The following is a 112,775-nucleotide window of genomic DNA, read 5'->3' on the forward strand; positions in this document are numbered from 1 at the left end:
TCGCAATGCCCCGTAACGACACCGGAAGGAGGGAACCCGAAGCGCAGCGTAGGGCCCCTGGTGGGGCGAGACCTTTGTGTTACTTTGGGGCGTTTGCCAAAGTAACCCGCCGTAAGGGCGGAAAGGTGATTCAGCGCCACCATCGCCAATGGATATGCCCACAAACCGAGGGGCCTCATCGTGGGGCAAGCCCACTCCCACCGGGCAAATCAGATTCCACTGACTAGCCAGCACCTGATCCTAGGACCTATCCTACGCAATCTGTCGGCCTCAGTAGCTTGCCCGGGGAAGGTCTTCACACTAGGCTCGCTCGGTCACTGAATGTTCAGTGATCGGGTTTGGCGACCCGGACAAGCACTCGTGTAGTTCCCAGTAAGTCGTCATGTGTCATGGCGGCTGTGCGCGGGAGGGTTTCGGCCCTGCCGGGTTTCCGAGTGTTCCGGTTCGCCAACCCGCGTACAGCTGCCACCCATTAGTTTGGCGACGAAAGCGTGGCAGCTCCTTTTACACTCGGAGTTGACCATGAAAAAGCCCGTCCCCGATCCCCCCAGCCTGCACCTCATTGAAACGCTCGAGACCGACGTCCCCTCTTGCCCGGAACATCCGCCCTTGTTCAGCGTACGCGCCGGCGTCAGTGCTGAAGATGCGCTGGTGCATGCTTCGTTTTACCTCAAGTGCGCCCGCACCACCGTTATCGAAGCCGTCCGCCATACCAACAAGGAAGGACGAGGCCTGGCCTGGTCCACCCAGCATTCGGTGGAGATGGCCATGGCGCTGCTTGATGCGTTGCTTGATGGGCTGGAAGAGCGACAGATGCCAGGTTGATCAGGCTGCTGTAGGGCGCAAAGGTGACTAAGCGCCACCACCGCCAATGGATATGCCCTCAAACCCGAGGGCATATCCCCAAAATCCCTACAGTCCCCAGTGCATCAACGCCAACACCAACAGCACCAGAAACACCGTCTCCCCCACCATCAACGCAATGGGCTTGAACCCAACCTTGGCCAGTTCCTTGAGCTGCGTCTTCATCCCCAGGGCACTGATAGCCACCACCAGACACCAGCGCGACAGATCATTGACCCCGCCCTGGACCACAGTGGGCACCCACCCCGTACTATTCAGACAGGCCAGCAGCACAAACCCCACCGCAAACCACGGCAACAGCGGCGGCCGCTGCCCGGAGGCATCATCCCCTGCCCGCCGGGTAATCATCGCCGCACAGACAATCACCGGCAGCAACATCGCCACCCGCATCAGCTTGACCACCGTGGCAATGTCCCCGGTCTCGGTGGACATGCTGTACCCCGCCCCCACCACCTGCGCCACATCATGAATAGTGGCACCAAGAAACACCCCGGCCTGCGGCGGTGACAGCTGCAACCAATCAGCAATCATCGGATAAAGAATCATCGCCAGGGTCGACAGCGCCGACACCCCGATCACCGTGAACAGCGTCGCATGCTCCTTCTGCCGGTGCGCAGGCAACGCCGCAGCCAGCGCCAACGCCGCCGACGCGCCACAGATTGCCGTCGCACCGCCCGTGAGCATACCGAACAGCCGATTGAAGCCCATGGCCTTGGCAACCACCATCGACACACCAATGGTCACCACCACAATAATGACCACCAACGCCACCGGCTTCCAGCCAAGGCTGGCAATCTGCTCCAGAGTAATACGCATGCCCAGCAGCGCCACACCGATGCGCAGCACCGTGCGCGCGGTAAATTCAATCCCGGCCTTGCAGCTGCCGTCAGCAGAGAGAAAGTTCAACGCCATGCCCAGCAACAGGGCAAACAACATCACCGGCGCATCGTAATGCTCGCTGAGAAAACTCGCCGCACCCGCCGCGATCAGGCTCACGACAAAACCTGGCGCAAGTGCTCGCACCCGGTTGTTAACGGCGGCAATTGCCATGCTGCTCATTGGCCAGACTCCTCGGACTCGATCACGATAAACAGCTGCTCGCCCTGCCACTCGACCGGGTAACTGGCGACCTTGAGCTGGGTGGAATTGAGCAGATAACCACTGGCCAGGTCGAAGCGCAGGCCATGCGCGCAACACTGGATCACCCGCCCATCCAGGCGCCCGCCACACAAAGACGCGCCCTGATGCGGGCAGCTGTCATCGATGGCATAAAACACATCGGCGACGTTGAACAGCGCCAGGCTCTTGTTATCAAAATTCAGCAGCACACGGCTGCCGCGCGCCGGCACCTTGGCCAGCGGCACGGGGTATCGGTAACTCATGCCAATGCCGCCTGGCCCAGCGCTTCACGCATGCAGCCGAGCAGCACTTCGGCCGGTTGGGCACCGCTCACCACCTGCTGCCGGTTGAAGCGAAAACACGGCACACCCTCGCCTGCGTAGTCGTCTGCGCCGATAAACGGGCTGGCGTCACCGCGCAGGCAATCGGCGACCTGCGCCGGACTCAAACCACAGGCCTGGGCGATCTGCAGCAAGGTGACCGGATCGCCCAGGTCCTTGCCCTGCTGGAAGTAAGCCGCAAACAGTTCTGCCAACAACGCCTCGACACGCTCAGGTTCGCCCAGGGCCACCGCGCGCTGCAGTAGGCGGTGGGCATCGGCGGTATTGGGCATGCGGCTGATACGGGAAAAATCGATGTTTACGCCCGCAGCCTCAGCCGCCGCACGTACCTGAGCCTGACGCTGACGCACCGCCTCTTCGCTGCCCAGACGCTTGCGGTAGAAGGCTTCGAACGGCTGGCCAGTCCTGGCCATATCCGGCAGCAGTTGCACACCCCGCCAACGCAGGTCTACCTCAACTTCAGGCTGCTCAAGGCGCAACAGCTCAAGCGCACGTTGCAAATGACGCTGGCCAATCAGGCACCAGGGGCAGATGAAGTCGAAGAACACATCGATGGATAACGTTTGTTTCACGGTTTTACCTCTTGAATCTGCCCCGCGTCAGGTGCTGGTTGCACCTTCCCCTCCAAGCGAGCCATGTCGCTGTGGTAGTGGCGCTTGGCAATAAAAAACACCGCAGCGGCGCCGATGCTGATCAGCGGCACCAACTGGAACGCGGCATGCAGGCCGATGATGTCGGAAACCCGGCCGGTAATCAGCGGCCCGGTGGCCAGGCCCAACAGGTTGTTGGACAGGGTCAGGGTGGCAAAAGCGGTGCCATGCACCGAATAGTGGGTCAGGTTGGCGACCATGGCGCTGGACGGCCCGTTGGTGCCGACGGCAATCATCATACCCAGGCAGATCAACACCAATTGCCCAGTGCCCGAGGGCAGCGCAAAGGCCACCGACAACAACAGGCAGCTGCCCAGGCAGTAGGCGATGGCCAGGCTGATCTTGCGGTCCGGACGCTGGCGGCCCAGGCGGTCGCAGAGCATCGCGCAGAGAATCGTGCCGATACCGCTGCACAGCACGATAATCGCGGCGACTACCCCGGCCTTGTCGGTGCCCATGGCGTAGTAGCGGTTCAGGTAGCTGGGCATCCACACGATTACTGTGCCGCCTACGAACAATTGCAGGCCACTGGCAACATAAGCGGCGATCACCGAGCGGCTGCTATACAAGGTGCGCAACGGCCGGCTTACCTTGCACGGTACCGTCGAGCGTGGCGGCGAGATCTTCGCCTCCTTGACCAGCAGTGGGTACAACAACGCCAGCATCAGGCCGAAAAACGCCATGCCGGCAAATGCCCAGCGCCAGCCCAGATGCTGGGCCATGACCCCGCCCAGGGCCATGCCCAGCACCGAGCCGAACATGCCACCGGCCATGAAGGCACCGGCCAGGGTTGCGCGCATGTCGCGGGGGAACACCGCGACCACCACGGCGATGCCGACGCTGCCATAGGCCGCCTCGCCAACGCCCACCAGAAAGCGGGCAATAAACATCTGCTGGTAGTTTTCCGCCAGGGCGCACCCCAGGGTGGCCAGGCTCCAGAGCACGGCCATCAGCACCAGGCTTTTGACCCGGCCAAAACGGTCGGCCAGCAGAGACAGGGGAAAAGTCAGCAGCCCGACCATCAGCGCAACGATACCGCTGAGCAGGCCGAGCTGGCTGTCACTCAGAGCCCATTCGCTCTTGAGCAGGGGGAATACCGCGTTGAGCACCTGGCGCGACATGTAGTCGGAAATCAGCAGGCCAAAGGTCAAGGCGAAGACAATCCAGGCATAACGCCGTGGAATGCCACGTGAAGTGTCGGCACCGTCATCTGCGGCGCTGGCGATATAGGCGGCCATGCTGCCTCCTCTGTTGTCTGGCGTAAGTCTTGTTGTTATCAGAAGCCTGACTAACAGCGCTTTGGGCTGGAATGGGTCGACCCGCCGTCACAGGCCGACCCTGTCCGGTCAGCCGCGCTGCGGTACACCCTTTTGGCCCGGCAGGCGGTTAGGCGCCATGCCGTTGGCTTTGAGGGTTTCTTCGATGCTGCTGTACTGCTGACCGATGCGGTAAATGGCACGGGCTTCTTTACCGTTGGCGATTTCACGACCCAGTTCATGGGCAACGCGCACGGTCTGCTTGATCTGCTCGACCGAGCCGAAGCGCTTGCCGCTGTGGTCGATGATGGTGTCTTCGTTGCCGCAGCGTGGGTGCAGGCCCATGGCCAGGGCCATGGTGTTGAACGGCAGCACGTTCTTGAGCAGCGATTCTGCGGTCAAGGTGCAGCCATCCGGCGCGCGGTGAATGAAGTTGAAGAAGTTGAACGGATTAGGGCCGTCGAAGCCGCCACCGATGCCGATCCAGGTCAGGTTCAGCGGGCCCATGTAATCGCCGCGGCGCACGATGCGCTCGAGGGTTTCCAGGGCATGCATGCCGGTCAGCTGGAAGTGCGGCTGGATGTTGCTCGCCTGCAGGCGGCGCAGGTGTTCGCAGACCCAGGCCGGGCCGGCCGGTACGGTCATTTCGCTGTAGGCGGCCTGAATCGCCGGGTTGGCCAGGGAGGTGCCTTCCAGGTACTCCGGATACAGCAGCTCCATGATGTTCATTTGCGTGGTGTTGATCGCCACGGTGACCTGGTCAGGCTTTGGCGTGAGCTCAGCGAGCATGTGGCGGGTGTCATCAGACAGCCATTTGGCCGCTTCGCCGTCGCTTTCAGGGGCGAAGGAAATCGAGCCGCCCACCTGGATGATCATTTCCGGTACCGCTTCGCGCACACCGGCAATCAGTTCATTGAACTTGGACAGGCGCTTGGAGCCTTTGCCATCGAGTTCGCGTACATGCAAGTGGAGCACAGTGGCGCCCGCTTCATAGCAGTCAACGGCCTTCTGGACCTGTTCGTCCATGGTCAGCGGAATGTCTTCTGGAAAGTCCTCTGGCATCCATTCCGGGCCGTAAGGGGCGACGGTGATTACCACCTTTTCCATGTTTTCCGGGTGCAACGAATCATCGAAGAATTGCATTCTATGGTCCTCGGTCTTGTTATTGTCTTGCTCCGCCAGATAGCGGATGGCTAATGCTTAGTAGGTCCGGTCGCCCTTGATCCCGGCGCGCTCCATCTTGCGATGGCAGGCCGGGTAGTCCATGACCGCGTAGTGTTGGGTGCTGCGGTTATCCCAGATCGCGATGCTGTTGGGCTTCCAGCGCCAGCGCACCTGGTACTCGGGCAGGTACGCCTGGCTGATCAGGTAGCGCAGCAGATCGCCGGCACCGGGGTTGGCGTCCTGGCCAAAACGTACCCGCTGCGGCGTGTGGTAGTTGGTGAAATGGGTGGTGAAGGCGTTGACGAACAGCACCTGTTCCCCGGTTTCCGGGTGGGTGCGCACCACCGGGTGTTCGGCGTCGGGGAACTGGGCTTTGAGCGCCAGGCGTTTTTCCATCGGCATCGCCGCACCAAAGCTGGCTTCGATGCTGTGCCGGGCGCGCAGGCCTTCGATCTTCTGCTTCACCTCATCCGGCAGGTTCTGGTAGGCCAGCACCATGTTTGCCCACATGGTGTCGCCACCTACCGGCGGGCACTCCACGCAGCGCAGCACACAGCCCATCGGCGGTGCTTCGCGCCAGGTGGCATCGGTGTGCCAGGCGTTCTCGTAGCGGTCGGCGGGCTGGTCCGGGCGCTTGTAGATCTGCACCAGGCCCGGGTGTTCCGGGTCGCTGCCGGCTACCGGGTGGTCTTCCAGCTCGCCGAAACGCCGGGCAAAGGCCACATGCTCGGCGCGGCTGATGTTCTGGTCGCGCAAAAACAGCACCCGGTGCTTGAGCAATTGCGCCCGGAGCTGGTCGAACAGGTCGTCATCGTGAACCGCATCCGCCAGGTTAACCCCGGACACCTCAGCGCCGATGGCGCAGGTCAATTGTTCGATGTGCATGCTACAGCCCTCTTCAGATGACGAAGATCGAAGAACCGGTGGTTTTGCGTGCTTCCAGGTCTCGGTGCGCCTGGACTGCATCCTGCAGGGCGTAGTGCTGGTTGATTTCAATCTTGATGCGGCCGCTGCTGACGTGATCGAACAGCTCACCGGCAAGGTCGGCCTTCTCCGCCGGGTCGGCGATATAGTCAGCCAGTGCCGGGCGGGTCAGGTGCAGCGAGCCTTTCATCGCCAGAATCTGCGGATCGAACGGCGGGATGGTGCCGGACGCAGTACCGACGCAAACCATCAGGCCACGGCGCTTGAGCGAGTCGAGCGAGGCCATGAAGGTGCTTTTGCCAACGCTGTCGAACACCACGTTGACGCCGACACCGTCGGTCAGCTCGCGTACGCGCTTGGCCACATCTTCATGGCTGTAGTTGATGGTGTGGGTGCAGCCATGGGCCTTGGCCACTTCGGCTTTGGCTTCGGTGGACACGGTGCCGATCACGTTGACGCCGAGCAAGCGCGCCCACTGCGAAACGATCAGGCCAACACCACCGGCAGCGGCGTGCAGCAAAATCGTGTCGCCGGCTTTGAAGTCATACAGGCGGCGCATCAGGTAGGCCGAGGTCAGGCCGCGCATGGTCATTGCCGCTGCGGTTTCAAAGGCGATGGTTTCCGGCAGCTTGATCAGCGCCGCGGCACCGATCAGACGGTCGGTGCAATAAGCGCCGAGTGTGTTGAGAAAACCGGTGTAGGTCACGCGGTCGCCGACCGCCACGTTGGTCACCCCCTCACCTACCGCAGCGACCACACCGGCCGCTTCCACGCCCATGCCGTTGGGCATCGGAATCGGGTAGGTACCGTTACGGAAATAGGTGTCGGCGTAGTTCAGGCCAACGGCAACCTGGCGCAGGCGGACTTGCCCCGGACCAGGCTCGCCGACTTCAGCGTCTTCATAGCGCAATACTTCGGGACCACCGGTTTCATAGAAGCGTACGACTTTGGCCATGCTTGTCACTCCAATCATCCATTCGGACGCGTTGCGTCTGTTTTTGTTGATTGGACTCTATGCGCAACGCCTGCGGGGTGCTTCGCATCCAGCGACAAGGTGTTTTCATTTGATGACACAGTGTGCGCCGCTGGCTGCCAGCAAGGGTTTCTCGTACGATTACCAGGCCTTTTTCACCTGCCAACGAGCACCCAATGAAGTCCCCCTCCGGTTTGCTGCTATCGGGTATTGAGCTGGATCGCGACAGTGCCACCCCGCTTTACCGCCAGCTCTACCTGCAGATTCGCAAACAGATCCTCACCGGGCGCCTGCAAGGCGGCATCCGCCTGCCGTCGACGCGCACCTTGAGCCAGGAGCTGAACCTCTCGCGCATCACCCTGCTCAATGCCTTCGATCAACTGATCGCCGAAGGCTTTCTGGTGTCGCGCACCGGTGCCGGTACCTATGTCGGTGACGAGTGGGAGCGCTCAGGCCAGGGCAGCACGCCGCCAACAGCTGCAGCGCCGCGACTGTCCGACCTCAGCCAGTCGATGCTGTCGTTGCGCAGTCATCATTTTCGCGGTGTGTCCTACTCGCACTACAGCCCCGATACGCCAACCTCCTTTCTGCCCAGCCACGGCGCATTCGAAGCCTTTCCCCAGCTTGTCTGGAAGCGTCTGATCAGCCGTCATGTGCAAAAACCGAGCAAGGCGATGCTCGGCTATGGCGAGTTGCAGGGCCTGGAGGATCTGCGTCGGGCCATCGCCGACTATGTGTTCGATGCCCGCGGCATCGACTGCAGTGCCGACCAGGTGGTGATCGTTTCCGGCGCCCAGCAAGCCTTCAACCTGCTGGCCATGCTGCTGCTCAACCCCGACGACCCGGTATGGATGGAAGATCCCGGCCATATCGCCGCACGCATCGCCTTCCAGGCCCACGGCTGCCAGGTCGTACCGGTGCGTATCGACGACCAGGGCATCGATGTCCAGCAAGGCATCGCCGACAGCCCCGACGCCCGCCTGGTGTTCACCACCCCCTCGCGTCAGCACCCGCTGGGCGTCACCCTGAGCCACGGCCGACGCCTGGAGCTGATCGAATGGGCCGCGGCCAACCAGCGCTGGGTCATTGAAGACGATTGCGACAGCGAACTGCGCTACAGCGGGCGGCAATTGCCGGCGCTGTATGCCATGGACCAGAGCGATCGGGTGATCTACGTCGGCACCTTCAGCAAAGTGCTGTTCCCGTCGCTGCGCCTGGGCTATGTGATTCTGCCGCAGGCCTTGGTCGAGCCGTTCTGCACTATTCGTGCGGTGATGGACCGCAGTCCGCCCACCCTGTTGCAGGCAGTCACCGCTGACTTCATGGCGGAAGGTCATTTCATCGGGCATATCCGGCGCATGCGTGCGCTTTACCAGGCCCGTCAGCTGTGCCTGCTGGAAGTACTTGAACGCCGGCTCGGGCACTTCTTCACCATCGCACCGGTTGAAGCCGGCATGCACCTGATTGCCTGGCTGCCGCAGCACCTGGACGACCAGGAAATCGCCCGCCAACTGGCCCAGCACGGCGTCCACACCTATGCCTTGAGTGACTACTGCCTGCAGCGCTACCTGCCCCCTGCCCTGTTGATCGGCTTTGCCGGCACCGCGCAGGAGCTGGCCGAAGCCAAGGTCGAGGCCCTGGTGCAGGCGCTCAAGGCCATGAGGCAGCCGGTATAGCCGTCGGCCAGTGGTCTTATCATTTGCTTCGTAATGGATCTATCGAGCGTTCCCCAGCGGCGCGATAAAGAACGCGCCGGTAGAACCGGTGCCCGCACCAGGAACGACTCGAATGAATGCTATCCAAGAACGCTTCACCCGGTTGCTCGATAACAAGACTAAAGGCGCTGCAGCGCCGGTGCTGTTGACCCGCGAACTGGCCACCCGCCTGATCGAACGCATTGATCAGGTGCGTTTGTTTGCCCATGCCTATCCGTTACTGACCAACCTCACCCACGGGCGCCTGACGCCCTTCGACCTGCTCGACTTTGCCTATCGCCATGAGCTCAAGGGTTTGAGCCTGCACATGCTCGACGGCGAGCACAACAGCCTCTCGCAGATGAATGCCGGGCAATTGCGCGCCTTCGCCGACAAGGCCCGCCAGCTCGAACTTGAAGTACACCTTGAAATCAGCAGCACACTAAAGCCGGACGTTGATGCGGTGATCGCCGTGGCCAATGCCATCGGCACCCGCAATATCCGTGTGTACTCGCGCTACGAAGGCACGCTGTCGCAGGTCATGGACACCATCGCCGGCGACCTGCACTACCTCGGCCAGCAAGCTGACCTGCACAACCTGAACTTCGACTTCGAGCAGCATGAAGAGCTCAAGAGCGACGAAATCGCCCGGTTGCTCAAGCAGGCCAATCATCCGCGTCTGCATGCGCTGTTCGACTTCGGCAACATGATCAACGCTTGCGAGCAACCGCTGGAGGCCTTGGCAAACCTGGCCCCGCACATTCGCCAGGTACACCTCAAAGGCGTGCGGGTCGTCCCGGAGGCACAGGGCTTCGGCCATTACGGAGTACTCCAGGGCAGCGCCGAAGACGACCTGCCCAGCCCGCGCATGGTGTACGAGCTGTTGATGCTCGGCGAACAGCGTCCGCAGGTGATCGCCTTCATCCTTGAACAGGAAAACCACTACATCGCCCCGGCGTTCCGGCAATCCAACGAGCCTGCCGACCCCTTTATCGCCTACCGCGAAATGAGCGACACACCGCTGCCCGCAGGCTTCACCCTTGAACAGATGCTGGCCGGCGAACAGCGCTGGGCGAACAACCAGGTCAGCTACATCAAAGGCCTGCTCGCCGAGCTGCGCACCCTGGCCGAACTGAGCCTGGCCACCAGCGCCTGACACCGCGACCCCACTACGCCTGGAGAATAACAATGACTGCGCAAGACAAGGCCAAATGGTTCAAATTCCTGATCCTGATCCTCGGTGGCGGCACCATCTACAAGCTGGCCAACCTCAAGGACGCGTTCTACGTACCGATGCAGACGTTCATGGGCCTGTCCCATACCGAGATCGGTTTGCTGCTCAGTGCCAACGCCATCATCGCTACCGGCCTGTTCGTGGTCGGCGGCCTGCTTGCCGACCGTTTCGACACCCGTAAACTGATTCCTGTCGGCCTGCTTGGCACGGGCGCGCTGGGCCTGTATCTGGCGACTTTCCCGCCGTTCAGCAGCCTGATGATCGTCTTTTGCCTGCTGGCGGTGTGTGCCGACTGCATCTACTGGCCGGCGCTGCTCAAGGCCATTCGCGGGCTGGGCAATGACAAGGAACAGGGGCGCCTGTTCGGCCTGCTCGAAGGCGGTCGCGGGGTGGTCGACACCCTGGTGGCGTTCTCGGCGCTCGGCGTATTCATTGTCATGGGCGCTGCTGAAGCGGGCCTGAAAGCCGCCATCGTGTTCTATTCGCTCATCGACATCGCCGCAGGCGTGCTGACCTGGTTCCTGCTCAAGGGCAACCACAGCGCACCGATCATTGGCCCGAAGAAAAACCCGCTGTCCAACCTGATGGAAGCGATCAAAGTCCCGGCGATCTGGGTGGTCAGCTGCAACGTGTTCATGGTCTACATCGTTTACTGCGGCCTGACCTACTTCATTCCCTACCTCAAGGAAGTCTATGGCTTGCCGGTCGCGCTGGTCGGTGCCTACGGCATCATCAACCAGTACATGCTGAAGATCCTTGGCGGTCCGGCCGGTGGCTTCATTGCCGACAAACAGTTCAAGAGCCCCAGCCGTTACCTGAAATGGGCATTCCTGGCACTGCTGCCGTTGATGGTGATCATCCTCATGGTGCCCAAGAGCCCGGGTTACATCTATGCAGGCATGGCCGCGACGTTGTCCTTCGCCTTTATCGTGTTCTCGATGCGCGGGGTGTTCTGGGCGCCTATGGGTGAAGTGGGGATTGCTCCGCACATTACGGGCTCAGCCTTCGGTATTGGCTGCCTGATCGGCTATGCACCGGGCATGTTTGCCTATGTGGGCTACGGCGCCATTCTTGACCACTTCCCAGGGCAGCAGGGTTACAACTATGTGTTCATGGCGATGATGGGGCTGGCGGTGATTGGCTTTGTGGTGGCCAGCCTGATGCACCGGTTGGTGCGCAGTAATGCTCAGGTTGCCGGGGTGCAAGCGCAAACAGCGACATAAACAATCGCACTGTGGGAGCTGGCATTGCCAGCGATGCAGACGGCGCGAATTAGCTGACACCGCGTCGATACCATCGCCGGCAAGGCCGGCTCCCACATCATCAAGTGATCCCCATCACATCTCCACCTGCGTCCCCAGCTCGATCACCCGGTTGAGCGGCAGATTGAAGTACTTCAGGTTACTGTTTGCGTTCTTCAGCAAGAACGCAAACAGTCCCTCACGCCAACGCGCCATGCCAATGCGTTTGGTCGGGATCACCGTCTCGCGGCTGAGGAAATAGGTCGTGCCCATCGGGCTGAAGTCCAGCGCCGGTACATGGCACAGCTGCAATGCAGCCGGCACATCGGGCTCTTCGATAAAGCCGAAGTTGAGATTCACCCGATAAAAACCATCACCAAAGTCCTGCACTTCAAAGCGCTCAGCCACCGGCACCCGCGGACGATCCTGGGACACCACAGTCAATAACACCACCCGTTCATGCAGCACCTGGTTATGCAGCAGGTTGTGCAGCAACGCATGCGGCACGGCGTCGGCACGGGCAGTGAGGAACACCGCTGTGCCCTGCACCCGATGCGGCGGCTGCGAGCGGATGCTGCTGATGAACAACGGCAGCGGCAAGGCCGATTCATCCAGGCGCTCGACAATGATCTTGCGTCCGCGCTTCCAGGTGGTCATGAGGATGAACAGCGCAATACCGGCGATCACCGGGAACGCCCCGCCCTGGAAGATTTTCGGCGCGTTGGCGGCAAAGTACAGGCTGTCGACCAGCAGGAAACCCAGCAACAGCGGCACTGCCAGCCAGCGCGGGGTCTTCCACAACAGCAGCACCACTGCCGCCGAGAGCAATGTCGTGATCAGCATGGTGCCCGTCACCGCCACCCCGTAAGCCGCCGCCAGGGCACCGGAGGATTCGAAGCCGATCACCAGCAGCACCACACCGACCATCAACGCCCAATTCACCGTGCCGATGTAGACCTGCCCTTGTTCCTGGCTAGAGGTGTGCTGGATGAACATGCGCGGCACATAGCCGAGCTGGATGGCCTGGCGGGTCAGCGAGAAGGCGCCGGAAATCACGGCCTGGGAGGCAATGATGGTCGCCAGCGTGGCCAGCCCGACCATCGGCAGCAACGCCCAGTTCGGCGCCAGCAGATAAAACGGGTTACGTACCGCCTCGGGGTTGCCGAGGATCAGTGCGCCCTGGCCGAAGTAGTTCAGCACCAGGCCTGGCAGCACCAGCAGAATCCAGGCGCGGGCAATCGGTTTGCGGCCAAAGTGGCCCATGTCGGCATACAGCGCTTCGGCACCGGTCAGGGCCAGCACCACGGCGCCCAGAATCGCCACCCCGATACCCGGGTGCACCACGAAGAACTGCACCGCCCAGGCTGGATTCATAGCCAGCAGCACTTCCGGGCGCTGGACGATGCCGTACACACCCAGTGCGCCCAGCACGCTGAACCACAGGACCATGACCGGCCCGAACAGGATGCCGATGCGTGCGGTCCCGTGTTTCTGGATCAGGAACAGGGCCACCAGCACCACCACGGCGATCGGCACCACCCAATGCCCGATGCCATCAAACGCCAGTTGCAGGCCCTCCACTGCCGACAGCACCGATATTGCCGGGGTGATCATGCTGTCGCCGTAGAACAGCGCCGCGCCAAACAAGCCGAGCAACACCAGCACCCGGCTCAAACGCGGATAGGGTGCCGCCGCGCGCCGCGCCAAAGCGGTCAACGCCATGATGCCGCCCTCGCCCTGGTTGTCGGCACGCAGCACGAACAGTACGTATTTGATCGTCACCACCCAGATCAGCGACCAGAACACCAGCGACAGAATGCCCAGCACGCCGTCATGGTTGGCCTGCACGCCGTAATGACCGGCGAAGACTTCTTTGAGGGTGTACAGCGGGCTGGTGCCGATGTCGCCATAAACCACGCCGACGGCAGCGATGAGCAGGCTGATTGATGAGTTTTTTACGGGGGAATGGACGGTTGCGGAGGATGCGGCTTGGCTCACGGTAGGACGTCTCGGAACGTAGGGTCTGGAAACGCTGCCAGTATCCCTTTATGCGTAACGAGCCTTCGTAAAGAGTCCGTAATTTTTTTAACAATTAACTTTGTATCGCGGGGCAAGTCGAGTCGTCGCACCGCCGCTCCCACAGTGGTTGTCTGTGGGAGCGGGCTTGCCCCGCGCTTGAATTAGCCCAGCAACGCGCTCAAATCAAGCCCTTGGGCGCTGAGCGGTGGGCACCAGTAGTAACCACCGGTAAGCGGCCGGCTGAACCGGTACAAAGCGTCTACCACACCGTCTTCCAGGCCGCTCATGCGCCGCAGTTGCACTTCAAAGGCATCGAACGAGTGACCGAAGGCCAGAAACGCCAGGCCCGCACCGCGCTCATCGGCCCACGGCATCGAACGACGCACGATAAACGCCTCGGGCTCGAAGCTCTCCTGGGCCGTGCGTTTGACGTGAGCCGACTCCGGCGCGTCATCCAGTTCTTCGTTGTCAGCCTTGCGCCGGCCAATGATGTCGTCCTGCTCTTCCTGAGGCAGCGCCTTGAAGCAGTCCAGGTCGTGGCGCCACAGCTGGAAGGCGGCAAAGCTCGAACCGCTCAGGCCAGGGACGTCAGTGGCCAGGATAGCAGCGTCGACTGCGGCGTCTTCCACCGGGTTTTCCGTGCCGTCTTCATAACCGGTCAGGTCGAAGCCGGTTTTGTGGCGGAAGGCATCGGTGGCTTCAACCAGGGTAAAGGCCGGTGCCAGCAGTTTTTCCAGGGCCTGGCTGAGCAACCACAGGTCGCCGCGGTCGTCGCCGCGCAACCACAGCCACAAGTCGTGCTGGGTGCACGGGTTGTCCACCGCAGCCGTCAGCTGCGGAAACGCACGCAAACCCTCGATGCTACGACCCAGCGCTTGCACCAGCGGCGCACCGAACCCGGCCACCACGCGGCTGCCATCGACCTGCTGTTGCAATACGTCAAGCACACCAGGCAGCGCGGCCGGCGTGTGCAAGGTGAAGAACAGGTGACGGGCTTGTGCTGGAATCGGGGCGGCGAGAACGCCTGGCTGGAATTGCATTGGTGATCGGATCCTTAAGTAAAGCGTGAATGCTACTGCCTGGCGCCTGGGTCCACAAGGATCAGCGGGGAGCGGACTACACGGCTCAGAATCCTCGCCTACACTGCCGTTCATCCCTTTTTTGTGAGCCTCCGACATGACTGCATCGCCACTGCTCAGTGCTTTTCTGCCGATTGCCTTGGGCTTCATCATGCTGGGACTGGGCCTGACCCTGACCCTGGCCGATTTCGCCCGCGTGGTGAAATTCCCCAAACCGGTACTGATCGGCCTGGCCTGCCAGATTCTGCTCCTGCCTTTCATCTGCTTTCTGATCGCCAAAGGTTTCGGCCTGGCTCCCGCGTTGGCAGTAGGCCTGATGCTGCTGGCGGCCTCCCCTGGCGGCACCACGGCCAACCTGTTCAGTCACCTGGCCCATGGTGATGTGGCCTTGAACGTGACCCTGACTGCGGTCAACTCGCTGATTGCGATCCTGACCATGCCGCTGCTGGTAAACCTGTCGCTGGCCTACTTCATGACCGCCGACCAGGCCATTCCCCTGCAATTTGCCAAGGTGCTGCAGGTGTTCGCCATTGTCCTGGTGCCGGTGGCCATCGGCATGCTGATCCGCCGCCTGGCACCGGGGTTTGCCGCGCGCATGGAGCGGCCGATGAAGATCATTGCCGCGCTGTTTCTGGTGTTCACCATCGTCCTGGCGATGGTCAAGGACTGGCAGACGGTCGTTGACTACGCCCCGGTGGTGGGTGGTGCGGCACTGTTGTTCAACCTGCTGAGCCTGGGCATCGGCTACTGGCTACCGCGCTTGCTGCAGATCCCCAAACGCCAGGCGATTGCCATCGGCATGGAGATCGGCATCCACAACGGCACCCTGGCCATTGCCCTGGCACTTGCGCCGAGCTTGCTGAACAACTCGACCATGGCGATTCCGGCGGCTATTTACAGTTTGATCATGTTCTTCACGGCAGCGGGGTTTGGCTGGTGGGTGAGTCGCGGGCATGACACCGTCCCGGTAGGAGCGGGCTTACCCCGCGAGCACCTGTAGGATCAACCATCGTGCAATGCATCAAGTAGCGCCACAACCTGCCCCAAACGAGTGTCCGCCATGAGCGAATTCATCTACTGCCATCCCAGCCACAACCGCGCAACCGACTACCGCCACATTCGCGTCACCCCCAGCACCGGGGCCCTCGGCGCCGACGTCGAGGACCTCGACCTGAACCGCCTGGACGCCACCGGCTTCGCCGAATTGCGCCAGGCGCTGCTTGCGCACAAGGTGCTGTTCATCCGCGAGCAGAACCTCAGCATCGCGGACCTCGAGCGGGTCACCCTGCAGTTTGGCGAGTTCGGCCGCGAGCCCTACGTGACCACCATGGCGGACCATCCACACGTGGTGCACGTGGTCAAGGAAGCCGACGAGAAAGCGCCCTTCGTGTTCGGCGGCGCCTGGCACAGCGACTGGACTTTCCAGGAACGCCCGCCGGCCTTCACCCTGCTCTACGGCCACGACATCCCGCCTTACGGTGGCGATACCTGCTACGCCAACCTGGCGCTGGCCTATGAATGGCTGTCACCGGGCATGCAGGCGCTGCTGGACAACCTCGATGCGCTGCACAGCCCTGAGCGGGCCTACGGGGTCGGCGCCAACCACAATGCTTTGCTGGAAAACATGGCAATCCACTATGGCCGCGATACCTCACAGGACCTGCGCAGCCACCCACTGGTGACCCGCCATCCGGAAACCGGCAAGAAGGTGCTGTTCATCAACCCCGCCTACACCACAGGTATCCAGGGATTGCGCACGGAAGAAGCCAAGCCGCTGCTCGACTACCTGTTCAACCTGGCCACCGCACCAGCCTTCACCTGCCGCATGCGCTGGCGCCAGGGAACCCTGGCCATCTGGGACAACCGCAGCACCTGGCACCTGCCGATCGCCGACTACCACGGCATGCGCCGCGAGATGTTCCGTACGACGGTTGTCGGTGAGGTACCCAGTCGGTGAAGTAGAAAACCTGTAGGAGCGGGCCTTGCCCCGCGATCTGCCGCAAAGCGGCAGTAAACCCGAGCGACGCGGTGAATCATAAGTATCGCGAACTCAGGATTTGCGGCCGCTACGCGCCCGATCGCGGGACAAGGCCCGCTCCCACCGGGTGGCTCGGCTAGAGGCTTTGCAATGCATCTTCCAGCGCGCCGATGGCTGCTTCGACCTCGGCCACAGCGTGCTCGAGTTGCGCAAACGAAACCTGAGGGTCCAGGCAAGCGGCTTCCAGTTGCCGACAGCGTTCAACCAGTTGCTCGCCCTTGACCACCCGCGCCGCGCCCTTGATTCGATGCGCCAGGTGGGTGAGCTTGTCGGTGTCCCCTGCTTGCAGCAATGCCTTCAACGCCTGGCAGTCTTTGCGGTTGTTGTTGATCAGCTCGTTGAGTATCTGGTGAAACTTCACCGGCTCACTACTGATCAGCAACTCCAGAGGGCCCAGGTCGACCAGGCGCAATACTTCAGGGGCCGGTATCAACGGCTCTGACGACAAATGGACAAGCTCTGGAGTGTCCGTCTCATACCCCGGCTGAAGGGCCAGCAGACGGGCGTCCAGCTCATCCAGACCAATGGGTTTGATCAGACAATCGATCATCCCGGCCTGGATGCACAGGTCGATCTCTTCCGGTTGCGCGTCGGCGGTCAGGCCGATGATCACCGTCGCTTCCAGCCCCTGTTCCTGTTCGGTCTTACGGATCGCCCGGGTGAGGTCGACGCCATTCATCACCGGCATATGGCAGTCGGTAATAATGATATCGAAGGGTTGCTCGCTCCAGCGCTCGTACGCCACCTGGCCATTTTCCGCCTCACAGACTTCATGGCCAAGAAAGCTCAATTGCTCACGCAACACCTGGCGATTGATCCGGTGGTCATCCACCACCAACACTTGCAGTTGGTACCTCGGCTGGGCCTGGATCAACGCAGGCACCTGGCGCACATCAATGTGTTCAAGCACTTGCAGGCGCATTTCAACATCTATCCGGGTACCACGCCCCAGGGTACTGGTCAGGGTCACCCTGCCGCCCATCATTTCGCACAGCGAGCGGCAGATCACCAGGCCGAGGCCCGTACCTTCGGTTTGCTGCACATTGCGCTGGGCCTGGACGAAAGGTCTGAACAGGCGTTGCTGATCGCCAGAACTGATGCCAACGCCTGTGTCTTCGACGCTGAGGTTGACATTGAGCAGGCTGTCGTTGACCAAAAGACCGGAAATGCTGATCTTGATCGAACCCTCTTCTGTGAACTTGATGGCATTGCTGACCAGATTGGAAAGGATCTGCTTGAAACGCAGAGCATCGATCAACACATCACAGTTAATGCTCGAGTCGATGTCGAGGATCAGGCTCAAACGTTTCTGTCGGGCCAGTCCTTCGAACACCCTGGCCACCGATTCGACCAACTCGCGCAGGTTGGCACGTTTGGGCGACAGGCTCAGGCGTCCGGACTCGATGCGCGCGATATCGAGGATGTCGCCGATCAGCTCCAGCAGGCTTTTTGCCGAGGTATGGGCGATTTCAATGCTGGCGCGGTCGATCGGTTTGCTATCGGCACGCTTGAGTGCGAGTTCAAGGATGCCGATGACGGCATTCATAGGCGTACGAATTTCATGACTCATGGTCGCCAGGAAGCTGGTCTTGGCGCGGCTGGCGTCGTCGGCCAGGTTCTTCGCTTCCTGTAGCTGCTCAATCAACTGGCGGTGTTCGGTGATATCCAGCCAACCGCAGATGACGCCCTTGGTGACGCCTTGCGAATCCTGGAACGGCTGCACCCAGTGGTTGATCCACACTTCCCGGCCTTGCAACTGAATGGCATGCACCGACTCGATCGTCTGACCGTCGCGCATGGCCTGCAGGTAGTTGCGATGAAAGTCCGGCAGGCTCTCGAAATTCTCCTTGGGTAACTGGCGCACCGTTTTGTTCAGCACCTGCTCGGCGCTCAGGCCGACGCTTTTCAGGTAGCTGCGGTTGCACGACAGCATGCGCCCTTTGAGGTCACGCACATACAGTGGTGGCGGCATGCAGTCGGTGAGTGTTTCGACAAACTGCAGTTGATCGTTGAGCATGCGTTCGGCCTTGAGCCGCGCCTTGATCTGCCGACGCAGATAAACCACCCAGACCAGCGACAGCAGCAGCAACAACGCGGCACCGGCGATAATTTCAACGATCACCCGCTGGTAATTTATCCAGGTCTGGCCGCTCATACCGGGTGGCGAGCGCCAGCGGTTGGAGATCGCATTGAGCTCATCCGGGGCAATGCTCTGCAGGACCTTGTCAATGATCGATTGCAGTTCAACATCGCTGCGACGCATCGCAAAGTTCGTCGTGGACGGCCCGACATCAAGCACCCGGTTGATCACCAATTGGTCGCGAAACAAGCGTTCAATGTAATAACGCGCTGCCGGCAACGCCACCATGGCGGCATCGGCGTCGCCCTTGTAGAGCATGTTCATCGTATCCAGCGTGGTGCCGGCTTCTATCACCGCTGCTTCGGGGTAGCGCTTGCGTAGCTGTTGCATAGCCACATGCCCGGAGGGAATCGCCACCCGCTTGTCGATCAGACTCTCCAGCTTGCCTTGCTGCTCCCGGCTGCTGAGCAACACAAAGGGGCTATCGATCAGTGACCTGGAAAAGCGCAGGTATGCCTCACGCTCGGGACTGGCGGTCATCAAGGCCAGATCAGCCTCGTTTTTATGCAGCGTCTCGATCATTTGCGGGTAACCGCCGCTACGCAGAACGATCTCGAAATGCAGGCCCGTACTGAGGGTTATCACTTCGAGCAGGTCAGCGATGCCGCCGGAAAAAACCCCGTTCGAGTCGAAGTAGGCACCCGGTGCCATGTCGTCATTGATCACCAGTCGCGCTACCGGGTTGCGCTGGATCCAGCGCAACTGCTCTACGGTGAGGTCTACGGGTTCTTCACTGGGGATGAAGCTGTTGCCGACCCAGCGCTTGGCCAGGTTGCGCAACTGATCGTCGCCGATAGCCTCGATAGCAACATTGATGAGCCGCTGCAAACGTGTGTTATCCGTGCGCAACGCATAACTGTAGCCGCCTACCGCCAGGTCACTGAAACGCTCAAAGCGCAAGTAGCCATAGAACGCACGATTGATGCGGTAGTAGGCGCTGTAGAGATCGTCCAGATAAACGTCGGCTTGACCGAAGGCGGCTGCGGCAATCGCCTTGTCATGGTCGGCATACACCCGTAGGTCGGCCCTGGGATAGCGTTGTTTCAACTCGGCACTGTGTTCATTGGTGATCGCTACACGCAAACCGGTAAGGTTCACCGATGAATGCCGTGGTTCGGCGCTGCGCTTGAACAGGGCCAGGCGGTCCCGGGCGTAGGGCTTGCTGAGCAGCAGATCCTCGCGCGGCGCAAGGCTACCGTGGCGGCTGATGACGTCGACGCGTCCCTCTTGCAAGGCCCTCTCGGCATCGTCTTCGTTGACAAAAGAAACGATTTTTACTTTCAAGCCCAGTAACTGCGCGACCAGAGCGGTTGCATCGGCGCTGATACCCTCGTACTGGTGGTCTTGGGCATTGACCGAATACGGCGCTGACTCGCTGGACGACACGCCAACCCTGAGCTCGGCCTTGTGCCGCAGCCAATGCCAGTCTTCGGTGGAAATTTCAATATCGTGGCGATCGATACGCAGCTGGCTGGACAGCACCTGCGGGGCCAGGGGCAACGATGCAGCCACAACCGCAGCGCTACTGGAAAGCAGGCAGATGAACAGGCAGAAAGAACGTAAATACATGCGAGATCAGAGACCGTAAGAGCCGGTGGAGTACGGGAGCCAGTGGGTTGAAGACAGTTCATCCAGAAACACGGCGAGATGCTGGATAGCCGTCTTGGCTGGTGCAATGATAAATCAAAGCCGTTGCCGTCGTTCACTCATCAGTGCCTGCCCCTCCCGTGGCTTGCGCCTGCGCCATGCAAAAGTCGATAAAGTGACTTTCCGGCATGGGTCGGGCAAACAGAAAGCCCTGGGCAAGGGTGCCACCCAGTTCAATCAGGCGTGCTTGCTGCTCCACCGTCTCTACGCCTTCAAGGACCAGCGTTATATCCAGCGCCCGCGCCAACGCCACTGAACAGCTGATGATCGCGGCGCTTCGGGGTTGGCTTTGCATTTTGTGCACGAACGTGCGGTCGAGCTTGATCTGGTTGAACGGCAGCTCACTGAGCCGATCCAGAGAAGAATACCCTGCACCAAAGTCGTCCATGGCCAAGCCACAGCCGAGCATGCGCAGCCGCACCAGGTTCTCCAGGCTATTGGCAGGCGCACTGAGAAGACCGGATTCGGTAATCTCGAACATCACCCTGCCCGGCGCTACCCGGGCGCGCTTGAGCAGCACCGGTATGCGTTCGGTCAGGGTGTTACAGGCCAATTGTCCAGGGTGCAGGTTGAACGCCAGGTTGACCACCCGCCCTTGCGCCGCCAGCTGTTGGTGCAGCGCCAAGCCCTGTTCAAACAGATGCCAGAACATTCGGTCGATCAGATTGTGCTGTTCCATTACCGTCAGAAAATGCGCAGGCGACAGCACGCCCCACTGTGGATGGGTCCAGCGCGCCAATACTTCCGCCCCGACCAGACGTTGCCCCTCAAGGGTGACTTTGGGTTGGTAGTACGCCTCGAACTCGCCATTATCCAGGCCACGCTGTACGTCGCTTGGAGACGGTAGCTCCGCGGGTGACAGCAACCTTGGCACAGCGTTGCGGTGTGCGTGGTAACGCTTGACCAGCGGGCTGAAACCCTCCAGGTGAAACGGCTTGCCCAGATCACCCAGATACGTCAGCCCGAGGCAGTGGATCATCGCCACAGTGGCCTGACGCAATATCGGGTCCAGTTCGCTGCACAGCACCACCGCCCCGACTTTGCCACTGCTGCTGGCATGACGCAGAAAGGCCAGGCCATCCATACCGGTCATTTTCAGGTCACAAAGAACAATATCGACAAAGCTGCTGGCAGCCAGCATCGCCATGGCTTGATCACCGTCCGCCGCTTGCAAGACAGGACTCGATAGGTGTTTTTCCAGGGCGGTCACGGTGACGAGGCGCTGGAAGGGTTCATCCTCCAGGACCAGAACAGTCAAATCTTGCATTGCAGGTCTACACGCAAAATGGGAGGGAGCAGTGTGCGAGACCCACTTCCGACATCTCCATGGGAGATTTCTCATGCTTCCTAGGAAATTTCCTAAGGTAGACTACAAGAATGTACAGCCCCGCCCTGCCCGGCTAATGGTGTTAACCTTTTACAGCCCAGGTTGTACCGTTCCGTAACAAGCGTTTTCTCAAGGTAAAAATCACACTATGCATAGCGTTCTGATAGTTGACGATCATCCGGTCATTCGACTTGCCGTCAGGGTCCTGCTGGAAAAGCACGGCATGCGCGTGGTGGGTGAAGCAGACAATGGACTCGATGCTGTTCAGCTGGTGCGCGACCTGACGCCACAAGTGGTCGTCCTCGATATTGGTATTCCCAAACTGGACGGGTTTACTGTTATCTCTCGTATCAAAGCCCTGAATGTGCGCAGCGAAATACTGATACTGACTTCGCAACCGGCCGATTCGGTGTGCCGACGCTGTATTCAGCTGGGCGCGCGCGGATTCGTCAATAAAGAAGAAGACCTCGGCAGCCTGATCACCGCGATCAAAGCCGTGGACGCCGGTTATACCTTCTTTCCCGCCCTGACCTTTGACAGTGTCAATCCGGCGGAGCAACTGACTGAGCGCGAACAGATTCAATCGCTGACCGACCGGGAAGTAACAGTATTGCAGTATCTGGCTCAGGGTTACTCCAATAAGCAGATTGGGGAAATGCTCTTTCTCAGCAATAAGACGGTCAGCACCTACAAAACCCGGCTATTGCAAAAACTGGGCGCTACTTCACTGGTCGATCTTGCCGAGTTCGCCAAACGCAATGCATTGACTCCCTGAGCGACACTCAATGACCCTGTAGGAAATTTCCTAGGCCTGCGTCGGCAACGTCCTACTCACTTCTTCCCTGCTCACTCCTAGACTTATCCCAGCTCAACGGTGCACAGATACCGCAGCTGAAAGAGTGTTCCTTTGAGTCCCCTTCAAGGACATCAATTTATAACTAGGAGTGTGAAATGAAACTTAGTACGTTGGCCGGCGCGATCATGGCAGTTTCCCTTGCAGCAACTTCTGCTGTCAGTGTTGCCAAGGATCAGGGGCACGGTGTCATTACCTTCAAGGGCGCAATTATTGATTCGCCGTGCTCCATCGCTCAAGAGTCGCAATACCAGACGGTCGACATGGATCAAATCTCCAACGTCGCCCTGAAAAACGGCGGCAAATCCAACCCGACCCCCTTCAAGATCGAGCTGCGCGGCTGTGAGCTGGGCGCCCTGAAGGCGGCCACCGCGACCTTTACCGGTTCGCCTTCGTCCAACCCTGACCTGCTGGCGCTCAAAGGTACTGCCCAAGGTGCCAGCCTGGCCATCGCCGACCACACCGGCGCGCTGATCAAGCTTGGCAATGCTTCGCCTGCACAGACGCTGTCCAATGGCGACACCTATCTGCAGTTCAATGCCTACCTGCAGGGCGACATGGTTGCCCCGGAAGGCGGCGGCGAAAGCACTGCGGCCGAAATCGTACCGGGCGACTTCGAGACCTTCGCCAACTTCACCCTCGCTTATCAGTAACGTCTAACGTCACTGAAGTACCCCGCAGTACGCACAAACTGCGTACTGCGGGGGAGCTAGCGGAGGTCTAAATGATTCGTTCAACCGCGCTGCTGCTGATGCCGCTGTTTCTGTACGCCTGGGGCCAGCCCGCCAGTGCTGCTGAGCCGCCGATTGGCGGCGCACTCAAGGGGCGCGTGCAACTGGCCGGGAGCATTGTCGATAGTGCCTGCAGCATCCGCGTGGGTAATGACAATCAGACCGTGGCGTTTAAACCCACCGCACTTAATGGGTTAGTGAGCGGCGATAGTTCATCTCAACAATCCCTGAGCATCCATATCAGCGATTGCATCAGTTCCAGTGCGTCCCGCAATAGCGAGCCTGCACAGCGTTTCAAGCTGGCGTTCGAAGGTGAAGCGGAAGGTAAATACTTCGGTATTCAAGGCGGCGCACAAGGCATTGCATTACAGATAAAAGATGAACAAGGAAAGTTGATTTCACCCGGCATGTTACTTGAGCACAGCTCGCTGTCTAGCGACAGCCTGATGCTTAATTACTCGCTGTCACTCGTCGGTAGCGGTCATGCACTGGAAGCAGGCGATTATCACGCCACGATCAAGCTGAGCATTCAGCACTTCTGAACTGCAGACACTCAGTGTGCAGTGTCGCTCAAGGATTTAGTCACGTGAATCACCGTAAGGTACTGGCTACCACGGCGCTGTGTTGTGCCGCGACGTGGGCAAGTGCAGCCGAAGAATTCCAATTCAACACCGATGTACTTGACCTCAAGGATCGCGAGAACCTTGATCTTGGGGTGTTTGCTTCGGCCAACTTCATCATGCCCGGCCAATACAGCCTGATGGTACACGTGAACCGCGATACGTTGACGGAGTTCCCGGTTGATTATTTCCCGAACGCGGATAATCCGAAAAGCAGCGTGGCCTGTCTTTCGCCGGCATTGGTCGAAGAACTGGGTTTGAAAGAATACGTCGTCAAGTCGCTGACCTGGTGGCGCGACGGCACCTGCCTGGACCTCAGTAGCGTTCCGGGCATGCAGGCCCGTGGCAACCTGGGCACTTCCGCGCTGTACCTGAGCATCCCCCAGGACCAGCTGGAATACACCGCGCCCAACTGGGACCCGCCCTCGCGCTGGGACGAAGGCATTTCCGGGGTGCTGTTCGACTACAACCTCAACGCCCAGACCACCGAGCGCAAGCGCGGTAAAGGTCGTAGCGACAACCTCAGCGGCAACGGCACCGCCGGCATCAACCTGGGCGCCTGGCGCTTGCGCGGCGACTGGCAGAGCCAGATGCAACGCAGTGACGACCAGCCGTCCCAAAACGATTTCGCCTGGAGCCGTTTTTATGCGCTGCGCGCCGTGCCGTCGCTGCGCTCGAACCTGATCGTCGGCGAAGACTACCTGGACTCCAACCTGTTCGGCAGTTTCCGCTACACCGGCGTCAACCTGAGCAGCAACGACAACATGCTGCCGCCCAACCTCAGGGGCTATGCCCCGGAAGTCAGCGGCGTGGCCCGCACCAACGCGCGGGTGGTGATTCGCCAGCAAGGCCGGGTGCTGTATGACACCCAGGTGCCGCCGGGCGCATTTCGTATTCAGGACCTTAACGATGCGGTCTCCGGCCAACTTGATGTGCGCGTCGAAGAGCAGGACGGCAGCGTCCAGGAATTTCAGATGGACACCGCCAGCATCCCCTACCTCACCCGTCCAGGCACGGTGCGCTACAAGCTGGCCGCTGGTAAACCCTCCGACTGGGAACATCAGATGGATGGCCCGGCCTTCACTACCGGTGAATTTTCCTGGGGGGTGAGCAACGGTTGGTCGTTGTATGGCGGCGGCCTCGGCGCCAAGGACTATGGCTCGCTGGCTGTCGGTGTGGGTCGCGACCTGATGGCGTTCGGCGCGCTGTCGTTCGACGTCACCCAGTCGCGGGCGACCCTGCCGGAGCGCGACACCCTCAGCGGCAAGTCCTACCGTGCCAGCTATTCCAAGCGTTTCGACGAGTACGACAGCCAGGTCACCTTCGCCGGTTACCGGTTCTCCGAGGAGAACTACCTGAGCATGAACGAGTTCATCGAAGCCCGGCGTGGCAGCCAGCCCCTGAACCAGAGCAAGGAGCTGTACACCGCAACCTTGAGCAAACAGTTTCGCGATTCGGCGCTGAGCGTGTACTTGAACTACAACCACCAGACTTACTGGAACAGCCAGACAAGCGACCGCTACAGCCTGTCGTTGTCGCGCTATTTCGATGTCGGTGGTTTGAAGAACCTCAGCCTGTCGCTGACCGCGTACCAGAACAAGGGGAACGGCACCTCCGATGACGGCGCCTACCTGTCGGTCAGCATCCCCTGGGGCAGCACCAGCTCGTTCAGCTACAGCTCGTCGGTCAACCGCGGCGATACCACCCATAGCCTGAGTTACTACGACCGTATCGATGAGCGCAACCACTACATGCTCAGCGCCGGCAAGGCCTCAAGTGGTGAAACGGCCAGCGGCTATCTGTCCCATGACGGCAATCAGGCGCAGGTCGTTGCCAGCGCCAGTTACCAGGCCGGTGAGTACACCTCGGCCGGATTGAGCCTGCAAGGCGGCGCCACCCTCACAGGCCAGGGCGCGGCCCTGCACCGCAGCAGCATCATGGGCGGCACCCGACTGCTGGTCGACACCCAGGGCGTGGCCGACGTACCGGTACGCGGCAACGGCGGGACTACCCGCACCAACCGTTTCGGCAAGGCAGTAGTCACCGACGTCAACAGCTACTACCGCAATCAGGCCAGCATCGTGCTGGACGACCTGGCCGACGATGTCGAAGCCACCCAGTCCATCACCCAGGCGACCCTGACCGAAGGGGCGATTGGCTACCGCCGGTTCGACGTTATTGCCGGGCACAAGGCCATGGTCATCATTCGCATGGCCGACCGCAGTGCACCGCCTTTCGGTGCCACCGCGCAGAACCGCCGCGGCCAGGAAACCGGCATCGTCGGTGAAGAAGGATCGACTTACCTGAGCGGCATGAAGCCGGGCGAAACCATGTCGCTGCATTGGGGTGGCAGTTCGCGTTGCCGTTTCACCCTGCCCGACCAGGTGGTATCGCCTGAACGACAACTGGAGCTGCTGTGCCAGCCCGTCAGCGAGGCGGACAACCGCGCCGCTTAATCTATTTGCAACAGGTACCTTTATGAACACCAGCTTCAAGCGCAATACCCTGCCCCTGCTCGCCCTGATCGGCGCGTGTACGGCACAAACCAGCCTGGCCGCCGTGTCGCTGGACCGCACCCGGGTAATTTTCACCGGCAGCGAGAAATCGGTCAGCCTCAGCGTCAGCAATCAGAATACCCAATTGCCCTATCTGGCCCAGGCCTGGATCGAGAATGAGCAGGCCGAGAAGATCACCAGCCCACTGGTGGTGGTGCCACCGATTCAGCGCCTGGAAGCCGGGGCCAACAGCCAGGTGAAGATCCAGGGCCTGCCCGAACTGGGCCAGTTGCCTCAGGACCGCGAGTCGCTGTTCTACTTCAACCTGCGCGAGATTCCGCCACGCAGCGATAAACCCAATACCTTGCAGATTGCCCTGCAAACGCGGGTCAAGCTGTTCTATCGCCCTGCGGCGATCGCCCCGAGAGCCGGGATCAACGCAGCGCCCTGGCAGGAAAAGCTGACCCTGACCCGGCAGAACGACCGCTACCTGGTGAACAACCCGACGCCCTACTACGTCACGCTGATCGATGCCACGCCCAACCTCAAGGCCACCAGCGCAACCGACTTCAAACCCCTGATGATCGAGCCCAGGGGCCAGCTTGATCTGGGGGTGAGCAGCAAGGCGCTGGGCGACAGGCCAGTGCTGACCTACGTCAATGACTACGGCGGCCGCCCGCAGCTGCAGTTCAGCTGTGCGGCAAGCACCTGCACCGCCAGCCCCGTCGCCAGCAAACGCTGATATCCGATGATCCATCCACCTGAGGGCAAATCATGATGCCTGGAAGCCGTAGCTGTCTTGCCGCCTTGCTCTGCAGCGCCAGTGTCTCGACCTTGTCTCACGCCGCTGGCAGCCCTGCGCAGACGGCCGAGTTCCAGGTTATCGGTACCTTGCTTGAAAGCGCCTGCTACCTGGATCCCAGCTCCGCCTATCAGACCTTGTCGCTGGGCGATCTGAGTACTGCCCGCCTGGTGCGCATCGGCGATCAGGGCACGCCTGTGGCCCTGCACCTCAAGCTGCAAGGCTGTGTGCGCAGCGACGGTGGCCGCCGTGATGAGCAACAGGGCACCCTGGTCTGGAGCGCGATCGAGCCGGTGGCAGCGCTGGCCTTCAACGCAGTGGCCGATGCGGATACCCCAGAGCTGATCAAGGTAGTCGGCGCCGAGGGCTTCGGCCTGCGTCTGCTTGATGTCCAGGGCAACGACGTACGCCTGGGCCGCACCGCCCCGGCCTGGTTCGTCTCGCCCGGCGACAGCCAGCTGACCTATTACATCCGCCCTGAGCGCACCGCGGCGCCATTGCGCGCGGGCGCCTTCCGCGCCAGCCTCAATGTGAACCTGGCGTATGACTGAGGCCCCTGCAATGACTGTCGCACGTCGCGCACTGCTGGCCACGCTGCTTGGCTGGGCATCCATGACCCAGGCTAACGAGCAGATGGTGGTGACCATCAAAGGTGTCGTCTATGCGGCGATTCCTTGCGTGATCAATAGAAACGCGCCCATCAGTGGCCCCTTTGGCGATGTGCAGACCGCCGGCATCGATGGCAACTACAAGACCATCACCCTGGAGTACGCACTCGATTGCAGCCGCTCGGCGAGCAACGAGCTGCGTATGCAGGTGCGCGGTGACTCTGCTTTCGATCCGGCACTGCTGAGGGTCCGCGAGCATGACAACCTCGGCATCGCCCTGATAAAGGACGGTCACCGACTTGCGGTCAATACCTGGGAGGACTTCGACACGCGCAAACAGCCGGTGCTGCAAGCCGTGCTGGTCAAACGTGAAAACAGCGAAATCAAGGCCGGCGCGTTCAACGCCAGCGCAACCCTGGTGGTGGATTATCGATGAACACCCTCTATCGCAGGCTGGCAATACTCTCAGTCGCAGCCCTGCCCCTGCCATGCATTGCTGCGGACAACCTGCAGTTCAGCGGCACCCTGCTGGCCCCGCCCGGCTGCACCGTCAGCGACAAGGGTGGGCGTATCGAGGTGCGCTTCGAGCGCAATATCGCCGTCAACCGCATCGATGGCGAACTCTACCGCCAGGCGATTCCCTATCAGATCGAATGCCCGGGTGCCGCCAACGCGGGCATCACCTGGCACATGCGTCTGACCCTCAAGGGCGCAGACGCCCATTTCGAACCTGCGGCGCTGAAAACCTCGGTAAACGACCTGGGCATCAAGGTACTGCTTGGCGGTACCCCACTGATTCCCAATCAACCCCGAGAGATCGATGTCAACGCATCGACACCGCCGGTGCTGGAAGCCGTACCGGTAAAACTTACCGGGGCGGCGCTGCCCAGCACTGACTTTACCGCTTCGGCGCTGCTGATGGCCGAGCTCTACTAGGAGGATCTATGGGCAAGTGGGCCATGACCCTGAGCGCTTGGGTCGCCGCCAGCCTCTGGTTGCCTGCGCTACAGGCAGCAGAAGACAACCTGTACTTCTCCGGCACCCTGGTGAATGAGCCTTGCGTGCTGGCCGAGGAAGACGAGTTGATCAAACTGGACTTCAAAAGCGTGATCGACAAAGACCTCTACCTCAACGGCAGAACCAAGGGACGCCCCATCGAGCTGCGCCTGAAAAACTGCGACCTGGACGTCGGTAAACGCATGGTCAGCATCACCTTCAGCGGTAACGAAAGCAGCGAACCGCCGGGGCTACTGGTGCTTCAGAGCACCACCGTACAAGGCCTGCTGGTGGGGCTGGAGACAACGGGTGGCACGGCATTGCCGTTGCACAAGAGCCACCGCATGGGCGAATTGGCCAGTGGCGATAACCTGATCAGTTTCAATGCTTACCTGCAAGGCGAACCCGAGACCATAGCCAATCGCAGCCTTGGGTTGGGCGACTTCGAAGCCTCCATGACCTTTGCCTTGAGTTACGAGTGATCACCATGAAAAACCTTGCACCACTGCGCTGCGCAACGCCCTGGCAGCGGTCCTGCTCTGCGCCAGCGCACTTCAGGCACAGGCCATCATCATTACAACAACGGACACTCAGATGGCCTGAACACCCCCGCTGGATATCACCTCGACCTTGAGTACCCGCGGAACAGTGACCCCGGGGCCGTTTCCGGCTCCACGGTGATCACTGTTTCTGCGCCTTGAGCTGTGGTGTGTGTCTGTATGTCTGTGGGAGCGGGCTTGCCCCGCGATGCGATGTGACTTGGAAATCGCATCGCGGGGCAAGCCCGCTCCCACCGTATGGTGTGTTAACGCATAGCCAACTGCATCGACATCTGCCGGCGGCGATACGCCGAATCCCGGCTCGCCAGCCAGTAATACAGCGGCGAGGTCACCAGCAGACCAACCAGCCACGACAGGTCGGCACCATCGATATACGCCGAGACCGAACCGACATACAACGGCGTATTCATGAACGGAATCTGCACCACAATACCGATGGCATAAGCCAGCAACGCCTGCGGGTTGTAGCGGCCATAGATACCGCCATCAACGCGGAAGATCGAATCGATGTCGTACTTGCCCTTGTGAATCGCATAGAAGTCGATCAGGTTGATCGCCGTCCACGGCACCAGCACCACCAACAGGGCCAGGACCATATCGACAAAGTGCCCGATAAAGTCCGCCGAGGCGCCAATCGCCGCTACACAGCAGCCACTGAGCACCACCAGCGACAGCACTGCACGGCTTTTGGCGGTCGGAATCCAGCGGTGGGCGAAAGTCTGCACCAGGGTGATCAGTGAAAGCACCGCGCCATACAGGTTAAGCGCGTTATGGCTGATCACGCTGAGCAGGAACAGCACCAGCATCAGCGGGCCAATGCTGCCGGTGGCCAGTTTGACCGCATCCATGGTGTCCATGCCTGCCGGAGTGGCCAGCACTGCCACCGCACCGAACACGAACGACAGGCTCGAACCCAACGCCGAACCCAGGTAGGTAGCCCAGAAGGTCGAAGCCACACCAACGTCCTGCGGCAGGTAGCGCGAATAGTCCGAGACATACGGGGCAAAGGCGATCTGCCAGAGCGCCGCCAGCGATACGGTGGCCAGCCAGCCGGAAATGTTGAAGCTGCCACGGGTGAGGAAGTCAGCGGTCTGGATGTGGGTGAGGATGTAGCCGAAACCCAACACGATGCCCACGCCCAGCACCCAGGTGCCAATACGGTTGAGCACATGGATGAAGCGGTAGCCAATGATGCCGATGATCCCTGATCCCAGGGCGCCAATGACGATACCCACCGGCACCGGCACGCTGTCGACTACGCCATGCAGCGACTTGCCGGCCAGGACAATGTTGGAAGCGAAAAAGCCGATGTACATCACCCCGGCAATCACCACCACCAGCAGTGCACCCAAGGAGCCGAACTGGGCCCGGCTCTGGATCATCTGCGGAATGCCCATCTGCGGGCCTTGCGCCGAATGCAGCGCCATCAGCACGCCGCCGACCAGATGGCCAACGAGGATGGCGATGATGCCCCAGACCAGGTTCAGCCCGAACAGCTGCACGCCCAGGGCGCCGGTAACAATCGGCAGCGGCGCGATGTTGCCGCCGAACCAGAGGGTAAACAGATCTCTCACCTTTCCATGGCGATCTTGTGGGGGCACGTATCCGATCGTGTGTTTTTCGATAAGCGGAGCGGATGTTGCGGTGGTCATGACGAACTCCAAGGCAAGGATGAGTACGTGGACGTACTTCGATCGCGCCGGCACGAAAGGCGCTTTCTTGTAGGAGTGATCATGAGCAATGCGCGAAGCCAGGAAAATTACTAAATATGTTCCTTCAGACCTTAAAAAATATTGCCGGGCGCTTTTTTCGTCTGCAGAGCACGCGGCGGCGCGCCATAAGTGCGGCGGAACAAACGGCTGAAATGCGCTTGATCGTAGAAACCCAGGTCCAGGGCAATTGCGCTCAATGACTGGCCCGCCAGCACCCGTGGCAAGGCGCGTTCCAGACGCAGCTGGGTCAACCATTGTTGGGGTGGCAGCCCACAATGGTTGCGAAAGCGGCGCAGCAGTTGCCAGGGGCTCAAATCGACGAACGCGGCCATTTCTTCAAGACCTGGCGGCTGATCCAGGCGTGATTCCAGCCAGTCGCGCAGCTGTCGCCAACGCTGCGGATCGAAGCCGTTGCCGGGCTCACTGACCTTGAGGGTCGAACCCAGCCCGAGCAACAACGCCAGGGCTTCCCACAGCTGGCTCTGAAATGCCAGCGAGTCCTGCTGCTGATGCAAACCATTGAGTAGCTGTTGCAGCTGCGGATGACGTAACTGCGCGGCGTTGAGGACCGGCAAGCCCTGACGGCCGTCGCTCAAGTCACGACTGACACCGGCCAGCCAACCCGGGTCAAGGGTCAGGATGCGAATGCCATAGCCCTGGTCGTTGGCACTGGCGCCGTCGTGAACGTGCTCCGGCGCCATCAGCAGGATGTCCCCTGCTCCGGCCAGCTGCTGCTCGCCGCCCGCGGCATAGCGCTGCTGGCCGGCGACCATCAGGCCGATGTGATACTCCAGGTGAAAGTGCCGCGGAAAGGCAAATTGCTGGTAGCGCGCATCGATCAGGCGTACGCCTGGATGCCCGGGGGCTTGATGGATGACGCTATCCAACTAGCAAGCCGCCCGCCACTGGCGGATCTGATCGATGGTCGCGGTGACGCCGCCACAGACGATCACCAGCACCTTCTGGTGCTGCTTGAGCGCTGCTGTTGGCGCATAAGCCAGGGCCAACGCCGCACCGCAGGCCGGTTCGACCAGAATGCGCTGGTCAGCAAGGAACCGCTCGCAAGCATCGAGTGCCTCGCGGTCGCTGATCACGTGGCTATGCACCGGACGCTCCTGCGTCCACTGGAATGCACGCTGGCACACCTGCTTGGCTGCCAGGGAGGTGGCCACAGTGTTGACGCTGTCCAGCGCGACCAGCTGCTTCTGTGCCATGGCGGCGGCCAGCGAGGCCGCACCTGCGGTTTCTACCGCGAACACCGGCACCTGCCCCCAAGCGTTGCGGGCCAGGCCTTCGCAAACGCCGGAGAACAAACCGCCGCCGCCAACCGAGAGCACCACGGCATCCGGCTTGAGGCCGCTGGCGGCGACTTCATCGATCATGCTGGCATGGCCCTGCCAGAGCAGCGGGTCATCGAAGGGATGGATGTAGGCATCGTCGTCGCCGAGCAGCGACAGCGCCAGGGCGTTGGCCTCGTGCCAGGCTTTGCCATGGACGATGACTTCGGCCTGTTCCTGGCGGATCAGCTGTTTGGCGCGCTCGGTGGTGGTTTCCGGCACCACCACCGTAACCGCCAGGCCCAGACAGCGACCGGCGTAGGCGACGGCGATCCCGGCATTACCGCCTGACGACGACACGAAACGGCGCTTGCCCTGTTTGGCATAGGCCTCACAGGCAGCGCCAATACCGCGCAACTTGAACGAGCCCGAGGGCTGCAAGGCATCCAGTTTCAGCCAGACGTCCAGGCCACTGGCCAGGCTCAGCGGGCGGGATGCCAGCAGCGGGGTTTCGATATGCAGGCTCATGCGCTTACTCCATGTAGGGAACAACTCCAGCGTACGCTGATCACGCCGGGCGATCTTGTACAAAATTGCGCATTCCCCCGAACCTCAAGCTTTGATGGCCGGTGGGAGCGGGCTTGCCCCGCGATTGCGGTTTGTCAGTCACACTGCATCGCGGGGCAAGCCCGCTCCCACCGGAGGGTATTCCAGATAGTTGTCAGCTTTGGCGGCGTCGTTCGCGCAACTGGCGCTTCAACCTGCGCATCGGCGGCGCATACAGAAAGCCGAACGACACACTGTTATCCCGCCCCTTCAGCGCATGGTGGAGCAAGTGCGCCTTGTACAAACGCTTGAGGTATCGGTTACGCGGTCGCGGTTTGAACGGCCAGTGCCGGTGCACGATGCCGTCATGCACGATCACGTAGATCACCCCGAACGCCGCCACCCCTGCCCCGACCCACTGCAACGGCGCATGCCCGGCGCGGCCGATAGCCACCAGGGCGAAGGCGATCAGCGCCAGGGCCAGCAGGTAGACGTCGTTGGTTTCCAGCGCCCCCAGGTGCGGCTCATGGTGCGAGCGGTGCAGGAACCAGCCCCAGCCATGCATGATGTAGCGATGCGCCAGGTAGCCGATGCCCTCCATGGCCGTCAGGGTGCAGAGAAAAACAGCGAGGTTGAGGATCATGGCGACATCTATCGACTGGTGGGCACAAACGGCCAAGAGCCTACCATTTTGACCCGCCCGGCAGGAGGCATTTCGTCACGCTATTGGCGCACGGTCACCGTCGCTGTGGTGCCGGCGCGCAGGTTGTCCTTGCCGGCATAGCCGGGATCAATCTCGATCCGTACCGGTATGCGCTGGGCCAGTTTGACCCAGGTGTAGCTCGGGTTGACGTTGGCCAGCAGGCGGCTGCCCGGGGCATTTTCGCGATCGGTGATCGCGTAGGCGATGCTTTGTACCTTGCCTTCGAAGTGTTCACCGCTCATCAGTGCGATCTGCACCGAATTGCCTATCTGGATGCGCGGCAGCTTGGTTTCCTCGAAATAGCCACTGACATAGAACGAACTGCTGTCCACCAGGGCCAGCAACGGACCACCAGCGCTGGCGTAGTCGCCCTGACGGGTCAACAGGTTGGTGACGTAGCCACTGACCGGCGCATAGATACGCGTGCGCTGCAGGTCCAGTTCCGCCTGGGTCAATGCTGCGGTCGCCAGCTGTACGTTGGCGCTGGCCAGGCTCAGGTTGGCTTGCCCGCGCATCAGCTCGGCCTGGGCGACGGCAACATCGGTGCTGGCCTTTTCCCACTCTTCGCCGGAGATCGCCGCGGTTTGCTTCAAGGTGCGCCGCCGCAGCTCTTCGCTCTGACGCTGCTTGAGCGAGGCCTGGCTGGCGATAATCGCCGCCTGGGCCAGGCCTTCGCTGGCACGGGCGACTTCGATGGCGCGACGGGCATGTTCGACCGCCAGGGCATAACGGTCCGGGTCGATTTCCAGCAGCAGCTCGCCCTTGTCCACGTGCTGGTTGTCGGCGACCCGCAGGGCGACGATGCGCCCGGCGACATCGGCCGACAGTGTCACCACGTCCGCCCGCACCCGCGCATCGCGGGTCCAGGGGGCACGGGTGTAGTGCTCCCAGGCGAACCAGCCAAGGATCAGCGCCAGCGCCACGATTGCCAGGGTCGACGCCTGGGCCACAAGTTTCTTCACCGTTTCAGCTCCCCATGAACAGGATGATCAAGGCACAAATGCAGGTGTACAACGCGCCCTCGAACAAGGCCGGGTGCCACACCCGCTGCATCACGCCCAGGCGCTGCAACAGCCACAACAGGGCAAACAACAGCGGCATGGCCAGCAACAGCGCCTGGGCAATCGGCGGCAGGTAAACACCGCCGACTTCAAAATCAATGGGCAAGGGCTGGCTCTCCTTCGGCGGCGGGATCAAGGTAGCTGTTGTAGTGACGCAGGAATCCGGCGATCACCAGCAGCGCGACGCGAATGCGAAACAGCGAACGCAACTGCTCGGCCGCTGCCGCGAATTGCTCGCTGTGCAGGGCATCGAGTTCTTCGCCCAACGCTTGCAGGGTGTCGAGCAGCACCGTCAGTTGCCCCCGGGTGCGCCCGGCCACATAGCGACCGGTGTCGCGCAGCACCTGTTCCAGGCGCGTACGGGTGCTTTCGGTGAGCAACAGGTTAGCCCGCCCCTGCTCCTGCAACTGGCGCAACGCCACACCCAGGGCCATGCACGCCAGGTTGACTTCAAACAGCCCCTTTGAACGGGCGTCCTGTGTGGCGGGCAACAGGCCGATGATCAGCGTCAGGCGGTCAACCATGCGGCTTTCAAAAGCGAACTGGCGCTCATCGGAGCTCGGCCCCTTGAGCAAGGCATAGACCTGTTCGCGGGTCTCACTGAACAACCGTTCGATACGCAACTGCGGGTTGAACGGAAACAGCCAGGCATACACCAGCAACGACAATACCCCGCCGCATACATAGGCGCCGGCAAACTCGAACCACTGAATCGCAGTGTTCTGCCAGGCGCCGATGTTCTGCGGCCCGAACAGCAGGAAACTGGACAAGCCCAAACCCATGCCGATCCCCGCAGTCATTGGCGTCGACAGCCCGACCGCAACCACATACAGCAACGGCAATAACAACAGCGCGAGCATTTCGAAATCGACCACCTGGGGGATCAGCCAGAACTGGTACAACGCCGAGACCAACAATGCCATGCCCAAGCCGCGCACGTAGTTCTGTGCCGCCATCAACGGACGCGGAAAGGTCGCCATCAGTGAACAGAGAATGCCTACCAGAATGACCCCGGCGCGGGCTCCGTCCCACGCCGTCTCGATCCAGATCAGCCCGGCGACCAGCAAGGCAACAAAAGCACGACTGGCGTTCATCGCCGCCAGACGAAAATCCAGATGCAACGGATTGGTACGCGCCTGGCGGTACAGACAGTCGCCCGCACGGCCTTCCTGAATGGCGTCGCTGAGTTCGAGCATTTCACTCAGTTGCTCAAGCAACCTGGCCTGCTCCCAACGCAACGCCCATGCCAGGGAGCGCAAGGTCGGCGGCAGATCGGGCGCCAGTTGCTCGGCTTGCAGGGCGGCTTGATCAAAACGCCGCTGCAGGGCGCTGAAGTGTTCCCGCGCACTGGCGGGCATGGCCCTGCCCTGTTGCGCCAGTTGATCGAGAAACGCCAGTTCGTCGCTGAGCAACTGGTTGATGAAATCTGGATACGCGCCCTGCCAACGTTCAGCGATCATCAGCTTCTGATTACGCAGCACGGTCAGCCGCGAGCTGAGCAGCACCAGCTGGTTGCCCAGCAGTTGCACTAGGTCGTTGGCGCTGCGCAGGTGTGGGGCATCGAAATACAGGTGGCGGCGCAAACCTTCCAGGGCGCTGATCTCACCGAGGATCTGCATCTGTCGCTGGCTGAAGGCTGTGGCGCTTTCTTCGCCGCGAATGGCTGCAGCAGCATGCGTGGCCATCAGCTTGATCAGGTTGTCGACTTTACCGAAGTAACCTGTGGCCACCGCCTGCGGCCGGGCACTGAGCAGGCTGACTGCGCACACGCAGGCCACCGCCAGCAGGGTTTCGGTGACCCGGGTAATGGCCAGCATCAGGGTATTGTCCTGCTCGGGGATTGCCAGCATGGCCACCACCACGGCGGTAAAGCCGCTGAGCACGAAGGCATGCGAACTGGTATAGCGCAGCAAGGTGCCGCCAGCGGTGCACAAGGCCAGCCACAGCGCCAGGGTGACAATGAACGGCAACGGCGCCTGGGGAAACAGCGCCATGATCAGCACCGCCACCGCGGCCCCGACGGCGGTACCCACCACCTGGGCGAAGCTGCGTTGCAAGGTCATGCCGCCCAGCGGCTGGCTGACGATAAACACCGCCATGATCGACCATTTCGGTTGGTCGAGGTCGAAGATAAAGGCCAGGTACAGGGTCAGCAGACAGGCAACGATGGTCCGCAGGGCAAAACGGAAGGTGTCCGGCCCCGGATGCACAACCATCTTGAAATAATTGATCAGTGGCTGCATACCGCTCCCTCACCGCGCCGTGATGCTTACCTTAGCCACAGCGGCGGGCCGGCGGAAGCGGCGTTCACACACTACAGCGTTGCAAATCCGGAACAGTGGCGATCCAGTGGGTTGGGGAAGCAATTGTCATGAAAACAACCTTGACCCTGCTGCTTTTGGACGTTAGTTTCTCGCCCGCATTTTTGCATGCCTATACAGGAGTCCTGCATTGGACAGTAGCTCTAGTCGATTGCGACAGGTTCATACGGCGCGCTAGTTCAGCAGACTCTTTCTGCCACTGCCCCGCCGTACATGGTGGTCAGTGGTGCCTCACATCCTCAGCGGATACGACGCTTCATTCTCCCTTCCTGCAAGCCCGACACGATTGTTCGTGGCCCTGGCCTGTGACCCTGCGCAATCCATTTATTCATACCTGCATCGTCTGCGTTCGATGCGTTGCGGCCTTGCGCCGTGGATTCGAGGTTTGTCATGGATTGGAAAGTATTTCTCCTGCGCGTCACCGTCGCGCTCGTACTGGGCGCCCTGATCGGCGCGGAACGTCAACTGCGCCAACGCCTGACCGGCCTGCGCACCAATGCCCTGGTCAGCACCGGCGCCTGCCTGTTCGTGCTGATGACCCAGGCCGTGCCAGGCATGGCCGCCACCGATGCTTCGCGTATTGCCGCCTATGTGGTGTCGGGCATCGGTTTTCTCGGCGGAGGCGTGATCATGCGCGATGGCCTGAATGTGCGCGGTCTGAATACGGCCGCAACGCTGTGGTGCACCGCTGCTGTCGGGGTGCTGTGCAGCATGGGGCTGCTGCTGGAGGCGGCAGTCGGCAGCTGTGTGGTGCTCTGTGCCAACATCCTGTTGCGCGACATTGCCCAGCGCCTGAACCATCAAGAGGTGCTGCCGGCCAATGAAGCCGAGCAGCGTTTCGAGGTGCGCATCACCTGCCGCGCCGAAGACGAAATCCAGGTGCGCAGCCTGATGCTGCACAGCTTCGGCAGTGGCGGTCTGCGCCTGCAGTCACTGCACAGCGAAGACCTGGCCAACCCGGCGAAACTGGAAGTGCGCGCCGAGCTGCTCGGCAGCCCCGACGCGCCGACCCAGCTGGAACGCCTGGTCAGCCGGGTGAGCCTGGAAAAAGGCGTCAGCTCCGTGCGCTGGCAGGTACACGAACTGACGGCCGACTAACGGCGATCATCTGAAAGCGGGGTTGGCTGATCGGGTTCCGGCAAGCGTGTGTTTTCATCCGGGGCATCGGGCAGGCGTTCGATGTCCTGCGGGTGCTCACGCCGTTGCGGGTCGCCATCGACGTTGGGATCGGTGACTGGATCATGTTCACGTTGCGGATCGTTCAGTGGATCCTTCCACAGCGGATCATTTTCAGGACGTGGATGGCTCATGGCAGCTACCTCTTCAGACCGGCCCGGAGAAATCCGGGCCTTGATGTTTCGAGGCTGCGGCCTTGTCCCCGGTGCCGTCTGGGCGATCAACGGTTGCCCAGCGAAAATATCCTCAATGCCCAGCAAAATCCGCTGCAGGGCCTGACGCCCGAAGGGGTAACCTGTAGCAAAATAATCAGCCAGAGGTGCACTGTGGCGTCCTATACCTTGCGTCAGTTGAAGTATTTCGTCACCACCGTGGAGTGCGGCAGCGTCGCCGAGGCGTCGCGCAAGCTGTACATCGCGCAACCGTCGATTTCAACCGCAATCAAAGGCCTGGAAGACAGCTTCGGCGTGCAGCTGTTTATCCGCCATCACGCTCAGGGCGTATCGCTTACCCCCGGTGGCGCACGCTTCTATCGCAAAGCCTTGGAACTGCTGCGCATGGCCCGCGAGTTCGAACAGAACGCCCTGGCCGATAACGACGTGGTTTGCGGACAGATCGATATCGGCTGTTTCGAGACCGTCGCCCCGCTCTACCTGCCACGCCTGATCAAGGGCTTTCGCGAGCGCTTTCCGGGGGTCGAAATCCGCCTGCAGGACGGCGAGCAGCAGGAGCTGGTGCAAGGCCTGACGGGCGGCCGTTACGACCTGGCGATCTTCTACGATCATGACCTGGACAGCACCATCGAGACCGAAGCGTTGATGGCGCCGCAACGGCCCTACGCCTTGCTGCCGGCCGGGCATCGTTTTGCCGAGCAGGCGCAGGTGTCGCTGCGTGATCTGGCGCTGGAGCCGATGATCCTGCTGGATGTGCAGCCCAGCCGTACCTATTTCGTGAGCATTTTCGAAGAGCTGGGGCTGAGCCCGAACATTATCTTCAGCTCGCCTTCAATTGAAATGGTGCGCGGCATGGTCGGCCAGGGCTTTGGTTTTGCGCTGCTGGTTACCCGGCCACACACCACCAGCACCTATGATGGGCAAGAGCTGGTCTGTGTGGAACTGGCTGAAGATGTTACCGGCTCCGGTCTGGTGGCCGGCTGGTTGAAGCGTGCGCAGCTGACCAAGCCTGCGCAGTTGTTTGTCGATTACTGCAAGGAGCAGTTTGCGGCCTGGCTGGTATAAGCATCAACAGCATCGCGGGGCAAGCCCGCTCCCACCGAGGCTCACACGGTGGGAGCGGGCTTGCCCCGCGATCATTTCAGCGCGCAGCCTGTTATCAATTGCTGCAAAGGTACTCGGCCAAGCGGTCCATCAGGCGGTCGCAGGCCGCCACTTGCTCGACACTGACGAATTCGTCGGGTTTGTGGCCCTGGTCCATACTGCCGGGGCCACAGACCACCGCCGGGATCCCGGCCTGGTCGAACAAACCACCTTCGGTGCCAAAGGCCACGGTGCTGAAATCATCGCTGCCACACAGTTGCGCCACCAGCTGCGCGGCGGCGCTTTCAGGCGCGGTGGCCAGGCCCGGATAGGCCGAAATCGGCTCAAAGCGAATCGCCGTGTCGGCCTTGACCGCCTGCATGGCCGGCAACAGCGTCTGCTCGGCGTAGCTTTGCAGTTCATCGACTACCGCTTGTGGCTCGAACGCCGGCAAGGCGCGCACCTCAAAGTCGAAGCGACAATCCGCCGGCACGATGTTCAGCGCCATGCCGCCCTGGATCACCCCGACCTGCACCGTGGAGAACGCCGGATCAAAACGTTCATCGTGGTGCTCCGGTGCGGCCAGGCGCTGGCCGATCTCACCCAGGCGACCGATCAGGCGCGCCGCCTGTTCGATGGCGTTCACGCCATACGGCGCATAGGCCGAATGGCACGGTGCGCCATGCACATGGCAACGCATCGCCAGCTTGCCTTTGTGACCCAGCACCGGCTTGAGTTCTGTCGGCTCGCCGATCAGGCACAGGGCCGGCTGTGGGATACGTTGCGGCAGCACTTCCAGCAGACTGCGCACCCCCAGACAACCCACCTCTTCGTCATACGAAAACGCCAGATGCACAGGGCGACGCAGCGGACTGGCAAGAAACACCGGCACCGCGGCCAGTACCGAAGCCAGATAGCCTTTCATGTCCGCCGCGCCACGGCCATAGAGCTTGCCATCGCGCTCGCTGAGGGCGAACGGCTCAACCGTCCAGGGCTGACCGTCCACCGGCACCACATCGGTATGCCCCGACAGCACCACGCCGCCCGCCACTGCCGGCCCGATACTGGCCAGCAGGTTGGCTTTGCTGCGCTCGGCGTTGTAGATCAGCTCGCAACTCACCCCCAGACCTTGCAGGTAGTCGCGCACGAACTCGATCAACTGCAGGTTCGAATCGCGGCTGACCGTGGCAAAGCCGATCAGCCTGGCCAGCAAGGCGCGGCTGCGCAGCTCACTCATCGCCCGGCACTCCATAGCTCGGGGCCAGGGTCGGGTTCAGGGCGCGGGTCAGGTAGTCCTGCAGCTGTGGCTCATAGGCGCTCCAGAGCTTCTGCAGTTCGCCGATAGGGTTCTCGTCGGCCCAGTCCACGCGCAGATCGACGATCGGCCAGACCAGCTCGCCAACCACCGACAGCGCCGCCGAATGCACCGCCCCCGCCTCGCCGCCGGCGTCCTGCCCGGCTTGCAGTGCGCTCAGCAAGCGCGCCGCCAGGCAGCCTTCGCTGTTCTCGAAGGCTTCGACCATGCGCTCGATCACCGCGCTGTTGGCCAGCAGGTTGCCAGCGGCCACACATTGCTCACCGGCCAGGGCGTTGTGCGTGCCCAGGGCATGATTGCCACTGAACACCGCTGTACGTCCTTGCGCATCGACCACCGCTACCTGACGGTACTGGCTGTAGCCGTTGCGGGTCAGTGCGTGGTCCAGCGCCTGGTGCGGCGCCAGCCCTTCACCCAGGGCATCGAGCACCTGCGGCCCGAGGGCCGGCAAGGTGATGTTCTGGCTCGAAACCGCACCGACACCGGAACGCAGCCAGGGGCAACGGGCACCGACGGCAATGCTCGACGAACTGATGGCAATCCCCAGCTGGCCGGTTTCGGCGCAGCGACCGACGATGGAAAAGGTCATGGCACGCTCCTTATTCGGGGATGACTGCGATCACGTCGATTTCCATCAGCCACTGCGGCTGACCCAGGGCGCTGACAACCAGACCGGTAGAGATCGGGAATACGCCCTTGAGCCATTTGCCGACTTCCTGGTACACCGGCTCGCGGTAGCGCGGGTCGATCAGGTAGGTGGTGGTCTTGACGATATGGCTCAGGTCGCTGCCCGCCTCTTCGAGCAGTTGCTTGACGTTGCGCATGGCCTGTTCGGCCTGGGCCCGTGGATCACCGAGACCCACCAGCTGGCCGTTGAAATCGGTACCGACCTGGCCACGCACATACACGGTGTTGCCGGCGCGGACCGCCTGGCACAGGTCGTTGTCCAGGGTCTGGTTCGGGTAGGTGTCTTTGGTGTTGAACATGCGGATACGAGTATGAGTAGGCATCAACGGACTTCCATAAGGCTGGCGGACTGAATGTGGGTTACGGGGGTTTCGGCCTGGCGTTGCGAGGCATCCCGGTAATCGAAATAGGCGCGTTGCTTGATGATGTGTTCAGCGATATGCCGGGCGTCGTGCCACACACCCCAGATAAAGGCCGAGCCACGACGTGCCAGCCAAGGCAGGCCGACGAAGTAGATACCCGGTTCGCTGGAAACGCCGCGCTGGTGCTGCGGCTTGCCGTCGGCCTTGAAGGCGTCAACCTGCAACCAGTTGTAATCGACCGAATAACCGGTGGCCCAGATGATCGTGGTGATGCCGGCCTTGGCCAGGTCCAGCTCCAGGATCGGGTTACTGATGCAGTCTGGGTCCGGCAGCATGATCCGTGCTTCCGGCTCTGGCGGCAGGTCCAGGCCATTGGCGGCGATATACGCGTCGGCGGCGTCCAGCAAGGCGAGGTAGTTTTCGTCGCCGCGGGCAATGTTTTCCGCCAGGTTCGATTCGAAACTCACCACGCCGTTGTTGATCGCCTTGGTCAGGCCAACCAGGGTCATGCCCTGCTGGGCCAGGCGGCGGAAGTCCACGGTATGACCGCCACGCGCACCACTGACGGCAATGGTCACGTGCTCTTTGCCGGGCTGTACGCCCTCGGCGTCCCACAGGCCGAGTACACCCAGCCACCAGCAGAAGTCGCGGTTGCGATAGGCGCGTGGTGGACGATCATGGGCGCCGACCGAGAGGTAGACCTGCTTTCCGGCACGCTGCAGCTCATCGGCAATCTGTACACCTGAAGAACCGGCGCCCACCACCAGCACAGCGCCTTCGGCCAGTTGCTGAGGGTTGCGGTATTCGGCGGAGTGCATCTGGTAAACCTTGCCGTCTGCAGGCGCGATCGCCGGAATCACCGGGCGCTGGAACGGGCCAGTGGCAACCACGACGTTTTTGGCTTCGATCACTCCATCAGAGGTTTCCACGGTGAAGCCAGGGCGACCGACATTACGCTCTACCTTGGTCACCTCGACGCCGGTGCGTACCGGGGCGTTGAATTTTTTCGCGTAGGCTTCGAAGTAATCGGCCACCTGGTCCTTGCCGGCGAAGGCATCGGGATCGAGGCCGTCGAATTCCAGGCCTGGGAAGCGGTCGTGCCAGGCCGGGCCATTGGCAACCAGCGAATCCCAACGACCGGTACGCCAGGCTTCGGCGATACGGTTGCGCTCCAGAACCAGGTGCGGCACGCCGAGTCGGCTCAAGTGTTCGCTCATCGCCACACCGGCTTGACCGGCGCCGACTACGAGCGTGTCTATTGCTGTTTTATTGTTTGTCATCGCTGCGCCCTACTGAGGTTTCCCACGCGGATCGTCGTGGGTGGGTGTAGGTCGCATTCTGTGCAAAGGATGGAAATGACGAAATTATGATTTTTGTGGTTGCTGGCAAGCAAAAAGCTGCAACGCCGGAAATTTCATTGATCCAGGGCGGTTGGCGGGGGTTGGTGCTGACAATGCGCTAGCCCCGCGGCGGCTGAAATGCGCGGAATTTTACTCTCCTGCTCCAAATATCCCTTGGACCGCTTTGTTCAAGGAATCAACTTTATTTAATACCTCCTGAGTTTTTGACTGCCCTGGAGATGGCGAAGAGGATGTACTGTTCGACAATCCTCCGCAGGCACTAAAACAGTTTTTTGCCATGCTGCCACAGGTTTCAAAGCACGATGTTTTTCCTTGGCAGGTCATCGCGCACTGTGAATATTGCTGATTGCACGTGCTATTGCACTGGGTCGTCGGGTTTTTCTGTGCAGAAGGTTGCGATTGCGGAATTGGCGATTTCGGGTTGGCGCACCGCGCGGGGCAGTCGTACGTCGAGTAACAGGCATTACTGCAGGCGGCGATTTTTGAGGCAGTTGGGGCGTTTGAACAGGCGTTCAGGCAGTCATGCTTGCCGCCTTCGCACAGTTTGATACAGTCCGCCGATTGCGCGGCTGGCGAAAATAAAACAAAAACAAGCAGCACCAACGCTAAAAAATCAGCCCCCCATTTATCGGGGATGAACCGCCGTTTTACCCTGTGAATACCCATGATTAAATCCCTCCTGAACAGGAGCGCTTAACTTTTCCGGGCATGGGTTGTTAACATTGAGTTCCGCAGCAATATATACAATCCACCGGTAGAGACTGCCAATATTGTTTGTGAATTGTGGATATAGCAGAGGCGGATATAGCAGGCCTTGCGGCGTGCCTCACCTTTTGTATCGGACAGTACAACCATGCCCACCACCCTCCGTTGCGCCCGCGACGACGACGCAGACCTGCTCCCGGCTATCGAACGTTCTGCCGCGCAAGCCTTCCTTGCCTGCGAAGGCCTGCAGTGGATCGCCAGCGAAGACGTGCTCAGTGCCGCGCAGCATCGCGCATTTATCGCTGCGGGCCATAGCTGGGTAGTGGTTGACGAACAGGATCGTCCACAGGGCTTTCTCTGTGGCCAGGCCTGTGGCGAGGACTGGCACATCGTTGAGCTGTCGGTGGCGCGAGCGCTGCAAGGCCGAGGACAAGGTCGCCGGTTGATCGCCACGGTCAGCGCCTGGGCGCAAGCGCAAGGCTTTACCGGGCTGACCTTGACCACCTTCGCCAGCGTGCCATGGAATGCGCCCTTCTATGCACGCCAGGGCTTTGAGTGGCTCGACGCGCAAAGCTGCAGCGATTTCCTGCAACGCCAATTAGCTGCCGAACAGGCTCACGGGCTGACTGACCGGTGCGCGATGCGTCTGAAACTTCAGGGCGCGTCGTGAAAAACTACTGCGCCAGTTTTTCAGCCTGACGTAGCTGTGCCTCCAGCTTGCCGATCAGCTGCAACTGCTGACGCAATTCGGTGACCCGCTCGGCCAGGCTCAGCGCCAGGTTCTGGTTCTGCTTTTCCAGCTCGCCCCGCGAACCATTGAGCTGCGCCAGGTTCACTTCCAGCCCCTGAATTTGCGCCTGGCGCCGCTCGCTTTGGGTTTTGAGCGTGCGCTGGGCATCCTTGAGCGTACGGATCTGTACCAGCAAGCCTTCGTTGTCACGGTTCAGGCGCGTCAGTTCGTCCTGCTTGACGATCATGGTCTGCTGCAACTGCCGCAGTTCGACCTGAAGCTGCTGCACCTGCTCGTCTTTGTCGGCCAGGCGCAGGTTCAATTCGCCAACGGCCTGATTGAGTGTGGCGTTGCGGGTCTGTTCAGTCTGCAAGGTACTGCGTGTAGTAGCCAGCGCGGCGGACTCACCGGCCAAGGCTGCGGCCTGGATTTCATGCTGCTGTTGCAGCGCTGCCAATGCCTGCTGGCTGATCTGTACCTGGCCCAGCAGCGTTTGCCGCTCCGCCTCGAACGTACTGCGTACTTCCTCGATTCGCGCCTCCCCTTCCTCACGCAACTGCTCGGCCAGTTGCTCGACCAGTGTTGCCAGCGCATCGCTGAGATTCGGCGTGCTCAATGGCTGTGCTGGGTACTGGTTGTCGAGTTCCTTCAGGTAGCGATGAATGGTGGTTTTCGACCCGGTGTTGCCGAGTTCGATACGTACCGCGTCGATACTGGGATGTACACCACGGGCCAGCAGCGCCTGCCGTGCCTTGTGCACGACAGCCTTGTTGATTCCGCCTCGGGCCATGGTTGCTCCTGCTATTTCGTAATGTGGTACGTACTATGTTTTTACATGGTATCTCAATGCCTGAAAGGATGCTGTAGAAAGTCGTTTCTGAGATTGAATAATCACGGCTTATCGCATCTGAGATGCAATTTTCGCGGCTTTCGAGGTATCGCTGAACAGAATGTCAGCGCCTGCGGCGCAGGTAGCTTTCCAGCGGGTCTTTGCTCAGCCCTTCCTGGGCTTGGGCCACCGAGTCGATGAACAGCGAAAACAGCTCCGACTGCTTGGCGATATCAAGCTTGGCGTAGAGGTGCTTGCGGTGGGTCTTGACGGTGTCCTCGCTGATACCAAGGCGTTCGGCGAGTGAGCGGATGGAATGACCGCGGAGCATGTATTGAGCGACCAGGCACTCACGCTCGGTCAACAAGGAAGAGCCGAACTTGGTCAGCGCTGCGTTGATCTGCCGGCCAAGCGCGCTTTCAAAGCGACCGCCGAGCGAGTCAGCATCAAGGTCGCCCCAATGCCGGCGCACTACCGCCAGCACCCAAGGGGCAATACGCTTGAGTTCGTCGACCTGTTGCCGGCTCATGCGACAGGTGCTCGCCAAGGCGACTGCAATCGTCAGTTTCGGCCCGAGCGGCACGATGTAGTTGAGCTCGTCTTCAAGACGCGCATGCTGGTAGAACGACAGATAATATTCGCTACGCTTGAAGTGGTCCGGTGCTACATCGCTCAGCCGGTAACAGCCTGGCGCGATGCCCTCCATACTGGCCCGGTAGAACGGGCACAGCAGGTAGAAGCCCTCAAGGTATTTGCGCACATTGCCTTCTGGCATCCATGGCCCCTCCTCGTCGCGCTCGAACAATGCCGAAGGCAGGCCTTCATGAGGAAACAGGAACACGGTGATGGCATGGGCGGGCGCCAGGGAGTTGAGCGCTGCGAACAACGACTCGACAAACCCTGACGTCCCGATGCAGTCGACCACATGAGCGATCTGCTGGAACCACTCTTCGGATTGAAGCCGGTTACTGCCCATCTTGCGTCTCACCTCCTGCATCGGGAATGCCGAGGTAATACAGCATCGGCGCTGAAGCATTGTTCCATTGCCGCGACGGGCTCACCATCACTCTTTATCGCCTCAGCGTGCAGCCCAGGCGTTGAAGCGTTGTTCCAGCTCTTCACCGTGGTCGACCCAGAACGCTGCGTCCACCAGTTGCGCGTCGGCGAGGTTGGCAGGAGCGGTAGGTAGCTGATGCTGGACATCGGCAGGCAATTGAGCGAGCGCTTCAGTGCGCACGGGGCCATAAGGAATCTGGCTGGAGAAGGCTTTTTGCGACTCGGCCTGACTGGCGAAGGTGATGAATTTCTCTGCCAGCGCCTTGTTCCCGGACCCGCGCACGATTGCCCAGTGATCAGGGTCATACAGGCTGCCCTGCCAGACAATGCCGAGCTTGGAGCCATCCTTCTGGGCCGATGCTATGCGACCGTTGTAGGCGGCGGACATCACCACGTCACCGGCAACCAGCCATTGCGGAGGTTGCGCACCGGCCTCCCACCACTGAATGTTCTGCTTGATCTCATCGAGCTTGCGGAATGCGCGGTTCACGCCTTCAGGAGTGCCCAACACCTTGTAGAGATCCTCACGGGAGACGCCGTCAGCGAGCAAGGCCACCTCGAGGGTGTACTTGGCACCTTTGCGCAGACCGCGCTTGCCCGGAAAACGCTGGGTATCCCAGAAATCAGCCCATGACGCAGGCCCAGTGCTGAGCTTCTGGGTGTTGTAGGCAATGACCATGGACCACACATAGCTGGCCACACCGCATTCGCTCACGGTACCGGGCAGGTAGTTGGCCTGATCGCCGAGCAGCGCCGGGTCGATCCGCTCGAACAGTCCCTCCTCGCAACCGCGAATCAGTTCAGGACTTTCTACCTCCACCACGTCCCAGGACACATGGCCGACGTCGACCATGGCTTTGATCTTTGAAAGTTCGCCATTGTATTCGCCAGCCACCACCTTCCCTGCCCCGCTGCTTTCAAAGGGCTGGAAATAGGCGGCCTGTTGTGCGGCCTTGGTAGCGCCACCAAAAGAGATCACCGTCAGACTGGAGGTGCTGGAAAGCGCAGGAAGACTGACAGCGGTAAGCACTGCAAAGCTGAGCGACGCGGTGAAAGTACGCATGGAAACGCCCTCACGACTTATAGTTGTGTGTTTGTTGTTATTGAGGCGCCGGCTGGCGCCGGGCTTTAACGCAGCTGGAACCAGGTGGTTTTCAGTTGTGTGTACTTGTCGAACGAGTGCAACGAAAGATCGCGGCCGAACCCGGACTGCTTGCCCCCGCCGAACGGAACGGCAGTATCGAGTGCGTCCATGGTATTGACCGAGACGGTACCGGCCTTCAGCGCCCTGGCTACGCGATGGGCGCGGTTGAGATCGTCACTCCATACCGAAGCGGCCAGGCCATAGATGCTGTCGTTGGCGAGCCGCACTGCCTCCTCTTCGCTATCGAAGGCGCTGATGGCAAGCACGGGGCCGAAGATTTCGTCACGGGCAAGGCGGCTGTCGCTCTTCACGTTGCCGAAGATAGTCGGCTGGATGAAGTTGGAGGAACCATTGAAGGTCAGCTGCTCGCCACCGCTCAGCAGCTTCGCGCCCTCCTCACTCGCCTGACCGATCGCACGCATGATGCGCGCGGTCTGCTCGCTATCGACGATCGCCCCTGCGGTGCTGGCTGGATTGAGAGGATCACCCGGGATCCAGGCTTGCGCCTTGGCGATCACCCGCTCGATGAACTCGTCATGGATAGAGCGCTGCACGTACAGCCGGGAGTTGGCCGAACACACCTCGCCCTGGTTGAAGAAGATGCCGAACGCCGCTTTTTCCGCAGCCAGATCGAGATCCTGGCAGTCGGCAAACACCAGGTTCGGGCTTTTGCCACCGCACTCCAGCCAGACCTGCTTGAGGTTCGACTGGGCAGCATACTGCATGAAGTATTTGCCCACCTGGGTCGACCCGGTAAACACCAGGCAATCGACGTCCGGATGCAGTCCCAGGGCCTTGCCGGCGCTCTCGCCCAGCCCTGGCACAACGTTCAGCACGCCTTCCGGAATACCAGCCTCCAGCGCAAGCTGGCCCAGGCGCAGGGCAGAGAACGGTGACTGTTCAGCGGGCTTCAATACCACGCTGTTTCCTGCCGCCAGCGCCGGGGCGAGTTTCCAGGCCGCCATGTCCAGCGGGAAGTTCCATGGCACGACTGCGGCGACGACCCCCAATGCTTCGCGGGTGATGGTTGCCAAGGCATTGGCAGCCGTTGGCGCGACCTGGTCGTAGACCTTGTCCAGCGCTTCGCCGTACCAGGCGAACACGCCCGCCGCCCCCGGCACGTCAATGTTGTAGGCATCCATGACTGGCTTGCCCATGTTCAGGGAGTCGAGCAGGGCCAGCTCTTCGCGGTGTTCCAGCAGCAGTTCGGAAAGCCTGAGCAGGATCTTCTTGCGCTGCGCAGGTGCCATGCGCGCCCACGGACCTTCGTTGAATGCACGACGCGCAGTGCGCACAGCCAGGTTGACCTCGTCCTCGCCACAGGCCGCAACACGAGCGAGCAGCTGATTGGTGGCGGGGTTGATGGCATCGAAGGTCGCCCCCGAGGAAGGCTTCACCTGATGACCACCAATCAGGGCGGTATCGATGAATGTTTGGCGCTTGGCCCGCTGCTGCCAGAAGTTAAGGTCGAACACGCTGCACTCCCACATCGACCGTGGACACGGTCTGTTGTTATTCATGTGGGTCGATGGTGCGCCACTATCGAAGCAAGGCAAATTAGTAAAAATGTTCTCCAGTCATACGAAAAAGCTCTGCAGTCCGGCACCTTGCCGACTCGGGAATCGGCGGGGTGATGTCACCAAAACGGGTGATTTCGGGGGCGCCGGGAGTGTGGGAGCATTTCACCAACCCCGGCGCCCAGGACAGGCGCCAGTATGCGCACTGGATCAGCGCGGCCTTCCCCTCTCACGTGCTTATCAAGAAAGAGAACAGAGCCATGAATGCACCCTTTGCCCCGCAACGCGACACCCAGGACTATCAGAAATCCGACGCTGCCCACCATATCCATGCGTTTCTCGATCAGAAGGCACTGAATGCCGAAGGTCCACGGGTGATGGTCCGCGGTGAGCGCCTGAACCTGTGGGACAACGACGGCAACCGTTACCTGGATGGCATGTCCGGCCTGTGGTGCACCCAGCTCGGCTATGGCCGCCGGGACCTGACCGCCGCCGCCGCCGCGCAGATGGATCAACTGTCGTACTACAACATGTTCTTCCACACCACTCACCCGGCAGTGATCGAGCTTTCCGAGCTGCTCTTCAGCCTGCTGCCAGGGCACTACAGCCACGCGATCTACACCAACTCCGGCTCCGAGGCCAACGAGGTGCTGATCCGCACCGTGCGCCGTTACTGGCAGGTGGTCGGCAAGCCGCAGAAGAAGATCATGATCGGCCGCTGGAATGGTTACCACGGCTCGACCCTGGCAGCCACCGCGCTGGGCGGGATGAAGTTCATGCACGAGATGGGCGGGATGATTCCGGACATCGCACACATCGACGAGCCGTACTGGTATGCCCACGGCGGCGACCTGACCCCGGCCGAATTCGGTAAACGCTGCGCCCTGCAACTGGAAGAGAAGATCCTCGAACTGGGTGCCGAGAATGTCGCCGGGTTCATCGCCGAGCCTTTCCAGGGCGCCGGTGGCATGATTTTCCCGCCTGAAAGCTACTGGCCGGAAATTCAGCGCATCTGCCGTCAGTACGATGTGCTGCTGTGCGCGGACGAAGTGATCGGTGGCTTTGGCCGGACCGGCGAGTGGTTCGCCCATCAGCACTTCGGTTTCGAGCCGGACACGCTGTCCATCGCCAAAGGCCTGACCAGCGGCTATGTGCCCATGGGCGGCCTGGTGCTGAGCAAGCGTATTGCCGAAGCGCTGGTCGAGCGTGGCGGTGTCTTCGCTCACGGGCTGACCTACTCCGGGCACCCGGTGGCCGCGGCGGTGGCGGTGGCCAACCTCAAGGCCTTGCGTGACGAGGGTATCGTCCGCCAGGTGAAGGACGACACCGGGCCGTACCTGCAGCAGATCCTGCGCGAAGTGTTCGCCCAGCATCCGCTGATTGGCGACATTCAAGGGACCGGGCTGCTGGCAGCCCTGCAGTTTGCCGAAGACAAAACCACCCGCAAGCGCTTCGACAATGAGAACGACCTGGCCTGGCAGTGCCGCACCTTCGGTTTCGAAGAAGGCGTGATCATCCGCTCTACCCTCGGCCGCATGATCATGGCCCCCGCCCTGGTCGCCACTCGCGCGGAACTCGACGAGCTGGTCGAGAAGACCCGCATCGCCGTCGACCGCACCGCGCGGCTGGTCGGCAAACTCTGACCTGAACGCCCACGCCGGCCGGCGTGGGCGCTTTGCGTGCACAGCGTTTGACCCAGGGCAGCCTGCAAGCGGCTAGCCCCATGTCCTGCAAAGAAGCTTTATCAACGGTAGCGAGCCCCCTCGCCTGCCGCAGCGCCCTGTATTCGATTTCCAGGAGTTCGCAATGCATACAACAACAAACACAGCAGAAACTCACCCCCACCATGACCCATTGCAAGCCAGCGCTTCGGGGCACTTTCGCAAATCCATGAGCCTCACCGCACTGGTGCTCTTCGGTCTCGCCTACATGGTCCCGCTGGCGGTGTTCACCACCTACGGGCTGGTCACCCAGATGACCAAGGGGCATTTGCCCACCGCCTACCTGCTGACCCTCGCCGCCATGCTGCTGACCGCCTACAGCTACGGGCGCATGGTCCAGGCCCACCCGTACTCAGGCTCCGTCTACACCTACACCCGCAAGGCCTTTGGCAGCTACTTCGGCTTCATGGCCGGCTGGACCCTGCTGCTCGACTACATCTTCCTGCCGCTGCTCAGTTACCTGCTGATCGGCATCTACATGTCCGAGTACTTCCCGACGATTCACGCCTGGGTGTGGGTTCTCGGTTCAATTGCCCTGGTGACCTTCCTGAACCTGATCGGCATCGAGTCGGTGACACGGGTCAACTGGATCATGGTGGTTGTCCAGCTGGTATTCATCGTGGTCTTCGTCGCCTTGTCGATCCACAACCTGAGCGCACAGTCGGAGCCGGTATCGCTGCTGCAACCCTTCCATCATGAAGGTTTCAGCGTTCCGCTGGTGATGACCGGCGCCGCCGTGCTGTGCCTGTCCTTCCTCGGCTTCGACGCCGTTTCGACCATGGCTGAGGAAACCAGCAACCCGAAATTCCGCATCCCGCTGGCGATCATGGTGGTGTCGCTGATCGGTGGCCTGCTGTTTGTGCTGGTGTCGTATTTCGCCCAGCTGGTGTTTCCGGAATGGAACACCTTCGCCGACCCGGACTCGGCGTCGGTAGACGTCATGCGGCGTGTCGGCGGTGAGTTGCTGGTGACCGCCTTTACCGCCACCTACGTGGCAGCCTGCTTCGCCTCGGCCATGGTGTCCCAGGCCAGCGTATCGCGGGTGCTGTTCGCCATGGGCCGCGATGGTGCGTTGCCGCGCGTGTTCGGCCGGCTGGTGTCGAAGAAACGCGTACCGGCCACCGCGATCATGCTGGTCAGCGTGCTCTCGCTGATCGCCCTGTTCATCACCCTGGACACCGTCGCCAACATGATCAGCTTCGGCGCACTGTTCGCTTTCTCGATGGTCAACCTGGCCGTGGTCAAGCATTACCTGGTCGACCAGAAACTGCGTGGCACAGCCAACTACCTGAAGTATGGCGCCATACCGGCGCTCGGCTTCCTCAGCACCATCTGGCTGTGGACCAGCCTGTCGAGCATGTCGTTCATGATCGGCCTGAGCTGGATGGCGCTGGGGTTCATCTGCCTGATCGGGATTACCCGGGCGTTCCGTCTGAATCTGCCGGAACTGCAACTGGCGGAGTAACCGGGTATGCGCGGCGGGCTCGCCGTTCGTGAGCCCGCCGCGCACACCGTTCAGTTTCTGCACAGCCCAGCCACCGGCGCTGTCCAGAAACTGAACACCGAACACCGGTAGTTCTCGTCAACAGCCCCTGTTTTCGCGGGTGTGACCGATTGGCACAGCTTCTGCTCTGTACATCGTCACGCTCCTACAAAAAACAGGAACACTTGCGATGACTACCTCTGCCTTACTGCAACCTCTGCTCCCCGCCGCACTCTGGAACGAGCATCTGTTCACCGGCCAATGGCAAGCCGGACAAGCGCCAACGACAGCGGTACTGGAACCGGCCACCGGCACGACCCTCGGCACCCTGGCCAACGCCGACGCCGATCAGGTCGCGCGCAGCACCAAGGCTGCTCACCTCGTCCAGACCAAATGGTTTCAACTGTCCTATGACGAGCGCGCTGCGGTATTTCGCAAGGCCGCCCAGGTCGCCGAACGCCATGCCAATGAAATCGCCGACTGGCTGGTGCGTGAAAGCGGCTCCACGCGGGAAAAAGCCGAATTCGAAACCCGCCTGAGCATCAAGGTACTGCACGAAAGCGCCAGCCTGCCTTCGCGCAGTCAGGGTGAAGTGCTCCCTTCGGTGCCCGGCCGCTTGAGCCTGGCCCGTCGCCGCCCGCTCGGTGTGATCGGGGTGATTTCGCCATTCAACTTCCCGCTGTACCTGGCCATCCGTGCGGTCGCACCGGCGCTGGCCACCGGCAATGCCGTGGTGCTCAAGCCTGACCCGCGCACGGCGGTGTGCGGCGGCTTCGTTATCGCCCGGGTGTTTGAACTGGCCGGGCTGCCCGCCGGCCTGCTGCACGTGCTGCCCGGCGGGGCCGACGCCGGTGCGGCGCTGACCAGCGATGCGCATGTAGCGATGATTCAGTTCACCGGTTCCACCGGCGCCGGGCGCAAGGTTGGCGAAGCGGCTGGCCGACACTTGAAGAAAGTCTCGCTGGAACTGGGCGGGAAAAATTCGCTGATCGTTCTTGACGATGCCGACCTTGACCTCGCACTGGCCAACGCCACCTGGGGCGTTTATCTGCACCAGGGGCAGATCTGCATGTCCACCGGCCGCCTGCTGGTGCAGCGCGGTATCTACGAGCGCTTCCTTGAACGCCTGGTGGCCAAGGCCCGCAGCCTCAGCGTCGGCGATCCGGCCAAAGGCCAGGTGCATCTGGGACCACTGATCAATGCCCAGCAATGCGAGAACGCCCAGCGCATCGTGCAGGCCGCGCAACAGGCGGGCGCAAAACTGGAAGTCGGCGGCGAACCTCAGGGGCTGTTTTTCCCGGCCACCGTGCTCAGCGGTGTGACCCGCGACAACCCGGCGTTCAACGAGGAGATTTTCGGCCCGGTGGCGGTGGTGGTGCCGTTCGACACCGATGCCGATGCTGTCGCCCTGGCCAACGACACCGAATACGGCCTCTCCGCCGCCGTGCTGTCGCAAGACGTCGGCCGCGCGTTGAAGTTGGGTGAACAACTGCGTGTCGGACTGCTGCATATCAACGATCAGACCGTCAACGACGAGGTCGTCAACCCGTTTGGCGGTGTCGGCGCCTCGGGCAATGGCGCCAGCATCGGCGGCCCGGCGAACTGGGAAGAGTTCACCCAGTGGCAATGGCTGACGGTCAAGGGCGAAGCCCCGGCCTACCCTCTTTAACCGGCAAAGGACAATAACAATGAATACAACTGCCTACTATCCCGTCACCGCAGCCGTCACCCGTGGCAGAGGAGCCCCTTTCACCCTGGAAGCCGCACGTATCCGTGCACCGCGCGCGGACGAAGTACTGGTACGCATCGTCGCCACAGGCATGTGCCATACCGACATGATCGTGCGTGACCAGTACTATCCGGTGCCACTGCCGGCAGTGCTGGGCCATGAAGGCGCCGGTGTGGTCGAGGCCATCGGCCCACAGGTCAAAGGGCTGCAGGTCGGTGACCATGTGGTGCTCAGCTATGGCCACTGCGGCCATTGCCTGTCCTGTGGCGGCGGTCATACCGCGTACTGCCAGGAGTTCTTCGCACGCAACTTCAGCGGCGCCGATCCCCAGGGCGAAAGCGCCCTGAGTGATGAAAGCGGACAGCGGCTGAACGACCACTTCTTTGCCCAGTCGTCCTTTGCCAGCCTGGCACTGGCGCGCGAAAACAATGCGGTCAAAGTCAGCCCGAAAGCACCGCTGGAACTGTTGGGGCCCTTGGGCTGCGGCATCCAGACCGGCGCGGGCGCAGTGATCAACTCGCTGAAAGTCACTCCGGGCAGCAGCTTTGCCGCATTTGGTGGTGGCGCAGTCGGGCTCAGCGCCGTGCTCGCCGCGCGTGTCGCGGGGGCGACAACCATCATTGCCGTCGATGTCGTGCCGTCACGCCTGGCCCTGGCCCTGGAGCTGGGCGCCACCCATGCGGTCAACAGCAAGGACGTCGATCCAGTGGCGGCAATCCGCGAAATCACCGCTGGCGGGGTGAACTTCGCCCTGGAATCGACCGGACGGCCAGCCGTGTTGCGCCAGGCCGTCGATGCGCTCGCAAGCCGTGGCGCCCTGGGGGTGGTCGGCGCACCAGCGCTGGGCGTCACTGCCGAGTTCGACGTCAACGACCTGTTGCTCGGCGGCAAGAGCATTCGCGGCATCGTCGAAGGTGACAGCGTGCCGCAAAAGTTCATCCCCGAACTGGTCGAACTCTACCTGCAAGGCCGTTTCCCGTTCGATCGCCTGGTGAAGTTCTACAGCTTCAAGGACATCAACCAGGCCGCTGAAGACAGCGAAAAAGGCTTGACCCTCAAACCGGTCATCCGCATCCACAACTAACTGACAGACCCGGGGCGCCGAGCGCCCCGCCTGCTAATAACAACAAAAAAAGGTACCGCTCTGTGTTCACACTTTCCCGACCCCGCCTGGGCCTGTTGGCGCTGGCGCTCGCCTCGACAAAATCATTGGCCGTTGACGTCAACTCCGGTGACTACATCGCCTTTCCCAGCGGCACCAACCTCGCCGCCTGGTACCAGCAATATGGCCGCGCCGAGCGTTACAACGCAGACGGCGGTCCCGATGCCAAGCAGGACACCGGGATCAGGTCCAACATCAGCATTTTGCGTCTGATCCACTACGTCGATATCGGCGGCACTACCTTTGCGCCGCAGATCCTCCTGCCGTTTGGCCACGTCTACGATGCGCGAATCGGCGGCCAGTCGCTGGGCAGTAACAGCGGCATGGCCGACCCGATCATTGGCGCAACCTTCTGGCTGATCAATCAACCGCACGCCGGTGTCAGCGGCCGCTACCTCGGTATCATCCCGCTGGTGTACCTGCCCTGGGGCCAATATGACCGCAATGAGGCGATCAACCTTGGCGAAAATCGCTACAAGCTCGACCTGCAACTGGGCTGGATCGAACCCTTGTGGGGCAAGCTGGCGATGGAGTGGTATGCCGATGCGGTCATCTATGGCGACAACCAGCAGGCTGGCCAGCAAACCCTCGAACAGGACAAGACCTACCAGTTGCAGGCCAATCTGCGTTACGACTTCAATCCCAGTCAGCGTCTGGCCCTGGGTTACAGCGCAAGTACCGGCGGCAAGCAGTATCTGGACGGCAACTACAACGGCACCAAGACCGAGGTTCAGCAAGTACGCCTGGAGTTCCAGCAAATGCTGACGCCAAGGGTGCAGTTCAGCACTCAGTTGACCCATGACGTTAGAACCGAGGGCGGCTTTCAGGAAGAGATAGGCGTCAACCTTCGCGCCGTGCTGCTGTTCTAGGCTTGACGCTGAACAAGACCGGCGTATAACCAAAGGCGGCCGTCAGCCCTCCAGGGCCAGACGGCATGCCTCCACTCTTAACACAGGTGTCTCGATGGATGCCCGAATGCCCGCCTATCAGCAACGCCTGGCCATTGCCCGGCAACGCTTTGCTGAAGGCGAAAACCTGCCGGCAAACCTGTTGCCCGATGCCGTCGTAGACTCCTGGGTGCGCTCGCGGGCGGCCGGCGTGCAGCCTTCGGATGGCTGGCAGGCACGACCCGATGATGACTTGCAGCCACTGGCCGAGCAGGACCTGCAACTGGCCAGTTGCGTGCAACCGGAAATCGACCGACTGTGGGAACACATCGGCGGCGCTTCCTGGGCCCTGTTTTGCGTCAACCCCGACGGCGTGCTGGTGCATGCCCGCCAGGCCTATGACCTGCTCAGCCCACTGTCGCCGTTGCAGGTCGGTCGACGGCTTCAGGAGCAGGATCTGGGCACCACGGCGCCCGCCTGCACCCTGGCCGAAGACAAGCCCATCATCCTGACCGGCAACCAGCACTACCTCAACGATTTCGAGCGGTTTTTCTGTGTCAGCGTGCCGTTACGCGGTCTGCGCGGTGAGGTGCTTGGCGCCCTGGACATCACCGGCATCGGTGATCGCCAGGCCGGCGCTGTGCTAGAACAACTCAACCATGCCGCCATGGCGGTTGAGAATCGCCTGTTCGCGGGTTTGAGCGACTGCCGGATACTCTCGCTGCAACACGACCCGCACCTGCTCGGCACCGCGTTGCAGGGCTTGCTGGCGGTGGCCGCCGACGGCAGCATCCGCTGCGCCAACCGTGCTGCCCAGCGGCTGCTCGGGCTCAACGGCTACAACCATGACCACCTCAAGCTAGAACATCTGTTCGATGCCAACAACCTGCTGGACGCTCGACCGGTGGCGCAACAGCTGATCCTCACCGACGGCTCAAAACTGTACGGCCAGTTGATCGAACCCGCTGTACGCAAACCTGCCCCGGCACCCGCGCGGCTCACCCGTCCTACCACGGCCCAGGGCAGCGATGCGCTGCTCAACCAGCAACTGGCTAACGCCCACAAGGCTTTTGCTGCTGGCGTACCGATTCTGTTGCTGGGAGAGACCGGCACCGGCAAAGAGGTCTTCGCCCGCACCTTGCACGAGCAATGGAACCCGCAAGCACCCTTCGTCGCGATCAACTGCTCGGCCATTCCGGAAAGCCTGATCGAGGCCGAGTTGTTCGGCTATGCCGAAGGCACCTTCACCGGTGCACGCAAGGGCGGCTCCAGTGGCCAGCTGGCGGCAGCCCATGGCGGCACCTTGCTGCTCGACGAGATCGGCGACATGCCGGCCGCCTTGCAGACCCGGTTGCTGCGGGTGCTGCAGGAACGCGAGATCACCAGCCTCGGCAGTTCCGTACGCCGACCACTGGATGTGCGGGTGATCAGCGCCACGCATTGCGACCTGGCACAACGCATGACCTCGCAGCTGTTTCGCGAAGACCTCTACTACCGTTTGAATGGCTTGACCATCAACCTGCCGCCGTTACGCCTGCGTAGCGACCTCCCCCTGCTGATCGAACGCCTGCGCCTGCGTCATGGTGCGCCGCCGCTGCACCCCGACGTGGTTCAGCTGCTGCAACATCACACCTGGCCGGGCAACATCCGCCAGCTGGAGCAGACGCTGCGCCTGGCCGCGGCATTGGCCAGTGGCGAGCCCATGACCTTGCCCTGCCATTTGCCAGCAGACCTGCAAAGCAGCGGCTCAGCGCCTGAGCCTGACGATCTGCAAGCCACTTTACGACGGACGATTGAATCGGCTTTGCAGGCAAACGGCGGCAATGTCTCGGCGACCGCTAGCCAGTTGGGGATCTCACGGACCACGCTGTACAAGAAACTCAAGGACTGAATTAACTTTCCTTGCGTGTAGCGACCCGCATCGCCCTCCCGGCGCGGCTGGCTCAGCCCTGAGTCGCCTGCGCGCAACGCCATAGCCGCGCGATATCCCGCGCCCGGGCTTGCAGCAACGATGCGGCCTGGGCACAGGCCTGCTCCAGGCTCATCGGGCCATTGGTCAGGGCGAAGGCGGCATCGATACCGTGGGCATAGAGTTGCTCGTAACCTTCACCAAGGGTCCCGGCAATCACTAGCACCGGCACTCCCTGGCGCCGGGCAATCCGGGCAACACCGAACGGGGTTTTACCGCGCAGGGTCTGGGCATCGAAGCGCCCTTCTCCGGTGATCACCAGGTCGGCGCCTTGTACCGCCTGCTCCAGCCCGGCCAACTCGGCGACAACGTCGATACCGGGGCGGAATGTGGCCTGCATGAACGCCTTGGCGGCAAAGCCCATGCCGCCGGCCGCACCGCAACCGGGGAAGTCGCGTACGTCTTCACCCAGCAATCGTGCGCAATGATCGGCGAAATGTCCCAGTGCCTGATCCAGGGCCTGAACCTGCTCGGGGCTGGCGCCTTTCTGCGGTCCGAAAATAGCCGAAGCACCGTTATTGCCACACAGCGGATTATCGACATCCGCGGCGACTTCCAGCTGCACCTCGGCCAGACGCGGATCCAGCCCGCTGGCGTCCAGACGTGCCAGCTGGGCCAAGGCCAGGCCGCCTTCGGCCAGTGCCTGTCCTTGAGCATCGAACAGGCGCAAACCCAGTGCCCGCAACATGCCGCTGCCAGCATCATTGGTGGCGCTGCCGCCGATGGCCAGAATGATTCGCCGTGCGCCTGCATCAAGGGCGGCAGCGATCAACTGTCCGGTGCCGAATGTGCTGCTGCGACAGGCATCGCGTTGCGCCAGGCTGAGCAACTGCAAGCCACTGGCCTGGGCCATCTCGATGATCGCCGTGCGGCTCTCGGCCAGCCAGCCCCAACCCGCCTGAACCGGTTCTCCCAGCGGGCCCTGTACTTGCTCGCGGCGCAGTTCACCGCTGCAGGCGGCGATAATCGCTTCCATCGTACCTTCGCCACCATCGGCCATCGGGCACTTGAGCAATTGCGCCTGCGGCCAGACCTGAGCCAGGCCCAGGGCGATAGCATCGGCCACCCCTTCGGCGCTGAGGCTGTCCTTGAACGAGTCGGGGGCGATGACGATTTTCATGGGGATTCTCCTGGTCCAGATTGTTGCATGCTGACAGCTAGGCAACGTGCGGGCTTCTGTCGGATGCACAAAAGCGCTGCCCCCGGGTTGGTCAGTTTGCCCAATCAGGCGCCAGCAGGCAGCAACTGCAACCCCAGGTACAGGCTCAGCATGCCATCCAGACGCAAGGGGTCGACCTCACTCAACTCGGCTATGCGCTCCAGGCGATAGCGCAAGCTGTTGCGGTGAATCCCCAAGGCGTCGGCGCAGGCCTGGCTCTGGCCATCGTGAGCACACCAGGCGCGCAAGGTCGCCAACAGTTGACCACTGTTGTCTTTGGCGCGAATGCGCTGCAAGGGTTCGAGCAGCTCGTCCAGGGCATCATCGTTGCGGTGACGCCACAGCAGTGCCGGCAGCCGGTAGCGGGAAAGGGTAAGAATTCGCTCGTCCGGCAGCACTTCGCGGCCATAGGCCTGCAAGTCGCGGACACGCCGGTAACCACGGCGCAATTGCTCAAGGCTCTGCGCGGCCGAACCTGTAGCAAGGCGCTGCACCTGCCAGCCATGGCGCTGGAGTTTCTCCAGCAAGCGCGGTTCATCCAGGGTCACGCTGGCCGGTCGGCACCACAGCAGCGACTGGCGCGCAGGACTTACGCACCAGCTGTCCGGATAGCGGCTCATCAACCAGCTGGCCAAGGTTTCTGCAGCCGGACCGCTATCCAGCTCGAACAGGCAAGGCACCCGCGGCAACTGCGGCTTGAGCCCCAATTGCCGGGCTTCGTCGACCAAACGGGGTGAGTCACCCGAGCCGCCCAGCAACAAGGCGAGCAAATCGTCGCAACGCTGGCGCCGCCACTGCTGCTCCACCTGCATATGGCGCTGGGCCAGGAGCATCTCGGCGGTCATGCGTACCAGTTGCGCATAGGTACGCAGTTGCTGCGGGTCGCCGGTCAGGCCCAACACCCCCATCAATCGACCATCGAGCAACAGCGGCAGGTTGATCCCCGGCTGCACACCCTTCAGACATTTGGCTGCCTCGACATCCAGCTCGACGATCCGGCCGTTGGCCAGAACCAATTGCGCCCCCTCATGACGGGTATTGATGCGCTCCGGCTCACCGCTGCCGAGGATCAGCCCCTGACTGTCCATGACGTTGACGTTGCACGGCAAAATCGCCATTGCCCGATCGACGATATCTTGCGCCAGGTCATGGTCCAGTTCGAACATGGGAGGATCCTTGTTGTCGCAATGATTGGTCCGCGGCACAGCAGGCCGCTGAAAATGCTGTGCAAAAGCACAAAGACAGCCACGGTCCGCTCACCGAGACTCATCGCAGCAGCCGCCTCGACGCAGGCTGCGGCGATAAAAATAAACGAAGAGAGCAAATCATGTCATACAGCCCTGCCCCTGACCAAGGCCAAGACGACACCCGCAATGCGCTGTATCGGCGCATCACCCTGCGGCTGATCCCCTTCATCTTTATCTGCTACCTGTTCAACTACCTGGACCGGGTCAACGTTGGCTTCGCCAAGTTGCAGATGCTCGATGCACTGAAATTCAGCGAAACCATCTACGGCCTCGGTGCCGGTATCTTCTTCATTGGCTATGTGCTGTGCGGCCTGCCCAGCAACCTGGCGCTCAACCGCTTCGGTCCGCGACGCTGGATCGCGCTGATGATGATCGTCTGGGGCACCTTGTCGACGTGCCTGCTGTTCGTCACCACGCCGATGGAGTTCTACGTGCTGCGCCTGTTCACCGGCGCGGCTGAAGCGGGCTTCTTCCCCGGCATCGTGCTGTACCTCTCGCGCTGGTTCCCGGCCACGCGCCGCGGCCGGATCATGGCCTTGTTCATGTCGGCGATCCCGGTCTCCGGGCTGCTCGGCGGGCCATTCTCCGGCTGGATTCTCAACCACTTCGCCGCCGGTCAACATGGCCTGGCCGGCTGGCAGTGGATGTTCCTGATCCAGGGGCTGCCAACCGTATTGCTCGGCTTCATGGCAGTGTTCCTGCTCAGTGACGGCTACGCCACAGCCAAATGGCTGAGCCCGGCAGAGCGCGAAATCATCAAGCATGACCTGGCCGTGGATGCCGCCAGCAAGCCGGTCACCACCAGTGACAGCCTGCTCTCGGTGTTCACCAACCCGATGATCTGGACCTTTGGCTTTGTTTACTTCTGCATCCAGAGCGGCGTGTACGCGATCAACTTCTGGCTACCGTCGATCATCAAGAGCCTGGGCTTCAGCGATGCCCTGCTGATTGGCTGGTTGAGCGCGATTCCTTACCTGCTCGCGGGTGTGTTCATGCTGCTGGTGGGCCGTTCGGCGGACCTGCGCAACGAGCGGCGCTGGCACCTGGTGGTGCCGATGCTGATGGGCGCGGTCGGCCTGCTGATCGCGGTCAACTTCGCGCACAGCCCGGCGATTGCCATTGTCGGCCTGAGCATCGCCACCATGGGCGCCCTCACCGGCCTGCCAATGTTCTGGCCGATGCCCACTGCGCTGCTCAGTGCCGGCACAGCAGTGGCGGGCCTGGCGATCATCAACTCGGTCGGGCAGATGGCCGGATTCCTCAGCCCGTACCTGGTGGGTTTCATCAAGGACCAGACCGGTTCGACCGATGCCGCGCTGTATTCACTGGCCGGCCTGATTGTAGTCGGCAGCCTGGTGGCCCTGCGGGTTTCCCGTTCGCGCGTTACCGGTTCGGTGGCTGAATCGGTGAACTGAGGCGGGCCTTTCGCGGGGCAAGCCCGCTCCCACCCGGTGGGAGCGGGCTTGCCCCGCGATGCTTTCAAACCCCGCTAGAACTGTGTAAAACAGATCGGATCCAACCTGCCAAGGATTCTCGATCATGATCTACCGTCCACTGGGCCGCAGCGGCCTGCAAGTGTCCGCCCTGACCCTGGGCAGCATGATGTTCGGCGAGCCCACCAGCGCCGAAGATTCCCTGCATATCATCGACAAAGCCTGGGACCAGGGCATCAACTTCATTGACACCGCAGACGTGTACAGCGCCGGGCGCAGTGAAGAGATCGTCGGCGAAGCGATTGCCCGCAACCGCCATGAATGGGTGCTGGCGACCAAGGTCGGCTTTGGTCCGGCTGACGGCGTGCCCAACCGCAGCGGTTTGAGCCGCAAGCACATCTTCAATGCGATCGAGGCCAGCCTGACGCGCCTGGGCACCGATTACCTGGACATCTACTACCTGCACCGCGAAGACCACAACACCCCGCTGGAAGTGAGCGTTGCCGCCATTGGCGACCTGATCCGCCAGGGCAAAATCCGTTACTGGGGCGTGTCCAACTTCCGTGGCTGGCGTATTGCCGAAATCTGCAACCTGGCCGAGCGTCTGGGCGTGCCGAAACCGGTGGTCAGCCAGCCGCTGTACAACATCGTCAATCGCCAGGCCGAACCCGAGCAGTTCCAGGCGGCGGCGCATCATGGCCTGGGCATTGTGCCCTTCAGCCCGTTGGCGCGCGGCGTGCTCAGCGGCAAATACGCGCCCAACGCCGCGCCTGATGCAGGCAGCCGTGCCGGGCGTCAGGACAAGCGCATCCTGGAAACCGAGTGGCGCCCCGAGTCCCTGGCCATTGCCCAGAAGATCCACGCCTATACCCGGGACAAGGGTGTCGGCATGGTCGAATTCGCCATTGCCTGGGTGCTCAATAATCAGCTGGTCAGCTCGGCCATTGTCGGGCCACGTACCGCAGCGCAGTGGGACACCTACAGCGGCGCACTGCAGGTCAAGATCAGCGCTGAAGATGAAGCGTTCATTGACTCACTGGTGACCCCGGGACACGCCTCGACTCACGGCTACAACGATGTCGCGCACTTCGTCAGCGGTCGCCTGCCACGCTGAGCATGCAAAAATGCAGATTCGGCCTGCAGTTTTGTCGATTGTATTGAGCAAATTTGCACTGATAGGATCCAGCGATCCTCTAGCGCCTACCCAGATCGTGATATTTCACGTGGAAAATCAATAACAAAGCAGGGAGACAGCGATGACCGCGCACGCTCAAACGCCGACCGGGGCGCCGATTCTGGCCCAGGTTCGCAATCATATCGGTCACTTGACCCTCAATCGCCCGGCCGGCCTCAATGCCCTGACCCTGGACATGGTGCGCAGCCTGCAGCAGCAGCTTGATGCCTGGGCCAACGATCCATTGGTCCACGCCGTGGTCCTGCGCGGTGAAGGCCCTAAGGGCTTCTGTGCCGGTGGCGACATCCGTTCGCTGTACGACAGCTACAAGGCCGGTGACAGCCTGCACCGGGATTTCTTCGTCGAGGAATACGCCCTCGACCTGTGTATCCACCATTACCGCAAGCCGATCCTGGCGTTGATGGACGGCTTTACCCTCGGCGGTGGCATGGGCCTGGCCCAGGGCGCGGAACTGCGGGTAGTCACCGAGCGCAGCCGCCTGGCCATGCCGGAAGTCGGCATCGGTTACTTCCCGGATGTCGGCGGCAGCTACTTCCTCTCGCGGGTTCCCGGCGAGCTGGGTACCTACCTGGGCGTCAGCGGCGTCCAGGTGCAGGCAGCCGACGCGCTGTACTGCGGCTTGGCCGACTGGTACCTGGACAGCAGCAAGCTGGCGCTGCTGGATGAACGTCTCGACACCCTGAGCTTTAGCGAACACCCGCTCAAAGACCTGCAAGGTGTGCTGAGCAAGCTCGGTACCCAGGTGCTCGAAGACGCCCCTCTGGCCAGACTGCGTCCGGCCATCGATCACTTCTTTGCCCTGCCCGACGTCAGCAGTATCGTGGAACAACTACGGGCAGTGACCGTGGCCGACAGCCACGAATGGGCGCTGAAAACCGCCGATCTGCTGGAAACCCGTTCACCCCTGGCCATGGCCGTGACCCTGGAGATGCTGCGCCGAGGCCGTCACCTGAGCCTGGAAGACTGCTTCAAGATGGAACTGCATCTGGACCAGCAATGGTTCGAGCATGGTGACCTGATCGAAGGCGTGCGCGCACTGATCATCGACAAGGACAAACAACCGCGCTGGAACCCTCCGAGCCTCGCCGGCCTCAGCCGTCAGCGCGTGGATCAATTCTTCGAAGGCCTGTAAGGCCTGGAGTACGCAGATGCAAGACCTGGAACTGACAGAAGAACAGATCATGATCCGCGACATGGCCCGCGATTTCGCCCGTGGCGAGATTGCGCCCCATGCCCAGGCCTGGGAAAAAGCCGGCTGGATCGATGATGCAGTGGTCAAGAAGATGGGCGAGCTGGGCCTGCTCGGCATGGTCGTACCGGAACAATGGGGCGGCAGCTACACCGACTATGTCGCCTATGCCCTGGCGGTTGAAGAAATCGCCGCTGGCGATGGCGCTACCGGTGCGTTGATGAGTATCCACAACTCCGTCGGCTGCGGCCCGCTGCTCGCCTACGGCAGCGCCGAACAGCAACAGACCTGGCTGGAGCGCCTGGCGACTGGCCAGGTGATCGGTTGCTTCTGCCTGACCGAGCCGCAAGCCGGCTCCGAAGCGCACAACCTGCGCACCCGTGCCGAGTTGCAGGGCGATCACTGGGTCATCAACGGCGCCAAGCAGTTCGTCAGCAACGCACGTCGCGCCGGCCTTGCCATCGTCTTTGCGGTAACTGACCCGGAGCTTGGCAAGAAAGGTATCTCGGCGTTCCTGGTGCCGACCGACAACGAAGGCTTTGTCGTCGATCGCAGCGAACACAAAATGGGCATCCGCGCCTCCGACACCTGCGCGGTGACCTTGAACAACTGCCGCATTCCCGCTGCCAACCTGCTCGGCGAGCGTGGCAAGGGCCTGGCCATTGCCCTGTCCAACCTTGAAGGTGGACGTATCGGCATCGCCGCCCAGGCACTGGGGATTGCCCGCGCAGCCTTCGAAGCGGCGCTGGTTTATTCGCGTGAGCGGATCCAGTTTGGCAAAGCGATCAACGAGCACCAGAGCATCGCCAACCTGCTGGCCGACATGCAGGTGCAGATCAATGCCGCGCGCCTGCTGATCCTGCATGCCGCACGCCTGCGCAGTGCTGGCAAACCCTGTTTGAGCGAAGCGTCACAGGCCAAGCTGTTCGCTTCTGAGATGGCCGAAAGAGTCTGCTCCAAGGCGATCCAGGTGCATGGTGGCTATGGCTATCTGGAAGATTACCCGGTGGAGCGCTACTACCGCGATGCGCGGATCACCCAGATCTATGAGGGGTCGAGCGAAATCCAGCGCATGCTGATTGCGCGGGAGCTCAAGCACTACTCACTGTAAAAAGCGAACTGTGGGAGCTGGCCTTGCCAGCGATACAGACGCCGCGCAACACCTGACACAGCGGCGATCCTATCGCCGGCAAGGCCAGCTCCCACAGTTGACCGGGCGCAACAGATGCGACGATAGACGCGTCAAATCGCACTGATGCAAATTAGCCATTGAAACCACAGCAAAGCCTGAAGTAAGCTCGGTCTCATCAACTGGAGAGTCCCATGTCGCCATCCACCCTCATTCACGCTCAACACGCAGGTCGCCCATCGCGTCCCGTGCTGGCTGTGGCCGAGTGTGCGACTGCCGCTCCTGCTGCGTTTTATTTTGGGTATTGGTTTAGCCACAGGCGCCGCTGATACCCACACCGGCGCCCACTTTCAAGGGGCCGCCGAACACGAGAATACTCAACCCCCGGTCGGCCCCCCGACCGGGGGTTTTGTTTTTTCAGCCCCCAGACAACCGAACAGAAAACGAGGATTACCCCATGAACTACGCCACTTACCACCGTTACCCAAGCTTTACTGCCTGGCGATTTAGCCAATCCCGTTCGGGCCAGCTTGCCGCCTCCGATCGGTCCAGCACAGGTGGCAGCACCACACAGAATCTCAATCCGGCTCTTTGTCGAACACCTCGATAGGGCCGACCGCGCGGGCCTGAACCCGCCGTCCGCCCAGGGAAATAATCGCCATGCAATCGTCTTCGCTCGCTCTGCCCCTGACCCAGCCTCAAGCCGCCAACTCTGCGGTCAGCCAACGTCTGCCCAGCCCGCACCTGCTCAAACAGCAGATGCCGCTGACCACCGCCCTTGCCCATCAGGTTGAAAACCATCGCCAGGCCGTGCGCGCCATTCTCGAAGGCCGCGATTCGCGCCTGCTGGTAATCGTCGGCCCATGCTCGATCCACGACCCGCGCTCGGCGCTGGAATACGCTGATCGCCTCAAAGCCCTCAATGAAGAGGTCAACGATCAGTTGCTGCTGGTGATGCGCGCCTACGTTGAAAAACCGCGTACCACGGTCGGCTGGAAAGGTCTGGCCTACGACCCGCACCTGGACGGCAGCGATGACATGCACGCCGGCATCGCCCTGTCCCGCGGCCTGATGCTGGGTATGCTCGAACGCGGCCTGCCGATTGCCACCGAGCTGCTGCAGCCAATGGCTGCCGGCTACTTCGACGACCTGCTGAGCTGGGCTGCCATCGGTGCACGCACCACCGAGTCGCAGATCCACCGTGAGATGGTCAGCGGCCTGGAGCTGCCCGTGGGCTTCAAGAACGGCACCGACGGCGGCGTCGCCATCGCTTGCGACGCGATGCGCAGTGCGGCGCATCCGCACCGCCATTTCGGCATGGATACGCAGGGCTTCCCGGCGATTATCGAAACCCTGGGCAATCCCGACACTCACCTGGTATTGCGTGGCGGCCACCAGGGCCCGAACTACGACCAGGCCAGCATCGCGCAAGCTCGTCAGGGCTTGCTCAAAGCAGGACTGGCGCCGCGGATCATGGTCGATTGCAGCCATGCCAACAGCGGCAAAGACCCACTGCGCCAACCGGCGGTGTTCGAAGATGTATTGCGCCAACGCCTGCAAGGTGATCGCTCAATCGTCGGCATGATGCTCGAAGGGCATCTGTTCGACGGTTGCCAGACGCTGGGCAAGGCACCGCTCAAATACGGTGTGTCGATCACCGATGGCTGCCTGGGATGGAGCGCGACAGAAATGCTGTTAAGCCGGGCCGCAGCAGCCTTACGTGACATTCCACAGGAAAATCCGGCGCTAATCGGTTAGTCTCGGCACTTTCTTGCAAAGGAGTATCTCCCATGGCCAAAGCCACTGCCCGTCACATTCTGGTTGCCACTGAAGACAAGTGCAATGAACTGAAGGCTCAGATCGAAGCCGGTGCCGATTTCGCTGAAATCGCCAAAGCCAACTCCACCTGCCCGTCCAGCCGTCAGGGCGGCGACCTGGGCTCCTTCGGCCCGGGCCAGATGGTCAAGGAGTTCGACACCGTGGTGTTCAGTGCTCCAGTCGGCACCGTACAAGGCCCGGTGAAGACCCAGTTCGGCTATCACCTGCTGGAAGTGACCAGCCGTCAGGACTGAGTCCGTCACTGAACCGGCCCGCCAGGGCCGGTTCAGCACCTGCTAAGCTTCAGCCACAATCGTGGGTACAGGTAGTCAGGCGCTTGCAAACCGGTCTTTCCCCCCTTCTTATCGCTTTTGGTCTGGCCCTGGCCTGGACCCATGCCGTATTGGCAGCCCCCGGTCACGCCCTCACGGTCTATGGCGAACCGCCACGCTACCCTGCTGGTTTCCAGCACTTCGAATACACCAACCCCGATGCCCCCAAAGGCGGCAGCCTGCGCCGCTCGGCTATCGAGATCGGCCAGTTCGACCATGTGTTGCCGTACATCGACAAGGGCATCGGCGTGGCCGAGGTCGATGGCTGGTTATATGCCCCCCTGGCCGTGCGCGCCCAGGATGAGCCCTACACCGTTTATGGGCTGGTCGCCCGTCAACTGGAGCGGGATCCCGAAGGACACTGGCTGCGCTTCTACCTCGACCCCCATGCCCGCTTTGCCGATGGTCAACCCATCCGCGCGGAAGATGTGCGCTACACCTTCGATCTGCTGATACGTGAGGGCAACCTCAAGTACCGCACCCAGTTCGCCGATGTCGAACGGGTCGAGATCGAGGGCCCACGCCAGATCCGTTTTCACTTCAAGAACAACCAGAACCGCACCTTGCCCCTGGACCTGGCCACCCTGCCGGTGCTGCCCGAGCACTGGTGGAAAGACCGCGACTTTGCCAACGGCGGCGGTTTCGAAGCGCCACTGGGCAGCGGCCCCTACCGTATCGGCAAGATCGACAATGGCCGCAGCGTCACCTTCGAGCGCAACTCCGACTGGTGGGGGCGTGATCTGCCGGTCAACCGCGGGCGCTATAACTTCGATCGTTTGAGCATCGAATACTTCGGCGACACCGAAGTGGCGCGCCAGGTGCTACGCGGCGGGGGCTTCGACTACAACCGCGAGTTCTCCGCCACCGGCTATTCGATCGGCTACAACAGCCCGGCCCTGGACGATGGCCGGTTGCAGCGGGCGCACCTGGCCAAAGATGCACCGCAGACGGCCCAGGGTTTCGTCTTCAACCTGCAGCGCCCGGTGTTCAAGGACCGTCGGGTGCGCCAGGCACTGGCCTTGCTGTGGGACTTCGAATGGAGCAACCGGCAGATGATGCGCAACATGTACATCCGCCAGCAGAGCTTTTTCGCCAACAGCGCACTGGCCGCCCGCGCCTTGCCGGATGCGCAGGAACTCAAGCTGCTCGAACCGCTGCGTGGGCAGGTGCCTGACGAAGTGTTCAGCCAGGTATTCGAGGCACCGCGTACAGACGGCTCGGGGCTCATTCGCGACAAACAGCTGCAAGCCCTGGCGCTGCTGCAAGCGGCTGGCTGGAAACCCAAAGACGATCAACTGGTCAACGCTCAGGGCGAGCCGCTACGGTTTACCTTTCTCAACGGCCAGGCCGGTTTCGAGCGTCTGCTGCTGCCGTGGAAGCGCAATCTGGCGCAAATCGGCATCACCCTGGAGATCCGCCGCATCGACGCCTCGCAGTACGTCAACCGGCTGATGGCCCGCGACTACGACCTGATCGTCACCGGCTACCCGGTGTCGCCGTCGCCGGGGCTTGAGCTGTACAACTTCTTTGGCTCGGCTGCGGCCAACGACCCGGGTTCGAACAACTACATGGTCTTGCAGGATCCGGCGGTAGACCGCTTGCTCGACGGCCTGGTCAAAGCTGAAACCAAAGCCGACATGCTCCGCCACGCGCATGCCCTGGACCGGGTCCTGAGCTGGAACTACTACTGGATTCCCAACTATTACCCGCCGGGTTCGTCGACGGTGTGGTGGAACCGCTTCGGCCTGCCCAAGGTGCAGCCGAGCAACGACGAAGGCCTGGACAGCTGGTGGGAAGTCAGCCCGACCGCGCTGACCAACGCACAGATGGCAGAGCGCCTCAAGGAGCAGCCATGACCGCGTACATCCTGCGCCGCCTGTTGCTGATCGTGCCGACCTTGCTGATCATCCTGCTGGTCAACTTCATCATCGTCCAGGCCGCGCCAGGCGGGCCGGTGGAACAGGCGATCGCCCGTTTGCAAGGCATCGGCGGCGGTGCACCGGGGGCCAGCGTCGAAACCCTGCATGCCAGCTCGCGGGCCAGCCGCGGCCTGGACCCCAAGCTGATCGAAGACATCAAGCGCCAATACGGCTTCGACAAGTCGGCCCCCGAGCGGTTGTGGCTGATGCTGAGCCAGTATGCCCGCCTGGATTTCGGCAACAGTTTCTTTCGGGGCGCCAAGGTCACCGACCTGATCCTGGAAAAGATGCCGGTAACCTTGTCGCTGGGCTTTTGGGCGACCTTGATCACCTACCTGGTGTCGATCCCCCTGGGCATTCGCAAGGCGATACGTCACGGTTCGGCCTTCGATGCCTGGAGCAGTAGCCTGATCGTGATCGGCTACGCCCTGCCCTCGTTCCTGTTTGCCTTGCTGCTGATCGTGCTGTTTGCCGGTGGCACTTCGTTGAACTGGTTTCCCGTACGCGGCCTGGTCTCAGAAGACTTTGACCAGTTGAGCCTGCTGGGCAAGCTGGCCGATTACTTCTGGCACCTGGTGCTGCCGGTCGGTGCGCTGGTGATCGGCGGTTTTGCGACCCTGACCTTGCTGACCAAAAACGCCTTTCTCAACGAAATCACCCGCCAATACGTCATCACCGCCCGGGCCAAGGGCCTGAGCGAACGTCGGGTGCTGTACGGTCATGTGTTTCGCAACGCGATTCTGCTGGTGGTGGCAGGCATCCCCCAGGCGTTGATCAGTGTGTTCTTCGCTGGGTCCCTGCTGATCGAGGTGATCTTCTCCCTCGATGGCCTCGGCCGCATGAGCTATGAGGCGGCCGTGTCGCGGGACTATCCGGTGGTATTTGGCTCGTTGTTCATTTTCACCCTGTTCGGCCTGCTGATCCGCCTGGTCGGCGACCTGTGCTACACCCTGGTCGATCCGCGCATCGACTTTGCCACGAGGGCCCACTGATGTTCAGCCTGTCGCCGGTTTCACGCAGACGCCTGCAGCGTTTTCGGCGCAACCGCCGTGGCTGGATCTCGCTGTGGCTGTTTGCCGTGCTGCTGGTGCTGAGCCTGGGTGCCGAGCTGGTGGCCAACGACAAACCACTGCTCATGGGCTATCAGGGGCAATTGTATTTCCCGGCGTTCAAGCGCTACACCGAGCAGACCTTTGGCGGCCAGCTGCCGTTCCAGCCGGACTACCGCAGCCAGTATGTGCAGCAGCTGATCAAGGACCAGGGCGGCTGGATGCTGTTCGCGCCGGTGCCATTCAGCGCCGACACGCCCAACTATGACCTGCAGCAACCTACGCCCAGTCCACCGTCGGCAGTGAACTGGCTGGGTACCGATGACCAGGCCCGCGACGTGCTCGCGCGGGTGCTGTACGGCACGCGGGTGTCGATCCTGTTTGCCCTGGCCCTGACCTTGATCAGCACCGTGATCGGCATCGCCGCCGGCGCCTTGCAGGGCTACCACGGTGGCTGGGTCGACCTGATCGGGCAACGCCTGCTGGAGGTGTGGTCCGGCCTGCCGGTGCTCTACCTGCTGATCATCCTCAGCGGTTTTGTCGAGCCGAACTTCTGGTGGTTGCTGGGGATCATGGCGCTGTTTTCCTGGCTGGCACTGGTGGATGTGGTGCGCGCCGAGTTCCTGCGCGGACGCAACCTCGAGTACGTGCAAGCCGCACGGGCCCTGGGCCTGCAGGACAGTGGCGTGATCCTGCGGCACATTCTGCCCAACGCCATGAATGCCACTTTCACCTACCTGCCGTTCATTCTCACCGGCGCCATCACCACCTTGACCGCGCTGGATTTTCTCGGTTTCGGCATGCCGGCCGGCAGCGCTTCGCTGGGCGAACTGGTCAACCAGGGCAAGCAGAACCTGCAGGCGCCCTGGCTGGGCTTTACCGCGTTTTTTGCCCTGGCCTTGATCCTCTCGCTGCTGGTGTTCATCGGCGATGCCTTGCGCGAAGCCTTCGATCCACGGGCATAATCGCAGCCTTTGATTTTCAGGGAGCGGCCCATGCCTGCCAATGACAGCCTCAAGGATTATCAGCAGGTACGCCAACTGGCGATCCGTTCGCTGTTCGAAATCATCGAGCAGTCCAGCGAAGGCACCCTGATCGTTGACCGCGACGCGCGCATTGTCTGGATGAACCAGCGCTATGCCCGGCGCTTTGGCCTTGAAGATGCCGCCAGTGTCATTGGCCAGCCCTGTGAAAGCGTGATTCCCGGCAGCCTGATGCGCGAGGTGGTCAACAACGGCCGGCCGATTCTGCTGGACATGCTCGACACGCCCAAAGAACCGCTGGTGGTCATGCGCCTGCCGGTGCATGACGCTGACGGCGCGTTGATCGGCGCCATCGGCTTTGCCCTGTTCGACGAACTGCGCAGCCTGTCGCCGCTGCTCAAGCGCTACGCCAGCATGCAGCAAGAGCTGGCCTCGACCCGCTCGCTGCTGCGTGCCCGACAGGCCAAGTACAGTTTTGCCCAGTTCATCGGCACCAGCGCTGCCAGCCTTGAAGTCAAGCGCCGGGCCCGGCGTGGCGCCAGCAGTGACTCGGCGGTGTTGCTGCTAGGCGAAACCGGCACCGGCAAAGAGCTGCTGGCCCATGCCATTCATGCAGCCTCTTCACGGGCGCACAAGGCGTTTGTCAGCATCAACAGCGCTGCCATTCCGGAAACCTTGCTTGAAGCCGAATTCTTTGGCACCGCACCGGGTGCCTACACCGGCGCCGATCGCAAAGGCCGCCCGGGCAAGTTGCAACTGGCTGAGGGTGGCACCCTGTTTCTCGACGAAATCGGCGACATGCCGCTGCCGTTGCAGAGCAAATTGCTGCGCGTGCTGCAGGAAAAGGAATACGAGCCGGTGGGCTCCAACCAGATGATGCGCAGCGACGTGCGGATCATTGCCGCGACCTCCACTGACCTGACCGCAGCCATGGCCCGCGGCGAGTTTCGCGCCGACTTGTACTACCGGCTCAACGTCTTGCCGATCCAGGTGCCGCCACTGCGTGAACGCCTGGATGACCTGCCGGCGCTGAGCGAGGCGATTCTCGAAGAGCTGGGCAGCCAGCACGAGCTGGATGACGAAGCCCAAGCGTTGCTGGCCCGGCATGCCTGGCCGGGTAATATCCGTGAGCTGCGTAATGTGCTCGAACGCACCACCTTGCTTGCCGATCAGCCGCGACTGGGCGTCAAGGACTTGCAGGCGGCGCTGGGTAACCTGACGCCACCGGAGGCGCAGGTACAACCATTGGATTACAGGCAGGCCTGTGCCGCATTTGAACGGCAGTTGTTGACCAGCACCCTTGCGCGCCATGCCGGCAATGTACCTGAGGCCGCAAGGCAGCTGGGTTTGGGACGATCGACCCTGTACAAAAAGCTGGTTGCGCTGGGGATCAAGTCTCAATAAAGAAACTTCGATCTCAATTAAGAGACAAACATCAATCCTGTGGGAGCCGGCCTTGCCGGCGATGCAAGGCAAAGCCTTGCCAAGCCAGGGCTGCTTCGCACCCCATCGCCGGCAAGGCCGGCTCCCACATTTTATGTCTCATATTCGAGACAAATTTTCGAAACGGTTTCATAAAATATAAAAATACTGTTTTAAAACAAGCAGTTATGAATCTGGCACGATTCCCGCTATCTCCTGCAACCCAACAAAAACAAGATGCACCCAAGGAGACACTCGATGAGTGTGATCATCGCCCTTGCAGCCCTGGCGCTGCTGATGCTGGCTGCCTACCGTGGTTATAGCGTTATCCTCTTCGCCCCCATCGCCGCCCTCGGCGCGGTACTGCTCACCGACCCTTCTGCCGTAGCCCCGGCCTTTACCGGCGTGTTCATGGAAAAGATGGTCGGCTTTATCAAGCTGTACTTTCCGGTGTTCCTGCTCGGTGCCGTATTCGGCAAGCTGATCGAACTGTCCGGTTTCTCCCGCTCGATCGTCGCCGCCGCCATCCGCCTGCTCGGCACCCGTCAGGCCATGCTGGTGATCGTGCTGGTCTGTGCACTGCTGACCTACGGCGGCGTGTCGCTGTTCGTGGTGGTGTTTGCGGTCTATCCGTTTGCTGCCGAGATGTTCCGCCAGAGCAATATTCCCAAGCGCCTGATCCCGGCGACCATCGCCCTGGGTGCGTTTTCCTTCACCATGGATGCCCTGCCCGGCACCCCGCAGATCCAGAACATCATCCCCAGCACCTTCTTCAACACCACCGCCTGGGCGGCGCCCTGGCTGGGACTGATCGGCACCCTGTTCGTGTTCTGCACCGGCATGCTCTACCTGCAACGCCAGCGCAACAAGGCCCTACGCGCTGGCGAAGGCTACGGGTCAGACCTGCGCAACGAGCCGGAAACCGCCGCCGACCTGAAATTGCCCAACCCGCTGCTGGCACTCTCGCCACTGCTGCTGGTGGGCGTGATGAACCTGCTGTTCACCCACTGGATTCCCGCCTGGTACGGCAAGACCCACAGCCTCAGCCTGCCGGGCATGAGCACGCCGGTACAGACCGATATCGCCAAGCTCACCGCCATCTGGGCGGTCGAGGCGGCGCTGCTGCTGGGCATTTTGCTGGTGCTGGTGGCCGGCTTTGGCGCGATCAAGCATCGCTTGGCCGAAGGCAGCAAAAGCGCGGTCAGCGGTGCACTGCTGGCAGCGATGAACACCGCCTCGGAATACGGTTTCGGTGCGGTGATCGCCTCTTTGCCAGGCTTTCTGGTGCTGGCCGATGCCTTGCGCGCGATCCCCAATCCGCTGGTCAATGAAGCGATCACCGTGACCTTGCTGGCCGGCATCACCGGTTCTGCGTCCGGTGGCATGAGTATCGCCCTGGCAGCGATGTCCGACAGTTTCATCGCCGCCGCCAATGCCGCCAATATTCCGCTTGAAGTACTACACCGCGTAGCGGCCATGGCCAGTGGCGGCATGGATACCCTGCCGCACAACGGCGCGGTCATCACCCTGCTGGCGGTCACCGGCCTGACCCACCGCGAGGCCTACAAGGACATTTTCGGCATTACCCTGATCAAGACTCTGGCCGTGTTCGTGGTCATCGCCACCTTCTATGCTACCGGCATCGTTTAAGGAGCTACTCATGCAACTCAAAGGCAAAACAGCAGTGGTTACCGGCTCCACCAGCGGCATCGGCCTGGGTATTGCCCATGTATTGGCCAAGGCCGGCGCCAACCTGATCCTCAACGGCTTCGGCGACGCCAGTGCGGCCATCGCCGAGGTCGCCCGCCACGGTACCCGGGTCGGTCATCACCCGGCCGATCTTGGTGATGTAAAACAGATCGAAGACCTGTTCGCTTACGCCGAGCGGGACTTTGGCGGCGTCGACATTCTGGTCAACAACGCCGGCATCCAGCACGTCGCCGCCGTCGAAGACTTCCCGGTGGAACGCTGGGACTCGATCATCGCCATCAACCTGTCAGCGGTGTTCCATGGCACCCGTCTGGTACTGCCAGGCATGCGCCAGAAAAACTGGGGCCGGATCGTCAACATTGCCTCGGTGCATGGCCAGGTCGGCTCCACTGGCAAGGCGGCTTACGTTGCCGCCAAACACGGAGTGGTCGGGCTGACCAAGGTGGTGGGCCTGGAAACCGCCACCAGCAACATCACCTGCAACGCCATTTGTCCGGGCTGGGTACTGACGCCGTTGGTACAAAAACAGATTGATGACCGCGCCGCCAAGGGCATTGATGCACAACAAGCGCAGCACGATCTGCTCGCCGAGAAGCAGCCGTCATTGGCCTTTGTCACTCCCGAACATCTGGGTGAGCTGGTATTGTTCCTCTGTAGCGAGGCTGGCAGTCAGGTTCGTGGAGCTGCCTGGAACATCGATGGCGGCTGGCTGGCCCAATGACGGGTGGCCCGGGATCTGGCTACGGCATCGTCTTTTTTACCTGCAAGGAGGCCTTATGCGCCCAATCCCTTTCACTGCGCTGCTCACCCTGACCCTGGCTGCCGGTACGTCCGTACAGGCCGCCAGCCTCAAGGATGTCGCGCCCTATCCCGAGGCCGAAAAAGGCTTTACCCGCCAGGTCATCCACCTGCCTAAGCAAGCCGATGAGTCGGCGTTCAAACTGGAAGTCCTGGCCGGCAAGCAACTGCTGGTCGACTGCAACCGCCAGCGCCTGGGCGGCACCCTCGAAGAGAAAAACCTCGAAGGCTGGGGCTACAACTACTACCGCCTGGAAAAAGTCATGGGCCCGGCTTCGACGCTGATGGCCTGCCCGGACACCGCCAAGAAAGAAGCTTTCGTGCCGGTAGTCGGTGACGGTTTCCTGCTGCGTTACAACAGCAAGCTGCCCGTCGTGGTCTATGTACCTGAAGGCGTTGAAGTGCGTTACCGCATCTGGTCGGCCTCTGACGACGTGAAGAAAGCTACAGTGGAATAAAGGGTTCGGCACAAGAGGAACGCGGCATGAACCAAGTGCTCTGGCGCCCGAGCGAGGCGCGTATTCAGGCCAGTCGCATGGATGCCTTTCGCCGTGAGATCAACCGCAAGTACGGTCTGAGCTTGACCGACTACGAGCAGTTGCATCGCTGGAGCATCGACCAGCGTGCCGCGTTCTGGCAGACCCTTGCCGATTTCTTCCGGGTGCGCTGGCATCAGCCTGCCACCCGGGTCCTCGACGAAGGCCCGCAGATGCCCGATGCGCGCTGGTTCGCCGGCGCCACGCTGAACTTCGCCGAACACCTGCTGCGGCGCCGCGATGCGCTTCCAGCGTTGGTCGTGGTGCGTGAGGATGGCGAGCGGCGAATCATCACCCACGCCGAGCTGGCCGCACAGGTCGCGGGCCTGCAGCGCAGTTTTCAGGCTGCAGGCATTGGCGTTGGCGATCGCGTGGCGGCCTGCATGCCCAACACCTGGCAAACCCTGGTGGCGATGCTCGCCTGTACCAGCCTGGGGGCCATCTGGTCCTGCTCCTCACCGGAGTTCGGCACCCACGGCATCATTGACCGCTTCGGCCAGATCCAACCCAAGCTGCTGATAGCCTGTGGTGGTTATCAATACGCCGGTAAAGACATCGACCAGGTCGACAAAATCAACGAGGTGCTGGCACAGCTGCCCAGCCTTGAACACTTGCTGGTAGTGCCGTACAGCCGTGCCGGTACGCGCACTGACGAATTTCACAGTACTGCCCGCGTCAGTCTCTGGGACGACTTCTATCAAGCCGGTGGCGAACCGCAATTCACCCCGCTGCCCTTCGACCAGCCGCTGTACATTCTTTACTCCAGCGGCACCACCGGCGTGCCCAAGTGCATCGTGCACAGTGCTGGCGGTGTGTTGCTGCAGCACTTGAAGGAACACGGCCTGCACAACGACCTGGGCACGGACGACGTGCTGTTCTACTACACCACCTGCGGCTGGATGATGTGGAACTGGCTGGTCAGTGGCCTGGCAGTCGGCGTCACACTGGTGCTCTACGACGGCTCGCCGTTGCATCCCGGCCCCGAGCGTTTGCTCGACCTGATCGACAGCGAACGGATCAGCGCCTTCGGTACCAGCGCCAAGTACCTGGCGGCGCTGGAACATGCGCATATCCAGCCACGCCTGAGTCATCGCCTGGACTCACTCAAGCTGTTGCTGTCTACCGGCTCGCCGCTGTCGCCGGAAAGCTATGACTACGTGTACCGCGAGTTCAAGGCCGACCTGTGCCTGGCCTCGATGTCTGGCGGTACCGACATCTGTTCCTGCTTTGTCATCGGCAACCCGGTGCTGCCGGTGCGGCGCGGGCAGATCCAGTGCAAGAGCCTGGGCATGGCCGTGGAGGTCTGGAACGATGACGGTCATGCCCTGGTTGGCGAAAAAGGCGAGCTGGTCTGCACCCGGCATTTCCCGGCGCTGCCGCTAGGCTTCTGGAACGACCCGCAGGCCGAGCGCTTCCATGCCGCCTATTTCAGCCAGTTCCCGGGTGTATGGGCCCAGGGCGACTATGCCGAACAGACGCCTGAAGGCGGCATGATCATTCACGGCCGCTCGGACGCGGTGCTCAATCCCGGCGGCGTGCGCATTGGCACCGCAGAAATCTACCGCCAGGTAGAGAAGATCGACGAGGTGCTGGAGAGCGTCGCCATTGGCCAACGCTGGCAAAACGATGTACGCGTGGTGCTGTTTGTGCGTTTGCGTGAAGGCTTGCAACTGGACGAAGCACTAAAGGCACGGATTCGCCAGGTGATCCGCAGTAATACCACCCCGCGCCATGTACCGGCGGTGATCGCTGCGGTCAGCGATATCCCGCGCACCATCAGCGGCAAGATCGTCGAGCTGGCGATTCGCAACGTGGTGCATGGGGAACCGGTGAAAAACACCGACGCCCTGGCCAACCCCGAGGCCCTCGAACAATTTCGTGACCGCCCGGAGCTGCGTGATCAGGCATAATGCGCGGTTTTAGCGTTTTGCGAAGGTACCTCGAGATGAAAGCACAGGCCCGGCATATTCTGGTCAAGACCGCCGAAGAAGCCGAACAGCTCAAGCAACGGATCGCCAAAGGCGAGGCGTTCGACGTGCTGGCCAAAAAGTACTCGACCTGCCCGTCGGGCAAGCGCGGTGGTGACCTGGGCGAGGTGCGTCCGGGGCAGATGGTCGGCGCCATCGACCAGGTGATTTTCAAGAAACCGCTGCGCGTCGTGCACGGTCCGATCAAGAGCAAGTTCGGCTATCACCTGGTTCAGGTGTTCTACCGCGACTAAAGACTATCGTTGCGTCGCCCGGCGTGAAGCTGGCGCTGGTCAGCGAGGTTGTTGCGCAAGCCGACGATCAGGTTGGAAATCGCCCGGCTGCTGGTCAGCTGTTCGGCGCTGATACCGGTCACCAGCAAATCGACCCGTTCGCAACTGCGGTCGAACACCTTGACGGTCAACGAACGGTCGGCAGCCTGCGTGCACTGGCAGCGAGTGGGTAAAAAACTGCTTTCGATGATGTTGCGCAACTCCAGGGTCGAGAGCATCGGTATGTCTCCTTGGCAGGTGGCGGGCAACGGTTCCGGTGTGCCGGTCCAGCCATAAGCCTAGGACATTAGCCCGACAGCCTCAGACCCTTTCTCTATAAGCACCAAGCGCCAGACTAAGCCCGGCGTGCCGCCAACAGGCCGAGCCCGGCGCAACCGAGCAAGGTTGCACTGACCCGGTTGAACAAGCGCCGTGGCCCCGGCTGGTTGAACCAGCGCTGCAGATAGGCGCCAAGCCAGGCATAGATCGCAATCGCCAGCCACTCCAGAACCAGGAACAAACCGCCCAGCCAGGCAAACTGCTCGGAAACCGGCATAGGGCTGGAAACCTGGACGAACTGCGGCAGGAACGCGGTGAAGATCAGTATCGCCTTGGGATTGCCAGCGGCGACCAGAAATTCCTGGCGTGCCAGACGCAAGGTACCGGCCTGGCGCTCGGCACTGACGCTCGCAGCAGCCACTGGTGCGCGCCACAGTTGCCAGGCGATGTAGAACAGATAGGCGGCGCCGAGCAGCTTGATGGTCAGGAACAGGTACTCGCTGGTATGCAGCACCACTGCCAGCCCCATGGCCGCCAGCACGATCATCCCGGCAAACGCCAGCAAGCGCCCGACGCCGGCCACACAGGCAATGCGCAGACCGTAGCGGCTGGCATTGTTCAGTGACAACAGGTTGTTCGGACCCGGCGCCATGTTCAGCGCGAAACAGGCAGGAACGAACAGTGCGAGTAATGAAAGGTCCATCGGGGTTCTCCGGCAGCTTGGACCGGAAGATTCGGGTCAGAAGCATTCAAGCGTCAAGGTACAGTTGGGCAAAAAAATTGGTTTTTCACGGAATTCCGGGGGTATGGTCCTTGGGATGGATGTTGGGGCTGTGAGCTTATCCAGTTGGTGTGGCGACGCTGCCGGCCCCTTCCGCCCTTACGGCGGCGCCTGTACTGACGTATCTTCGAAATCAGATTCTGTCAGAGCCAGGTTGATGCCAACGCGGAACAAGCCCGCGAGCAAAGCAAGTAACGATTCGCTTCGCTCTCGCTCTTGATCTTGATCTTCATGCACGCAAGTACAGGCGACACGGACTGCGACTTCAGGAGGCTGAGTGGAGGTGCCTGTAGGGGCCAGTGCGTAGCACCTTCGGCGTAGCCGAAGAGCGCGAGCCGTAGACTTGGCGAAGCAAGTCGTAGGCCGCGTGGCCCCGGAAGGTGCCGGAGCGAAGGGACCCGGAGCGCAGCGTAGGGCCGGATGCAGGAGCGAGCGGTTTTGCCTACTTTTTCCAAGAAAAAAGTAGGCCGCCGTAAGGGCGGAAGGGGCCGCCAGCATCGCCACACAGAATGGATAAGCTCGCCGTCTCAACATCCCAACCCAACCCAACCCAACCCAACCAGAGCAGCAGCCTGTTCAGCGATACAGGCCAGGGGCAAACCCGACTGTGACTGATCGCATTGGCCGTAACGGTGATCATTCACCTGTTGTGGCGTTGACCAGGCTGAGCGTATCCAGCGCCAACAGACTGAAATGGCCACGGGACCAGCCGCCGGTATCGATATGCCAGATATTGCCCAGCACCCGCATTGCTTGCAGCGGGGTGTGCCCCACGATCAACGCGCGCAGGCCGGCAATCGGCCGCTCATCATCCACTTGCAGTCGACGCCGCGACCACTGGCAATAGTCCTGAAGCTCGAACGCTGGCTGCGTCTGCAGTTGCTCGCACAACTCGGACCAGCTGGCACAAGGGCAATCGGCGTGTACCAGACCGACCAGCCCGGCGGACGTCTCGACCTGCAGCGCCAACGGCATGCGCGCAAAACGCTCGGCGAAACGTGCCTGCTCGCTGGCGGGCAGGTCAAGAAACCAGCCGCCGCCCGCCGCCCGGTACTGACCGTAATCCAGCCAGCCACCGCTGACATGCGTCACCGCCAGCGCCTCGTGGTTGCCTTGCACCGCGTGAAACCAGGGCTGTTCCAGCCAGTGCAACGCCTGCGGGCACTCCGGGCCGCGGTCCACCAGGTCGCCGACGCTGAACAAGCGATCGACGGCGGGATCGAAACCGATGGCCGCCAGTTGTGCCTGCAGACGCTGGAAATGACCGTGAATATCACCCACGGCATAATCGCGTCCCCGCTTGTTGATGGCAAACCGCTCAACCCTGCTCAAGCTGTTCTCTCCTGACCCGCCAGCCTTGGCAGGGGTACAATAAAAGCTGTGCAGACACCTGCACCTGGAGGTGAATCATGCGCCCTGCCCTGACCTTTGTCGCCCTGAGCCTGCTGGCTTCAAGCAGCCTGGCTCAAACGCCACCGGCCGCCTCGGTCGAGGTCAACTACGACAAACCCGAACACTTTCGTGATGCCAGCCTCGACTCCAATGGCTATGAACGCGGCGCCGACGAGCATGTCATGAAAGAGCTGCGCAGTTATCTGCAGACACTGGGCAAGCGCTATCTGCCACCCGGCCAGACCCTGCGCATCGACATCCGCGACATCGACCTGGCCGGCCGCTACGAACCCTGGCACGCCCAGGCGTACACGATACGTTTCATGCGCGACATCACCTGGCCCAGTATTGACCTGCACTACGCACTCTCGCAACAAGGTCAGCTGCTCAACCAGGCCGATGCGCACCTGACGGACAAGTTCTACCTGCAGCGTCCAGGCCGTAGTGCCACCAGCGACCGGCTGTATGCGGAAAAAGCCATGCTCGAAGAGTGGTTCCGCAAGCAGTTTGGCGTACAGCGCCAGACTTCGTCCTGAACTGATCGGCTCGCCTGACAGTCTGAACCTGTGTGAACTGTGCAGAGGATGATTCCAATGGTCACTCACTACAAGGTCGCCGGCCACCTGGCTTGCGGCCACCACGGCAATAACCTGATTTCGACCCGCGAACTCAATCGCGTCAAGTGCCGCAGCTGTCGCAACACCGATGCCTACAAGGACGCCCGTCGCGAGCAACGCAACGCCGCTCGCCGCGCCGCGCGCAAGGCCAAGACGCAACATGCCGCCAACGACTGGCGCAGCGCCTGGATCGAACGCCTGAGCGCCCTGCCCGGACTACAGCGCCTGCCCCGCGGCTTTCACGGTCAGGCTTTCGTCTGACCCTGGCTGCGTAGCAGCTTGTCCGCGGCGCCAGGCAAGCGCAGAAAGACGGGGACGAGGCCCAGTGCAATTCCTCGGCAAAGCGTGCGCTCAGGATCCTCAAGGTAGGACGGAGCAAGTCAGCGTGCCGATGCACCTTTGCAAACCGCGGGACGTATCACGTCCCACGGTGCAAGGCTGCCCTTCACTGCCCGTCAGAAGTCGCGCAATTCAAGTCCTGAACTTCGACACCATCGCATTGAGCTCCACCGCCAGGCGCGAAAGATCCTGGCTGGCGGCGCTGGTCTGGTTGGCACCTGCCGATGTCTGGGTCGAAAGGTCGCGTATGTTCACCAGGTTACGATCCACTTCCCGGGCGACCTGGGCCTGCTCTTCGGAAGCCGAGGCGATCACCAGGTTGCGCTCGTTGATCGAGGAGATCGAACTGGCGATCACTTCCAGTGCGTCACCTGCGGCCTGAGCCACCTGCAGGGTATTGTTGGCACGGTTCTGGCTGCTGTGTATGGCACCGACCGCGCGCTCCGAGCCGGACTGTATGCCGCCGATCATCTGGCCGATTTCCTTGGTCGACTCCTGGGTCCGATGGGCCAGGGCGCGCACTTCATCGGCGACCACCGCAAAGCCACGCCCGGCATCGCCGGCGCGGGCGGCCTCGATGGCAGCGTTGAGGGCCAGCAGGTTGGTTTGATCGGCAATCGCGCCAATCACATCCAGCACCTGGCCAATCTCGTTGACCTGGCTGGCCAGCTGTTCAATCTCTTCCGAGGTGACCGTCACATCGCCGGCCAGCAGGCGGATCGACTCCAGCGCCTGTTTGACCTGATCGCGCCCCTGCAGGGTGGTCTGATCGGCCGTCTGGGAAGCATCGGCGGTGCTCGACGCGTTGCTCGCCACCTCTTCAACGGCGGCAGTCATCTGGTTCACCGCCGTCGCCGCCTGATCGATCTCGGCGCTCTGCTGGTGCAGGCCGCGGCTGGTGTCTTCAGTCACTGCGTGCAGTTCTTCCGACGCCGAGGCCAACTGGTCAGACGCGCTGGATATCTGCCGGATCGTGTCGCGCAGGCTGTGCTGCATCGTGCGCAGCGAACTCAGGAGCATGGCCGGTTCGTCGTGGCCGGTAACATGGATTTCCTGGGTCAGCTCCCCCGCTGCTACGCGCTTGGCCACCTCAACCGCCTCGGCCATGGGGGCGACGATGCTGCGGGTCAGCAGGATGGCAATGATCGTCATCAGCAGCAGAATGATCACCAGCACGGCCAGCACTACCGTCACTGCCTCGGTGAACGCTTCGCTACTGTGTTGCGCGGCGGCATAGGCACCTTCCGAGTTGAAGTGGATCAACGCTGTCAGCGCGTCCAGCATCGTATCGGCATGTTCGGCTAGCGGGCCGTTGACCAGGCGATCAGCCTCCTCCAGCTCCCCCTTTGCTACAGCAGTGACGATCTGTGCCTGCAGAGCGGAGTAGCGTTGGTACTGGGCGAAGAAATGATCATAGAGTTCGCGGTCTTGCGTCAGCGTAATGGTTTTCTCGTAAGCACTCAGCTGATCGGGCAGCGTCTTGTTCACTGCTTCAAGCAGATCGAGGGTGCGCTGGCGCACACTGGCGTCATTGCGCAACACACTGCGCAAGGTGAGCGCTCGCGCTCTGCCCAGGCTGGTACCGACATCCCCAAGGGCAATGATCGCCGGCAGCCAGTCTTCCCGGATGCCATCGGTGGCGGCGTCCATTTGCCTGGCCTGAAACAGCGCGACCATCCCCATGATCACAACCAGCACTGCCAGAAATATGAATGTACATCCCGCTCGCATGCCTATTTTCAAGTTCCGCAACTGCATGACTTACTCCCTAACAAGGTCCACAACGGCTAGATGCCCAAAGTGATATCATAATGACATCACTCAGATCTATTCGGATGGCTGTAAGTCATAAAAGATCACGGTCGCAGGCAAGCGCTCCTCATTACGCAACACGCTCGAGCGTATCCACCGCGCCTTTCTTGCGCCCTCTGTTCCAGCGCATCAGCACGATCTGAACGACCTTGTTCCAGCAATAGGCCACCACGACGCCACCTACGATAGCGAGAACCACCGCGACCACCGGCTGATCGCTGATGCGCCGGGCCACGGAGTGGAACTGGAAATGCGTGAGATAGATGTACAGGGTTGACGAGGCGATCACTGCGCCCGCTCGCGCGATAGTGCCAGGCACGGGAACGGACCTGAGCCAGATCAGCGCGAGGACCGCAGGCAGGGCGATATCGATGTGTTTTCTGAGCATAAATTCGTCCCAGCCAAGTTCGGCGACAGTCATCAGCTCCAGCCCGCCGACGATCAGAACCGCCATCACACTGGCGCCCCACTTCTGCGCCGTTGTCTCGGCGTAGTGAACGGCCATGCCGAGCACCATAACCGCCAGGTAGTGCTGTGGCACCCGGTTGTACAACGGCGCGGCGTCGAATACGAACAGTTTGAGCAGCGCATCCGCCGCCAGCAGAGTGCATGCGGCGACGACCAGGCAACGAAACGGATCGGCGCTGATTATTGCGCGCACACGTTTGAACGACAGCACCAGCCCGATGATCAGGATCATCTGCACCAGCACTTCGATGTACCAATAGTGAAAGATGCCGACACGATCCGTTGGAAACCAGTTGGAAATCAGCAACAGCGATTGCCAGCGCAGCTTGTCGAACAGCACCTGAATCAGCACGGTGTAGAGAATGGTCGGCACCGCGATGCTGGCAACGGATTTGAGCAGCATGCGCGCGTCACCGCGTTCTTCGATGGCCTGGAACTGAAAGCGTGCCAGGCTGATGCCGGAAATCAGGAACAGCACCGTCGTCTCGCCGCTGATCAGCCAATTGGAAAACACATGCAAATGCCCGACGACAATCAGGATGATCGAGGTCACCCGCAGGAACACCGGAACTTCCATGGCCCGCAGTGACCACTTCGAAGGCCTGGGTTGGTTGGCCAGTTCGGCGAACTCCCGTACCGGGGTGACTTCCCAGCGATCCGGCAAATGGCCGATCAGCTCTTCCAGCACCATCGAAGCCTGGACAAAGGACAGAGAGTCACCACCCAGTTCGACGAAGCTGAGGTTGGCATCGACATCCCGTACCTGGAGTATCTGCGCCCAGGCCTCGGTCAGCTTCAGCGTCAGCGGGGACAGGTCCTGACGGGCACTGGCGGCGCTTGCAGACGTAGTATCGAACGGCGCAGGCAAGGCCCGCTTGTCGATCTTGCCATTGGGCGTCAGCGGTATGGCTTCGAGGAAAACGAATATTGCCGGCACCATGTAGTCCGGCAGTTGGCCCGCGAGCGCCTCACGCAATTGAGCCGTCGACACGGGCTGTTCTGACACGCAATAGGCGACCAGCCTCACCATCGCACTGTCATGGTTGGCCAGCACAACGCATTGCTTGATCTGCGGATGGCGGACGATGGCGTTTTCGATTTCAGCCAGTTCGATCCGGTGGCCGCGGATCTTCACCTGACTGTCAGCGCGCCCCAGAAAACTGACACTGCCATCGGCAAGGTAGGTGCCAAGATCGCCGGTCCGGTAACAGATGTCGTTCGCGGCACCGGTAAACGGGTTGACCACGAATTTTTCCCCGGTCAGCGCTGCATCCCCCCAGTAGCCCAGTGACAGATAGGGGCTACGGATCAGGATTTCCCCGACTTCGCCTTCACTGACCAGTTGATTGGCATCATTAACGATCAGCAATTGCGCGCCATCGATGCCCTTGCCCAGCGGGATTCGGGCGTTGTCGGCGTGCTCATCGACCTGATGGAACGCCATGGCCTGTGGGGTTTCCGTGGTGCCGTAGAAGTTCACACTGACGGCATCCGGAGCAATCGCGCGCATCTGTTCGTACAGTGTCTGACTGAGTGCATCGCCGCCCCAGAACAGATAGCGCAGGTGATTGAATGCCAGAGCGTTCATCCGCGCACCGGTTTCAATCAGTTTGCCCAGCGGCGGCGTGAGATGGATGACCGATACCGCATGGCGCTGTATCCATTCTGCCAGGGCCGAAGGGTTGGTCAGGGTCGCCTGGCTGGGACAGATGATCTTCGCGCCGATCGACAGCGGCGTGAACACATCCCGGTACACCGGATCATGTCCCAACCCCGAAAGCAGGGAAAAGCCGTCGTCGCGGGTAAAACCATGACGGCTGACATGCCATTCGATGAAATGCACCAGTGGCGCGTGATGGGTCACGATCCCCTTGGGTTCGCCGGTGCTGCCTGAAGTGAAGGTAATGTAGGCCGGCTCGCCGGGATCGATTTCGGGCAGCACGGTTTGCCCACAGGCAAATTGCTGCAGCACTTCGTCGGGCGCTTCCGCCACCCTGACGACCTGCGGCGCCGCATGCCCTGCACCCGGCGCCGGGTGTGCGAGATTGAACCCGGCCCTGGCGTCCCCGCACAGCAATACAAAGGCAGGATCAAGTGTGGCGATGATCTGGCTGACACGGGCAGGCGGATAGGCGACGTCGGCAATGGTGAAGGTCAATCCGGCGCGCAACGCACCGAGCATGGCATACACCAGACCCGCACAGCGGCTCGAAACAATCACCACCCGCCCGGATCGGCTGGCGCCGCTGGCGATCAGCCTCGCAGCGATACCCTGACTGATCTGTTCAAGCTGGCGATAACTGCAGGTAACGTCCTGGGCAATGATGGCCGTGGCATCAGGCGAGCGTTCTGCCTGGTGCACAAAGTCGTGGAATATCGGGCGCTCGGCACGATACTCCAGGCTCAGCGTCGGAATTGGGCGCAGATCCGGCATGTGTTTGTTTGCTCCGCATGGTCGGTACGTGGCTAACAGCGAAACCCGGTAGTCCAGCTCGGTAGCCGCCGGATATTAGGTGAACGCTAGTGCACGCTGGCCATGGGCGCCAATGCTGAGGTCCGTTTGCGAGAACACACAGCACTGCGGATCTGCCTGGAAAGCTGATTACTTGAGCTGCAACCGGAGGTTGTTCAAATGCTCAAGCGCGGCCTCCTTCTCCTCTATGCTGGCCGGGCCCTCGCTGCCCATGATTGAGGAATAAGCATCCTCATAGACCTTCGCCACAATCTGGGCGCTCTCGGACCGCTTCAGGAAAGCCATTAGAAGGTGTTCTACTGCATCGACTTGCGCTTGATTCAAGCTCACAACGACCTCCTGGACCCGGCCCAATGCCGGTAATCCGTAATAACCCATTGGCGCGAAAAATTCCATTGAAAGTCCGGGCCTTTTAGCCTTGACCATCATGCACAGTGACCCTTACGCCCGTAGCCACGATCTCGTACTCAGTCTCGGAAATTTTTTTCACGTCACCACCAGATTGCATCTCGAAATGCTTCAGGCCTTCATGTCGAATCATGCCGTTTGACGAGCGCTCAACAGTCTCGTCCTGATAGATGTTGATCACGTAGTTCACGTTATCCGTGCCAACTCCAACTATTTTTCCAACATATTTATCTGCCATGTCCGAACTCCTTGCGCGAAACCTCAAAGTAGCTGGTACTGACAGATCAATCCACAGCCTTGGCAACATCCAGAGCCTTGATCAGCCCTGCATCCAGGTGGTCGACGACCTTCACCATTTCAGCGCCCGAGCCATCGAGGACGCGACACTCGATACCACCGGTCGCTTCGCTGAATGCCTTGTTGCAGCCATCCAAACAAGTAGCTACTACTAAAGTCTTACCTGGGGAGGTACGAAATATGCAGTCAAGATTTGTTATCGTTCCGGCTGTGCCCATCGAAGAACAATCTTTCCGATTGGGGGTACGCTTCTACGCCACAACCGTATCGGGCGGTTTTGACATCTACGACAATACCAAGAAGCTGCGACTCAAACCGAGCTATCCGAGCAAGGCAGAAGCAGAAGAACAATGCAGAGAGATGAACGCTGAATTCAGTTGGTGCACCAGTTAAGGCAAGCCAACGAAGCGAGATATCCGCGCCACGAAACGGCGCATGCGCGAATCGTGGCGCTGGACTCCCGGCGCCGCTCTACTGCGCCGGGGCCATACCGGCAGTCTTTCAAGCAATGTTCGCCACCCCGAGCAATCCTTTTATGTTTTAACCGGGAAAAGGCGGGATGTGGATCATTGCGCCAAGTGGTACAATCGCGCCCTTCAAGCTCGCGCTCACAGCGCTGAGCATCCGTGAACGTCGTCAGTACGACACGCGCCACACCTACGCAACCATGTGCCTTATGGCTGGGATGAACCCCGCGTTCATCGCGAACCAGCTCGGCCATAGCGTCGAGATGTTGCTCTCTACTTACGCAAAATGGATCAGCTCCTCCTCGGATTGGAGGGAGCTGGAGAAGCTGCCGGCTAGCGTCTGATTGGCCCGGAATTGGCCTAATACAGACGACGGCACCTAAACACACCTCTGGAACCCCCGCAGGATAAGCACTTGATTTCTACCGCTAACATCACCATGCTGTCTAGCATGGGCGTTTGCGGGTGCCGAAGCGTTGGATTCATTGGGCTAAATCCCCCATAGCCACCCACCAAAACGCATGCATTGGTATCAAAATTGGTATCACTTGCCGCGCTCTTTTTCGGCGTTCTGCCGACCGAACACATTCCCCTCCTCCTACAGCTCGTCACCCCGAGCTGGTCAGCATTGGCTTGCCTCAATTACTGTATATGCAAACAGTATTGGTAGGTGGCACCGTGATCATCGACGACGACAGCTTTTCGCTGGGCATGCCCACACCCATGGAGATGCTCGAGCAACACGCTCTTCTGCTCCAGGGAGAGAATGAGCAGCTGCAGCACGAACTTTCCCGGGCGCGGAAGAACATCGAGAAGCTAGTGGTGATCAACCAGGGCCAGGCCGAGCAGATCACTCAGCTGAATGACAGGATCAAGCGGCTGAGCTCGGATGTGTCCAGGCTTCACGTAGAGAACACTAAGCTGATGAACAAGCAGTTGGGCGGCTGCTCACCGACATGGGGCGGGAATCCGCCCTAGCCATGTGGATGTATCGGCCCACCAAACAACCGTAGCTGATACTCCTGAGCCTCAGCCATGAGCGAAACCGCCCGAAGCCCAAGGCGCGCCACCTCCTCCGGTGAAGCGTGACCTTTGGCCTCGTTGTATCGGCGCAGCGCATCCAGCGCTTGTTCCATCAGCAGTTCTGCCGTTGCCATTGCGCTGGTCGAGTCCTTCATTTCCCTGGCCTCTGGAAGCTTTCAGTGCAGTGGATGTGCCGGCCTGCCAAGCGCACGGCGCTGGTATTCGTGAACTGCCTCAAACAGCGACTCAGCCTCCAGCCGCAAGCGCTCCACTTCCTCTGCTGACGTCAAGGAGTCCCGCGCCTCGTGGTATCGACGCATAGCTTCCATCGCCTGCTGCATCAGCGGCTCGCCTGCAGCGATCTTCTCGGCCAAGTTCTTCATACTCGCCCCGTGTTATCCAAGTAAGCCAGCATAGCCCAAAGGCTGATCTGCCTGGTTTTAGATCAGCCAAGCAGCCAGAGCCAAGATTGTCACCTTTCGGCCAGACGCGGACATTAGCCGCGAGACAAATCAATCGATGCGCTGAACCTTAGGCGATTGCCAACGGCCGTCGAGGGCCTCGGGTTTCGGCCAGTACAGACGACCTGCGATATAGAACGGGCCATTGGGCGCAGGCAGCCAGTTGGCCAGTTGTTCCTTACTCGGCTGTTGATGCTGGATATACAAGGTGACGCCACCATCGGGGTCGCGCTTTAAGTTCGCCAGCATCGGCGAATTGATCAGGTAGCGGTTCAACGGATTCGAAACCATCAAACGCTGAGCGTCGTACATGGTTAAGGACCAGAAGGCATTCACAGGCGGCAGCTGACCCGGTGCAAAACGCAAAGTGTAACGATGCAGCGAAGCGTCCAGTTTCTGTCCGCTGGCGTCTAGATAGAACGGTGGATAGAGTGTCTCTTCCCTGTCGTTGCCGTAGAGGCCAGTGACGGTTGCACGCATGCGGTACAGGTAATTGGCGCCGAGAAACTCGCGGCTACCGAGGAAGCGCGAGGTTGAAACTTCCCCTCGAGCGACCTGCTGACCGAGGGCGTCGAAATCTTTCCAGGCGTCAGCGATGCCGGCCTTGATGGCCTCACGGATGTCATCGGGCAATGCGTGCTCATCAAAGGTCTGCCCTGGACCGATGCCTAGTTTTGCAAATACCTTCATCAGTTCGGTTTCAGATGGATGTATCGGGCAGAAACCGAGCACGAAGTTCAACTGATTGAAGAACGCCAGGCTGTTTCGTTCTGCCTCAGGGCTGAGCGGAACCAGGAAATCGACCGGGGGCGCCGCTGATGGCGCCGGCTCCCCAAGGAACGCAGAGAGCGGCTGAACCTTGTAGCCGGCCTGAATCCGCTTGACGTTCTCGAGGTCGTCAGCGCCCTGCAGTTGGGTACGATAAAAGACAAAGGCGAAACGGGTTTCGGAGCGAAATACACGATCGATGCCTGGCGGCACCGTACCTTTCCAATCGGGACCGGCGAGCAAGAAAGTGCCACCGCCATTGCCTGTCGTGCGGCTGCCGACGTAACCGAAATTGTAGGTGTACATATCGACGAATTGCGCCGAGTAGTAACGTCCCTTCTCCACTGCTGGCAAGGTCAATACCAGAGGTTCACTGCGAAGGTCTGCGCCAAGCTGGGAGTACGGGGTGTCGGCGTTGGGTGTCGGATAGGCCTTGTCATCTGGGGTGTAGATACGCGCCGTGTTGTGCAGGGTATTCCACGGGGCTTTGTATTCCGGATGCTGCTGATCCTGGAAATAGGTGTACTGGACACGGTAGTGGTCTACCAGCGGAAAGCCATAAATGTAGGCTTGCTTGGCAATGACACGGGCTTCGGCCGGCGTCAGCTCATCTGCAAAGGATAGCTGGGCATGGGTGAGCATTGACAACAGTGCAAGCATGGCGATGAGTTTTAGATTGTTCTTGTTCACGAAGCACCCCTTGTGACGAACTGGCGAGTCTGGAACGGCGTGCACAAACCGCTGCCGCACCGGAACGATGGTCACGCACTCCAGCAAAAGGACGCCCCCTCCTGCCGAGGGGGATCAACCTGCCACGCGCTTAAGGGGCGATCGTTGAAGACCATTAACGCCCCTCTCACTAGTAAGAAAGAAGTAGATCGTGAACGACCGCAATTGGCTGATTTCAAGCTATCACCACCGTCAGCGATGGGTCGGTTGCCGCCCTTCACGACAGGCAGCAATCGTCGAAAGCAGCCATCCACGACCGGTTGATTCCACAGTTGAAAGCGGCCAACAGTGAGCAAAGTCAAGGACTGCACGTTTCAACTCACCTCGTAACTTCAAGCACGTAAGCCTGGCAAGCCTGCAGCGCCTTCAATCCTTCGTCACCATCTCCGGTGATGGCGACAACTCGTTGAGCATGCGCTGGGTCAAGTTCGCCTCGCGCGGTTCCATGAACCACACCGCCGGTGCTGGTGGTGGCTGGCATTCCACTGCCACCACTTGGGGTGGCGAGTAGGACTGACAGCCGGAGATCAGAAGTAGCGAGGCGATCGCGTAGGCGAGCCTGGTTTGCTTGAGCATTGATCAGCTCCTGGTAGTAAATTTTGTCGTTGGCCTGCAACTGGCCCTCAAGGGCTCGGCGCCTGGCCTGCTCGGTTTCTTGCCAGTCGATCACCGCAACAGCGGCGGCCTCTCGCTCTCGCTGAAATGCGCTGGCCAGCTCGGCAAGTTCCTTTCGAGCTGACGCTGCCTCGTACTTTCCCTCGCCTACGCGCATTTGCTGGACTCCGGCGACAACCGCCATTGCGGACAGCCACCACACCCAGGCCGGCACCAGCCTTAGCCAGTTCATGCCAGCACCTTCAGCGCGCGGTCGTACAATGCCTTGCGCTCTGCAGCACCGTGCGGCACCCGGCCAGGCTTGCCGGTGTTGATCACGCTGCCGACGTCCTGGATGCGTCCGGCGTCGGCCAGTTCGTTCAGGCCGTGGGTCGACCACCACCACGCGGCGGACAGCGCAGCATGTTCCGGCTGCTCGAGCAGTTCAGGTTTCTCTTCCAGCGGCAGAGCCAGGCCGGCGCCAGCGGCGACATAGTTTGCGCGACCGGTGAGCTGAATCAAGCCGCGGCCACGGTACCGCCAGCCATCGCCCGGGCGATTGTTGCCCATGCGCCCGCTGTAGACGATGTTGGCGATCTTCTCCGGCTGTCGTGCGCAGGCGGCCGCCGACTCCGCGGTGAACCGGCTGGGCCAGGTGCGCACCAACGCCTCGGCGCTGTAGTTCAGTTTCTCTACCAGGTTGCGCAGCTGGCCAGACTCATGGCCGACCTGAGCCAGGAAGGCAGCCACACGTACCGGGCTCTCGATCCGGAAGCGAGCCATGGCCCGGTTGAGCGCAGGCAAAAAAATGCCCGCGACTGGGCGGGCGTTCGGCAAAATCTGCAGCAACTGCTGCTCGGTCAAAGGGGGCATGTGTTTCTCCAGGCGAAAAAAAGCCCGCTCGATGGCGGGTGCTTTGGGTGCGGTTGATGTCAGGTCGGCGGCACTGGCCAGTCGATCGTATCGGGATAGCCCGGCTGGTCCGGCACACGATTCAGCGCGACGCGGTACTTCTTCCAGGCTTTGAGTTCGGCCGCTTCAGCTTCCGTGACCTCCTCCAGATCCACGGCATCCTGCAGCGGATCAATGGCGGAGTCGGCCGCAGCACGGCGGGCAGCACCCTGTGCCACGGCTTGGGCAAGGCGCTGCTCGGCGACGGCCTGGTCTTTCATGGCCTGAGTGACCACCTGGGTCCAATCGATTACGCCATTCACGGCAGGCTGCTGTGCCGAGCCGACTTTGAGACCTGGCAAATGCACAGGCCCATCAGCAGGGTTGATGATATCGACCGGGAATCGTGCGAACTCCGGTGCGTCAGCAGCGTGCGGAAGCAAGAGCGTTACGACCAGGTTGCCGTTCACACGCTCTACGGCTTGGACAATCCAATCGCTGCCTACGGCTTCAGCGGCAAGCGTGGAGCCGTCCTCAAGCCGAGAGAAGTCCAGCGCAACACCGTTGATGATGAGCGTGTCATCCGCCCTGGTGACAGCCAGTTCGGCATCAGACCGAACAGAGGAAAGTTTAATAATCATCAGAACCACCGACCTTTAGCGAAGTAGAAAAAAGTGGCAGCAATAACTTCGTTAAGAAGACCAACTGGGTAGACCCCATGAGTTGTGGTTGCAGTTGCCACAACAGCTGTTGTCGCCCAGGTCAGTCCCGTGTTAGAGACAATATCCAATTTTGAGAACTCAGGAGGATAGATAAAGGGCGCCGCGAATTGAACCGGGGGTATGTAGTTTGCAAAAAACAATGCGCCTCGCGGATTAGAAACACTTATACCAGTGTAACTGACAGTCCTAGTACAAATCTGTGTGCCGTCCGCAAACCTGGTATATGTACCATTAGCATTACTACCACTTTCGATAATAGCCCCGGTGGGAACCCCGCCAGATTGCGAAACAGTGCCGACTATTCCAGCGCTCGACACCAGTTTTTTCCAGTCTGCCGAGGTGGATACGTTGTTTTGTGCGCCCCTTATGTACGCATCGCCTGCTACGTCAATGGCAAGCTGCGCTCGTCGGTCTACGGCATAGCCCATGTCTAAGCCGATGGAAGCCCGATTTGTAGGAGGCCCATCTACAGCGGCTGCGCCGTTCCATGCTTTAAACCTATTGCCCTTCCAATTGGCCTGAGTTTCAACTGGTGAAGCCCCGCCTACAGCAAAGTCACCAACCTTGGTAACGCTCTCCGCAGTTGTATCTAGGCTGCTGGTGGTCAGGCTCGCCTTTGCTGCCGTGCCCAAACCCGCTAACGTGCTGCCCCAGTCGTTGACGATCTGGCGCAGGCGGTCCGCTGACTCCTTCACGTAGCCCTGCATTGGCGCCAGGCCGTAGGATCCACCGGTGACAGTAGCCCCCTGATAGGCCGGGAGAATACTGAGCACTGTGGCGCTCGTGATGTTGGTTACTTCGTACCAGCGGCCATCAGGCCCTTGAAATGCATCGCCCACTCGGGAGTTTGCAGAAAAATCGGTGCCGGTACCGGTCACCGTAGCTTGGCCAGCCGTGATAGCGACCTTACCTTGCCTGTACCAGGGCATGAATTGTTCCTTCTAAATTGGTTTCATGGGGCGGGAGGCAAAAAGGGTCCGCCCATTTGGATATACCGGACTGATGCCATTAGAGTTATCAGTCCACGCCTGCAATAAACTTCGATTTCCCTTGTACCAGCCTGCGGCGTTAAACCGATATGGGCTTGATGCACCAGCTTCCACGAGCACATAAGAAAGAAGAGCATTTGCCAGTACATAGTCCGCAACATTTCCCGTCCAAGTCATCTGTGAGCTCGCATAGTAAAACCCTGTACCTGAGATCGATGGGCCTCGGACGGTAAAATCATTGGAAAATGGTTGACTGTTCATCAAACAAATGTCGTTTGTTGTCGAAAAGATATCGACGCCAGAGTAGTCCCGCACTCTCTCCCCATAGGCGCCTTGGGATATCAATCCTGGCGAATAGCTGGCCACATACCAATTGACCACCACTTGCTCTTTCCATTCAATGCCGGTAACGCTGGGATAGTCGAATCTTGCCACTCTCCAGCCCGTCCAATTTCCAGGGGAGCCAAGGACGTAGAAGCCCTGAAAAAAACCTCCATCTGGCGTATTGAGAAAAACGAAGGGCCTTTCGTAAGTCGTAATTGGGTAAGGGAAATCGAATCCGTTTATCCATCCTGGCGGAGTCGGATTTTGGAAGCCGTAAAAAGTAAAACTGCCCTTATATAAAACATTAAGCGCACGATTGACCGAGTCGATTTGTGTTCTGACTAGATCATTTTTTGACCTCAAACCGTACTGAGCTGTCACGGTCTCTGCTGTTTGGTTCGACAGTATTGAAACCTGCCATGATTCTGTTCCTCCGCGCCTGATCATAAGGTTACCCGGTGAATACCATGCTTGGGGTGACCATGTTGAAGTGGCGCTTCCGTACTTTATTGTGTCGACAACGACAAATGCGCCGGATGTGATTTCTGGTATTGGAAAATTCTGTTCGAAACTTCCGTTGCACGTAACTCTCAAGGTCTTCAGCGACCTGATTGTTGAGATGGTTGTGTCAAGTGTTACAACCCCAGAAGCATCACGCGTCCTGTGACCGTAAAGCACCGTCATCAGGTAAGCCTCCCTACCGCTACGCGCTCGACGCCATTCACGTCATAGACGTACATCCCGCCGTTGTTGATGATTGTCTGGCCGTTAGCATCCTGGCCGCGCACGGTGAACGTGCCGGTGACCATATTCAGCTCGATCAGCGGCAGACCCTGAGCGTTTACCGCCTGGGACCTGAGCGTCATACCCAGCACAATCTGCTGGATGAATGCCGTGTTGATGAACGCCTGGTTGATAAACACCTGACCATTCTGCACCACGAACGGCGACGACAACGTGTCGTTGATGTTGTTCACCACAGCGAAGCGGTCAGCGCTCACCAGGAACTGGCTCTGCAGCCCGGCCGGACCGTTCTCGATACCCAGCCCGATACCGGCGACCACGTATTGCCCCTGGGCATTGAGTTCCATCTTCACCGCCCACATCGTCCGCGCCTTGCCATCGGCTGTGGCCTGGGCCTCACTGATGGTCTCAGCAGCGGCACTCTTGATCCCCTTCCACGCGCTTTCGATCAGGCCGAGGTTTTGCGTGACCTCTCCAGTTCTGGTCCTGATGGCGTCGGCGTAGGTATCGGTCAGCAGCTTGGCCGCGCCGATGGTGTCGCCCTGCTCCTTCAGGGCCACGATCTGCGAATAGACCGATGCCGTTAGGAAGTTGTACTGATCGTTCAGTTCTTTGGCAGCAGCGACCGGGTCTTTGGCGATCTTGGCGAACTCGGCAACTGTTTCATCGATGGAGCGGTCAGCGGCCTTTTCCATACTGACTGCGGCTTCGGTGATCGCTTCGAAGCTATGGCGGACCTGACGACCGCCTCAACCTCGCGCCTGGACTTCTGCAAGATACCGTCGGCATAGTTCTGCGCCCGGGTACCCATGACGGCGCGGACGATATCGGCAGTCGTACGCCCCTCAACCACTCCAGCACGGACGGCATCGCGAACGGCAGCGGCGCGGTTCGCCTCGATGCCGGCCATCCACTCCCTGAGCAGACGCCCTTGGAATGGCCTGGCCTGAGCTATTGCTTTGACCTGGCTGAACGCTGGCGTAACGACAGGGAAAGCCTCTTGCACCACTGTAGGCAGAACTGCCCGCAGCGCGCCCTGCTGGAAGGCCAACTCATAGCTGATCAGGCCGTCAGTGGCCTGATCCAGCGCCTGGCGGATCTCGACGAAGGTGGTCTGGTTGAGGCGCAGCACTTCAGCCATCGCCCTATCCACTGCCGGTGCCGATAGATCGGTACCGAGATTGTCGATCGCCTCAATGAGCGCAGCCCGCAGCTCGGCGTCATTGCTGTTCAGTATCTTGATGATCGCCCTGACCTGGCCATTGCTCAGCCTGGAAAGGTCAACCTCATGCCCGATCAGCTCATCCAGCAACCTCTCGTTGGCCGTCTTCATCACAGCGCTCCGAGCGCAGGGCCTTGGGACTCGATTTTCTCAAGCTCTTCGGGCCAGTCGTATTCGTCACTGATCACACCGCGGCGCTGCATCTCGGTGAATAGCGTTTCTTTGGAGATCATGCCAGCGTTCGCCATGGACACCAGGGTCGGAAGCGACACCTCCGGCATGTAGTCCACGTCGAAGTTGCCGCGCATCTCGACAGCGCCAGCTTCACCCAGGGCGCGGTAGTCGGCCATGAATTGGAGCAGCTGGGCCAGGCAGTCGGCGAAGTGGTGCGCCATGCGCGCCAGCGGGGACAACTCCTGCGCTGCCTCCTCTTCCGCCTGTGTGGCGGTCTTGGTGGCCGTCTTATCCGGCGTCAGTAGCTTAGCCCCGGCCATGCGCATCTCGTTGATCAAGTCTTGCAGCGCGGTACGCCCAGACTCGACGGCCTGCCCTGTGTGCTCGACGTACTTAAGGTCGGCATTGGCGGGAAGGTCGGTCAGTTGCCCAGTGCCCACCTTGAACTCCGGCGGGACCACTTTCCCCTGATTGTCGTACTGGGCCTGAATGCCGATACGCACCAGAATCGGCACGCGAATGACGTGCAGGATGTTGTCCTGGTCGCTCTGGCTCTGCCAATGCTTGACGTTGAGGTGGGCCAGTTCGATCAGGGGCGGTTTGGCCGTCATGAAACCGGTGCGGCCAGTGTAGAAGGTAACCCAAGGGATCGCGGTTAGGCTGTTGGTGCCCTCATCGTACAGCTCCCAGGTGCCGCCAGATGCGGCCTGCCTGCCCCGTACTGCCTTGGCCGACCTGCGATAGGTGCGCCAGGAGCCCGGCTCAAGTACGCGAATCTGCTCGACGCACTTGGCGCCGAACTCGCCGTCTTCCTCCTCGACCACCTCGATGTAGCGGATCATGGTCAGGACGCCGGCCTTCGAGCGCCAGCCCAGCACCTGGTCAGGCTTAACCAGCACGACGTAAGGACGCACACCGGCGGCCTGCTCGTCGGCCTGGGTCTTCAGTTCGCCCGCTGGCGGGTGATCGACGAAGGCGTGGCACAGGCCGTGGCTCAGGCCCTCGGTGAAGAACCCAACCGCCCAGGAGTTGAGATCATTGCCAGCGTGATCGATGTCCTTGGTCATCTCGGCAATGACACCAGGCACATCGTCGCCCACCTGTAGCGGTTCAGCGAACACTCGGGAAGTCATGTTGCCGACCGTCTCGGAATACGCCGGCAGAAGCGTCGAGAGGCGCAGACGCTCCTTGTAGGAATCGTCATCCTCGGCTGGGTATTGCGGCAACAGGGTCTTGCCCGCCGCGCGCATAGCCATCGTCCCGCCCATGAGCGGCTTGATCACGGCCCAGTAGGCGCGCATGGCGTCGACCGCGGGCAGCGTGATGCTTGGGTTATCGCTCATGGTCATATTCTCAGGGACTGGGTTGTCGTCATTGGTTTGGAAATCGGGAACAGGAACGCCAGTGGGTAGCCGCCTGCATCGTTCAGGTGGTCCACACCGCTGGACTTGTCCGGCATGCCGTTCTTGTCGTAGGCCTGCTGCTCCAGGCCATCGGTGAGGTGCGGGCATCTGTTCGTGTTGATCTTCAGGCGTCGCTCGCCCTGGCCATTAAGGATCAGGGCATTCACGGCGTTTACTCGGTCGGCGATGGCAGGGTTAGTACTGTTCACACGAATGGAGAAGCCCGCCTGCCGGAGGATGCTCAGGTCCGACTCGCTGGCGTTCTTGCTGCTGGAGTTGGCGCCCGAGGCATCCGGGAATATCTGGATCGGGTGGCCCTTGCTCGCGTATTGACGCTTGAGCAGGTCGGCCATGTACGGCGTATCACGCCCATCGGTGACTTCAGCCACTGCAATCGGCCAGCCGCCCCTCAGCACGTACACCACGGCGCTCATCTTCAGCCGGTTGAAGTCCATGCCGATGAGCAGCGGTTCACGCTCCCGTTCCACCTCATTGCTGTGGTTCAGCCTACGGTCGAAGTCTGGATAGACCGCACCGGAGGTGAGGTTGACGAACTGGCCACGCAGGTAAGCCCTGATCAGCTGCGGCGGATAAGAATCCTCCAGGGACGAGATGTAGTCGTCCGGCAGGTTCGCCTCGTTGTCGTAGGTGCTGGCCTGTACCAGGCCGTACAGCGTTTTCAGCTCAGGCTTCTCGCTGATCTGCTTTACGAACTGCTGGTAGGTGAACTTGAACCCCTCCGGCGTCGTGGCAACTCCGACATCGCTGACTTCGATGTTTTGGAGTTGCAAGCACCCTTCGCGCCAGAGCGTTACGTTGATGCGATCACTGCAGCTGAGGTTGCCGGATACAACGTTCTGATCATCGACAGCTATTCCCATGAGTGGACAGGCCCAGGCGGCTGCCTCGAGGCGAACGAAACGCTCGCCCACCAGAAGTTTCGCGGCAACACCTGGGCTGCCTGGAATGAGACCACTCCCCGGCACCGGCAGCTGACGAACAAGATCCTAACAAGCTCCCTGCATGTGATCTGCACCATGCGTAGCAAAACAGAAACCGTGCAAGGGGAAGGCAAAAAGATCGTGAAGCTCGGCATGAAGTCGGAACAACGGGACGGTACCGATTACGAGTTCACAGTGGTGCTAGATCTGACGCACGACTCTCACACCGCACTGGCCAGCAAAGATCGGACGAAGCTGTTCGATCAGCCAGAGCTGATCAGCGAAGACACTGGTCGCCGCCTTCTGGCCTGGCTCAACTCAGGGGTGAGCCCTGAGGCACGCGCCAAAGAATTGCTGGTAGACGCCATCGCGGATATTGCCAGAGCACCCGACATGGCTGCACTGGAATCGGCGTACAACGCTGGCAGGGTGATCGTGCAAGGGTTTGACAGCCTCAAGCCAGCATTGGTCGCCGCCAAAGACAAGCGCAAACACGAACTCACCCCACAGGAGCAACCGGCATGAGTGCCTGCATCTTCGACAGCGAAACCACTGGCCTAAACGACCCGCAACTGGTCGAGGCTGCCTACCTGTACCTGGGTGGAATCCAGGGGGTGCCGGTCCTCTCCGAGTTCCTCCAGCGCTACAAGCCAGGCAAGCCGATTGAGCTCGGAGCCCTCGCTACCAGCCACATCCTCGACGAGGAGTTGGTGGACTGCGCGCCCCATACTGAGTTTCAGTTGCCTGGAAACATCCAGTACATGATCGGGCACAACGTCGATTACGACTGGGGGGTGATCGGCAAGCCCGACATTAAGCGGATCTGCACTAGGGCCTTGAGTGCCAAGCTGTGGCCTGACGCCGACTCCCACACCCAGTCAGCAATGATCTACCTGCACTACCGCCGTGAGGCGACCAGCCTCCTACGCAACGCCCATGCAGCACTGGACGACGTGAAGAACTGCCGCCTGCTGCTGGTCAAGATCCTTGACACCCTCGCGGCCGAGCTTGGCCGCCCTGTCGCTGACTGGGAAGAGCTCTGGGCCATCTCTGAGGATGCGCGAATCCCGACGGTGATCGGCTTCGGCAAGCACCGCGGATCCAAGTTTTCCGACCTACCGACCGACTACCGCCGCTGGCTGCTCAATCAGCCCGACCTTGACCCATTCGTACGCAAAGCGCTGCAGCGCTAGGAGCCAGCATGGCCCGTGGAATCAACAAAGTTATCCTGGTCGGCACTTGCGGCCAGGACCCAGAGGTCCGCTACCTACCCAACAGTAACGCCGTGACCAACCTGAGTCTGGCCACCAGCGAGCAGTGGACCGACAAGCAGACCGGCCAGAAGGTCGAAAAGACCGAATGGCACCGGGTGATCTTGTTCGGGAAAATCGCCGAGATTGCCGGTGAGTACCTTCGCAAAGGCTCGCAGGTCTACATCGAAGGCAAACTGCAAACCCGTGAGTGGGAGAAAGACGGGATCAAGCGCTACAGCACGGAGGTTGTTGTTGATCAGCGCGGCGTGATGCAGCTCCTTGGCGGCAAGCCACAGGACAACAGCCAGCAGCAACGGCCACAGCAGTCTCGCCCCTCCGGGCAGCAGCAACGGCCTGCGCCACAACAGCAAAATCAGCAAGGCGCCCCAGGCCCGGACTACGACAGCTTCGACGACGACATTCCCTTCGCGCCACTGCACCACCTGGCCGGGGCGTAGCCATGATCGCCACAATCTCTCAGCCAGTGCCTGCCGTGAAGTACGCGGCGGCCATGGCGATATCAACCGGCAAGCCCTGGGGTGTGTACCGCGGCAACAAGCGCCTGCTGGTCGTCATGCCCACCGAAGGCTCCAAGCGCCAGCCTATTGAGGTGTGCCACCCATGAGGCGCATCAACAACAGAGTGCAGCAACGCCGACGGCAGCTGCACGCTCACTTACCGCCAAGCGGATTGAAGGGGGTGCCGAATGGCGATGACTCAAACACAGCGCGACGAGCGCCGCCGCGTGAAGGCAGCCAAGCTGCAGGAAGAAGACCTGCGTTTGAAGGTTCGACCGGGGACTAAGCAGGCTCTGCTGGAGCTGATGGAGTGGGCTGGGATAGAGGAACAGGGCGAGGCGATGACGCTGATGATTCATCACCTGCATGGGCTGGGCCCGTGCGGCGCCCTGCCCCTACTCACTCCGCCGCGCCACAAATACGAGGTCTCACATTCTTTGGCGCTGGAGTTCAGCCGCAAGAGCATGCTGATAATTCAGCAGGATCCTGGCGACGAAATCGCTACCCCACAAGCTGATCGATAAGTCGGCGCCCCTCAGCTACTGCTGCGGACTTAGCCTCTTCATAAGTGGGGTACAGCGTGTCATCAAAATGCCTCCAAGGCAGCGGACCAGCCTTCAGCCCAATCACTATCCCTTGCGGGCTCTGCATGAAGTCAGCGGTTAGCCGGTGTTCACGATAGTCAGTAGTGAATATCCCTAAGTCGGTCATTTCCGTCTCCATTCGGCCGCATATCTGTAATTCGTAATAGCCCATCCACCGCCGCATTGCCAGCCAGCCCCGATTAAGGGTCATATCGGGTCAATCGACCGGAGCCCTCATTCGGTCCGAGACTCGTCTCTCGATACAGATAAATGGCCACCAAGTCAACAGCCAGAGCTATCACGACCATAGCGACATCGAAGTAGATTTCGAGATCAATCATTACCCAGCCCCCAACCATATTAGGTTTGGTGGTTAGAGCAATATCTATTCCAATTCTCAAATACCGCATCCGGCCACGGAGGGCGGCGCATGCATGGAGAAAGCCATGAACAAGCACACCAAGATCCTCATCGCCGAGATACCTGGTGAATGGACCGCGCGCACCCGCTCCGGGCACACCAACATCTGGAACGGCAAAGATCACGACCGCCCACACCGTAACGGCCTGCCGGAAGTGAAGCTTGAGCCGCCGGAAAAGGGGCTGTACGCCGAACGCATCGACGGCGCCTGGTATTGGGTCTCAGGCTGCAACAAATGCAATGGCACCGTAGGCAAGTGGAGCTACATCGTCTGCGACAAGCACAATGTCTGCCGCTGCTGTGGGACTCATCGATCGAAGCTGACCGAGACCCCATGGGGTCACCCTGAAGGCTTTACCTGCAAGCCTTGCCAAGACCGCATCGACGCTGCCGCCAAGGCTGAGGCCCTGGCTAAGTTTGCCGAGGCGGAGTATTGCGATTCGGACTTCGAGTACCAGGACGAGTGCAAGTGCCCACATTGCGCGACTTCCATCCACCTGGAGTCGGAAGACCACAAAGACCAGAAAATGACCGGCGACGTATGCGGCGGCCGCTTCGAGCTGACCCTGAACTACGAGGTCACCTATAGCACTGCCGTCATCGGCGAGCGCGTCACCGCCTGATCAAGGAGTGATCCATGAGCAACTACAACTGCGACTACGTTCGCCGCCATTACGACGTACCGGCCGAGATCGGGCGTCGGGTGATAGCCAACGGTGAGCCGGGTGTGATCCTCGCCGACCGCGGCCACTACATCGGAGTCATCCTCGACAGCGATCCGAAGAAGCGCATCCGCAACTACCACCCTACTTGGGAGATGCAGTACGGTGAGATGGCCGACAAGCTGCCGCTCAAGCAGTGGGAGGTGCTCACCAACGGCATGTACGACTGGGACGACGTGAAGTACATGCTGGGTGATGCGCGCCACTACGTGCGGCGCGTGTGGGCAGCCACCCGCAGCCAGGCCAAGTATCGGGCCTTTCAAGAGCTGGCTGAGTGCTTCAACGACGACGCGACGGCCATGCTCACCTTCAAAGTCCGGGCTTCCGCCTGACTCTTCGGCGCGACACTAAGGCGGGGAAATGGTCAGCACGGTAGATCCGGAGAAAGGACCAGGCTCGACGGTTCCTTTGCTGTACAGCGTAGATTTGATGGCTATAGGGGTAGCTAATCCATCTTCTACTTTAATTGAAACGCCCGGTGCCGCAGCCTTATCTTCAATCGTGAGCTTGGAGTACAGGCTGCCGTCGGCCTTGAGCTTAACGCCAGAGGGGCTTTCTTTGCTTGCTGAGGCGATCACGCTAGTTGTGCCTGAGCAAGTTAACTGAAGTGTGGTTCCTGCTTCGTTGCCATCAATAGCAGCGTCGCTTACATCCCTATGGTTAATGATAGCATTTCCTTTAATCTCGCACTGCAGCGCTGGCTTTATAACAGGAGCACAAGGACCAACCGGAACAATTATACCTCCAGACCCAACATAACTGTAACCTTGAGCGAAGCTGATGCAAAAACTATCGCTTATTTTTTTCTCCTTTGGCACAAACAAACTACTTTCAAAGGGAATTGAAAAACCACTCATTTGGTTGCGCACCGTCGTCATGGAGGTACTAGGTTTAATCCTCCAATTGTTCGTGCCGAGCACCATAGACTGGTATTCACCAGGACGTTGTGCCCCAACTAGGTACAGAGCACATGTAACTGCCTGCATATCATTACAAAAACTATCTCCATTCCCCTCCCAGCTTGTAACAGTAAAATAATACCGAACACCGCCCACCTCATATTGACTTCGAGTGGACTGAATTGTAACGGCATGCGCAGCACTACCCACTAAGCAGAGTAGAAACAACAGCGCAGCCCAATAAGATCTATTACTGTTCAACACACTGCCCTACTCATAAAAATGAGCGAAAATGGTATGAGGCAATTTTTACTTTTGCTCTAGGAAGCTGCCGTAGTTTTTGTAGGAATTTTCCGAGGGCTGTCAGGTGCGCTCCTGTCATCAACCCCGTTGTACCTCTCCGATTGAACTGAACCACCCTCCCCACTTCAACGAATCACGCCACCCCGGCGAGGGCGGCGCCTGCACGCAAGGACCACAACATGACCTGTATGACTTCCCTCGCCCTGCCCTTCGAAAAGGAGCTGGTCGTCGATCTCTTCGCCGGCGGCGGCGGCGCCAGCAGCGGCATCGCCGCGGCGTACCGCGAGCCAGACGTAGCGGTAAACCACAACCCCATCGCCTTGGCGGTGCACCGTGCCAACCACCCGCAGACCGAGCACTACGTGGCCGATGTGTTCGAAGTGGACCCAATCCTGGCCACGAAGGGCCAGCCGGTGGGCATCTTGTGGGCTTCGCCCGATTGCCGCCATCACAGCAAGGCCAAGGGTGGGAAGCCGCGCAACCGCAAGATCCGGGGCCTCGCCTGGGTGATCATCCGCTGGGCCTATCAGACCAGCCCGCGACTGATCTTCTTGGAGAACGTCGAGGAATTCGCCGACTGGGGGCCGCTCGACGATGAAGGCAAGCCGGTCAAGGCTGAGAAGGGGCGGACCTTCAAAGCATTCGTCGATGCCTTGGGCAACGGCATCCCCGAGGACCATCCGGACTTGCCGGAGATTTTGGAAGAGATCGGCGATCACGTTCCCAAGGAAGCATTGGTGCGCGGCCTGCGCTACAACTTCGAGCACCAGGTGAGGGTTGCTGCGAATCAGGGCGCGCCAACCATTCGCAAGCGTCTGTACGGAGTCGCGCGGCGTGACGGCAAGCCGATTGTCTGGCCAACCCCGAAGTTCCACAAACAGCCAACGAAGGGGCAACAGGCGTGGCGCCAGGCTGCCGACTGCATCGACTGGGGGCTGGAAGGTCGCACGATTTTTCGGGAAGACGCACTGGTTGAAAACACCATGAACCGAATCGCCAAAGGCCTCTGGCGTCACACTCTGGCCTGTAGCGACCCTTACATTGTCCCGCTTCGCGGCACCTCGGAGTCGCATACCAGCACACACAGCACCAGAGACGCACTGTCGACCATAAGCGGCGGCGGTACCCATCACGCCCTGGTACAGCCCAAGATGGCGATTGCCGGATGCATGACCGAGCACGCCAACGGCTCAAATCAGCGCACCTTCGATACCAAGGAGCCACTGCGGACCCAGGTTGCACAGGTGAAGGGCGGGCATTTTGCTCTGGTCGGCGCTCATCTCACCCACCTCACTCACCACGGCGATCGATCCGGGTACCCGGCAACTGATCCCGCGATGACTGTAACCGGTGCCAACCGAGGCGAGCAGGCTCTGGTGTCCGCGTCGATGATTACCCTCCGTAAGGGGTGTGTTGGTGCTTCAGCCGGTGGCCCAATCAGCTGCATCACCCAGAGCAGCGGGCACCACGCTATTGCGTCGGCCCATCTTGAGCAGGCGAATGGAGGATTCTACAAAGGCGACGGGCGCGCAGCTGACGCCCCGATGTCGACGATCTTGGGCAGAGGCACGAATCAACGGCTGATCACGGCCTACATGGTGAAGTACTACGGCGCTGAAAAGGACGGTATATCGCTGCGGGAGCCGGTGCACACCATCCCGTCGAAAGACCGTATGGCGGTAGTTGAAGTCGTGCAGTTGCACAGCCACACACTGAGCGACGAGCAACTGGCCGGCGCCCGCAAGTGCGCGGCATTCCTACACAAGTACCTGCCGCAACACTTCACCGAACACGCCGACATCGTGATGGTCGGTGACTATGTGCTTATCGATATCACGCTGCGGATGCTACAGCCGCACGAGCTCAAGCGCGCCCAGGGGTTCCGACCTGACTACATCATCGATCGCGGCCTGTTCCTCAATTCACAAACCGGCGAGATGTATTGGAAGCCGATCAACAAAACAGACCAGGTGAAGCTACTGGGCAACAGCGTGTGCCCGGACGAAGCCCGGGAGCTCGTGGCAGCGAACGCTTCGGACCTTATCGATCTTTACCAGCGCCTGGCGGCATAACGTCGCCAGCAGGAGATCCCCATGCCCACAGAAAACCGATCCAGCAACACCGCACAGATGGTCAGCGTGCCTCGAGAGCCAACCCCGAATATGCTTGCACAAGGGCTTAAGGCTGACGGCCTGCTGCACAAATGGTACGCGATGGTAGACGCCGCACCAGCCGCCCAGCACCAGGGAGAGCCAGTGGGCTGGACCTACGAAGACGGGAAGGAGTACACCGCCTGCCCGGATCACGCGCATGACCTCAGGGCGGAAGGCATCGAGCTAACTCCAGTCTTCTCCCTTCCACCAACCTCCGACGGCTTCAGCCCCGAGCAGATGACAGCCCAAGGCGCTGACGGCTACCGGAACGGGATCAAGGCAGCTGCCGAATTTGCCGCGGACTATCCAGAATTGGCCCAGGCCATCCGCGCTTTGCCGCTGCCGCAGTAGCTTTTGACCCTAGGAGTACATTTGTACTCCTTCCGGTTTTAACCCCTCTCCCCTCTATTGAATAGCCGCTATATGGCGGCTTTGGAGAATCGATGCCGGAAATCCACAGACGAAAAAAATCCACCTCTCCCTTGGGGAGGAGCGGGAGAGATGGACTAAAACCTGACTTCGCGCATCACCTCTCGCGAAGCCGTACCCTTTCACTGCTAAAACTAAGCGCGTAGGTGCGCCTGCAGAGTCGCTTCCATCGATATGAATTTTCTGGCTTGAGCAACGCCCCAAGCCAAAGCTTCTGTCAAAGTTTCAGGGCGTGAGTCATAAGCAATTTCCAGCACTCCAACCCCATCAGATGTGTACACACCGATAAACAGCTGAGTGCCCCCCGTAGACGAACACCGAGCCTTGACCTCAATCATGCCTCCGCTGCCAACCGTCTCCTCATGGGTGATGTAATCACGCTGGGTATCGTCCCAATCACGATACATGCTGCCTCTGATAAGCATTCCCAGCCTCCACTAGATGTGCCTTCAGTAAGGCACACATTTGAATAAACGGCCACTTCACCGCCCCGTTTCATTGAATCAATCTGAAATTTTTCACAAGCCTCTGGGCAGCCGTTATTTCGCATCTTGTCAGGCGTTGCGGGACCGCATCGGAGCCACGGGCACGCCCGCTTCGGCAATATGACGGGCCTTGCCCACACCCCAAGCCAATGCCCTGGTCATTGACTCGCTTGAGCGGCAATCCATGCCCTGGTCATTGACTCGCTTGAGCGGCAATCCATGCCCTCTTCATAGAGAGCCATGCCAGAGGCCGAGTACACGCCGATGAACAGCTGGGTAACACCTGCCCGGGACAGCCTGACCTGAACGTCAATAGTTGAACCGTCGCGGAGCTCTTCTTCATGCGTTCGGCAATGAAGTGATGGATCTGCCCATTCCCAATAGGCGGTACCTCTGGTGCGCATCGTAAGTCCTCCTGGTTATTCATTAAGTAAGGCACACCGAGGAATACGCGGCCACACCGCTGTTTCGGTTCTTTAAACCACTTCGTAATTACAACCCAATTCAATGTATAGCCGCTATATGGCGGCTTTGGAGAAGTCATGCCTGAAGAAATGAAGCTGATCCAACGCGTGCCCGTAGAGCGCGACCAAGACGGCTGGTGGAGCCATCCGCACGAGCCAGACTTCGACGAAGACTACACGGCGTTCAAGGCCTGGCTCGTGCAGCAGGGGCTGGAGCTGAAGCAGTGGCACATGGAGGCGGATATCAGTGACCGCCACCCTTATGACGACGGCGAGTGCCATTGCCTCGGGTGGGAGCCTGAAACTCCTGGCCCTGAATGGTTCCTGCTCGGGATCTTCGATACGGAAGACGGGCCATGCGTGAGCTGGGCGCGCCGCAAAGTAGACGAAGCCTGGTCGGTGAGTGGCGACAATGGATCGTGGGACTACTCGAGCCTGGCCGAACTGCTCCGAGACAACTTCGGCAGCGCGGCGGAAGGTACCAATTTCGGCCCCGGCCTGGGTAACGGCCTCAAGGTCGGCGAAGTTGTGCAGACGGGTGTCGTTTGCAAGGCTGACCCTGCCGGATTCCTGCTGGACGCCGACGAGTTGCTCGATCACATGCACGAGGAAGCCGCTGGAAGCGATGCGGGCGAATGGGTCGACAACTACCCAGACATCGACGATGAGGCGAAAGCGGCACTTGAGCAGGCGCTGGAACCTCTGAAGGACTGGGCTCGCAAGTTCTGCCAGCCGAAGTTCTTCACCGTGGAGAAAATCACCGAGCACACCATTACCGAAGAGGACGTGCGTCTGGCAAAGACGTGCGGTGCGCTGCTATGAGCCGTCTCGCCCTCTGTCTCCTGCTGCTGGCCACCGGCGCCAGCGCGAGTGATCTCCCGTCCGGTGTCTGGTCTTTCGAGGACAAGCCTCGCGGCGTCGTCTGCTACGTCATGAACTCGCTAGGCAACAACGCAATCAGTTGCGTGAAGGTCTGGCTTCCGCAAGTGGCCGGCAACGAGCGCCAGCTCTCCCCGCACGAACAAAACAACACCCCTATCCCAGCAATGGCGCCAGTGCGCTGGAAACAAGAGAGGTATTCGCTGTGAGCCAATGGATCAAATGCAGCGACAGGCTGCCTGGCGACGAACTCGATGGGATGTCGGTAATCGTTGCAGTGATGCACTGCAGTCGCGGCCTCATCGCGGAAACGGACGTTTGGGTCAAAGGTAGCAAAAAGGGCCATTTCGCATTTTGGACCAACACCGCCACGCACTGGCAGCCACTCCCTGAGCCGCCGAAGGAACTGCAGCCATGATCCTCCTACCCATCGCCGCCCCGCTCTACATGGCCTGGATGATCTGGAAGGGGTCGAGGCCGTGAGTGCTGTCGCCAAAGTTCTCGACCCATGCAGCGCCAGCCGCATGATGTGGTTCGACAAGCAGGACCAACGCGCCCTGTTCGGCGACATCCGCGACGAAGAGCACCTACTTTGCGACGGCCGAGTACTGAAGGTTGAGCCGGACGTGCTCATGGACTTCCGGCAACTGCCGTTTGAGGCCTCAACCTTCCGCATGGTGGTCTTTGATCCTCCGCACCTGACCCGCGCCGGCGTCGACAGCTGGATGCGGGCTAAGTACGGCGTGCTCACCTCAGACTGGCGAGAAGACATCCGCCAGGGCTTCGCCGAGTGCTTCAGGGTGCTGGAGCCCGAAGGCATCCTGATCTTTAAGTGGAACGAAACCCAGGTGCTGGTGAGCGATCTGCTTGCCCTGACCGATGAAAAGCCCCTGTTTGGCCACAAGTCCGGCAAGCGCGAGAAGACGCACTGGATCACCTTCATGAAACGCCCCGCCTAACCCCTCCCCACCTCTGCCGCCATGCGCGGCGTGGAGCCTATCCCATGGAAACCGAAGACACCGGTAACGTCGACAAGATCACCGAAAAGCTCATGGCCGAGCTGATCGGATGCACTAAGCGAGCCCTGGAACACCGGCGCCTGGAGGGGAAGATCCCCCAGGGCGTCTGGATGAAACACGGCGGACGGATCATTTACAGCAAAAAGAGGTATGACGAATGGCTGGAAAGCCAATGGATTTACCCCGTGGGGTCGAAATCTTCCGCAACTCCCTCCGGATTCGTTTCACATGGGACGGTGTCCGTCGATGCGAAACGCTCCCTTATCCCGCGACACAAAAGGGCATCAAGGCTGCATCCCAGCTGCGCGATCAGGTAGTCAGCTTCAACAAGCTCGGCCTGCTGGACCAGGACAAGTACGCCGAGCTCTTCCCAGGTTCACAGACCGTCGCGGGTAGTAAGCCGACGTTTGGCGAGTACGCGCAGCTCTGGCTGGACAGCAGAGAGATCACCCCGGGCACCTACCAGAACTACAAAAGTGCGCTGAACAACTACTGGATGGTCCACTTCGCACTCGTTCGGGTCGATCTCATTACCACTAGCATGGTGCGCAAGATTGTCAGCTTGATTGAATGGAGCTCGCCGGGTGTCAAGCGCAACGCCCTGGTCAAGCTGTCCACGATCCTGCGGTCAGCGGCAACAGATGGCTTGATCAGCCGGAACCCTGCCGAGTCACTGCAGCTGCCCAAGAAGACCAAGAAAGAGATCGACCCGTTCACCCTGGAGGAGGCGAACGAGATCATCACCAAGCTTTACGACCATCCGCACTGGCCCAGCCAGATCTATGCGGCTTTCTTCGAGTTCGTGTTTTTCACTGGCGTGCGCCTGTCAGAAGGTCTGGCATTACGGTGGGACGCCGTCGATCTGGAAAAGAAGATTGCCCATATACGGCGCACTGTTGCGCTGGGCGAGGTAGTTGAGCGCACCAAAACTGGCAAAGACAGGTTCGTGCTTCTCAACGAGAGGGCCTTGCGTGCGCTCGAATTTGCCAAGGACTATGCCGAGCGACGCAGGAAAGGAAAGGGGCGGGTCACGGAGTCACCGTTCATCTTCCCGCCATCAAAGAATGCTGAGTTCGTCCAGCAGACCTCAGACCTCCATCATCAGTGGCGTCCGGTACTGAAAGAACTGGGGATTCGTTACCGCCCGCCATACAACTGTCGTCACACCTATGCGACAATATGCTTAATGTCTGGCCTCAACCCCGCATTTATCTCCCAACAGCTCGGCCACAGCGTGCAAATGCTGCTGTCGACGTATGCGCGTTGGATTAACTCAAGCTCCGACTGGAGCGAGCTGGAAAAGCTGCAAATTGGTATCAAATCGGTATCAGCCGCAATGCCAGCGACGTAAGCTATTGATAGGTAAGCCCTTTGATCTCCACCGCTAACATCACCATGCAGTTCGGCGCCAAACCGTTGTTCGAGAACGTCTCGGTCAAGTTCAACAACGGCAACCGCTACGGCCTGATCGGCGCCAACGGCTGCGGCAAGTCGACCTTCATGAAAATCCTCGGCAACGACCTGGAGCCTTCTGCCGGCCAGGTCATGCTCGAGCCGAACGTGCGCCTGGGTAAACTGCGCCAGGACCAGTTCGCCTACGAAGAATTCACCGTGATCGACACCGTGATCATGGGCCACGAGGAGCTGTGGCGGGTCAAGGCCGAGCGCGACCGTATCTACTCGCTGCCAGAAATGACCGAAGAAGACGGCATGGCCGTTGCCGAACTGGAAACCGAATTCGCCGAAATGGACGGCTACACCGCCGAATCCCGCGCCGGTGAGCTGCTGCTCGGCCTGGGTATCCCGCTGGAACAGCATTTCGGTCCGATGACCGAAGTCGCACCGGGCTGGAAGCTGCGTGTGCTGCTGGCCCAGGCGTTGTTCTCCGATCCTGAAGTGCTGCTGCTCGACGAACCGACCAACCACCTGGACATCAACACCATCCGCTGGCTGGAAAGCATTCTCACGGCGCGTAACAGCACCATGATCATCATTTCCCACGACCGTCACTTCCTCAACAGCGTGTGCACCCACATGGCTGACCTGGACTACGGCGAGCTGCGTCTGTTCCCGGGCAACTACGACGAATACATGACCGCTGCGACCCAATCGCGCGAGCAGCTGCTGTCGGACAACGCCAAGAAGAAAGCCCAGATCGCCGAACTGCAGACCTTCGTCAGCCGCTTCTCGGCCAACGCCTCGAAAGCCAAGCAGGCCACTTCGCGTGCCAAGCAGATCGACAAGATCCAGCTGGCCGAGGTCAAGCCGTCGAGCCGGGTCAGCCCGTTCATCCGCTTCGAGCAGAACAAAAAGCTGCACCGTCAGGCCGTGACCATCGAGAAGCTGTCCAAAGGCTTCGAAGGCAAGACCCTGTTCCAGAACTTCAGCTTCACCGTCGAAGCCGGCGAGCGCGTGGCGATCATCGGTCCTAACGGCATCGGTAAAACCACCCTGCTGCGCACCCTGGTCGGCGAGCTGAGCCCGGACGCCGGTGCGGTCAAATGGACCGAAAGCGCTGAGCTTGGCTACTACGCTCAGGACCACGCCCACGACTTCGAAGAAGACGTCAGCCTGTTCGACTGGATGGGTCAGTGGACCCAGGGCGAGCAGATGATCCGTGGCACCCTGGGGCGCATGCTGTTCTCCAACGACGAGATCCTCAAGTCGGTCAAGGTGATTTCCGGTGGTGAGCAAGGCCGTATGCTGTTCGGCAAGCTGATCCTGCAAAAGCCTAACGTGCTGATCATGGACGAACCGACCAACCACCTGGACATGGAATCGATCGAAGCGCTGAACCTGGCGCTGGAGAACTACCCGGGCACGCTGGTGTTCGTCAGCCACGACCGTGAGTTCGTATCGTCGCTGGCCACGCGCATCATCGAGCTGAGCCCGAGCGGTGTGGTGGACTTCAGCGGCACCTACGATGACTACCTGCGCAGTCAGGGTGTAGTGGTTTAAAGCAATCGCGGGGCAAGCCCGCTCCCACAGGGATGGTGACTACTCCTGTGGGAGCGGGCTTGCCCCGCGATGCCTGGAAAATCCGTTAGCCTGCTTCCTTTTATCCTCGCCGCCAGCGATCATGGGCCCTCTCCCACCGCCCGCCAGCGAACGAGCCAATGTCCGCGTCAGCACCCGCGCCTGCCAGTACCCTCTCGATCACCCTGCAAATCCTTGCGATCGTCTTCTACACCTTTATTGCCTTCCTCTGTATCGGCCTGCCGATTGCGGTGTTGCCGGGTTACGTGCATGACCAACTGGGCTTTAGCGCCGTCATTGCCGGCCTGACCATTGGCTTGCAGTATCTGGCGACGTTGCTCAGCCGTCCGTTCGCCGGGCGTGTGGCTGACAGTAAAGGCACCCGCCAGGCAATCATCTACGGTTTGCTCGGTATTGCGGTCAGCGGCGTGCTGACCTTCGCCTCGGCGCTGGCAGTCAATGTGCCACTGTTGAGCCTGCTGGCCTTGCTCGGCGGGCGTCTGTTTCTGGGAATTGCCCAAGGCCTGATCGGTGTCGCCACCTTGAGCTGGGGCATCGGCGCGGTGGGCGCCGAGCATACGGCCCGGGTGATTTCCTGGAACGGCATTGCCTCTTACGGCGCGATTGCCATCGGCGCGCCGCTGGGTGTGATGCTGGTGGACCAGGTCAACTTTGCCACCCTCGGCCTGATGCTGACGGTACTGGCCTCGCTGGCCCTGCTGGTGATCCGCAACAAGCCCTCCATGCCGGTGGTGCGTGGCGAGCGCCTGCCATTCTGGGCGGCATTCGGCCGGGTTGCGCCTTGCGGCATGGGCCTGACCCTGGCTTCGATCGGCTACGGCACGCTGACCACCTTTGTCACCCTGTTCTACCTGGAGCAAGGCTGGTACGGCGCGGCCTGGTGTCTGAGCGCCTTTGGCCTGTGCTTCATTCTCTCGCGGCTGTTGTTCGTCAATGCGGTTAATCGCTTCGGCGGCTATCAGGTGGCAATTGTCTGCATGAGCACCGAAGCCCTCGGCCTGACCTTGCTGTGGCTGGCGCCCAGCCCGTCGTTGGCACTGGTCGGCGCCGGGCTGACCGGCTTCGGTCTGTCGCTGGTGTATCCGGCACT

Annotated in this window: 112 protein-coding genes and 1 pseudogene (1 of these 113 running past the window's edge); 60 read left to right on the top strand and 53 right to left on the bottom strand. The window is 60.8% G+C overall.

The features are described 5' to 3' along the window. The first annotated feature begins 522 nt into the window (after nt 1-522). On the top strand, nt 523-825 hold the full coding sequence (locus AC07OF_RS09545; RefSeq protein ID WP_461531715.1) for a DUF6124 family protein: 303 nt from the start codon (nt 523-525) through the stop codon (nt 823-825). 87 nt (nt 826-912) lie between these two features. Here AC07OF_RS09545 and AC07OF_RS09550 read toward each other — a convergent pair whose 3' ends face one another. The 7 genes from AC07OF_RS09550 to AC07OF_RS09580 all read right to left on the bottom strand — a co-directional run bounded on the left by AC07OF_RS09550 (nt 913) and on the right by AC07OF_RS09580 (nt 7,273). After that, nucleotides 913-1,923: a YeiH family protein gene (locus AC07OF_RS09550; protein WP_157192640.1), complete on the bottom strand. Its 1,011-nt coding sequence runs from the start codon at nt 1,921-1,923 to the stop codon at nt 913-915. Further along, nucleotides 1,920-2,246 (bottom strand): Rieske (2Fe-2S) protein, encoded by a 327-nt coding sequence (locus tag AC07OF_RS09555; protein ID WP_038611034.1) that lies wholly within the window; start codon nt 2,244-2,246, stop codon nt 1,920-1,922. Before AC07OF_RS09555 ends, AC07OF_RS09550 begins: the two co-directional genes overlap by 4 nt. Continuing rightward, entirely contained in the window at nt 2,243-2,896 is a 654-nt protein-coding gene (locus tag AC07OF_RS09560) for a DsbA family oxidoreductase (protein ID WP_157192641.1), read from the bottom strand. The genes AC07OF_RS09555 and AC07OF_RS09560 overlap by 4 nt, the downstream gene beginning before the upstream one ends. Beyond that, nucleotides 2,893-4,212: an MFS transporter gene (locus AC07OF_RS09565; protein WP_476447053.1), complete on the bottom strand. Its 1,320-nt coding sequence runs from the start codon at nt 4,210-4,212 to the stop codon at nt 2,893-2,895. The genes AC07OF_RS09560 and AC07OF_RS09565 overlap by 4 nt, the downstream gene beginning before the upstream one ends. Before the next feature lie 108 nt (nt 4,213-4,320). Next, nucleotides 4,321-5,373 carry a beta-keto acid cleavage family enzyme gene (locus AC07OF_RS09570; protein WP_038611040.1) on the bottom strand — a complete coding sequence of 351 codons (1,053 nt, stop codon included), beginning with the start codon at nt 5,371-5,373 and terminating at the stop codon, nt 4,321-4,323. A 57-nt stretch (nt 5,374-5,430) separates the two neighbouring features. Continuing rightward, nucleotides 5,431-6,279 carry a TauD/TfdA dioxygenase family protein gene (locus tag AC07OF_RS09575; protein ID WP_157192643.1) on the bottom strand — a complete coding sequence of 283 codons (849 nt, stop codon included), beginning with the start codon at nt 6,277-6,279 and terminating at the stop codon, nt 5,431-5,433. Nucleotides 6,280-6,292: 13 nt separating this feature from the next. Then, nucleotides 6,293-7,273: a quinone oxidoreductase family protein gene (locus AC07OF_RS09580; RefSeq protein ID WP_157192644.1), complete on the bottom strand. Its 981-nt coding sequence runs from the start codon at nt 7,271-7,273 to the stop codon at nt 6,293-6,295. Between the two features lie 194 nt (nt 7,274-7,467). On the opposite strand from AC07OF_RS09580, the gene pdxR reads away from it, so the two are divergent. The 3 genes from pdxR (at nt 7,468) to AC07OF_RS09595 (ending at nt 11,442) form a co-directional block, all read left to right on the top strand. Beyond that, complete coding sequence (pdxR, locus tag AC07OF_RS09585; RefSeq protein ID WP_495072786.1) at nt 7,468-8,967, top strand: MocR-like pyridoxine biosynthesis transcription factor PdxR; 1,500 nt, start codon at nt 7,468-7,470, stop codon at nt 8,965-8,967. Nucleotides 8,968-9,079: 112 nt separating this feature from the next. Beyond that, a complete protein-coding gene (locus AC07OF_RS09590) occupies nt 9,080-10,141 on the top strand; it encodes a sugar phosphate isomerase/epimerase family protein (RefSeq protein WP_495072787.1) in 1,062 nt (353 codons plus the stop codon). 32 nt (nt 10,142-10,173) lie between these two features. After that, nucleotides 10,174-11,442, top strand: a complete 1,269-nt coding sequence (locus AC07OF_RS09595) for an MFS transporter (RefSeq protein WP_495072788.1) — start codon at nt 10,174-10,176, stop codon at nt 11,440-11,442. Between the two features lie 114 nt (nt 11,443-11,556). On the opposite strand, the gene AC07OF_RS09600 is transcribed toward AC07OF_RS09595, so the two are convergent. Both AC07OF_RS09600 and AC07OF_RS09605 read right to left on the bottom strand, forming a co-directional pair. Continuing rightward, complete coding sequence (locus AC07OF_RS09600) at nt 11,557-13,458, bottom strand: potassium transporter Kup (RefSeq protein WP_157192648.1); 1,902 nt, start codon at nt 13,456-13,458, stop codon at nt 11,557-11,559. Between the two features lie 182 nt (nt 13,459-13,640). Next, the gene (locus tag AC07OF_RS09605; protein ID WP_157192649.1) at nt 13,641-14,519 is read right to left on the bottom strand and encodes a Dyp-type peroxidase; all 879 of its coding nucleotides are present in this window, start codon (nt 14,517-14,519) and stop codon (nt 13,641-13,643) included. Between the two features lie 136 nt (nt 14,520-14,655). Between AC07OF_RS09605 and AC07OF_RS09610 the strand changes: the two genes are divergently transcribed. Beyond that, nucleotides 14,656-15,558, top strand: coding sequence for a bile acid:sodium symporter family protein (locus tag AC07OF_RS09610; RefSeq protein WP_495072789.1), 903 nt, complete (start codon nt 14,656-14,658; stop codon nt 15,556-15,558). A 60-nt stretch (nt 15,559-15,618) separates the two neighbouring features. After that, nucleotides 15,619-16,515, top strand: coding sequence for a TauD/TfdA dioxygenase family protein (locus AC07OF_RS09615; RefSeq protein WP_495072790.1), 897 nt, complete (start codon nt 15,619-15,621; stop codon nt 16,513-16,515). Between the two features lie 157 nt (nt 16,516-16,672). Here the strand turns inward: AC07OF_RS09615 and AC07OF_RS09620 are convergent, their stop codons facing one another. Together AC07OF_RS09620 and AC07OF_RS09625 are read right to left on the bottom strand one after the other, a co-directional pair. Beyond that, complete coding sequence (locus AC07OF_RS09620) at nt 16,673-20,305, bottom strand: transporter substrate-binding domain-containing protein (RefSeq protein WP_495072791.1); 3,633 nt, start codon at nt 20,303-20,305, stop codon at nt 16,673-16,675. Nucleotides 20,306-20,438: 133 nt separating this feature from the next. Next, the gene (locus AC07OF_RS09625; protein ID WP_495072792.1) at nt 20,439-21,650 is read right to left on the bottom strand and encodes an EAL domain-containing response regulator; all 1,212 of its coding nucleotides are present in this window, start codon (nt 21,648-21,650) and stop codon (nt 20,439-20,441) included. A 208-nt stretch (nt 21,651-21,858) separates the two neighbouring features. On the opposite strand from AC07OF_RS09625, the gene AC07OF_RS09630 reads away from it, so the two are divergent. From AC07OF_RS09630 to AC07OF_RS09670, 9 genes are all read left to right on the top strand, one after another. Then, a complete protein-coding gene (locus AC07OF_RS09630) occupies nt 21,859-22,485 on the top strand; it encodes a response regulator transcription factor (protein WP_157192660.1) in 627 nt (208 codons plus the stop codon). Between the two features lie 176 nt (nt 22,486-22,661). Further along, nucleotides 22,662-23,216 (top strand): fimbrial protein, encoded by a 555-nt coding sequence (locus AC07OF_RS09635; protein WP_157192661.1) that lies wholly within the window; start codon nt 22,662-22,664, stop codon nt 23,214-23,216. A 71-nt stretch (nt 23,217-23,287) separates the two neighbouring features. Next, the gene (locus AC07OF_RS09640) at nt 23,288-23,836 is read left to right on the top strand and encodes a fimbrial protein (protein WP_157192662.1); all 549 of its coding nucleotides are present in this window, start codon (nt 23,288-23,290) and stop codon (nt 23,834-23,836) included. A 44-nt stretch (nt 23,837-23,880) separates the two neighbouring features. Further along, a complete protein-coding gene (locus AC07OF_RS09645; RefSeq protein WP_495072793.1) occupies nt 23,881-26,370 on the top strand; it encodes an outer membrane usher protein in 2,490 nt (829 codons plus the stop codon). A 22-nt stretch (nt 26,371-26,392) separates the two neighbouring features. Then, on the top strand, nt 26,393-27,151 hold the full coding sequence (locus AC07OF_RS09650) for a fimbria/pilus periplasmic chaperone (protein WP_495072794.1): 759 nt from the start codon (nt 26,393-26,395) through the stop codon (nt 27,149-27,151). A gap of 32 nt (nt 27,152-27,183) precedes the next feature. Then, nucleotides 27,184-27,762 (top strand): fimbrial protein, encoded by a 579-nt coding sequence (locus AC07OF_RS09655; RefSeq protein WP_157192665.1) that lies wholly within the window; start codon nt 27,184-27,186, stop codon nt 27,760-27,762. A 10-nt stretch (nt 27,763-27,772) separates the two neighbouring features. Further along, on the top strand, nt 27,773-28,255 hold the full coding sequence (locus tag AC07OF_RS09660; protein ID WP_495072795.1) for a fimbrial protein: 483 nt from the start codon (nt 27,773-27,775) through the stop codon (nt 28,253-28,255). Beyond that, nucleotides 28,252-28,755, top strand: coding sequence for a fimbrial protein (locus tag AC07OF_RS09665; protein ID WP_157192667.1), 504 nt, complete (start codon nt 28,252-28,254; stop codon nt 28,753-28,755). The genes AC07OF_RS09660 and AC07OF_RS09665 overlap by 4 nt, the downstream gene beginning before the upstream one ends. A gap of 8 nt (nt 28,756-28,763) precedes the next feature. Beyond that, complete coding sequence (locus AC07OF_RS09670; protein ID WP_157192668.1) at nt 28,764-29,297, top strand: fimbrial protein; 534 nt, start codon at nt 28,764-28,766, stop codon at nt 29,295-29,297. A gap of 323 nt (nt 29,298-29,620) precedes the next feature. Here AC07OF_RS09670 and AC07OF_RS09675 read toward each other — a convergent pair whose 3' ends face one another. The 7 genes from AC07OF_RS09675 to AC07OF_RS09705 form a co-directional block, all read right to left on the bottom strand. After that, complete coding sequence (locus AC07OF_RS09675; RefSeq protein ID WP_342622214.1) at nt 29,621-31,027, bottom strand: purine-cytosine permease family protein; 1,407 nt, start codon at nt 31,025-31,027, stop codon at nt 29,621-29,623. A 131-nt stretch (nt 31,028-31,158) separates the two neighbouring features. Next, a complete protein-coding gene (locus AC07OF_RS09680; RefSeq protein ID WP_157192670.1) occupies nt 31,159-31,974 on the bottom strand; it encodes an AraC family transcriptional regulator in 816 nt (271 codons plus the stop codon). Further along, nucleotides 31,975-32,892, bottom strand: a complete 918-nt coding sequence (locus tag AC07OF_RS09685; RefSeq protein WP_495072796.1) for a pyridoxal-phosphate dependent enzyme — start codon at nt 32,890-32,892, stop codon at nt 31,975-31,977. Nucleotides 32,893-33,085: 193 nt separating this feature from the next. Then, nucleotides 33,086-33,553 (bottom strand): sterol desaturase family protein, encoded by a 468-nt coding sequence (locus AC07OF_RS09690; protein ID WP_157192672.1) that lies wholly within the window; start codon nt 33,551-33,553, stop codon nt 33,086-33,088. An 80-nt stretch (nt 33,554-33,633) separates the two neighbouring features. Further along, the gene (locus AC07OF_RS09695) at nt 33,634-34,575 is read right to left on the bottom strand and encodes an HlyD family secretion protein (protein ID WP_495072797.1); all 942 of its coding nucleotides are present in this window, start codon (nt 34,573-34,575) and stop codon (nt 33,634-33,636) included. 4 nt (nt 34,576-34,579) lie between these two features. Then, nucleotides 34,580-34,780 (bottom strand): DUF1656 domain-containing protein, encoded by a 201-nt coding sequence (locus AC07OF_RS09700; RefSeq protein ID WP_101293556.1) that lies wholly within the window; start codon nt 34,778-34,780, stop codon nt 34,580-34,582. Then, entirely contained in the window at nt 34,770-36,917 is a 2,148-nt protein-coding gene (locus tag AC07OF_RS09705; RefSeq protein WP_495072798.1) for an FUSC family protein, read from the bottom strand. Before AC07OF_RS09705 ends, AC07OF_RS09700 begins: the two co-directional genes overlap by 11 nt. A gap of 468 nt (nt 36,918-37,385) precedes the next feature. Here AC07OF_RS09705 and AC07OF_RS09710 point away from each other — a divergent pair, with 468 nt between their 5' ends. Next, nucleotides 37,386-38,093 carry an MgtC/SapB family protein gene (locus AC07OF_RS09710; protein ID WP_191832550.1) on the top strand — a complete coding sequence of 236 codons (708 nt, stop codon included), beginning with the start codon at nt 37,386-37,388 and terminating at the stop codon, nt 38,091-38,093. Here AC07OF_RS09710 and AC07OF_RS09715 read toward each other — a convergent pair. Further along, nucleotides 38,090-38,305 carry a hypothetical protein gene (locus AC07OF_RS09715; RefSeq protein ID WP_157192677.1) on the bottom strand — a complete coding sequence of 72 codons (216 nt, stop codon included), beginning with the start codon at nt 38,303-38,305 and terminating at the stop codon, nt 38,090-38,092. The genes AC07OF_RS09710 and AC07OF_RS09715 overlap by 4 nt on opposite strands. Nucleotides 38,306-38,497: 192 nt before the next feature. On the opposite strand from AC07OF_RS09715, the gene AC07OF_RS09720 reads away from it, so the two are divergent. Continuing rightward, a complete protein-coding gene (locus tag AC07OF_RS09720) occupies nt 38,498-39,409 on the top strand; it encodes a LysR family transcriptional regulator (protein WP_038616624.1) in 912 nt (303 codons plus the stop codon). Nucleotides 39,410-39,503: 94 nt separating this feature from the next. On the opposite strand, the gene argE is transcribed toward AC07OF_RS09720, so the two are convergent. From argE to AC07OF_RS09745, 5 genes are all read right to left on the bottom strand, one after another. Further along, nucleotides 39,504-40,664, bottom strand: a complete 1,161-nt coding sequence (gene argE, locus AC07OF_RS09725; protein ID WP_495072799.1) for an acetylornithine deacetylase — start codon at nt 40,662-40,664, stop codon at nt 39,504-39,506. Beyond that, complete coding sequence (locus AC07OF_RS09730; RefSeq protein ID WP_038611119.1) at nt 40,657-41,331, bottom strand: DUF1028 domain-containing protein; 675 nt, start codon at nt 41,329-41,331, stop codon at nt 40,657-40,659. Before AC07OF_RS09730 ends, argE begins: the two co-directional genes overlap by 8 nt. Nucleotides 41,332-41,341: 10 nt before the next feature. Further along, the gene (locus tag AC07OF_RS09735; RefSeq protein WP_003201555.1) at nt 41,342-41,752 is read right to left on the bottom strand and encodes a RidA family protein; all 411 of its coding nucleotides are present in this window, start codon (nt 41,750-41,752) and stop codon (nt 41,342-41,344) included. Then, a complete protein-coding gene (locus tag AC07OF_RS09740) occupies nt 41,752-43,071 on the bottom strand; it encodes a flavin-containing monooxygenase (RefSeq protein ID WP_342622222.1) in 1,320 nt (439 codons plus the stop codon). Before AC07OF_RS09740 ends, AC07OF_RS09735 begins: the two co-directional genes overlap by 1 nt. Before the next feature lie 210 nt (nt 43,072-43,281). Further along, nucleotides 43,282-43,818 carry a hypothetical protein gene (locus AC07OF_RS09745; protein ID WP_495072800.1) on the bottom strand — a complete coding sequence of 179 codons (537 nt, stop codon included), beginning with the start codon at nt 43,816-43,818 and terminating at the stop codon, nt 43,282-43,284. 187 nt (nt 43,819-44,005) lie between these two features. On the opposite strand from AC07OF_RS09745, the gene AC07OF_RS09750 reads away from it, so the two are divergent. Beyond that, the gene (locus AC07OF_RS09750) at nt 44,006-44,527 is read left to right on the top strand and encodes a GNAT family N-acetyltransferase (protein ID WP_495072801.1); all 522 of its coding nucleotides are present in this window, start codon (nt 44,006-44,008) and stop codon (nt 44,525-44,527) included. Between the two features lie 4 nt (nt 44,528-44,531). Here the strand turns inward: AC07OF_RS09750 and AC07OF_RS09755 are convergent, their stop codons facing one another. From AC07OF_RS09755 to AC07OF_RS09770, 4 genes are all read right to left on the bottom strand, one after another. Beyond that, a complete protein-coding gene (locus tag AC07OF_RS09755; protein WP_157192682.1) occupies nt 44,532-45,377 on the bottom strand; it encodes a DNA-binding protein in 846 nt (281 codons plus the stop codon). Between the two features lie 163 nt (nt 45,378-45,540). Further along, nucleotides 45,541-46,392 carry a helix-turn-helix transcriptional regulator gene (locus AC07OF_RS09760; RefSeq protein WP_157192683.1) on the bottom strand — a complete coding sequence of 284 codons (852 nt, stop codon included), beginning with the start codon at nt 46,390-46,392 and terminating at the stop codon, nt 45,541-45,543. Between the two features lie 102 nt (nt 46,393-46,494). Next, nucleotides 46,495-47,535, bottom strand: coding sequence for an ABC transporter substrate-binding protein (locus AC07OF_RS09765; RefSeq protein WP_038611136.1), 1,041 nt, complete (start codon nt 47,533-47,535; stop codon nt 46,495-46,497). Nucleotides 47,536-47,600: 65 nt separating this feature from the next. Further along, nucleotides 47,601-49,091, bottom strand: coding sequence for an aldehyde dehydrogenase (locus AC07OF_RS09770; RefSeq protein ID WP_157192684.1), 1,491 nt, complete (start codon nt 49,089-49,091; stop codon nt 47,601-47,603). Nucleotides 49,092-49,393: 302 nt separating this feature from the next. On the opposite strand from AC07OF_RS09770, the gene AC07OF_RS09775 reads away from it, so the two are divergent. From AC07OF_RS09775 to AC07OF_RS09800, 6 genes are all read left to right on the top strand, one after another. Further along, nucleotides 49,394-50,776 carry an aspartate aminotransferase family protein gene (locus AC07OF_RS09775; RefSeq protein WP_157192685.1) on the top strand — a complete coding sequence of 461 codons (1,383 nt, stop codon included), beginning with the start codon at nt 49,394-49,396 and terminating at the stop codon, nt 50,774-50,776. A 163-nt stretch (nt 50,777-50,939) separates the two neighbouring features. Next, nucleotides 50,940-52,319, top strand: coding sequence for an APC family permease (locus AC07OF_RS09780; protein ID WP_476447026.1), 1,380 nt, complete (start codon nt 50,940-50,942; stop codon nt 52,317-52,319). Nucleotides 52,320-52,527: 208 nt separating this feature from the next. Then, entirely contained in the window at nt 52,528-54,006 is a 1,479-nt protein-coding gene (locus AC07OF_RS09785) for a benzaldehyde dehydrogenase (protein ID WP_495072802.1), read from the top strand. Between the two features lie 19 nt (nt 54,007-54,025). Next, nucleotides 54,026-55,150: an NAD(P)-dependent alcohol dehydrogenase gene (locus AC07OF_RS09790; RefSeq protein ID WP_157192687.1), complete on the top strand. Its 1,125-nt coding sequence runs from the start codon at nt 54,026-54,028 to the stop codon at nt 55,148-55,150. A 62-nt stretch (nt 55,151-55,212) separates the two neighbouring features. Further along, nucleotides 55,213-56,097: a transporter gene (locus AC07OF_RS09795; protein ID WP_495072803.1), complete on the top strand. Its 885-nt coding sequence runs from the start codon at nt 55,213-55,215 to the stop codon at nt 56,095-56,097. Nucleotides 56,098-56,191: 94 nt separating this feature from the next. After that, nucleotides 56,192-58,006 carry a sigma-54-dependent Fis family transcriptional regulator gene (locus AC07OF_RS09800; RefSeq protein WP_495072804.1) on the top strand — a complete coding sequence of 605 codons (1,815 nt, stop codon included), beginning with the start codon at nt 56,192-56,194 and terminating at the stop codon, nt 58,004-58,006. Between the two features lie 52 nt (nt 58,007-58,058). On the opposite strand, the gene AC07OF_RS09805 is transcribed toward AC07OF_RS09800, so the two are convergent. Further along, entirely contained in the window at nt 58,059-59,204 is a 1,146-nt protein-coding gene (locus AC07OF_RS09805) for a glycerate kinase (protein ID WP_495072805.1), read from the bottom strand. 104 nt (nt 59,205-59,308) lie between these two features. Further along, nucleotides 59,309-60,409, bottom strand: a complete 1,101-nt coding sequence (locus AC07OF_RS09810; RefSeq protein WP_157192689.1) for a sugar diacid recognition domain-containing protein — start codon at nt 60,407-60,409, stop codon at nt 59,309-59,311. Nucleotides 60,410-60,570: 161 nt separating this feature from the next. On the opposite strand from AC07OF_RS09810, the gene AC07OF_RS09815 reads away from it, so the two are divergent. The 15 genes from AC07OF_RS09815 to AC07OF_RS09885 all read left to right on the top strand — a co-directional run bounded on the left by AC07OF_RS09815 (nt 60,571) and on the right by AC07OF_RS09885 (nt 78,224). Continuing rightward, nucleotides 60,571-61,905, top strand: coding sequence for an MFS transporter (locus AC07OF_RS09815; RefSeq protein ID WP_476447017.1), 1,335 nt, complete (start codon nt 60,571-60,573; stop codon nt 61,903-61,905). A gap of 124 nt (nt 61,906-62,029) precedes the next feature. Further along, a complete protein-coding gene (locus tag AC07OF_RS09820; RefSeq protein WP_495072806.1) occupies nt 62,030-63,037 on the top strand; it encodes an aldo/keto reductase in 1,008 nt (335 codons plus the stop codon). 142 nt (nt 63,038-63,179) lie between these two features. Further along, the gene (locus AC07OF_RS09825; protein WP_495072807.1) at nt 63,180-64,250 is read left to right on the top strand and encodes an enoyl-CoA hydratase/isomerase family protein; all 1,071 of its coding nucleotides are present in this window, start codon (nt 63,180-63,182) and stop codon (nt 64,248-64,250) included. A 16-nt stretch (nt 64,251-64,266) separates the two neighbouring features. Continuing rightward, entirely contained in the window at nt 64,267-65,418 is a 1,152-nt protein-coding gene (locus AC07OF_RS09830; protein WP_157192693.1) for an acyl-CoA dehydrogenase family protein, read from the top strand. Nucleotides 65,419-66,096: 678 nt separating this feature from the next. After that, nucleotides 66,097-67,194: a 3-deoxy-7-phosphoheptulonate synthase gene (locus tag AC07OF_RS09835; RefSeq protein WP_157192694.1), complete on the top strand. Its 1,098-nt coding sequence runs from the start codon at nt 66,097-66,099 to the stop codon at nt 67,192-67,194. Between the two features lie 32 nt (nt 67,195-67,226). Beyond that, the gene (locus AC07OF_RS09840) at nt 67,227-67,508 is read left to right on the top strand and encodes a peptidylprolyl isomerase (protein ID WP_157192695.1); all 282 of its coding nucleotides are present in this window, start codon (nt 67,227-67,229) and stop codon (nt 67,506-67,508) included. A 110-nt stretch (nt 67,509-67,618) separates the two neighbouring features. After that, nucleotides 67,619-69,442 carry an extracellular solute-binding protein gene (locus AC07OF_RS09845; protein WP_495072877.1) on the top strand — a complete coding sequence of 608 codons (1,824 nt, stop codon included), beginning with the start codon at nt 67,619-67,621 and terminating at the stop codon, nt 69,440-69,442. Then, entirely contained in the window at nt 69,439-70,497 is a 1,059-nt protein-coding gene (locus AC07OF_RS09850; RefSeq protein ID WP_157192696.1) for a microcin C ABC transporter permease YejB, read from the top strand. Before AC07OF_RS09845 ends, AC07OF_RS09850 begins: the two co-directional genes overlap by 4 nt. Continuing rightward, on the top strand, nt 70,497-71,519 hold the full coding sequence (locus tag AC07OF_RS09855) for an ABC transporter permease (RefSeq protein ID WP_157192697.1): 1,023 nt from the start codon (nt 70,497-70,499) through the stop codon (nt 71,517-71,519). Before AC07OF_RS09850 ends, AC07OF_RS09855 begins: the two co-directional genes overlap by 1 nt. 30 nt (nt 71,520-71,549) lie before the next feature. Further along, a complete protein-coding gene (locus AC07OF_RS09860; protein ID WP_495072808.1) occupies nt 71,550-72,941 on the top strand; it encodes a sigma-54 interaction domain-containing protein in 1,392 nt (463 codons plus the stop codon). Between the two features lie 276 nt (nt 72,942-73,217). Next, entirely contained in the window at nt 73,218-74,609 is a 1,392-nt protein-coding gene (locus tag AC07OF_RS09865; protein ID WP_157192698.1) for a GntP family permease, read from the top strand. Between the two features lie 10 nt (nt 74,610-74,619). Then, nucleotides 74,620-75,390, top strand: coding sequence for a 3-hydroxybutyrate dehydrogenase (hbdH, locus tag AC07OF_RS09870; protein ID WP_422420440.1), 771 nt, complete (start codon nt 74,620-74,622; stop codon nt 75,388-75,390). Nucleotides 75,391-75,445: 55 nt separating this feature from the next. Next, on the top strand, nt 75,446-75,925 hold the full coding sequence (eco, locus tag AC07OF_RS09875; RefSeq protein WP_495072809.1) for a serine protease inhibitor ecotin: 480 nt from the start codon (nt 75,446-75,448) through the stop codon (nt 75,923-75,925). Nucleotides 75,926-75,951: 26 nt separating this feature from the next. Continuing rightward, nucleotides 75,952-77,913, top strand: coding sequence for an acetoacetate--CoA ligase (locus AC07OF_RS09880; protein ID WP_495072810.1), 1,962 nt, complete (start codon nt 75,952-75,954; stop codon nt 77,911-77,913). A 35-nt stretch (nt 77,914-77,948) separates the two neighbouring features. Continuing rightward, nucleotides 77,949-78,224, top strand: a complete 276-nt coding sequence (locus AC07OF_RS09885) for a peptidylprolyl isomerase (RefSeq protein ID WP_038611202.1) — start codon at nt 77,949-77,951, stop codon at nt 78,222-78,224. Here the strand turns inward: AC07OF_RS09885 and AC07OF_RS09890 are convergent. From AC07OF_RS09890 to AC07OF_RS09900, 3 genes are all read right to left on the bottom strand, one after another. Continuing rightward, nucleotides 78,221-78,481, bottom strand: a complete 261-nt coding sequence (locus AC07OF_RS09890; RefSeq protein WP_157192702.1) for a DUF1652 domain-containing protein — start codon at nt 78,479-78,481, stop codon at nt 78,221-78,223. The two genes, AC07OF_RS09885 and AC07OF_RS09890, sit on opposite strands and share 4 nt — an antisense overlap. 116 nt (nt 78,482-78,597) lie before the next feature. Next, a complete protein-coding gene (locus tag AC07OF_RS09895; RefSeq protein WP_157192703.1) occupies nt 78,598-79,224 on the bottom strand; it encodes a LysE family translocator in 627 nt (208 codons plus the stop codon). Between the two features lie 714 nt (nt 79,225-79,938). Beyond that, a complete protein-coding gene (locus AC07OF_RS09900; protein WP_157192704.1) occupies nt 79,939-80,634 on the bottom strand; it encodes a metallophosphoesterase in 696 nt (231 codons plus the stop codon). Nucleotides 80,635-80,711: 77 nt separating this feature from the next. Here AC07OF_RS09900 and AC07OF_RS09905 point away from each other — a divergent pair, with 77 nt between their 5' ends. Together AC07OF_RS09905 and AC07OF_RS09910 are read left to right on the top strand one after the other, a co-directional pair. Further along, the gene (locus AC07OF_RS09905; protein WP_157192705.1) at nt 80,712-81,230 is read left to right on the top strand and encodes a DUF3016 domain-containing protein; all 519 of its coding nucleotides are present in this window, start codon (nt 80,712-80,714) and stop codon (nt 81,228-81,230) included. Between the two features lie 57 nt (nt 81,231-81,287). Then, nucleotides 81,288-81,572 (top strand): hypothetical protein, encoded by a 285-nt coding sequence (locus AC07OF_RS09910; protein WP_157192706.1) that lies wholly within the window; start codon nt 81,288-81,290, stop codon nt 81,570-81,572. 210 nt (nt 81,573-81,782) lie between these two features. On the opposite strand, the gene AC07OF_RS09915 is transcribed toward AC07OF_RS09910, so the two are convergent. From AC07OF_RS09915 to AC07OF_RS09935, 5 genes are all read right to left on the bottom strand, one after another. After that, a complete protein-coding gene (locus AC07OF_RS09915) occupies nt 81,783-83,408 on the bottom strand; it encodes a methyl-accepting chemotaxis protein (RefSeq protein ID WP_495072811.1) in 1,626 nt (541 codons plus the stop codon). A 124-nt stretch (nt 83,409-83,532) separates the two neighbouring features. Then, nucleotides 83,533-86,364 carry an amino acid adenylation domain-containing protein gene (locus AC07OF_RS09920; RefSeq protein ID WP_495072812.1) on the bottom strand — a complete coding sequence of 944 codons (2,832 nt, stop codon included), beginning with the start codon at nt 86,362-86,364 and terminating at the stop codon, nt 83,533-83,535. A gap of 168 nt (nt 86,365-86,532) precedes the next feature. Next, nucleotides 86,533-86,832 (bottom strand): hypothetical protein, encoded by a 300-nt coding sequence (locus AC07OF_RS09925; RefSeq protein ID WP_157192709.1) that lies wholly within the window; start codon nt 86,830-86,832, stop codon nt 86,533-86,535. After that, nucleotides 86,816-87,049, bottom strand: a complete 234-nt coding sequence (locus AC07OF_RS09930; protein WP_157192710.1) for a hypothetical protein — start codon at nt 87,047-87,049, stop codon at nt 86,816-86,818. The genes AC07OF_RS09925 and AC07OF_RS09930 overlap by 17 nt, the downstream gene beginning before the upstream one ends. Nucleotides 87,050-87,095: 46 nt before the next feature. Further along, on the bottom strand, nt 87,096-87,245 hold the full coding sequence (locus tag AC07OF_RS09935; protein WP_476447005.1) for a hypothetical protein: 150 nt from the start codon (nt 87,243-87,245) through the stop codon (nt 87,096-87,098). A gap of 43 nt (nt 87,246-87,288) precedes the next feature. On the opposite strand from AC07OF_RS09935, the gene AC07OF_RS09940 reads away from it, so the two are divergent. The 3 genes from AC07OF_RS09940 (at nt 87,289) to AC07OF_RS09950 (ending at nt 88,553) form a co-directional block, all read left to right on the top strand. Continuing rightward, nucleotides 87,289-87,501, top strand: coding sequence for a hypothetical protein (locus AC07OF_RS09940; protein ID WP_232478171.1), 213 nt, complete (start codon nt 87,289-87,291; stop codon nt 87,499-87,501). Between the two features lie 166 nt (nt 87,502-87,667). Continuing rightward, nucleotides 87,668-87,919, top strand: a complete 252-nt coding sequence (locus AC07OF_RS09945) for a site-specific integrase (protein WP_232478172.1) — start codon at nt 87,668-87,670, stop codon at nt 87,917-87,919. A 334-nt stretch (nt 87,920-88,253) separates the two neighbouring features. After that, nucleotides 88,254-88,553 carry a hypothetical protein gene (locus AC07OF_RS09950; RefSeq protein WP_157192712.1) on the top strand — a complete coding sequence of 100 codons (300 nt, stop codon included), beginning with the start codon at nt 88,254-88,256 and terminating at the stop codon, nt 88,551-88,553. Here AC07OF_RS09950 and AC07OF_RS09955 read toward each other — a convergent pair. The 12 genes from AC07OF_RS09955 to AC07OF_RS10010 form a co-directional block, all read right to left on the bottom strand. Next, on the bottom strand, nt 88,550-88,753 hold the full coding sequence (locus tag AC07OF_RS09955) for a hypothetical protein (protein ID WP_495072813.1): 204 nt from the start codon (nt 88,751-88,753) through the stop codon (nt 88,550-88,552). The two genes, AC07OF_RS09950 and AC07OF_RS09955, sit on opposite strands and share 4 nt — an antisense overlap. Nucleotides 88,754-88,774: 21 nt before the next feature. Then, nucleotides 88,775-88,981, bottom strand: a complete 207-nt coding sequence (locus AC07OF_RS09960) for a hypothetical protein (RefSeq protein WP_157192714.1) — start codon at nt 88,979-88,981, stop codon at nt 88,775-88,777. Nucleotides 88,982-89,110: 129 nt separating this feature from the next. Further along, nucleotides 89,111-90,517, bottom strand: coding sequence for a DUF1254 domain-containing protein (locus tag AC07OF_RS09965; RefSeq protein ID WP_495072814.1), 1,407 nt, complete (start codon nt 90,515-90,517; stop codon nt 89,111-89,113). Nucleotides 90,518-90,875: 358 nt separating this feature from the next. After that, nucleotides 90,876-91,403, bottom strand: coding sequence for a lysis system i-spanin subunit Rz (locus AC07OF_RS09970; protein ID WP_495072815.1), 528 nt, complete (start codon nt 91,401-91,403; stop codon nt 90,876-90,878). Next, on the bottom strand, nt 91,400-92,023 hold the full coding sequence (locus AC07OF_RS09975; RefSeq protein WP_495072816.1) for a glycoside hydrolase family 19 protein: 624 nt from the start codon (nt 92,021-92,023) through the stop codon (nt 91,400-91,402). The genes AC07OF_RS09970 and AC07OF_RS09975 overlap by 4 nt, the downstream gene beginning before the upstream one ends. A 59-nt stretch (nt 92,024-92,082) precedes the next feature. Further along, nucleotides 92,083-92,682 (bottom strand): tail fiber assembly protein, encoded by a 600-nt coding sequence (locus tag AC07OF_RS09980; protein ID WP_495072817.1) that lies wholly within the window; start codon nt 92,680-92,682, stop codon nt 92,083-92,085. Beyond that, nucleotides 92,682-93,692, bottom strand: a complete 1,011-nt coding sequence (locus tag AC07OF_RS09985; protein ID WP_495072818.1) for a phage tail protein — start codon at nt 93,690-93,692, stop codon at nt 92,682-92,684. The genes AC07OF_RS09980 and AC07OF_RS09985 overlap by 1 nt, the downstream gene beginning before the upstream one ends. Before the next feature lie 12 nt (nt 93,693-93,704). Further along, the gene (locus tag AC07OF_RS09990; protein WP_495072819.1) at nt 93,705-94,760 is read right to left on the bottom strand and encodes a hypothetical protein; all 1,056 of its coding nucleotides are present in this window, start codon (nt 94,758-94,760) and stop codon (nt 93,705-93,707) included. Further along, on the bottom strand, nt 94,760-95,515 hold the full coding sequence (locus tag AC07OF_RS09995; RefSeq protein WP_495072820.1) for a DUF1983 domain-containing protein: 756 nt from the start codon (nt 95,513-95,515) through the stop codon (nt 94,760-94,762). The genes AC07OF_RS09990 and AC07OF_RS09995 overlap by 1 nt, the downstream gene beginning before the upstream one ends. After that, nucleotides 95,425-96,153, bottom strand: coding sequence for a hypothetical protein (locus AC07OF_RS10000; protein WP_495072821.1), 729 nt, complete (start codon nt 96,151-96,153; stop codon nt 95,425-95,427). Before AC07OF_RS10000 ends, AC07OF_RS09995 begins: the two co-directional genes overlap by 91 nt. Beyond that, nucleotides 96,153-97,565: a DUF4055 domain-containing protein gene (locus tag AC07OF_RS10005; RefSeq protein WP_495072822.1), complete on the bottom strand. Its 1,413-nt coding sequence runs from the start codon at nt 97,563-97,565 to the stop codon at nt 96,153-96,155. Before AC07OF_RS10005 ends, AC07OF_RS10000 begins: the two co-directional genes overlap by 1 nt. Beyond that, nucleotides 97,562-98,410, bottom strand: coding sequence for a phage terminase large subunit family protein (locus AC07OF_RS10010; protein ID WP_495072823.1), 849 nt, complete (start codon nt 98,408-98,410; stop codon nt 97,562-97,564). The genes AC07OF_RS10005 and AC07OF_RS10010 overlap by 4 nt, the downstream gene beginning before the upstream one ends. On the opposite strand from AC07OF_RS10010, the gene AC07OF_RS10015 reads away from it, so the two are divergent. From AC07OF_RS10015 to AC07OF_RS10045, 7 genes are all read left to right on the top strand, one after another. Further along, nucleotides 98,405-99,085 carry an AAA family ATPase gene (locus AC07OF_RS10015; protein ID WP_495072824.1) on the top strand — a complete coding sequence of 227 codons (681 nt, stop codon included), beginning with the start codon at nt 98,405-98,407 and terminating at the stop codon, nt 99,083-99,085. The genes AC07OF_RS10010 and AC07OF_RS10015 overlap by 6 nt on opposite strands. Then, on the top strand, nt 99,082-99,753 hold the full coding sequence (locus AC07OF_RS10020) for a 3'-5' exonuclease (RefSeq protein ID WP_495072825.1): 672 nt from the start codon (nt 99,082-99,084) through the stop codon (nt 99,751-99,753). Before AC07OF_RS10015 ends, AC07OF_RS10020 begins: the two co-directional genes overlap by 4 nt. A gap of 8 nt (nt 99,754-99,761) precedes the next feature. Beyond that, nucleotides 99,762-100,271 (top strand): single-stranded DNA-binding protein, encoded by a 510-nt coding sequence (locus tag AC07OF_RS10025; protein WP_495072826.1) that lies wholly within the window; start codon nt 99,762-99,764, stop codon nt 100,269-100,271. 2 nt (nt 100,272-100,273) lie between these two features. Beyond that, the gene (locus AC07OF_RS10030; RefSeq protein WP_476446991.1) at nt 100,274-100,438 is read left to right on the top strand and encodes a hypothetical protein; all 165 of its coding nucleotides are present in this window, start codon (nt 100,274-100,276) and stop codon (nt 100,436-100,438) included. Nucleotides 100,439-100,519: 81 nt separating this feature from the next. Next, nucleotides 100,520-100,855 carry a hypothetical protein gene (locus AC07OF_RS10035; protein ID WP_495072827.1) on the top strand — a complete coding sequence of 112 codons (336 nt, stop codon included), beginning with the start codon at nt 100,520-100,522 and terminating at the stop codon, nt 100,853-100,855. A gap of 506 nt (nt 100,856-101,361) precedes the next feature. After that, a complete protein-coding gene (locus tag AC07OF_RS10040) occupies nt 101,362-101,958 on the top strand; it encodes a hypothetical protein (RefSeq protein WP_495072828.1) in 597 nt (198 codons plus the stop codon). A gap of 14 nt (nt 101,959-101,972) precedes the next feature. Next, nucleotides 101,973-102,389 carry a hypothetical protein gene (locus AC07OF_RS10045; protein ID WP_495072829.1) on the top strand — a complete coding sequence of 139 codons (417 nt, stop codon included), beginning with the start codon at nt 101,973-101,975 and terminating at the stop codon, nt 102,387-102,389. Between the two features lie 15 nt (nt 102,390-102,404). On the opposite strand, the gene AC07OF_RS10050 is transcribed toward AC07OF_RS10045, so the two are convergent. Next, complete coding sequence (locus tag AC07OF_RS10050; protein ID WP_495072830.1) at nt 102,405-102,935, bottom strand: MrpH family fimbial adhesin; 531 nt, start codon at nt 102,933-102,935, stop codon at nt 102,405-102,407. 503 nt (nt 102,936-103,438) lie between these two features. Between AC07OF_RS10050 and AC07OF_RS10055 the strand changes: the two genes are divergently transcribed. Both AC07OF_RS10055 and AC07OF_RS10060 read left to right on the top strand, forming a co-directional pair. Next, a complete protein-coding gene (locus AC07OF_RS10055) occupies nt 103,439-105,331 on the top strand; it encodes a DNA cytosine methyltransferase (protein WP_495072831.1) in 1,893 nt (630 codons plus the stop codon). 21 nt (nt 105,332-105,352) lie between these two features. Further along, nucleotides 105,353-105,763, top strand: coding sequence for a beta/alpha barrel domain-containing protein (locus AC07OF_RS10060; protein ID WP_157192753.1), 411 nt, complete (start codon nt 105,353-105,355; stop codon nt 105,761-105,763). 212 nt (nt 105,764-105,975) lie between these two features. Here the strand turns inward: AC07OF_RS10060 and AC07OF_RS10065 are convergent, their stop codons facing one another. Together AC07OF_RS10065 and AC07OF_RS10070 are read right to left on the bottom strand one after the other, a co-directional pair. Continuing rightward, nucleotides 105,976-106,266, bottom strand: a complete 291-nt coding sequence (locus AC07OF_RS10065) for a hypothetical protein (RefSeq protein ID WP_495072832.1) — start codon at nt 106,264-106,266, stop codon at nt 105,976-105,978. Between the two features lie 129 nt (nt 106,267-106,395). Next, nucleotides 106,396-106,730 (bottom strand): annotated as a pseudogene (locus AC07OF_RS10070) (hypothetical protein). A gap of 138 nt (nt 106,731-106,868) precedes the next feature. Here AC07OF_RS10070 and AC07OF_RS10075 point away from each other — a divergent pair. The 7 genes from AC07OF_RS10075 to AC07OF_RS10105 form a co-directional block, all read left to right on the top strand. After that, complete coding sequence (locus tag AC07OF_RS10075; protein WP_495072833.1) at nt 106,869-107,612, top strand: hypothetical protein; 744 nt, start codon at nt 106,869-106,871, stop codon at nt 107,610-107,612. Beyond that, the gene (locus AC07OF_RS10080; protein WP_495072834.1) at nt 107,609-107,878 is read left to right on the top strand and encodes a hypothetical protein; all 270 of its coding nucleotides are present in this window, start codon (nt 107,609-107,611) and stop codon (nt 107,876-107,878) included. The genes AC07OF_RS10075 and AC07OF_RS10080 overlap by 4 nt, the downstream gene beginning before the upstream one ends. Then, the gene (locus AC07OF_RS10085; protein ID WP_422421689.1) at nt 107,875-108,087 is read left to right on the top strand and encodes a DUF551 domain-containing protein; all 213 of its coding nucleotides are present in this window, start codon (nt 107,875-107,877) and stop codon (nt 108,085-108,087) included. Before AC07OF_RS10080 ends, AC07OF_RS10085 begins: the two co-directional genes overlap by 4 nt. Before the next feature lie 61 nt (nt 108,088-108,148). Next, a complete protein-coding gene (locus AC07OF_RS10090; RefSeq protein WP_495072835.1) occupies nt 108,149-108,628 on the top strand; it encodes a class I SAM-dependent methyltransferase in 480 nt (159 codons plus the stop codon). Nucleotides 108,629-108,845: 217 nt separating this feature from the next. Next, nucleotides 108,846-110,039 (top strand): tyrosine-type recombinase/integrase, encoded by a 1,194-nt coding sequence (locus AC07OF_RS10095; protein WP_495072836.1) that lies wholly within the window; start codon nt 108,846-108,848, stop codon nt 110,037-110,039. Between the two features lie 20 nt (nt 110,040-110,059). Beyond that, entirely contained in the window at nt 110,060-111,646 is a 1,587-nt protein-coding gene (locus AC07OF_RS10100) for an ABC-F family ATPase (RefSeq protein WP_157192758.1), read from the top strand. A 158-nt stretch (nt 111,647-111,804) separates the two neighbouring features. Further along, on the top strand, nt 111,805-112,775 hold the 5' portion of the coding sequence (locus AC07OF_RS10105; RefSeq protein ID WP_157192759.1) for an MFS transporter. It continues 220 nt past the right edge of the window; the window shows 971 of its 1,191 coding nt (coding positions 1-971); the start codon lies at nt 111,805-111,807; the stop codon falls past the right edge of the window.

It is taken from the genome of Pseudomonas sp. GW821-FHT10B02 (assembly GCF_059415665.1).

What these genes read in the sequence shown, in the direction of transcription:
- AC07OF_RS09980 (WP_495072817.1), bottom strand. Translation starts at nt 92,682, where the DNA reads ATGATTATTAAACTTTCCTCTGTTCGGTCTGATGCCGAACTGGCTGTC.
- AC07OF_RS09685 (WP_495072796.1), bottom strand. Translation starts at nt 32,892, where the DNA reads ATGAGCCTGCATATCGAAACCCCGCTGCTGGCATCCCGCCCGCTGAGC.
- AC07OF_RS09555 (WP_038611034.1), bottom strand. Translation starts at nt 2,246, where the DNA reads ATGAGTTACCGATACCCCGTGCCGCTGGCCAAGGTGCCGGCGCGCGGC.
- AC07OF_RS09730 (WP_038611119.1), bottom strand. Translation starts at nt 41,331, where the DNA reads ATGACCTTTTCCATCGTCGGTCGCTGCGCCGAAACCGGCCAGCTGGGG.
- AC07OF_RS09970 (WP_495072815.1), bottom strand. Translation starts at nt 91,403, where the DNA reads ATGAACTGGCTAAGGCTGGTGCCGGCCTGGGTGTGGTGGCTGTCCGCA.
- AC07OF_RS09760 (WP_157192683.1), bottom strand. Translation starts at nt 46,392, where the DNA reads ATGGGCAGTAACCGGCTTCAATCCGAAGAGTGGTTCCAGCAGATCGCT.
- AC07OF_RS10040 (WP_495072828.1), top strand. Translation starts at nt 101,362, where the DNA reads ATGAACAAGCACACCAAGATCCTCATCGCCGAGATACCTGGTGAATGG.
- AC07OF_RS09740 (WP_342622222.1), bottom strand. Translation starts at nt 43,071, where the DNA reads ATGACAAACAATAAAACAGCAATAGACACGCTCGTAGTCGGCGCCGGT.
- AC07OF_RS09855 (WP_157192697.1), top strand. Translation starts at nt 70,497, where the DNA reads ATGTTCAGCCTGTCGCCGGTTTCACGCAGACGCCTGCAGCGTTTTCGG.
- AC07OF_RS10020 (WP_495072825.1), top strand. Translation starts at nt 99,082, where the DNA reads ATGAGTGCCTGCATCTTCGACAGCGAAACCACTGGCCTAAACGACCCG.
- AC07OF_RS09880 (WP_495072810.1), top strand. Translation starts at nt 75,952, where the DNA reads ATGAACCAAGTGCTCTGGCGCCCGAGCGAGGCGCGTATTCAGGCCAGT.
- AC07OF_RS09550 (WP_157192640.1), bottom strand. Translation starts at nt 1,923, where the DNA reads ATGAGCAGCATGGCAATTGCCGCCGTTAACAACCGGGTGCGAGCACTT.
- AC07OF_RS09985 (WP_495072818.1), bottom strand. Translation starts at nt 93,692, where the DNA reads ATGCCCTGGTACAGGCAAGGTAAGGTCGCTATCACGGCTGGCCAAGCT.
- AC07OF_RS09665 (WP_157192667.1), top strand. Translation starts at nt 28,252, where the DNA reads ATGAACACCCTCTATCGCAGGCTGGCAATACTCTCAGTCGCAGCCCTG.
- AC07OF_RS09660 (WP_495072795.1), top strand. Translation starts at nt 27,773, where the DNA reads ATGACTGTCGCACGTCGCGCACTGCTGGCCACGCTGCTTGGCTGGGCA.
- AC07OF_RS10035 (WP_495072827.1), top strand. Translation starts at nt 100,520, where the DNA reads ATGGCGATGACTCAAACACAGCGCGACGAGCGCCGCCGCGTGAAGGCA.
- AC07OF_RS09920 (WP_495072812.1), bottom strand. Translation starts at nt 86,364, where the DNA reads ATGCCGGATCTGCGCCCAATTCCGACGCTGAGCCTGGAGTATCGTGCC.
- AC07OF_RS09840 (WP_157192695.1), top strand. Translation starts at nt 67,227, where the DNA reads ATGGCCAAAGCCACTGCCCGTCACATTCTGGTTGCCACTGAAGACAAG.
- AC07OF_RS10075 (WP_495072833.1), top strand. Translation starts at nt 106,869, where the DNA reads ATGCCTGAAGAAATGAAGCTGATCCAACGCGTGCCCGTAGAGCGCGAC.
- AC07OF_RS09710 (WP_191832550.1), top strand. Translation starts at nt 37,386, where the DNA reads ATGGATTGGAAAGTATTTCTCCTGCGCGTCACCGTCGCGCTCGTACTG.
- AC07OF_RS09590 (WP_495072787.1), top strand. Translation starts at nt 9,080, where the DNA reads ATGAATGCTATCCAAGAACGCTTCACCCGGTTGCTCGATAACAAGACT.
- AC07OF_RS09835 (WP_157192694.1), top strand. Translation starts at nt 66,097, where the DNA reads ATGCAATCGTCTTCGCTCGCTCTGCCCCTGACCCAGCCTCAAGCCGCC.
- AC07OF_RS09785 (WP_495072802.1), top strand. Translation starts at nt 52,528, where the DNA reads ATGACTACCTCTGCCTTACTGCAACCTCTGCTCCCCGCCGCACTCTGG.
- AC07OF_RS09675 (WP_342622214.1), bottom strand. Translation starts at nt 31,027, where the DNA reads ATGACCACCGCAACATCCGCTCCGCTTATCGAAAAACACACGATCGGA.
- AC07OF_RS10000 (WP_495072821.1), bottom strand. Translation starts at nt 96,153, where the DNA reads ATGAAGACGGCCAACGAGAGGTTGCTGGATGAGCTGATCGGGCATGAG.
- AC07OF_RS10025 (WP_495072826.1), top strand. Translation starts at nt 99,762, where the DNA reads ATGGCCCGTGGAATCAACAAAGTTATCCTGGTCGGCACTTGCGGCCAG.
- AC07OF_RS09705 (WP_495072798.1), bottom strand. Translation starts at nt 36,917, where the DNA reads ATGCAGCCACTGATCAATTATTTCAAGATGGTTGTGCATCCGGGGCCG.
- AC07OF_RS09890 (WP_157192702.1), bottom strand. Translation starts at nt 78,481, where the DNA reads ATGCTCTCGACCCTGGAGTTGCGCAACATCATCGAAAGCAGTTTTTTA.
- AC07OF_RS09815 (WP_476447017.1), top strand. Translation starts at nt 60,571, where the DNA reads ATGTCATACAGCCCTGCCCCTGACCAAGGCCAAGACGACACCCGCAAT.
- AC07OF_RS09650 (WP_495072794.1), top strand. Translation starts at nt 26,393, where the DNA reads ATGAACACCAGCTTCAAGCGCAATACCCTGCCCCTGCTCGCCCTGATC.
- pdxR (WP_495072786.1), top strand. Translation starts at nt 7,468, where the DNA reads ATGAAGTCCCCCTCCGGTTTGCTGCTATCGGGTATTGAGCTGGATCGC.
- AC07OF_RS09930 (WP_157192710.1), bottom strand. Translation starts at nt 87,049, where the DNA reads ATGGCAGATAAATATGTTGGAAAAATAGTTGGAGTTGGCACGGATAAC.
- AC07OF_RS09690 (WP_157192672.1), bottom strand. Translation starts at nt 33,553, where the DNA reads ATGATCCTCAACCTCGCTGTTTTTCTCTGCACCCTGACGGCCATGGAG.
- AC07OF_RS09635 (WP_157192661.1), top strand. Translation starts at nt 22,662, where the DNA reads ATGAAACTTAGTACGTTGGCCGGCGCGATCATGGCAGTTTCCCTTGCA.
- AC07OF_RS09580 (WP_157192644.1), bottom strand. Translation starts at nt 7,273, where the DNA reads ATGGCCAAAGTCGTACGCTTCTATGAAACCGGTGGTCCCGAAGTATTG.
- AC07OF_RS10065 (WP_495072832.1), bottom strand. Translation starts at nt 106,266, where the DNA reads ATGCTTATCAGAGGCAGCATGTATCGTGATTGGGACGATACCCAGCGT.
- AC07OF_RS10080 (WP_495072834.1), top strand. Translation starts at nt 107,609, where the DNA reads ATGAGCCGTCTCGCCCTCTGTCTCCTGCTGCTGGCCACCGGCGCCAGC.
- AC07OF_RS09570 (WP_038611040.1), bottom strand. Translation starts at nt 5,373, where the DNA reads ATGCAATTCTTCGATGATTCGTTGCACCCGGAAAACATGGAAAAGGTG.
- AC07OF_RS09595 (WP_495072788.1), top strand. Translation starts at nt 10,174, where the DNA reads ATGACTGCGCAAGACAAGGCCAAATGGTTCAAATTCCTGATCCTGATC.
- AC07OF_RS10005 (WP_495072822.1), bottom strand. Translation starts at nt 97,565, where the DNA reads ATGACCATGAGCGATAACCCAAGCATCACGCTGCCCGCGGTCGACGCC.
- AC07OF_RS09925 (WP_157192709.1), bottom strand. Translation starts at nt 86,832, where the DNA reads ATGATGGTCAAGGCTAAAAGGCCCGGACTTTCAATGGAATTTTTCGCG.
- AC07OF_RS09895 (WP_157192703.1), bottom strand. Translation starts at nt 79,224, where the DNA reads ATGGACCTTTCATTACTCGCACTGTTCGTTCCTGCCTGTTTCGCGCTG.
- AC07OF_RS10050 (WP_495072830.1), bottom strand. Translation starts at nt 102,935, where the DNA reads ATGACGACGGTGCGCAACCAAATGAGTGGTTTTTCAATTCCCTTTGAA.
- AC07OF_RS09620 (WP_495072791.1), bottom strand. Translation starts at nt 20,305, where the DNA reads ATGTATTTACGTTCTTTCTGCCTGTTCATCTGCCTGCTTTCCAGTAGC.
- AC07OF_RS09575 (WP_157192643.1), bottom strand. Translation starts at nt 6,279, where the DNA reads ATGCACATCGAACAATTGACCTGCGCCATCGGCGCTGAGGTGTCCGGG.
- AC07OF_RS09850 (WP_157192696.1), top strand. Translation starts at nt 69,439, where the DNA reads ATGACCGCGTACATCCTGCGCCGCCTGTTGCTGATCGTGCCGACCTTG.
- AC07OF_RS09625 (WP_495072792.1), bottom strand. Translation starts at nt 21,650, where the DNA reads ATGCAAGATTTGACTGTTCTGGTCCTGGAGGATGAACCCTTCCAGCGC.
- AC07OF_RS09975 (WP_495072816.1), bottom strand. Translation starts at nt 92,023, where the DNA reads ATGCCCCCTTTGACCGAGCAGCAGTTGCTGCAGATTTTGCCGAACGCC.
- AC07OF_RS09630 (WP_157192660.1), top strand. Translation starts at nt 21,859, where the DNA reads ATGCATAGCGTTCTGATAGTTGACGATCATCCGGTCATTCGACTTGCC.
- AC07OF_RS09790 (WP_157192687.1), top strand. Translation starts at nt 54,026, where the DNA reads ATGAATACAACTGCCTACTATCCCGTCACCGCAGCCGTCACCCGTGGC.
- AC07OF_RS09940 (WP_232478171.1), top strand. Translation starts at nt 87,289, where the DNA reads ATGCAGTCAAGATTTGTTATCGTTCCGGCTGTGCCCATCGAAGAACAA.
- AC07OF_RS09905 (WP_157192705.1), top strand. Translation starts at nt 80,712, where the DNA reads ATGCGCCCTGCCCTGACCTTTGTCGCCCTGAGCCTGCTGGCTTCAAGC.
- AC07OF_RS09990 (WP_495072819.1), bottom strand. Translation starts at nt 94,760, where the DNA reads ATGACGGTGCTTTACGGTCACAGGACGCGTGATGCTTCTGGGGTTGTA.
- AC07OF_RS09910 (WP_157192706.1), top strand. Translation starts at nt 81,288, where the DNA reads ATGGTCACTCACTACAAGGTCGCCGGCCACCTGGCTTGCGGCCACCAC.
- AC07OF_RS09610 (WP_495072789.1), top strand. Translation starts at nt 14,656, where the DNA reads ATGACTGCATCGCCACTGCTCAGTGCTTTTCTGCCGATTGCCTTGGGC.
- AC07OF_RS10095 (WP_495072836.1), top strand. Translation starts at nt 108,846, where the DNA reads ATGGCTGGAAAGCCAATGGATTTACCCCGTGGGGTCGAAATCTTCCGC.
- AC07OF_RS10055 (WP_495072831.1), top strand. Translation starts at nt 103,439, where the DNA reads ATGACCTGTATGACTTCCCTCGCCCTGCCCTTCGAAAAGGAGCTGGTC.
- AC07OF_RS09800 (WP_495072804.1), top strand. Translation starts at nt 56,192, where the DNA reads ATGGATGCCCGAATGCCCGCCTATCAGCAACGCCTGGCCATTGCCCGG.
- AC07OF_RS09825 (WP_495072807.1), top strand. Translation starts at nt 63,180, where the DNA reads ATGACCGCGCACGCTCAAACGCCGACCGGGGCGCCGATTCTGGCCCAG.
- AC07OF_RS09755 (WP_157192682.1), bottom strand. Translation starts at nt 45,377, where the DNA reads ATGGCCCGAGGCGGAATCAACAAGGCTGTCGTGCACAAGGCACGGCAG.
- AC07OF_RS09655 (WP_157192665.1), top strand. Translation starts at nt 27,184, where the DNA reads ATGATGCCTGGAAGCCGTAGCTGTCTTGCCGCCTTGCTCTGCAGCGCC.
- AC07OF_RS09885 (WP_038611202.1), top strand. Translation starts at nt 77,949, where the DNA reads ATGAAAGCACAGGCCCGGCATATTCTGGTCAAGACCGCCGAAGAAGCC.
- AC07OF_RS09860 (WP_495072808.1), top strand. Translation starts at nt 71,550, where the DNA reads ATGCCTGCCAATGACAGCCTCAAGGATTATCAGCAGGTACGCCAACTG.
- AC07OF_RS09805 (WP_495072805.1), bottom strand. Translation starts at nt 59,204, where the DNA reads ATGAAAATCGTCATCGCCCCCGACTCGTTCAAGGACAGCCTCAGCGCC.
- AC07OF_RS10045 (WP_495072829.1), top strand. Translation starts at nt 101,973, where the DNA reads ATGAGCAACTACAACTGCGACTACGTTCGCCGCCATTACGACGTACCG.
- AC07OF_RS09865 (WP_157192698.1), top strand. Translation starts at nt 73,218, where the DNA reads ATGAGTGTGATCATCGCCCTTGCAGCCCTGGCGCTGCTGATGCTGGCT.
- AC07OF_RS09735 (WP_003201555.1), bottom strand. Translation starts at nt 41,752, where the DNA reads ATGCCTACTCATACTCGTATCCGCATGTTCAACACCAAAGACACCTAC.
- AC07OF_RS09810 (WP_157192689.1), bottom strand. Translation starts at nt 60,409, where the DNA reads ATGTTCGAACTGGACCATGACCTGGCGCAAGATATCGTCGATCGGGCA.
- AC07OF_RS10030 (WP_476446991.1), top strand. Translation starts at nt 100,274, where the DNA reads ATGATCGCCACAATCTCTCAGCCAGTGCCTGCCGTGAAGTACGCGGCG.
- AC07OF_RS09945 (WP_232478172.1), top strand. Translation starts at nt 87,668, where the DNA reads ATGTGGATCATTGCGCCAAGTGGTACAATCGCGCCCTTCAAGCTCGCG.
- AC07OF_RS09745 (WP_495072800.1), bottom strand. Translation starts at nt 43,818, where the DNA reads ATGGGTATTCACAGGGTAAAACGGCGGTTCATCCCCGATAAATGGGGG.
- AC07OF_RS09545 (WP_461531715.1), top strand. Translation starts at nt 523, where the DNA reads ATGAAAAAGCCCGTCCCCGATCCCCCCAGCCTGCACCTCATTGAAACG.
- AC07OF_RS09605 (WP_157192649.1), bottom strand. Translation starts at nt 14,519, where the DNA reads ATGCAATTCCAGCCAGGCGTTCTCGCCGCCCCGATTCCAGCACAAGCC.
- AC07OF_RS09830 (WP_157192693.1), top strand. Translation starts at nt 64,267, where the DNA reads ATGCAAGACCTGGAACTGACAGAAGAACAGATCATGATCCGCGACATG.
- hbdH (WP_422420440.1), top strand. Translation starts at nt 74,620, where the DNA reads ATGCAACTCAAAGGCAAAACAGCAGTGGTTACCGGCTCCACCAGCGGC.
- AC07OF_RS09780 (WP_476447026.1), top strand. Translation starts at nt 50,940, where the DNA reads ATGCATACAACAACAAACACAGCAGAAACTCACCCCCACCATGACCCA.
- AC07OF_RS09915 (WP_495072811.1), bottom strand. Translation starts at nt 83,408, where the DNA reads ATGCAGTTGCGGAACTTGAAAATAGGCATGCGAGCGGGATGTACATTC.
- AC07OF_RS09775 (WP_157192685.1), top strand. Translation starts at nt 49,394, where the DNA reads ATGAATGCACCCTTTGCCCCGCAACGCGACACCCAGGACTATCAGAAA.
- AC07OF_RS09715 (WP_157192677.1), bottom strand. Translation starts at nt 38,305, where the DNA reads ATGAGCCATCCACGTCCTGAAAATGATCCGCTGTGGAAGGATCCACTG.
- AC07OF_RS09565 (WP_476447053.1), bottom strand. Translation starts at nt 4,212, where the DNA reads ATGGCCGCCTATATCGCCAGCGCCGCAGATGACGGTGCCGACACTTCA.
- AC07OF_RS09820 (WP_495072806.1), top strand. Translation starts at nt 62,030, where the DNA reads ATGATCTACCGTCCACTGGGCCGCAGCGGCCTGCAAGTGTCCGCCCTG.
- AC07OF_RS09995 (WP_495072820.1), bottom strand. Translation starts at nt 95,515, where the DNA reads ATGGAAAAGGCCGCTGACCGCTCCATCGATGAAACAGTTGCCGAGTTC.
- AC07OF_RS09955 (WP_495072813.1), bottom strand. Translation starts at nt 88,753, where the DNA reads ATGAAGGACTCGACCAGCGCAATGGCAACGGCAGAACTGCTGATGGAA.
- AC07OF_RS10060 (WP_157192753.1), top strand. Translation starts at nt 105,353, where the DNA reads ATGCCCACAGAAAACCGATCCAGCAACACCGCACAGATGGTCAGCGTG.
- AC07OF_RS09670 (WP_157192668.1), top strand. Translation starts at nt 28,764, where the DNA reads ATGGGCAAGTGGGCCATGACCCTGAGCGCTTGGGTCGCCGCCAGCCTC.
- eco (WP_495072809.1), top strand. Translation starts at nt 75,446, where the DNA reads ATGCGCCCAATCCCTTTCACTGCGCTGCTCACCCTGACCCTGGCTGCC.
- AC07OF_RS09750 (WP_495072801.1), top strand. Translation starts at nt 44,006, where the DNA reads ATGCCCACCACCCTCCGTTGCGCCCGCGACGACGACGCAGACCTGCTC.
- AC07OF_RS09765 (WP_038611136.1), bottom strand. Translation starts at nt 47,535, where the DNA reads ATGCGTACTTTCACCGCGTCGCTCAGCTTTGCAGTGCTTACCGCTGTC.
- argE (WP_495072799.1), bottom strand. Translation starts at nt 40,664, where the DNA reads ATGAGTGAGCTGCGCAGCCGCGCCTTGCTGGCCAGGCTGATCGGCTTT.
- AC07OF_RS09615 (WP_495072790.1), top strand. Translation starts at nt 15,619, where the DNA reads ATGAGCGAATTCATCTACTGCCATCCCAGCCACAACCGCGCAACCGAC.
- AC07OF_RS09960 (WP_157192714.1), bottom strand. Translation starts at nt 88,981, where the DNA reads ATGAAGAACTTGGCCGAGAAGATCGCTGCAGGCGAGCCGCTGATGCAG.
- AC07OF_RS09640 (WP_157192662.1), top strand. Translation starts at nt 23,288, where the DNA reads ATGATTCGTTCAACCGCGCTGCTGCTGATGCCGCTGTTTCTGTACGCC.